Source organism: Massilia sp. H6 (assembly GCF_024802625.1).
GTDB lineage: Bacteria > Pseudomonadota > Gammaproteobacteria > Burkholderiales > Burkholderiaceae_D > Telluria.
Map to the genome: position 1 here is coordinate 342,396 of NZ_CP103371.1, position 115,343 is coordinate 457,738.

Below are 115,343 nucleotides of genomic sequence, written 5' to 3' on the forward strand. Positions count from 1 at the left end.
TGTGTAGTGACTCGTGGACGACCTTTTATGAGTCTTCACGCACCACACGACGCTCGAAATGCACCGATCGTAATTTGCTATTCGTCATCATAACCCAAGCTGAATTTAACTACTTGGGTTATGATATTTATTTGAAGAATTAACTGAATCTACCTTTTATTGCCAGAGCGGCCAAGCCAAGGCCGGCGCCCCATTTGGCACCAGAAACGAAAGCTGTGTAAACAACTGGGGCAAAGATAATGCCTCCCGAAACGTTGTCGATATCTTCTTGATTCAGCAATTCCATGCTTGGCAATTGAGTCTCTTTCATTTTATTCTCCATATATAAAATTTACAGTTTAGAAATGAGGAGCGCTAAGATTCCAACGATTATTCCAAATTTGGCACCTGACACAAAACATTCAAATAAAGATTCATCTTTAAGATCTTTCGCTTCAGGATGTTGAAATTCCCACTTCATAATACCCTCACATAATTTTCGATGCCAGCCCTGCCATCGAAAGTCCAAACACGGCGCCCGCGGACCAAGCGAGAATTTTCACAGCGACTGGTGCAACAAAAATAACTCCTCCGCTGACCGCGTCTATTTCGTCTATGTTGAGTTCGGACATTCCCGTCACTAGAGGATTTGCGCAATTCATGTTATCTCCTTAGGAATATGAGGGTGGTTTGTCAACTGTGGGGATCACAGCTAGCCACCACACTGCCATATTGCCATACTGAATGAGCTATTCGTTGCTGCAAATCAACATTTCTTGCAGTTAAGATGAGGTCCCATGAATATCGCATTGGTAGGTCCAGCTTTTAATTAAATAACAAGAATAGAAAATAAATTTTTTGGTGGTGTGGGGTTGCAAATATTTATTTGCACGCAAGATTATTTTTATTAATTATTCAAATACTTTAGAATAAGAAGGCGGTTGTATTGAAGTGTTTTTCTGATATCATTGTGTGCGGTATTGAGTATCTTTCAAAAGCTTAATGAATCAAAACATGCCTTTGCTGGATGTTTTGTATAACTCTAGTAATCGAAATTCTGGAGATTCTATGCACACTCTGCCCCGCGACGGCCTCGCCCTGTCCAGCCTCGACGAACAACTGCTCCTGCCCGGCACCAAGGGCCTGCCGATCACCAAACCCTTGCGCCAGGGCGCCATCGGCGTACAGGGCTGGAACGTGCTGCGCGGCGACACGAGCTTTCCAGTAGCGGTGCTCAAGGAGTCCGCGCTGCAGCACAACCTCGCATGGATGAAGCATTTCTGCGAGCGCCATGGCGCCACGCTGGCGCCGCACGGCAAGACCACCATGAGCCCGCAGCTGTTCGCGGCCCAGCTGGCCAATGGCGCCTGGGGCATCACGCTGGCCAGCGCCACCCAGGTACAGGTGGCGCACCGCTTCAATGTGCGCCGGGTGCTGCTGGCCAACCAGCTGGTGGCGCGCGCCGATATCGAGGCTGTGCTGGCGCTGCTGCACGACGACCCCGATTTCGAGTGTTATGTGCTGGCCGATTCGCTCGATGGCGTGGCGCGCCTGGCGGGGGCGGTACAGGCGCGCGGCCTGGCGCGCCCACTGCCGGTGCTGGTCGAACTGGGCCTGGCGGGGAAGCGCGCCGGCTGCCGCACGCTTGATGAAGCGCTTGCCGTGGCGCGCGCGATTGCCGGCGCCGACGGCCTGGCGCTGGCGGGCATCGAGGGCTACGAAGGCCTGCTGGTGAGCGACGATGTCGACGCCGACGTGCGCGCCGTGAACGCCTTCGTGGCCGGGCTGGTGGAGCTGCTCAGCAAGGCCGATGCCGAAGGTCTGTTCGGCAGCCTTGAGATCCTGCTGTCAGCTGGCGGCTCGGCCTATTTCGACCTCGTGGCGCGCGGCTTTGCCGGTGTAGACGACTTGTCGCGTCCGGTGCGCGCCGTGCTGCGCAGCGGCTGCTACCTGACCAGCGATCACGGTTCGTACCAGCGCCTGCTGGCCCGGCTGGATGCGCGCCAGGCGCATGCCGAAGGCTTGCGCCCGGCGCTCGAAGTGTGGAGCACCGTGCAGTCGCGCCCCGAACCGGGTCTGGCGATCCTTTCCATGGGCAAGCGCGATGCGTCCTACGACATCGAGCTGCCGCTGCCGCTGTTCATGCACCGCCCCGGCAGCGATCAGCAGGAGCCCGGCGCGCTACCGCACGGCTGCGCGATCGTCAAGATGAACGACCAGCACGCCTACCTGTCGCTGCCGGAAGGAGAGATCCGCAACCAGCTCGTTGTCGGCGACCTGGTTGGTTGCGGCATCTCGCATCCGTGCACCACCTTCGACAAATGGCAGGTGCTGCTGGCGGTCGACGACGCCTACACGGTGACGCAGGCGCTGAACACCTTCTTCTGACGAAAGCGGTACGCTACAATCGGCACCTAGCCTGCCGAGAGAGCCGCCATGCCCGCCACCCCGCCGTCACTGTTCCCCCCGATCCAGCCTGTACGCCAGGGCATGCTCGCGGTCGATGAGCTGCACACGATTTATTGGGAAGAAGTCGGCAACCCCAACGGCATCCCGGTGCTGTTCCTGCACGGTGGTCCCGGCGCCGGCCTGTCGCCCCAGCATCGGCGTTTCTTCGACCCGAGCGCCTATCGCGTGATCTTGTTCGACCAGCGCGGCGCCGGCAAGTCCACGCCGCTGGGCGAATGGCGCAACAACACCACCGAGCTGCTGATCGACGACATCGAGCGCCTGCGCGCCATGTTCGGCATCGCGCAATGGCTGGTGTTTGGCGGTTCCTGGGGCTCGACGCTGGCGCTGGCTTATGGCCAGGCGCACCCGGAACGCTGCCTTGGCTTCGTGTTGCGCGGGATTTTCTTGTGCACCAAGGCCGAAGTAGACTGGTTCCTGAACGGCGTGCAGTGGTTTTACCCCGAGCTGTACCAAGAATTCGTCGCGCCGATTCCGGTGGCCGAACGCGGCGACCTGCTGGCCGCCTACGCTACGCGCCTGCTGTGCGACGATCCGGCGGTGTACTGGCCGGCGGCGCGGGCCTGGAGCCGCTTCGAGGGCCGCCGCGTATTCTTGCTGCCGCAGCCCGAGGAAACCTCGTCCGACGCGCTCGACCTGGGTGTAGGCCGGCTCGAGTCGCACTACATGCTGCATGGCGCTTTTCTCGAAGAAGACCAGCTGATACGCGACGTCCAGCGTATCGCCCACCTGCCGGCGGTCATCGTGCAGGGCCGTTACGATGTGATCTGCCCGCCGCTGTCGGCCTGGCGACTGCACCAGGCCTGGCCGGGCGCGAAGCTGCGCATGATTCCGGACGGTGGCCATGGCGCGCTGGAGACCGGCATCGCGCGTGCGCTGGTGGGCGCCACCGAGGCCTTCAAGCTTCACGGATGCTTCGATTGAGCGCTGTTTGGCGGCCCGGGCCTGGTGTCAACTGCTACACTAAGGCCAATCCGACAATAACGCACGCAAGCACATGAATATCCAGATCAGCGACATCGGCCACGTCATCCAGCTGGCGATCGCGCCGGTCTTCCTGCTGACCGGCGTGGCAACCAAGCTGACGGTCCTGACCAACCGCCTGGCGCGCATCATCGACCGCACCCGGGTGCTCGAAGACCGGCTCAAGGTCAAGCCCAACGAGCTGTACTCGGCCGAGCTCGAAACGCTGTACACCCGCTCGCACCTGATCAATACCGCGATCACCTCCAGTACCGCCTGCGGCCTGCTGGTGTGCCTGGTGATCGCCATGCTGTTCCTGGGCGACACCACGAACTTGCCGCTCGATCAGTACATCGCCGGCCTGTTCGTGCTGGCGATGCTCGGCCTGATCGGCAGCTTTGTTTACTTTCTGCGCGAGATCTTCATCGCCTCGCGCTTCATGCGCATGCAGCATTCGCTATCGCTCCAGCAGCCCCGCTAACGCCTTACTCCAACGGTTTTTCTCATGCACGACTACCAACGCCCTCCGACCCTGTACCGCTATGCGCCGCAAGACGAACTCGATGCTGCGCTGCGCGGCCAGTTCCGCCTGCTGCCCGACGGCGGCTTTCTTTCGCTGTCGTTTTCGACCGCCTGGGACCCGCAACTGTTCGACGTCTTCCATCCTGCCGACCGCTGCCTGGTGATCCACAATACCGAAGAATTCGGCGAGCGCCTGCACCGCGCGGTGCAGCGCGCCTTGCCCAACTGGGCTGGCATCGATGGCGAAGTCGCCTACGGCGTGCGCTCGCCGCTTGGCGCGGCCTTCTCCAAGAGCCTGGGCCAGTCGCGCGAAAAAGAATGGCAGTTCGCCTGGCGCTCGATGTCGCCGGGCGCGAGCCTGAATCCGGTCGTCATCAATATCGGCAACATCGAGCAGTTCGCCGAACTGCGCGGGCGCGACAGCCGCCCTTCCTGAGCCGTTGGCATCCGTTTAGTAACATTCCTCCACGAAATCACGGTGTAATGCCGTGATGACGCATACCACCTATCCCCATCTCCTCGCACCGCTCGACCTTGGTTTTACCACGCTGAAGAACCGCGTGATCATGGGATCGATGCATACCGGGCTCGAAGACCGCTTCTACAACTATGGCAAGCTGGCCGCGTTCTACCGCGAGCGCGCGCGTGGCGGCGCCGGCCTGATCGTCACCGGCGGCATCTCGCCCAACCGCCAGGGCTGGCTGCTGCCATTTGGCGGCACCCTGAACTTTCTGGGCGACGTGCCGAACCACCGGCGTGTCACGCGCGCGGTGCACGAAGAAGGCGGCAAGATCGTGCTGCAGATCCTGCATGCGGGCCGCTACGGCTACCAGCCCTTCGTGGTCTCGGCCTCCAGCATCAAGTCGCCGATCTCGAAGTTCAAGCCCAAGGCCCTGGATGCGCGCGGCATCGAGCACACCATCGCTTCCTATGCACGCTGCGCGAAGCTGGCGAAAATGGCTGGCTACGATGGCGTCGAGGTGATGGGCAGCGAGGGTTATTTGCTGAACCAGTTCCTGTGCGCGCGCACCAACCAGCGCACCGATAGCTGGGGCGGCTCGATCGAAAACCGCATGCGCCTGGCCATTGAGGTGGTGCGCCGCATCCGCGCAGCAACCGGGCCCGATTTCATCCTGATGTACCGCCACTCGGTGCTCGACCTGGTCGAAGGGGGCAATACCTGGGACGAAGTGGTGGCGGTCGCCAAGGCATTAGAGGCGGCCGGCGTCACGATCCTGAACACCGGCTATGGCTGGCACGAGGCACGCGTGCCCACCATCGTCACTTCGGTGCCGCGCGCGGTCTTTGCGCAAGTGGCGGGCCGCCTGCGCAGCGAAGTGAGCATCCCGGTGGTAGCGTCCAATCGCATCAACATGCCCATGGATGCCGAAGCGCTGCTGGCGCGCGGCGACGCCGACATGGTGTCGATGGCGCGGCCCTTCTTGGCCGACCCCGACTGGGTCGCCAAGGCGGCCAGCGGGCGGGACGACGAGATCAACACCTGCATCGCCTGCAACCAGGCCTGCCTCGACCATACCTTTGCGAACAAGCGCGCCAACTGCCTGGTCAATCCGCGCGCCTGCCACGAAACCGAGCTGGTATTTCGCAAGACCGCGCGCGCGCGCCGGGTCGCCGTGGTCGGCGCCGGCCCGGCCGGCCTGTCGGCGGCAACCGTCGCTGCCGAATGCGGGCACCAGGTGACGCTGTTCGACGCACTGAGCCACATCGGCGGCCAGTTCAATGTCGCGATGCGCGTGCCGGGCAAGGAAGAATTCGCCGAAACGATCCGTTACTTTGGCCGCAAGCTGGCATTGACCGGGGTCGAAGTGCGCCTGGGGTCGCGCGTCACGCGCGAACAATTGCTGGCGCAGGGCTACGACGACGTCATCGTCGCCACCGGCATCGTTACGCGCAAACCCAACATCGAAGGGATCGATCACCCGAAAGTGCTGAGCTATCTCGACGTGCTGCGCGACGGTAAGCCGGTGGGCAGGAAGGTCGCCATCATCGGCGCCGGCGGCATTGGCTTCGACATGGGCGAGTTCCTGGTACACGATCCACGGGTGCCGCTGCCGGTGCCGGCCGGGCACTGGATGGCGGAGTGGGGCGTCGACCCAAGGTCAAACACGCCGGGCGGGCTGGCGCCGCCGGTCTCCCCGCATCCGCCGCGCCAGGTCTGGCTGCTACAGCGCAAGACCACGCGCCCGGGTGCGGGCCTGGGCAAGACTTCTGGCTGGGTACACCGCGCCACCCTGGTACGCAACGGCGTGCAGATGCTGGCCGGGGTGCAGTACGACCGCATCGACGACGCCGGCCTGCACATCACGGTCGGCGGCGAGCAACGCTTGCTGGAAGTGGACAACGTGGTGATCTGCGCGGGGCAGGAGAGCCTGGCAGAGCTGATGCCGGCGCAGGGCGCTAGTGGCGGTCCGCGCTTTCACAAGATCGGCGGCGCGGCGCTGGCGGCCGAACTCGATGCGAAGCGGGCGATTCGGGAAGGGGCGGAGCTGGCTGCGCGGTTGTGAAGATCAGTAGTTCAGGCGCAGTCCCATATCCGGATAATGCTGGCGAACATACTTGATGAGGAAATACTGGAAATACAGAATAGAAAAGATTTCCATCGTTTCTTCGATCGTTACCATCAATGTAAACGTCAGGTCGCGCACCCCATTGGTTATGGCAACGTGATCGCCTTCAAAGGTTTCCAGACCAATGGTGGCGAACACGAAGCAGGCTCCGGCTAAACCGAAGTGGACCAGGTAAACCCGTTCCAGTCGCATCATAAAGGGAATGAAATACACGCCCAGCATCACCACGATCAGCGCTACCGGTACGGTCCATGCCACGCTTAAGAAAGGCAGCATATCGAGCTTGCCGCCAGCGGCGCCGTGAACAGCACGCGACAGGATGTGGCGCAGGTCGGCGAACTCATCGATCGACATAAAAGCGAAACCCAGAGCCAGTACTTGCCAGGCGCGCGTGTTGAATGGATTGCGCACGCTTTCCAGACGTGCCGTAACAAAAAGGATCGCCGCCGTAAGTAGCAGGTTCAGCGAAGAAAAGTAGGTGGGTACGTTGTGTTCTTCGTAGAAGTCGAACAAGGGAACCAGTCCATATACCAGATCGCGCTGAAAATAATACTTCAGTACCATAACCATCAGGTGGGCGATAACAAGGATCACACCAATGCCAAGCAGCTTGCGGTGAACACTGAAGGCTTCGTCGAAAGAAAGTATGCGTCGCGCGCTGGTAGAAGTATGCACTTGCGTAGCGGTATCAATCATGATGGCTTCTTATGGTGGCGCGAGACTTCCCCGAGCCAGCCTTGTCATATTAGTTATAGTTGCTTGCTCGTAAATGGGTTCTTCAAGCGGGTCAGCCTGAAATGCTACTGTGCAATGTCATCTTGATGACACACTGCTCATCATAGACATGTCGTGCATTTATTTAAAGCTAGTTGTGTTGATTTTCAATAATTTTCGCAAATACAACAACATGAACAAGCGATAGTCGTAACTGACTAGTGCTGCGCGGGCTGGCAGCATGAGGAAATGTAAAAGACAGAGAAGGCGCTTATAGCGCCTTGATTCAAGTGCATGCAGCGCAGGCGCGAACGCTGATGCTTCAGGCTACGTCACCGGGCTATTTTTTGCGCACCACCACGCACCCGATCGAATACCCCGCGCCGAACGAGCAGATCACGCCGTTGGCGCCGCTCGGCAAGTCGTCCTGGTGCTTGTGGAAGGCAATGATCGAGCCGGCTGACGACGTGTTGGCATAGGTGTCGAGGATCACCGGCGCCTCGTTCGGCTCGGCATCGCGGCCCAGCAGGGTACGCGCGATCAGCAGGTTCATGTTCAGGTTGGCCTGGTGCAGCCAGTAGCGCGCCATGTCCTTGATCTCGAGGCCCGCGTTCTTTACCGTCTCGGCGATCATCTCGGCAGCCATCGGACAGACTTCCTTGAACACCTTGCGGCCCTGCTGGCGGAACAGCTTGTCGGATGCGCCGACACCGGCTTCGTCGAAGCGGTTCATGAAGCCGAAGTTGTTGCGGATGTTGTTCGAGAACCTGGTCTTGAGTTTGCTGTCCAGGATTTCCCACTGGTGGTCGCTGGTGGCCGTCTCAAGCGCTTCGACAATCACCGCGGTGCAGGCGTCGCCGAAAATAAAATGACTGTCGCGGTCGCGGAAGTTCAGGTGACCGCTGGTGATTTCGGGGTTCAGCATCAGCACCGCACGGGCGCGTCCGGCGCGCACCGCGTCGACTGCCGTCTGGATGCCGAAAGTGGCCGACGAGCAGGCCACGTTCATGTCGAACCCGAAGCCGTCGATGCCAAGCGCGTCCTGCACCTCGACCGCCATGGCCGGGTAGGCGCGCTGCATGTTGCTGCAGGCGACCAGCACCATGTCGATATCGGACGGCTGCTTGCCGGCGCGCTCGAGCGCTTCGCGCGCTGCGGCGACGCACATCTCGGCCTGCAGCGAGAGCTGGTCATCGGCGCGCTCGGCAATGCGGGCGGTCATGCGCGAGGGATCGAGGATGCCTTCCTTTTCCATCACGTAGCGCGACTTGATGCCGGAGGCCTTTTCGATGAAGCCGCTGCTGGAAGCTTCGAGCGCGGTCGTTTCGCCGGCGGCAATCGCCGCGGCGTGTTCCTGGTTGAACAGGTCGACATAGGCGTTGTAGGCCGCAACCAGCTCGTCGTTGGAGATGGAATACGGTGGCGTAAACAGGCCGGTGCCGCTGATGACGACAGGTTTCATGTTCGGGACTTTCAAAGGAAATAACGGCGCTTAGCCGGAAGATGCGGCGATTCTACACGCTCGCGCCAGGCCTGGGAATTGGCTGACTTGGCAACAAAGATGCTCAGCGCGCGTGCTGCGCCAGGGTAGCGCCGCTGGTTCGGCGCGCCAGCTGCACCGGCTGTCCCTTGAGGTGGCGTAGCGCCTGCGCCAGCTGGAAGTCGGTGGCGCTGCCGTAATCGACCGGCTTGCGCTGGCTTGCCTCGGCCAGCAGCCGCATCTGCTCTTCGATGTCGTCGGCACGCGTTGCTGCTTCGTCATCGCGGTCGTTCGACAGGTGGCGCTCGAGGTCGGCCTCGCGCATGCGCAGCGCGTTCAGGCCGTCGCCCTCGGCAGTTTCATCGACCGCGAAATCGGGCACAATGCCGCGCGCCTGGATCGAGCGCCCGGCCGGCGTGTAGTAGCGCGCGGTGGTGAGCTTGACGGCGGCATCGCGCCCGATCGGGCGGATGGTCTGGACCGAGCCCTTGCCGAAGGTCTGGCTGCCGAGGATGGCGGCGCGCTTGTAGTCCTGCAGCGCGCCGGCCACGATCTCGGAGGCGGAGGCCGAGCCGGTATTGACCAGCACTACCATGGGCAGGGTTTTGAAGGCCTCGGGCAGGTTCGACAACGGGTCGCCGCCGCTGCGCAGCATGTAGAACTCGGGTCGGGCGTAGAAGCGCTGGCGATGTTCCAGCAGCTGGCCGTTGGTCGAGACAATTTCGGCGTCTTTCGGCAAAAACGCGGCGGCTACGCCGATGGCGCCCTGCAGCAGGCCACCCGGGTCGTTGCGCAGGTCGAGCACCAGGCCTTTCAGGTCCGGATCCTGGCGGTACAGCGCCTGCAGCTTGGCGGCCATGTCGTCCACGGTCGGCTCCTGGAACTGCGAGATGCGCAGCCAGCCATAGCCGGGTTCGACGATTTTGGCCTTGACGCTTTTCTGGACGATTTCACCGCGCTCGATGGTAAAGCGCAGCGGCGCCGGACTATCCTTGCGCACGATGGTGAGCACCACCCGGGTGCCCGGCTCGCCGCGCATGCGCTTGATGGCTTCGTCGATCGGCAGTCCCTGTACCGGATGGCCATCGATTCGGGTAATCAGGTCGCCTTCCTTGATGCCGGCACGCCAGGCAGGGGAGTCTTCGATGGGGGCGACGATTTCCACATAGCCCTCGTCGCTTTCGGAAATCTCGATGCCCAGGCCGACGAAGCGGCCTTCGGTGCCCTCGCGCAGCTCGCGGAAGGCGCGTGGATCGAGGTAGGCCGAATGCGGGTCGAGCGAGGCGACCATGCCCGAGATGGCTTGGGACAGCAGTGCCTTGCCTTCGACCGGCTCGACATAGGCAGACTTGATGACACCGTAGACGTCGGCCAGCTGGCGCAGCTCGGCCAGCGGCATGCCGGCCTCGACCGGCTTGTGCGCCAAAGCGGAAAATTGCATCGTGAGGGCGACCCCGGTAATGGCGCCGAGCCCGACGAGACAGGAATTCTTGAATGTGGAGCCCATGGTTTACCCGAGTTGACCGCATACGGCCGTCGCGCATGAGTCAGCGCCAGTCCAGTATAAACCCGAAAACCCGAGGCTGCCGCGGAGCGGGCAAAACCCGCGAGCCATGCATATCAAGAATAGCTCGGCCGCGAGCGAGGTAAGCAAATGTAAGATTTTAAGCGAGCGCGAGGGCCCGGTTTTATAGTCGAATTCAGCTTTTTCTCTCTGTCCACTGTTTGAAGTGGTCTTGCCCGCGGCCCCCTCCGCGGGCTTTTTTCCATGTGCCGCCCCAATGCTGTGGCGGCGCACCAACACATGCATATACGATAACTGCCGTCCTGCATGTATCGAAAAGTAAAAAAGCGCCGATCGCCGTTGCCGCCCCATGTACACGGGCTAGAATGAGCCGGGCTTTTGCCGTCCTTGACCGTGGGCGCAAGCCGGGACACCATCATGAACATGGTCTTGAAGAACGGCCATAAGCCGCTCATTTTCCAGTAATCTTCCCAGTAAGTAAGGACACCCCCGTGAAGCGACTCCTATTGAGCACCCTGACCCTGTCGATGATGGCGGCTTTCGCCACTGCGGCAGATCCTGCCCCAGCCAAAGCAGCCGGCGCACCGATCTCGGGCATCGACACGCAGTACATCGACACCAGCGTGCGTGCGCAAGACGACTTCTTCACCCACCTGAACGGCAAATGGCTGAAGTCCACCGAGATCCCGAGCGACAAGGCGAGCTGGGGTACCTTCATGAAGCTGCGCGACGACACCACGCCACAGATCAAGGCGATCATCGAGGCCGCGCAGGCCGACAAGAGCGCCAAGCCTGGGTCTGAAACCCAGAAAATCGGCGACCTGTACGCCAGCTACATGGACGAAGCGCGCCGTGAAGCGCTTGGCACCAAGCCGTTGAGCAACGAGCTGCAAAAGATTCGTTCGCTCAAGGACAAGAAGGGCTTGCCGAACCTGGTGGCGCACCTGTCGAAGATCGGCGTCGCGACCCCCTATGGCATTTATGTGAGCCAGGACATGCGCAAGTCGAGCGAGCATGCCGTGTACATCTCGCAAAGTGGCCTGGGCATGCCGGACCGCGACTACTACCTCAAGCAGGACGACGCCAAGCTGGCGGAAGTGCGCGCCAAGTACCTGAAGCACGTCGAACAAACCCTGGCGCTGGCTGGCGAGAAGAATGCCGCCGAGCAGGCCAAGGACATCGTCGATTTCGAGACCGAGCTGGCCAAGGTGCAATGGACCCGTGTCGAGAACCGCGACCCGGTCAAGCGCTACAACAAGATGACTGTGGCCGAACTGGCCAAGCTGGCGCCGGGCTATGACTGGAACGCGGCCCTGGCCGCCGCCGGCGCGGGCAACAAGGTCGATACCATCATTGTCAACCAGCCGAGCTATTTCGCCGGCCTGAACCAGGTGCTGGCCAAGACCGAGCTGTCGACCCTGAAGTCCTACTTCGAATGGCAGCTGCTGCGTGAATTCTCGCCACTCCTATCGAAAGCCTTCGTGGACCAGAGCTTCTCGTTCTACGGCACGGCGCTGTCGGGCGTGTCCGAGCAGGCGCCGCTGTGGAAGCGCGGCGTGGGCGCGGTTGAAAGTTCGCTCGGCGAAGCGCTCGGCAAGCTGTACGTGAAGGAGCATTTCCCGGCCGAGCGCAAGGCGCGCATGGAAGAGCTGGTGAAGAACCTGATCATCGCCTACGGCCAGTCGATCGACAACCTCGAGTGGATGAGCCCCGAGACCAAGAAGGAAGCCCGCGCCAAGCTGGCCAAGTTCACGCCAAAGATCGGCTACCCGGACAAGTGGCGCGATTACTCGAAGCTGTCCATCAAGCGTGACGACCTGGTCGGCAACGCGATGCGCACGGCGAACTTCCGCTACAACTACCAGCTGAACAAGCTGGGCAAGCCGGTCGACCGCACCGAATGGGGCATGACGCCGCAGACCGTGAACGCCTACTACCGCAGCACCACCAACGAGATCGTGTTCCCGGCCGCGATCCTGCAGCCGCCGTTCTTCGACATGCGCGCCGACGACGCGGTGAACTACGGCGGCATCGGCGCCGTGATCGGCCACGAGATCGGCCACGGCTTCGACGACAAGGGCAGCCAGTCGGACGGCGACGGCAACCTGCGCGACTGGTGGAGCGACGCCGACCGCGCCGCCTTCAAGGCCCGGACCGACAAGCTGGTGAAACAGTTCAATGGCTTCTCGCCGCTGCCAGGCTATAACGTGAACGGCGAACTAACCCTGGGCGAGAACATCGGCGACAACGCCGGCCTGTCGATCGCCTACAAGGCCTACAAGCTGTCGCTGGGCGGCAAACCGGCTCCGGTCATCGACGGCCTCACCGGCGACCAGCGCTTCTTCATGGGCTTTGGCCAGGTGTGGCGCTCGAAGATGCGCGAAGCCCAGCAGATCAACCAGGTCAAGACCGACCCGCACTCGCCGGGCCAGTTCCGCGCCAACGGCACCGTGATGAACATGCCGGAGTTCTACGAAGCCTTTAATGTCAAGCCGGGCGACAAGATGTACCTGGCGCCGCAAGACCGCGTGATCATCTGGTAATCTGGCGCTAGCAACAACAATCCGAACGGGCCGGCGCAAGCTGGCCCGTTCGGCATGACGACTATAGAAAACATACGGAGACAGACGCATGAAACGACATTTGCTCAGCGCCGCGGCGCTGGTTTTGGTGGCTTCAATGGCCCAGGCCGAATCTGGTGCCGGCGCTGCAGCCAGCGCCAAGAGCGGCGCCAAGGCCGCCGCGCCATCGGCTGCGCTTTCTTCTGGTATCGCGTTGGAATACGTCGAGCCCACGGTGCGCCCGCAGGACGACTTCTTCCAGCACCTGAACGGCAAGTGGCTCAAGAAGGTCGAGATCCCGGCCGACAAGTCGACCTGGGGCGCCTTCCACCAGCTGCGCGACGACACCCTGCCGCAACTGCGCGCCATCATCGAACGCGCCGCCGCCGACAAGAGCGCGGCTGCCGGTTCGGAAACCCGCAAGATCGGCGACTTCTACGCCAGCTACATGGATGAAGCCCGCCTGGAGCAGCTGGGCATCGCTCCCCTGAACAAGGAACTGGGCAAGATTGCCGCCATCAAGGACAAGTCCGAACTGCCGGCGGCCTTTGCCCACCTGGGCCGCATCGGCGTGAACGTGCCGTTCGTGTTCTTCATCCACCAGGATGCCAAGGATTCGACCAAATACGTGGCCGACCTGTACCAGGCCGGCCTGGGCATGCCGGACCGCGATTACTACCTGAAGGGTGACGACGCCAAGCTGGCCGACATCCGCGCCAAGTACCAGCAGCACGTGGAAAAGCTGCTGGCCATGGCCGGCAACAAGAATGCGGCGGCCGATGCCAAGGCCATCGTCGAGCTGGAAACCGAGCTGGCCAAGGTGCAGTGGACCAAGGTCGAGAACCGCGACCCGATCAAGACCTATAACAAGGTCGAGCTGGCCAAGCTGGCCGAGCTGGCGCCCGGTTACGACTGGAACGCCTGGCTGGCCGCCACCGGCCTGGCAGGCAAGGCTGACTACCTGATCGTCAGCCAGCCAAGCTACCTGAAAGGCTTCGCCGACGTCTTGAGCCGCGTGCCGCTCGAAACCTGGAAGACCTACCTGCAGCTGCATACCGTGAACGGCTACGCCGGCTACCTGTCGAAGGCTTTCGTCGACCAGCGCTTTGCCTTCAATGGCACCGTCCTGTCGGGGATCCCGCAGCTCGAGCCGCGCTGGAAACGCGCTGTTTCGACAATCGAGAGCGGCTTGGGCGAGGCGGTCGGCAAGCTCTATGTGAAAGAACACTTCCCGGCCGAGCGCAAGGCGCGCATGGAAACCCTGGTGAACAACCTGATGACGGCCTACAAGGAGTCGATCGACACCATCGACTGGATGAGCCCCGCCACCAAGAAGGAAGCCCAGGCCAAGCTGGCCAAGTTCACTCCCAAGATCGGCTACCCGGACAAATGGAAGGATTATTCGGCGCTAAGCGTCAAGCGCGACGACCTGGTTGGCAACGTGATGCGCTCGCGCGAAGTTGAATACAACCGTGAACTCAACAAGCTGGGTAAGCCGATCGACCGCGACGAATGGGGCATGACGCCACAAACCGTCAATGCCTACTACAACCCTGAACTGAACGAGATCGTGTTCCCGGCCGCGATCCTGCAGCCGCCGTTCTTCGACGCCAAAGCCGACGACGCGGTGAACTACGGCGGCATCGGCGCCGTGATCGGCCACGAGATCAGCCATGGTTTCGACGACCAGGGTTCGCAGTACGATGGCGACGGCAACATGCGCAACTGGTGGACCGAAGAAGACGGCAAGCGCTTCGCCGAAAAAACCAAGGTGCTGGTCAGCCAATACGCCGCCTACAGCCCGCTGCCGGGTTATCACGTGAATGGCGAACTGACGCTGGGCGAGAACATCGGTGACAATTCGGGCCTGGCGATTGCCTACAAGGCTTACCAGCTCTCGCTCAAGGGCAAGAAGGCGCCCGTGATCAAGGGCTTGACCGGCGACCAGCGCTTTTACATGGGCTGGGGCCAGGTGTGGCGCACCAAGATGCGCGAGCCAGCACAGATCGCCCAGATCAAGACCGACCCGCACTCGCCGGGCCAGTACCGCGCCAACGGCACGCTGAAGAACCAGCCGGGCTTTTACGAGGCGTTTGGCGTCAAGCCGGGCGACAAGATGTATCTGGCGCCGAAGGATCGGGTGATTATTTGGTGACGGGTAGATTGGGCAGGTGATGAAAAACGGCCGCGATGCAGATCGCGGCCGTTTTTTTCGTGGGGGGGGGCTAACCGGGCGCCCGCGGTCTGCCTGTCGTGCGATGCTCGATCAGCGGCACGCTTTGGTCATGTCTGGCTTCGGATCGCCGAAGACCGTGGTCGAGCACATGGCAGCTTGGAAACTGCATTAACGCGGAATGATATCGAATTGTGGCCCCGTCGAATAGTTCGGCTTGACGGTGCGGGACATGAACTTGGTCCATGCGTTGGCACCATCGACACCGCCGACATCGGCGGCGTACGCCAGGGCAGGCTGCATGTTCGACGGGTATCCCGCATAAGCAGATGAGTACCCCGTCATTTCACCGACTTTCAGTTTGAGTGCGGTTGCCATTTCTGCGCTTGCGCACTCCAGGGCTGCAAACGTAGCTGGCATGTCTTTTGCATCGCTGGCACTAAAGGCTTGGCCGATGGTTGTGTAGAAGGGACTGGTGCTGCTATCCCGGACAAGCATCGAATACATGGCGCCGCGGATGTAGCAGGCGCCTTCGCCCACCATGCGCTGAATCGGGAACTGCGACTTCCACTTCAGCAAAGTCGTGGCCTTTGTGAAACCAAGTTCATGTGCATGGCCAACTGCCGCAGTAAAGAAGTCGTCCATCCATGGTGCAATGCCGCGACCGCTACTATAAACGATTGCATAACCGTTAGTGACTACCCCCAGCTTGTTGGCATTCGGGTTGTTCGGATAGTTTTCGTTATACCAATCAAGGTTGCTGTCGAGGATGCGGTTGAAGTGCTCCTTCAGCCGATCGGCGTCGGGCGTGATGTACGCGGCTTCCGCCAGCGTACGCAATGCCCATGCCTGGCCCCGCACCTGCTCCGGCTTGAGCAGACCCTTGATATTTTCGCGGTAGCCCGGATTCGAATTGAACACGTTGTACATGCCCCAGAACTGCAGTTCTTCAAGGAAGAAATGGTCGCCTGTTAGCATGTATGGCAGGTAGGCGAAGGCGGGTTGATGTGAGATGTCGAAGACAAGTGGAGTCTTGCAAGACGTGGTCGTCGCGCACGTCGGGAACGACTCATACTGCTTCGTTGCCGGGTTCTTGGTATCGCCATGGTTACCTACCAGCGTCATGTAGGGATAGTCGATCAGGCTGACCGGCTGGCCTGTCTTCTTGTCGCGATAATGGGCTGAATAACTGCCGGCTTGCTCAGCGGTGCCGAAGGTGACATCGCGCGCGCGGCGGTCCATGCTCAGCAGGTGGACCGCGGCCCACTGCGGCAGCATGCCAATGTCGTCACGGCCACCAGTTGCCGGCATATACGGGACGGCGAGACCCGTACCCATCGGTTCGATGGCAGCCCCGGTCCAGCGCGACTGCAAATTGTTCAACACACTTTCTGGAATGCTCAGCGTCCGGTTGAAGTTCGGCAGGGCACGGGTATCGATCAGATAGCCCGAGTTGTGCTTGATATTGACTTCTGGTGTCGCCGAATTGAACCAGAACATTTTGCGCCAGCGTGCGTGGTGGAAGTGCTCTAGTGCAGCCTTGGCATAGACTGATTTGCCACCTACCAAAATCTCGGCGTCATAAGTGAGGTTTTGCGGTGCGGCTTCATAGGCCCAGTTATTTTCGATCACAACATCGACGCGGGCTTTCTTGACCGCTTGATACCAGCGCACGGCAAAGCGCGCGGTCAGGTGAGGGTGGGCCTCCCCGGCACTGGTCGTCAGTGGGGCAGACACCTGCCATTCACTCGCGGTCGCGCCGTTCAACCAGATTGCCGCTTGGGCTTTCTTTATCAGCTCATCGGCTGATGCGGAATAGCTGACACCGGCAATGGTGGCTTTGACCGAGGCGGTGAACCCCGAGTCCAGCAGCCCAGTGGTGCTTGTAGCGGTGCCTGCGGCAACTGCTGCGTGGTTCAGCGTCATGGTGCGAATTTCACCGGCGGCCAGCGAAGGCAGAATGGCGGAGATGACGGCGTGACGCACACTGCCATCAGGGTGCTTTGCCTTGACGTCGAGCTGCAGGGGCACCGTGAGACCGTTGTCGAGACGGCCTGAAAGGGAAGCTGTAGAAACGAGGTGGCCGGGAGCGAATACCTGGCCAAAGGTCACCGGTACATTGGTTTGCGCGGCAGTGGAAGTGCTTTCGAAACGCACGTCGGTGATTACGCTGTCGCTCGTACTCGAGGTAGTGCTTGCGGTTGCAGTGCCTCGGCTTTGCGGCACATAAGAGGTCGTGGCCAAACTGGAACCTCCGATGCTTGCCGACAAGTGCGGTTTTTGCTCAGGAGCGGTAGTCCCGCCACCACCGCAGGCGGCCAGGGCTGCACTGATGAGGGCGGTGCAAGCGGTGCGAATCGTCAGTAAATGCGTAGGAAATTTCATTTGGGATCTCTTCAGGAGTGCGGGCGTTTCTGGTACGCCCTGTCAGACCTAAAGGTTACGCCAAAGAAAAATTAATGCACAGGGGAATCACAAGTTCCCATTCGGAATTGGATAGAAGTTTGCCCTAGCGCAACACAAACTTTTCGCTTTTTTAATACCTGTTATTTGATAGCAATCACTTCTAGCAAAATTTTTGCTGACGTTTTCGCAACCGGACGAAAAAAAAGCCCGTCCAAGACGGGCCCGTTGAGGATTCAACTTATTTTGAAGCAATCACCATGTAATCCACCGCTGCCTTGATGTCAGTATCGGGGGCGGTCGAGCCGCCTTTTGGTGGCATCATCCCGGCCTTACCCTGGAAACCTTTGATGGCGTGTTCGTACAGCACGGCATTGCCTTGGCCGATACGTGCGGCCCAGGCCGCCTTGTCGCCAGTCTTTGGCGCGCCTGCAATACCAGTGCCGTGGCAGGCGATGCAGGCGGTGTTGTAGACAGCCTTGCCGACGTCGGCAGTGGATGCGACGGCCGGAGCCGCAGTAGCTGGCATCGCGGCGTCGGGTATGGCGCCGGATGGTGCAGCGGCCGGAGCGCTCAGGGTCGTTGCAGAAACGGGTTCGGAAGCGACAGGAGCAGGAGCAGCAGCAGTAGCCGGAGCAGGCGCTGCCGGTTCCTTGAACGAGGCGCCGCTCTTGTTAGCCAGGTAGACCACAGCGCGTTCGACTTCGAGATTGTCGAGTTCCGGATTGCCACCCTTGGCTGGCATGGCGCGGATACCTTCGATCGCGTGCTTGACCAGCATGTCGTAGCCTTGCGCCAGACGGGTGCTCCAACCGGCATTGTCACCCAGTTTCGGGGCTCCTGCTGCGCCGCTATCATGGCATGCGGCGCAAACAGCGACATACACCGCGTTACCTGCCTGCAGCACTTTCGGCGCATTCGCATCGACCAGTGTGAAGCCTTCTTCGGCCACCGGACTCACCCGTGCTGCAATTGCCTCGGCGCTCTGGCTGTTGGAACCAGCCCCGACGAGTCGGTCATTGGTAGCAAAAATCACGAGCAGTATGATGCCGATGACGATGACCAGGAAAAACCCCGCGACTGCCACAATGAGCTGCTTCGGTGTTTGGATCAGGGATTGGTGTTCATTGTGTGCGTCGCTCATGATTTCCTTAATTCTATTAAAAAAACCTGCCACTACCAGCGTTTGCGATGCTTTTTTGCAAATGCCTTCAAACGGGCCGATTATAGACGTAAAGCTGCTGTAGTGTAACGAAATTCAATGTTGTTATAGGCGTGCCCATGGACGCAGGGAGCGAAAGACTGTATCCTTCGCATCACTTTCCTTCCTTTCATGCGGCTGTAGCTCAGTGGATAGAGTATTGGCCTCCGAAGCCAAGGGTCGTGGGTTCGATCCCCGCCAGCCGCACCATCTTCCACGTTTGTTGATTTTTTCATGCCCGACGTCAAGCTTCAGGACGACGAAGTTTAGGTATGAACTTCGCAATTTCCATGTGTCCGCTGGTTATGTCGCGATGCTAATGTCAGTACTGGCTGCTATCGTTATTGGCAATGAAGGTTCCGCAAGGCACTGCTGACGCTGCTATAAACGCAAGCACGTACTACATGGTCGCTGTCGGCGTCCTTACATGGGCACCGTGCAGCAATTCCGGGGCAAGCTCGGCCGCCGACCAGTCTGGTGATACGCGCATCTGACGTGCCGCATGCAAGCGTAATGGATTCTTTATATAGAGCCGTCGCGCCTGGTCGGGATGTGTCTCGATCCAGGAAAGTACCAATTCACGCACCGTTTTCGGCATCAGGTGAATGGGCAGCTTGCGGACGGCAAGATGTTCGCGCACGGCGCGGTTCTCGAGATCACCCTGGGCCTGGCGGAAGCGCCGCTTGAACTGTCCTGTAATATTTTTGATGTTCAAGTCTGCCTGGCCGGGTACATCCCAAGTCGCCTTCGGATTGACTACAATCCGGCGCGGCTCCCAGGCGTTCGCGGCAGGATCGAGGCCGAACATCAACACAGCACCGATCAGCGAATCCGTGCGGTAAAGTCCAAGCGGAAGGCGAAACCCGACTGCACGAAGTTGCGCCATCGCGTGTCCGGCAACCGCGTGCATGTTGCCGTGGAAGCCACCGATACGCAGCATCTCGTCACGCAGCGCTGGGGCCGACCGCCCGCTGCTGGGAACGCCGGTGGCGCCGAAGGCTTGCGGCGCCTCTGTCAGGCTTGCGGCCAGTTGCAACAGGCCGTCTGTTCTCGGTTGGGCATAACCGTCCAGAAAGAAGGCGGGCCGGCCGGCGGGCCAGATTCGGTGAACATATTCGTTCCAGGCATGCGCCTTGTCTCCTTGTGGAATCGACCAGACCCGGAGAGCAGGAATTGGCGGGCAGCTCCGAGCTCGAGCCCAGGCGGCGATTTCCTGAGCCAGGCTAGGATTGCCGTTGATGAGCACATCGATGATGACCTCCTGGTTGGCCGATGCCATGCTGGCAGCCTCGATCGTTTTCTTCAAGGTCTGTGTGGACTCGCGTGCGGCGATGATGGCCAGGGCCCAGGGAAAGTCAATAGACATGTTCTATGTACAATAAAAAGATGCAATCTTGACATTTTAATCGAAGTTGCGTTTCCTACGACCACTGAACATGGAGCACGATTGAAGCATCAAGAATCATGCCTTTCAGAAAATGCTAAAATCAAATTTGCTTGCATAAGTGAAACAGTCGCAGCTTCAAGGCATGACGCTGTCAATCTCAAGCAACTATTGTTAATTGGAAATTACATTCCACGGATGCATGTGGAGAGCGCGTATAGCATATCGAAAATGAAAGATTTTCTAGCCGCAAAGCAATATGCTCAGCAATAGTTGTCAATTTAGTATTGTTTTGAGGCGTTTGTTGTTGCGCCTGACCAAATCTACCTAGTAGTGTTGAGTAGGACTAATCTTCCGTGATATATTGGAAGTTAGCATAATTGCAAAATTTAATTCTTGGACGGAATCCGATAATGAAAGCAGATGAAGTAGTCGCCGTGGTAGGGCTGGGATACGTCGGTTTGCCGCTCGCAGTTGAGTTCGGCAAGAAGGGGCGTACCATCGGTTTCGACCTTTCGAGCGCAAAGATCGAGAACTACAAACAGTTCGTCGACCCGACTGGCGAGGTCTCCTCTGACGAACTGAAAGCAGCACGCCACCTCGAAGTCACCACCGATCCGGCGATACTCGCCCAGGCCGACTATATCGTCGTTGCCGTACCAACCCCAGTCGACATGGCGCACAATCCGGATTTTACTCCGTTGATCGGTGCCAGCAAGTCGGTTGGCATGCACATGAAACGCGGCGCCATCGTTATTTACGAATCGACCGTCTACCCGGGTGCGACCGAAGAGGTCTGCATTCCGCTGCTGGAAGAAAAATCGGGCCTGAAGTGGAAGCAAGACTTCCACGTCGGCTTCTCGCCAGAGCGCATCAACCCGGGCGACAAGGAACACACCCTGACCACGATCCTGAAAGTGGTTTCCGGTGACGACGACGAATCCCTCGAGCGGATCGCCCAATTGTACGAATCGGTGATCACCGCCGGCGTGCACCGCGCGTCCAGCATCAAGGTGGCCGAGGCCGCGAAGGTTATCGAAAACACCCAGCGCGACCTGAACATCGCGCTGATGAACGAGCTGGCCATCATCTTCGACAAGATCGGCATCGACACGCTCGAAGTGCTCAAGGCCGCTGGTACCAAGTGGAACTTCCTGCCGTTCCGCCCGGGCCTGGTCGGTGGTCACTGCATCGGCGTCGATCCTTATTACCTGACCCACAAGGCCGAGATGGTCGGCTATCATCCTCAGGTGATCCTGGCCGGCCGCCGCATCAACGACGGCATGGCCAAGTTTGTGGCCGAAAAGACCGTCAAGTCGATGATCTCCTCGGGCTTTAACGTCAAGGGCTCGAAAGTCAATGTGATCGGCCTGACCTTCAAGGAAAACTGCCCAGACCTGCGCAACTCGAAAGTAGCCGACATCGTCCACGAGCTCGAATCGTATGGCGTCGAGGTGCATGTGTTCGACCCGCAGGCCGATGCCGCCGAAGCGCAGCACGAGTATGGCATCAAGCTCGAAAGCTGGGATAGTCTGCCGAAGGCCGACGCGATCGTCGCCGCGGTGCCGCACAAGGAAGTGCTGGCCCTGTCGCTGACCGATTTCCAGTCCAAGCTCAATCCAAACGGCTGCTTCATCGATGTGAAGTCGCAATTCGATGCGAAGGCCCTGCAGGAAGCTGGTTATTGCGTCTGGCGCCTGTAAGCCGTAAGTCCCGCACCACCCGTGGCACGCAAGCGCCGCGGCAACGCCGGCCGTGCGCCGGCGTGACCGAGAAAGTATCCGAACGTGAACAAGTTTCAAAGCGCCCAGCAACACCTGCTGCAGCACCGCTACCACTGGCTCGTGACCGGTGCGGCCGGGTTTATCGGTTCGAACCTGGTCGAGGCGCTGCTTGCACTCGGCCAGCAAGTCACCGGCCTGGATAATTTCGCAACCGGACATCGCCACAATCTCGATCTGGTGCGCGACGCGGTTGGCCAGGATGCCTGGACGCGATTCGTGTTCATCGAAGGCGATATCCGCAGCCCGGCCGATTGCGCCCAGGCCTGCGGGGGTGTTGATTTCGTGCTGCACCAGGCCGCACTGGGCTCGGTCTCGCGCTCGATCGACGATCCGGTCACGACCAACGAGGTCAATGTCACCGGCTTCCTGAACATGCTGGTGGCTGCGCGTGATGCAAAGGTAAAGCGCTTCGTCTACGCAGCGTCTAGCTCGACCTATGGCGACCACCCCGACCTGCCGAAGATCGAAGACCGCATCGGCAACCCGCTCTCGCCGTATGCCGTCACCAAGTATGTCAACGAGCTGTATGCAAACGTGTTCGGCCGTACCTACGGGATGGAGTCGATCGGGCTGCGCTACTTCAATGTCTTTGGCCCGCGCCAGGATCCGAACGGCGCCTACGCCGCCGTGATCCCGCAGTGGGTGGCCGCGCTGATCCGCAACGATGTGCTGCGCATCAACGGCGACGGCGAGACCAGCCGCGACTTCTGCTATATCGACAACGTGGTGCAGGCGAACCTGTTGTCGGCGCTGGCCGGCGGCGACGCCGCCAACCAGGTGTTCAACATCGCGGTAGGCGACCAGACCAGCCTGAACCAGCTGTACCACACCATGCGCGACCTGTTGCGGGCGCAGTTTCCGCACCTGGAAGCACACCAGCCGCAATACGTCGAATTCCGCCGCGGCGATGTGCGCCATTCGCAGGCGGACATCGCGAAAGCGGCTACCCTGCTGGGCTACCAGCCGACGCACCGGATCGGCGAAGGCTTGCAGCAAGCGATGGCGTGGTATGTGCAGCACCTGGCGCCATCAAGGAACACCCGTGCGCAACCAAACAAGCAATAAAAATCGGGGAGGCTACCGTGTTCAGGATATCTAACCACTACGTGTCGAAGATCGTTTTTCTTCTGCTGTTCGTCGAAGTGATCGTGCTGCTGGGCGCCGCCTATATCGGGGCGGCGCTGCGCATGCTTCAATTCGGTGACATGGGAACGGCGTCTCACCTCGACCACTTCTTTACTTCGGCGGTCGCCTTCACCGTGGCGATCATCTTCAGCATGAGCGCCATGGGCATGTACCAGCTCGATTACGACGAGGGGCTGCGCCATCCGTTCTTCATGAAGCTGATGCCGTCGTTCATGATGGCCTTTGCCATCCTGGCGCTGGTGTTCTACATGGCGCCCGAGCTGTCTTTCGGGCGCGGCACCCTGGCCGTCGTGTTTCTTTTGGCGGGCATTGGTATTTTCCTGGCGCGCATGGCCTTCTTCAAGTCGTCCGAGGCGCGCATCTTGCAGTCGCGCATCCTGTTCCTGGGTGGCGGCCCGCTGGCCCTGGAGTGCAGTGAGCTGGCGGCCAAGAATACGAATTACCACAAGTACGAGATCGCCGGCTTCATCCCGAGCCCGAGCGAAGAATTGTGCGTACCCACCGAGAATCTGCTGAAGGTACGCGAGGGCGACTCCATCGTGTCGCTGGCGCGCCAGTACAACGTATCGGAAATCGTGGTGTCGGTGCAGAACCGCCGCGGCGGCTTCCCGATCAAGGAACTGCTCGACTGTAAGCTGCAGGGCATCCGCGTCACCGACGCCGCCACCTTCTTTGAGCGCGAAACCTGCCAGATCCGGGTCGACTCGCTGCAGCCATCGTGGCTGGTGTTTGGCGGTGGCTTCGACCAGAGCTTCGTGCGCACCTTCATGAAGCGCACCTTCGACCTGGTATGCAGCCTCTTGATCTTGCTGATGGCCTTTCCGCTGATGCTGGCCGCCGCCATCGCAGTGCGACTGGAAGACCGCGGCCCGGTGTTCTACTCGCAGGAGCGGGTCGGCAAGGATGGCAAGACCTTCTATGTACACAAGTTCCGCAGCATGCGCGCCGATGCCGAAAAAGGTGGCAAGCCGCAGTGGGCCGCGCAGAACGATCCGCGCGTGACTCGTGTCGGCAACTTCATGCGCAAGACCCGTATCGACGAACTGCCGCAGATTCTCAACGTGTTCAAGGGCGAGATGTCTTTTGTTGGCCCGCGTCCCGAGCGTCCTTACTTTGTTGAGCAGCTGATCGAAGTGGTCCCGTATTACAATGTGCGCCACAGCGTCAAGCCGGGCATCACCGGCTGGGCCCAGGTACGCTACGGCTATGGCTCGTCGGCTGAAGACGCGCTGCAGAAGCTCCAGTACGACCTGTACTACGTGAAGAACAACAGCCTGTTCCTGGACGTCCTGATCCTGATTAACACCCTCAAGGTCGTCCTGTTCCGCAGCGGCCGCTAACCTGTCTACGCCCCGGCGGCGCAAGCTGCCGGGACAACTCAACCGCCCTCCCGCCGCGCCGCCATCATCGACCTCATGGATGTTTCCCTGACCAGCATTGCGGCCTACAGCTATGCGCTGGTAGCCATCTGTTTCCTCGTGCTGGGCGCCCCCCTGGCGGTGCGCCAGCGGCGCCGCCACGACGTCGCGCTCGGCCTGGCCTGCCTATCGAGTGTGCTGTGGGGCGCAGCCCTGGCCTGGGAAGCGGCCGCTGGCCACATGTGGTCGCCCCTGACCGAAAGCGCCGAGCTGCTGCGCAACGCCGGCTGGTCGGTGTTCCTGGTGGTCTTGCGCGGCCATTTCACCGACGCTAACAGCCGCCTGCCCATGCGCCTGCAACCTGCGCTGGCGCTGGGTGCGCTCGTGTATCTCGGTTGCCTCGGCGCCGCGCTCTCGGGGCACTGGAACCTGACGCAGCTCGATACGTCGGGCGCAACGCCAATTGCGGTACGGGTCGCGATGGCGGTGTCGGGCATGGCTCTGGTGGAACACGTCTACCGCAACCGCACCCTGCACGAGCGCTGGGCCGTGAAGTTCGCCTGCCTCGGCATCGGTGCCATGTTCGCCTATGACTTCTACCTGTACAGTCACACGATGCTGTTTCGCAGTGTCGATTCCGACATCTGGGCGGCGCGCGGGATCGTCAATGCACTCACGGTGCCGCTGATTGCGGTCTCGCTCGGACGCAGCAAGCTGTGGTCGTCGCCGCTGTCGGTGTCGCGCCGCGCAATGTTCCATTCGGCCACGCTGTTTGGTTCGGCCCTCTACCTGCTGGCAATGGGGTCGGCTGGCTACTACCTGCGCTATTTCGGCGGCAGCTGGGGCACGGTCATGCAGGTCACCTTCCTGTTCGCGGCGCTGATCCTGCTAATCGGGGTGCTGTTCTCGGGCAGCTTCCGGGCGCGCCTGAAAGTCTTCATCAGCAAGCATTTCTACCGTTACAACTACGACTACCGCGAAGAATGGATGCGCTTTACGCGCACCCTGTCCAAGCCGGGCCCGGACCTGGGCGAACGGGTCATCGAGGCAGTGGCGGCGCTGGTCGAAAGTCCGGGCGGCGCGCTGTGGCAGCGCGGTGAGTCGGGCCGCTACGAGCCGGTAGCGCACTGGCAGATACCGCCGCTGGCAGCGCTGGAACCAGCCGATTCCGCGTTTTGCCAGTTCCTCGAGACCAGCCAGTGGGTAGTCGATCTGCACGAGTACGCAAATAGTCCCGATAAGTACGACACCCTGGTGCTGCCGGCGTGGCTGGGCGGCTACCAGCGCGCCTGGCTGGTGGTGCCATTGATTTTGCACGGTCACCTGTTCGGCTTCGTGCTGCTGCAAAACGCGCGCAGCCCGGTAAAACTGAACTGGGAAGTGATCGACGTGCTCGAGATTGCCGGCAGCCAGGCCGCCAGCCAGCTGGCGCAGCAAGATGCCGCGCATGCCCTGATGGTAGCGCGCCAGTTCGAGTCGTTCAACCGCATGTCGACCTTCGTGGTGCACGACCTGAAGAACCTGGTGCTGCAGCTGTCGCTGATGAATGCCAACGCCGCCAAGCACAAGGACAATCCCGAATTCCAGGCCGACATGCTAGAGACGGTCGACTACTCGGTGCAGAAGATGAAGATCATGCTGCAAAAGCTCAGTCGCACCGAGAACCACGAGCAGCCGCTGGCGCTGGCGCTGGAACAAGTCGTCAGGCAGGCCGTGGCACTCAAGGGTGCCTTCGAGCCACGCCCGCAACTACAGGTCGACCAGCCAGCCTTGTGCGTGCTGGCCGACCGCGAGCGCCTCGAGCGGGTGGTCGGGCACTTGATCCAGAATGCGATCGAGGCCACCCCCCGCACCGGGAGTGTCAAGATCCGGGTCGCACACGAGGCAGGGCAGGCGCTAATCGAGATCGCCGATACCGGCGAAGGAATGAGCGAAGACTTTATCCGCGAGCGCCTGTTCAAGCCTTTCGATTCAACCAAGTCGGCCGGCATGGGGATCGGCGTGTTCGAAAGCCGCGAATATATCAACGAACTGGGCGGCAGCCTGGCGGTGAGCAGCAGCCCGGGACAGGGCACCACCTTCCGCGTCACACTGCCGCTTTGCCAACATGAAACGCCTGCGGCCGAACGCGCCGCATGATGCGAGGAACAACGTGACTCAGAATAAACCAAAACTGCTCATCATCGAAGACGACCCGGGCCTGCAAAAGCAGCTGCGCTGGAGCCTCGATGCCTACGACGTGGTGGTCGCCGGCGACCGCGAGGCGGCGCTGGCCCAGATCCGGCGCCATGAGCCGGCGGTATGCACCATGGACCTCGGGTTGCCGCCCGATCCGGACGGCTCGACCGAGGGCCTGGCGACGCTGCAGCAAATCCTGGCGCTGGCCCCCGAGACCCGCGTCATCGTCCTTACCGGCAACCAGGATCACACCAATGCGGTCAAGGCCATCGCCATGGGCGCCTACGACTTCCATCACAAGCCGTGCGACCCGGAAGTGCTCAACCTGGTGATCCAGCGCGCCTTTTTCCTGCATAACCTGCAGAACGAAAACCGCCGCATGCAGCAGTCGCAGGCCGATTCGCCGATGTCGGGCGTCATCTCGCGCGACCCCGGCATGCTCAAGGTCTGCCGCAACATCGAAAAAGTGGCACCGACCTCGGCCTCGGTCATGCTACTGGGCGACTCGGGCACCGGCAAGGAAGTGCTGGCGCGCGCGCTGCACCAGCTGTCGCCGCGTTCCAAGGAGCGCTTCATGGCGATCAACTGCGCGGCAATTCCCGAGAACCTGCTCGAGAGCGAACTGTTCGGCTACGAGAAAGGCGCCTTCACCGGCGCGGCCAAGCAGACCAAGGGCAAGGTCGAGCTGGCGCACGGCGGCACCTTTTTCCTCGATGAGGTGGGCGACCTGCCAATGCCGCTGCAGGCCAAGCTGCTGCGCTTTCTGCAAGAGCGCGTGATCGAGCGCATCGGCGGTCACGAAGAAATCCCGGTGGACGTGCGCATCGTCTGCGCGACTCACCAGAAGCTCAAGGAATTGTGCGCCCAGGGCCGCTTCCGCGAAGACTTGTACTATCGCTTGTCCGAGATCGTGGTGACGATTCCGCCGCTGCGCCAGCGCGAAGGCGATGCTGCGCTGCTGGCGCATCACTTCAAGAACAAGTTCTGCGCCCAGGAATCGCGCCCGTCGCTGCATTTTGCGCCAGATGCGATCGCGGCCATCGAAGCCTATGGCTGGCCGGGCAATGTGCGCGAGATGGAAAACTACATCAAGCGCGCGGTCATCATGGCCGACGGTAACACCATCGTCGCCGACGACCTGGGCCTGCCGGGAGAAGCGGCCGAAGAAGAACCGCTCAACCTGCGCCAGGTGCGCGACGAAGCCGAGTACAAGGCCATCGTCAAGGCGCTGGCGCGGGTCGACGGCAATATTGTCAAGGCCTCGGAAGTGCTGGGTGTCAGCCGTCCGACCTTGTATGACCTGATGGGGCGCCACGGCATCAAGACCGGCACATGAAGGCGCGCTGGCTGCTGGCAGTACCAGTGCTGGCGGGGCTGGCAGGGGCCATGGGCGGCGTACTGTATTTGCAGGGCCAGGGCGTCACGCCGCGTGCGCTGGCGCCTTATATAGAAAAACGCACGTCCGGCCATAATGGCGTGATCGTGGCGAGTGGCCAATGGTTCGGCGCCGTACTGCGCCGGCTCGACCGCGGCGCACAGGCGCCCTACGCGCTGCCGGCGCTGTTGATCGGCGCCCAGCCCGTTGCGGTGGCGGCGCTGGTCGCGGCCAAGCTGGTACCGGTGGCTTCGACAGACGAGGCGCGGCGCGCCTTCGCGGCCGCCATTCCGGGCGACGTCATCACCTTTTTGCCCGGGGTGTACTTGATCGACCGGCCCCTTCGTGCTGACCGGCCGGGCGCTGTTGGCAGGCCAGTCGTGGTGCGCGCGGAGCGGCCGGGCACAGTAAGCATCGAGTTGGCCACCAGCGAAGGCTTCGTGGTCGCGGCCCCGCATTGGCGCTTTGAAAATCTCTCGATTCGCGGCGCCTGCGCCCACGCGGCAAACTGCGAACATGCGTTCCACGTGGTCGGTCGCGGAGCGCATTTCGTCGCCCGCAACAACACCATCGTCGATTTCAATGCTCATTTCAAGATCAACGGTAACGGCGACGGCTTTCCGGACCACGGCCTGATCGAGGCGAACACGCTGACCAATACCGCGCCGCGGCCGACCCACAATCCGGTCACGCCGATCGACCTGGTGGCCGCCAGCGGCTGGACCATTCGCGCAAACCTGATCACTGACTTTATCAAGGCTCATGGCGACCGGATCAGCTACGGCGCTTTCGCCAAAGGCGCAGCTGCACATACGGTGTTTGAACGCAATGTGGTGCTGTGCGAGCAAAAACTGCAGGGCTTGCCGGGTCAGCGGGTCGGCCTGTCTTTCGGTGGCGGCGGCACCGGCAAGCAGTATTGTCGTGACCGAAAATGCATTACCGAGCACGATGGCGGCGTGATGCGCGCGAACCTGGTAGCGGCTTGCTCCGATGCCGGCATCTATGTCAACAGCGGCGCCGGCAGCCTGCTGGCGCACAACACGCTGCTCGATACCGCCGGGGTGCAGGTGCGTTACCCGGAAAGCAGCGCGCAGCTGGAGGGCAATGTGATCGACGGCGCCATTACCAGCCGTGACGGTGCAGTGGTGCGACAAGGCGATAACCAGTCCAGCTCGATCGCAGCGTTGTACGCCGGCCTGCACCTGCAGCGCAGCCAGTTTGCAGCACCAGGCGCGCTTGACCTGCGTTGGAAAAACCAGCCGCCCCGGCGCAGCGCGCCCGAACGCCCGCTGGACCTGTGCGGGATGGCGCGCCCGGCGTCTTTCGCTTACGGCGCCTTCGAGGATTTCGGGGCTTGCCTGCAGCCGCGCCGCCCTCTTAACTAAACGGAGCGGGGCGCGCTCAGCTTGGCGCTGGCGATCTTCAGCAGACGCTTCACCACGAATGCAACCAGTCCGCGGTCCAGGCCGCCACCTGGTCGCGCCATTCGCGACGCGAGAAGGTATGGTCGGCCCGTGCCAGCTCATGCCGGGTAAAACGCGGGGCCTCCAACAAGCCCTTCCACCCTGGTGCGGCGGCGGTGTCGGCGAATTCGCGGGCGGTCAGGTCGGCGCCGCTCAGCACCACCAGCACTTTTCCGTCAAAGCGCGACAGGGCGCCGTGCATGCGCTCGGGCAGTGCCTCGCTGCCACTGGTCTTACCGGCCTGGCGCGGCTTGCTGGCGCGCGCCAGGATATCGACCAGCGAGCGGGCAGCCGCGCGCATGTCGAAGCGGCCTTGGGCGATCTTTTTCCATAGCACCGGCGACAGGAAGCGTTCGCGGTAATAATGCTTGAGCGTGCTGCGCGCCAGCCCTTCATCGGTGCGCACCCAGGGGTTGAGCAGTACCAGTGCGCTCACGCGCGCATCGCTCTCGGCATACAGTGCCGCAGCCGAGGCGCCGTCGCACAGCCCCCACAGGACCACTTCTTGCAGACCCGGGACGGCGGCGAAAAAGGCGTCGATGGCGCAACGCACATCTAGCCCGATGTCGTCGAATCCGCGCATCTCGCCATCGCTGTCGCCCATTCCGCGGTAATCGAAGCGCATCGCCGCGATGCCCTGCGCCGCCAGGGCGCGTGCCAGCAAGGTGAATTGGCGATGGCTGCCGGCGCGGTATTGCGGGCCGCCGACCACGACCAGCACGCCGCGCCGGCCCGGCTGCATCGGCACGGTTGCCACGCCAACCAGCCATTGGCCGGCGCAGGGGAAGGCCAGCGCTTTTTCGTCAAACAGCATCGACCGGCTCCTGGATTGCTTCGCAGGTGGCGGCCACCAAGGCCGGGCATTCGGTGATTTCCTGGGTCGACCAGAAAGGCTGGCCGACCACCTGCCGAGCCTGTACTAGCACGCGCGCGCGGCGCCAACGCTCGACGGTACTGGAGGCGGCCGCCGTCAGCGGGCGGTCGGGGGCGGTCGCCAGCTCGAACCAGTGCACCGGGATCTTGTGCGGGGTCAGCAGGGCCGCATCGAGCGCGTCGATCGCCTGCGCCAATTCTGGATGCAGGTCGTAGCCAGCGATTTCCAGCGTCTCGCCGCGCGCGAGCGCGGCGCGCAGGGCAGCAGTGCCGAGCCTGGTATCGCCGCCCGAGAGCATGTCGTTGGCCACCCGCAGGCGCAAGAACTGCGCCAGGACCGAAGGGCCGGACAAGGCCGGCTGCCACAGGACAATGCGGGCAGGCGCCTTGGCTGCGGTGCGGGCGAAGTCGAGTGCCAGCGCGGCGCCCAGGCGCAGTCCGAGCAGCGTGATTGGCTGCGCCAGGCGCGTGTCGAGCCAGGCATGAGCTGACGCCAGGTCGCGCCTCCAGGTTTCCCAGCGTGCATCGCCGAAATCGCCGCTGCTGTCGCCGCAGCCGTGCAGGTCGATTTGCAGCACGCCGTAGCCCTGCGCCGCCAGTGCGCGCGCCTGCAGCGCTGCCATGCGGCGCGAGCGGTTCAGTTCTTCGGCAAACGGATGCACGTACAGCACGGCGCCGCGGCAGTCGCCGACGGCGGGGTGAAACAGGCAAAAGCGCTGCCCGCCGTCCACCGGCAGGAAGAACGGCACCGCGGCTGGCCCGGACGCCAGGGTCATGCGCCGCGCTTTTCTTGCACGAAGGCCGTCAGGCTGCCGAGCGTGGCAAAGGTACTGGCGCTGATGTCGTCGTCGTCGATCATGATGCCGAACTGGTCTTCGAGTGCACCGATCAGGCTCACGACCGCCATCGAATCGAGCTCCGGCAGGCTGCCCAGCAGCGGCGAGTCTGCAGCGAGTTCGTTGCCGGCCGGGCCCAGGTTCAGCACGTCGATGAGGATATTCCTGACTTCGTTCAAGTACATTCTTGCTCCGTTAATCCGTTGCATGTGCTCTGGCGCGCGGCGCGCGCCTGCAGCTTGCGGTGCCAGCCGCGTAGTGCAGGCCAGCGGTAAATATTGAGATGGTAGAGCGTGCGCACCTCGTCCGTCCAGCGCAAGTGCCATTCCATGACCTTGCCATAGAATTCGATGCGCTTGAAGCGCCCCTGGTCGAACAACTCGCGGGTTTCCTCCTCGCGCATCAGGAGGGTAGGCGACAGCGATCCGGCGACGCGCTCGTCATAGGTTGTCTTGAGCACCACGATGCAATCAGCGCCTTCGATGCACAGGTCGGTCGCGGCAAGCTGCCCGCCAATCCAGTAGCGGTAGATGCTGCCGGCTCCGCGTCGGCAGAACGCCTCGAGCATGTCTTTGTAAAACCGCCCCTGCGCATTGTCGGCGTGGACCGCGGTGCCGCCGCCGGCTTTCCAGCCGGTGCTCTCCAGATTGCCATAATCGGCGACCGCGGCGCCCACCGACTCGGCATCGCGTATTACTTCCAGGCGCAGCGCGATGCCGTCGCGTTCGAGCCGGGCGCGCTGCTTCTTCAGGTTGCCGCGCAAATTCTTGCCGCGCGTGCTCCAGTACGCGTCGAAACTGCCCTCGATGGTAATTCGGGCGGTCTGGATGTAGTTGAGCGTTTGCACGCAACCGCCATCGGCTGGACGCGGAACCAGTTCCGGGTCGCACTGCGTGATGGCGGTTACCAAGTTGAGACCGGGCAGGGCGCGCACCAGCGCAGCGGCCAGCATGGCGGTGTCGGTGCCGGGGCATTGCAGCCAGATGCCGATCGGGGCCTGGGCGGGCTGGAAGGTCTGCCAGCGCGCGCGGCCCTCGGATGACAATACCGCCATTGCCACCACATGTTGGCCGCAGCGGCAGGTTGCCAGCAGTTCGTCGCCGCGCGCGAAATGCGCGAGCAGCGGCAGCACGAAATCGGCTGCCAGCAGCGGCGAGGCCGCGCCGCTTGCATGCAGCCGCGCCCATTCCGACAGGTGCTCGGCAAAGCTGCGTGCCGAAACGAAGCTCCAGTTCATGCCGCCACCGCCTGGGCCAGCAGCGCCTGCTGCAGCTGGTCTGCCATCCATGCCAGTTCGTCCGGGTTTAGCTCCTGGTGGCAGGGAAAGGCGATCACGCGTTGTGCCAGCATCGCGCCGTTGGCGCAAGTGGCGGCGTCTACTCCCGGCCAGCGCGCATGGGCAAAGCGCACCAGCGGCACCCCGGCCGCGTGCAAGCGCTCGAAAATGCTTTCTGGATCGTCCAGCAGTAGCGGGAACTGCCACGGCACGACGCCCTCGGGCAGCGTGGGAAACAACGGCCGGCAGCCGGGCAGGCCGCGCGTGGCGTCTTCGAGCACCAGATAGTGGCGCCGCCGCAAGGTACAGATGCGGCGGGTCGAAGCCAGTTTCATGATCACCCGCGAAAACCAGGCCGAACGCTTGTCGACCCAGCGCGGTTCGAAATCGAAGCCGCTGTCCGACGAAGCCGGCGCCAGGCTGGTCTTAATGCTTGCGCCGGCGCCGGCATTGTGGCGCGCCTTGAGCGCGCGCCACGCCATGTCCTTCAAGCCCAAGGGCAGGCGCAGCAAGGCGCGCACGACTGGCAGGCGTCCGTGCGCGAAACTGTTTTCGAGCGTGGCCAGCGCTGCCTTGGCCTCGAAACCCAGGCCGCCAGGTTGCAGCACGATTGCGTCGAGCCGGTGGCGCGCCGATACCAGGGCCCCGCCTTCGTAGGTTGGAAAAAACTTCATGCTGCTGGCGATGGCGTAGTCACCCCAGGAACCGACCGGCTTGCCGCGGTACTGGCCGAAGAAGCAGTGCGCGCAGTCTTCCAGCAGCTGCAGGCCGCGCGCGTCGCAAAAGGCACGGATCGTTTGCAGCGCTTGCGGAAAGCCGAAGTAATTGGTGACCATGAGGGCGCGCGTCGCCGGGCCGAGCTTCGCCGCCACGTCGTCAAGGTCGACCGAGGCGTCTGCGCCGACGCGGTAGAATACCGGGGTCGCTCCGCACCACAATACCGGCGGCACCATCGAGGGGCTGTGGTAGGCCGGCACCAGCACTTCGTCGCCCGGCTGTAGGCCCATCTGGCGCAGCGCCAGCGCGATCGCCACCCTGCCGCTTGTGACCATGCGCACCTGGCCGGCGTCGAGCACCGACGGTGGCCGCGCAGCGGCGTGCCTGCCCTGCGGGCCGCTGAACGAGGCACGCGACAGCACGGGGGCGATCGGCAGGCTGGGGCGGTGTGCGCGCATGTGGTTCATCTTCAGTTTAGGCAACACAGTATAACGGTGGATGCCGGTTTTGCTGTTCTGGGTTGAAACGAAAATGTTAAGATGGCGCCCGCTTTTCCCGTCCCTGCTGGTCTGTACAAGAAGGTTTGAATGAGCGAGCTGGTTCACGATTTGATTTTCACGGCGGCGCACCGGGCCCCTGGCGCCGAGGCGCTGGTATACGGCGCCGAACGGCTCGACTACGCCGCACTGGCGCGCATGGTGCAGGGAGCAGCCGGACAGCTGCTGGATATCGGTATCAAGCCGCGCGAACGGGTTGCGGTCTATCTCGAAAAACGCATTGAAAACGTGGCCGCGATGTTCGGCGCATCGGCGGCGGGCGCCGTGTTCGTGCCGGTCAATCCGCTGCTGAAGGCGCCCCAGGTTGCGCATATCCTGGCCGACTGCGAGGCACGCGTACTGGTCACCTCGAGCGAGCGCCTGCATGCACTAGCCGAGGTGCTGGCGCACTGCCCTGGATTGCGCTCGATTATCGTGGTCGGCTCCGCCTCGCTGCCACAGCTGCCTGGCGCATTCCGGCTGCTGGCCTGGGAGTCAGGTGCAGCGCCGGCGCCTGGCGGCGCCCTGCCGGCGATCGACGCCGACATGGCCGCCATCCTGTACACATCGGGCAGCACCGGTAAACCCAAAGGCGTGGTGCTATCGCACCGGAACATCGTGGCTGGCGCGCGCAGCGTTGCGGGCTATCTTGGCAACACGGACGACGACCGCATCCTGGCGGTGCTGCCGCTGAGCTTCGACTACGGCTTGAGCCAGCTGACCACCGCCTTTTACGCCGGCGCCACCGTGGTGCTGATCAATCACCTGTTTGCGCGCGACGTGCTCAAGGCAGTGGATGCGGAACGCATCACCGGCCTGGCCGCGGTGCCGCCATTGTGGATTCAGCTCGCGCAACTGGATTGGCCGGCCGCCTGCTCGCTGCGCTACCTGACCAACTCGGGCGGCGCCATGCCGCGCGCTACCGTGGCCGCGCTGCGCACCAGGCTGCCCGATGCCAACCTGTTTCTGATGTATGGCCTGACCGAAGCTTTCCGCTCCACCTATCTGCCGCCAGCCGAGCTGGCGCGCCGCCCCGACTCGATGGGCCGCGCCATCCCGAACGCCGAGGTGCTGGTGGTACGGCCTGACGGCAGCCTGTGCGATGCCGACGAGCCCGGAGAGCTGGTGCACCGCGGCGCCCTGGTCTCGCTGGGCTACTGGAACGATCCGGCCAAGACCGCGCAGCGTTTTCGTCCGGCGCCCGGCCAAGATCCTGCGCTGCCGCTGGCCGAGCTGGCGGTATGGTCGGGCGACACCGTGCGCCGCGACCAAGAGGGTTACCTGTACTTTATTGGCCGCAGCGACGACATGATCAAGGTGTCTGGCTACCGGGTCAGCCCGGCCGAGGTCGAGGAAGTCGTGCATGAGAGCGGCCTGGTCGAAGAAGCGGTCGCCTTTGGGGTGCCGCATCCGGTCATGGGCCAGGCCATCGTGGTGCTCGCGGTGGCGCGCGAAGCAGGCTTGACCCCCGCGCTGCTGCAGAAAGAATGCCAGCGCCGCCTGCCGGCCTGGATGGTGCCGGCCCATATCGCGCTGCTTCTTGGCCCGTTGCCGCGCAACCCTAACGGCAAGTTCGACCGTCCGGCGTTACGCGCGCCCTTTGTTGCGCTGTTTGAAAGCGAATGATCCCATGAGCGTTACCAAACCAGTCCATGCCGCGCAAACCGGCTTCCCCGTCGTTGATGGCTGCCTGCAGGTCGGTGGTATCCCGATCACGCGCCTGGCGCAGCGGGTCGGCAGCACGCCTTTCTATGCGTACGACCGTCGCCTGCTGTCGGAACGCATTGCCGAGGTGCGCAAGCACATCCCAGCTGCGGTCGAGCTCCACTATTCGGTGAAGGCCAACCCGATGCCGGCCCTGGTCCAGCACCTTGCGGGCCTGGTCGATGGCCTGGACGTGGCATCCGGCGGCGAGCTCAAGGTTGCGCTCGACACCGGCATGGATCCGTGGCGCGTCAGCTTCGCCGGTCCCGGCAAGTCCGAGGCCGAACTGCGCCGGGCGATTGCCGCCGGCGTCTGCATCCATGCCGAATCGGAACGCGAGCTGCGCACCGTGGCGCGCCTCGGCGAGGCACTGGGCATCGCGCCGCAACTGGTATTGCGGATCAACCCGGACTTTGAACTGAAGGGCTCGGGCATGCGCATGGGGGGCGGTGCCAAGCAGTTCGGCATCGACGCCGAGGAAGCCCCGCGCATGCTGACGCTGGCGGCAGCGCTCGGACTGGATGTGCTGGGTTTTCACATCTACAGCGGCTCGCAAAGCCTTAAAGCCGAGGCAATCATCGAGGCCCAGGCGCAGACCGTAGAGCTGGCGCTACGACTGGCCGAGACCAGCCGCAGCCCGCTACGGATGCTCAACATCGGCGGCGGCTTCGGCATTCCTTATTTCCCGGGCGAGGCACGCCTTGACCTGGCGCCGATTGGCGCTGCCCTCGATCGCTTGCTGCCGCGGGTGCGGGCGGCGTTGCCCGAGGCTAGCTTGTCGATTGAGCTGGGACGCTACCTGGTCGGGGAAGCGGGCGTTTACGTGGCGCGCGTGGTCGACCGCAAGGTCTCGCGCGGCCAGGTATTCTTGGTCACGGATGGCGGCTTGCACCACCACCTGGCCGCGTCGGGAAATTTTGGACAGGTGATCCGCAAGAACTATCCCGTCGCGATCGGCAACCGGATGGCTTCTGGCGATACAGAGGCGGTGTCGGTGGTCGGGCCGTTATGCACGCCGCTCGACGTGCTGGCCGACCGCATGGAGCTGCCGCGCGCCGACGTGGGCGACCTGGTAGTGGTGTTCCAGTCGGGGGCGTATGGGTTGAGTGCGAGTCCGGGGGGATTTCTTGGGCATCCGGATGCGCAGGAAGTGCTGGTCTGAGGCGGAGCGTGTAGTACCGACGGCAATTTCTTGATGAGCAACTCGAGCCGAAACTTCAGGTCTGCCGGACGCTTGTCGAGCAAAGCCAGCATTTCCTGAGCGATGGAAAAATCGGCGCGTCAGAAAGCAACTTTGAACACGCTAGGCGCCGGTCGTGGATGTTGTTAGCAATCATTTCGCGATAGCCCGCCGCGATCGGGTGATGATCCAGAACATACACGAGGAAGCTCGCAGTGCGCCGGACCATGTGCACGGAATCTGATGAATCATCGGAATCATGTTTCCGGATGTGGACCAAAGGCCGCTTCAGTCACCTAAAACTTTGCCCAAACACCCGGAATCGCGACTTTATTCAGCAGCTCGGGCCGCCACATTCTCTTGTGCCGCATTCCAGTAGCGATGATACACCCCGGCCGTCTTGATCAGATAGCTGTAGTCGCGTAGACCGCTGCCCGTCAGCAGGCTAGCCAGGCGCAAGGCACCTCGGCTGATCAATTTGTCCGGAAAGTACTGTGCCGACAGCATGCGATATCCATTGCTAGCCTGCGAACGACGCATTTGCGCGTACATCTTCTTGTCGTAGTAAGTATCCCATTGGTATTTCAAGCCCGGGGGACTAGGCAAGGTGCAAGGGATGTGCCCAGGATAGGCTTGCCATGGAATCGACTTCAGTGCGTTCGGGAAGTATTCCATCCAGTCCATGTAGAAACGGTGCGCCATGAGCCAGTCATTTGGCAGGCGTAGCACGCTGTCGAGGAAGTCTGCATCGAAGAATGGAAGGTGGAACTCGATTCGCTCGACGTCGATGTCCTCGAAATGCTGAGCCAAGTGACGCCGTTGGTCGTTGAGCATCAAGAACAGCTGGAAACGCCGACCCTGGTCAGGACCCTCGATGGCGGCCAGCTCCTCGGCAATACCCTGGAAGGTGAGGTTGCCGATCTGTTCGACAGCTGAGCGATGGAAGATCCGGCGTGGGACACCGCCGTTGAATAGCGTGATCGCTTCCGGCGTCGCGCCGCGCTCCATCGCCGATACAATTTCGGGCGTCATGTAGACATAGCCTAGACCCACACTTCCGCCGTCGCCGGACCATAGCACTGGCGCCTGCCCGGCTGACGACAGTTCAGGGAAAGTCTCGCGGATCCAGGCATTGACCGCATCCTTGCGATAACCCTGGCTCACGTTTCCAGCATTCGTTTCGATCTGCGTATGTTTCAGGTGTAACTGGTCGGCGACCAACTTCGCGAATACTTGATCCTGGCTACAGTCGGGCGCATAGTTTACTGAATGCACATCACTGCCGAGCGCTGCCAAGCCACCAACGATCACTCGTGAATCGAGGCCGCCGCTGAGGAAGGCGGCGGCGATGCGGGCGTTACGCTGGCGCCGCACGACCGCACTCAGAAAGCTATCGTAAGCACGGCGCGTTGCGGATTCGTAGCTAATGTCATCCAGCGGTCCATCCCAGCGCCAGTATTGCTCGCGCTGCACGCTGCCAGCGCTGAGGTACACGGCTTCACCTGCGCGCAACATGGAAATGTTCAGGAAAGGCGTGCGCTCGCCCAGCGCATAACCAAGTGCAGCGATTTCGGTGACGCCGCGTATGTCGAACTGCTTGGGCACGGCAGGGACCGCCTCCAGGATGCGCAGTGCGCTGGCGAAAACGACGAACTGGGGACCTGCCCACACATACACCGGTCGCACTCCGCACTTATCGACGTACACCGACATCGTATGCTTAAGAGCATCGTAATCGACACCGCAGAAGGTTCCGGATGCTTGTCGGAGTATGTCGAAGCGCATATTTGAGCGCATATCCGAGCGCAGGCCGGCGCTGATACGCTCCAGGTCTTCGGTGCGCTCGCTGTTACCGGTCATACCCGGACCTGTGAGCAGCGGTTCGCCTGCAATCACCGAAAAACCCGCACTGCCCTGATCCAGCATGCCGCTGCCATTAAAGGCGCCAATATCGACGCTAGCCACATAGGCGTGGCTGGTACGCCATTCGGTCGGAAGGTCTGCAGGGGAGCGCGTCACATGCATGCGCAATGCATCGATCAAGGCCGGGGGTAGGTCGACATCAGGAGACAGGGAATAGGCGCCGCAGAAGATAGTCATGGTCGTGTTATCAATTCGTTATAGGTCAGGAAAGGCCAGCCGCTGCGGGCTTGCGTAAGCCCGAGAACGCAAGCAGCTCCTGCAGCATGGCGCGGTTCAGGAACCAGGTACATGCCAGGTAGCCGGCGCCGCCAGCAGCTGCGAGCACGCCCAGCATGCCCGCATGACCGATGCGCCCGGTCAGCAGCAAATCGAGGGCGGCAACCAGAGCAAACATCAAGGCAGTGCATGCAAAGGTTGGCGCTAATGCGCGTAGCAGGCTCCCGACTTCCAGTCCGATCAAGCGGAAAGGAATTTTCAGGTTGGGATACAGCAGCAGCAAAGAGGTGAGGGTGAAGCCGGCGGCCACACCGAGGATGCCCCATTTCAGGCCTGCCGCAAGACCGCCCAAGATAATCAGATTCGACAACATTCCCCAGCGCAGTTGCAGGCCTGTGTGGCCGGTGGCCATATAGATCGACCCGGTCGTTGTCAGCACCGAACGGATGGCGGCGAGCGGCGCGAACATGGCCAGCAGTGGGATTACTGGCGCCCATGCCGCACCGAAGACGGCGAAGACGAAGTGCTCGCGCACCGCCAATAAACCAAACATCATCGGAAAAGTCACGAATGCGATGGTGCCGGCCACACGCAGGAAGGCCTGGCGGAAGCGCGGCAGATCTTCCTGAGCTTTTGCATAATAGGGCATCATGACCCGGCCGAAAACGGCTGAAATGGCCTGCATAGGGAAGGTCATCAGCTTATACGCAAGATCGTACAGGCCGAGCGCTTCAGTGCCGAGGAAGCGACCGATCAGCAGATTGTCCAGGTTTTGGGCGAAGTAATAGAAAATATTGTAGCCGGCCAAGTTCAGGCTGTAACCTGTGATACCCCGGATTTCAGTCCAGTTGAAAACCAGTTGCGGACGCCACCGGCTGGCAATCCAGGTCAGCGACGTACCCAGCGCGGCGTTGGCGATGACCTGGTACACGAGACTCCAAACTCCGTGCCCCAGCAGCGCGGCGCCGATCCCGATCGCATACGACAGCACCGAGGTTGCCAGCTCTACTTTGGCCAGGCGCTCGAATGCCATCTCGCGGGTCAGGAGCGACACGTGCACGATCGACAGGGACGACAAAAGGAAGGACACCGCCATGACGGCAACGATCGGCTGTACCCGCGGTTCCTGATACAGCGCCGCTACCAGCGGCGACAGCGCCAGCATCAGGATGGTCATCCCCAGTCCAAAGCCGCAATTGAGCCAGAACACACTCGAGAGCAATCCAGGCCGCGCCTCTTTTTCACGTACCAGCGCTGCCCCCGTCCCGAGGTCCTTGAAAATGTCGACGAAACCGAGCATGACGCCGGCCATGGCCACCAACCCGAAATCATCGGGCGCCAGCAAGCGCGCGAATACAATGTTCGCGACTAGGCCCAGCACGCGCCGGCCCATGGTGGAGACCGACGTCCACTTCACACCTGTAACGACAGCTTCCTTTGACGTCATGTTATGCCGATTGTATTTCTGTCAAACGCACGCGGCGTCAAAGATTTTTGCTAGCTCACTTGCACGATGTTGACGCGACGAGGACAGAATTAGCTCATCGCTGGCAATCAGGGCGCTACCGGTGCATATTTTTTCGATAAACGACTTCAAAACTGGAACAATTGCTTCCACTCGGTCCATATTGGCAATGTCGATAAAGCCGGCTGCGCCGAGCACCCGCGCCGTCTCGCCAGCCGGATCTAGTAGTCCAAGGATCGGTTTGCGTGCGCGGAAGTACTCGTAAATCTTGGCCGGTATCTGGGTATTAAACGGTGTACCTTGGAACACGATTAATCCGTCCGCAGCCAGCATTTCATGCAGTGCATCTCGGTAAGGGACTGGCGGGGCCAATTCCACAATGTCTTCGACGCCGTATTTTCGTACATACGAATCGATCTCGTCCATTGCTCCAGGCGCGCGCAGAATTATGCGTAATCGCGTTGCGTCGGTCGCGCCCTGCTGCTTTAGGTGGGCAACGGCCTGGAGAAAGGCGGACGGGTCGCGGCCAGTCTGATACAGAACGCCACTATGCACCAAGGTGATCTTGCCTGTTGGAGCGGCGGAAGTCGGAGAGTCGGCCCGTGTGCCGAATCCATCCTCGTCGTAACCGTTTTCAATCACGGTGAATTTGGACGGCGGTAGGTGCGGAAAGCGCGTGCGGTAGGACTCCATCGCGCTGTGAGTAGTAAATACTGCCACATTGCAGCGAGTAATAGCTTGGTGCTCGATCCACCTGTAAAGATTGCGTTGCAATTTCGAAGTTGGATACGATTTTTGCAGCATGGGGTCGCGAAAGTCAGCTACCCATGGCAATCCGGTCAAGCGGTGAAGTGTTAGCGCGATTAGGTGTGCAGTCGAGATCGGAAAGGTCGACCAGATCACTTGCGGTTTGTGCTTGCGAATTAGCGATAGGCCGGCCGGGACTGCGCCCAACCACCACGACACCCAGCGGTCCGGTAAGGCCACTGCTTCCGGATAACGGCCTTTAATCCCCATGTGATGCTTTGCATCGAGCGCGAAGGCGCGCTTGACTACTAACTGCGGCGGCACGCTGGCCAGTTGCGTGGTGTTCTGCGTGCTGTAGGCGCGCGGGTGCGCAGAGAGTACCAGCGGTTCCCAGCCATGATTGCCGAGATGTTTAGAGAAGCTTAAAGTTCGCTGGATGCCGCTGCTCGCCGCCTGCGGCGGAAAATGAAAAGCAATCAGGAGCGCGCGTTTACTCATATTCGTATCCATATTTGGGGCAAGAAGGCCCGATTTTTTCGCAGTCGACACTGCAGGCTGTTCGATGCATGTTGGGTCTGCGTGCATTAGGGTGGGGACTGTGTCAACCAACGTAGCAGTCTAAATCCGAATAAAAAGGGCGACGAATCCCACGGGCGGCTGCGCGGTAATTGGAACCGGTTCTGATCGCGGGTAATTGCGCCGACCGCCGTTGTAAAGGCAGCACTGAAGCCAGCCTCGCGCACCATGTCAACATGACGCATGTCGAAATCCTTGCCGATCTTCCCGTTCGGATAGGCGAACAGGCGCACCGGTTTGCCCAGGATCGCCTCCAGTTCCTCCTTACCGCCGCGGATTTCAAAACGCGCGTCGCCATCATCCAAGCTGGTGAGAATCGGGTGCGAAATGGTGTGTGCGCCGATTTCGACTCCCTTTCGATCGAGGTTGACAACCATGTCCTGGCGTAGCATCAAGCCATGCGCTAGACCTTCGCCGACCAAGGCTTCAAGTCGTTCGATTAGACCCACGCGCGCTTTGGGCGGCAGGTACTTCGATGCCTCGGTCAGTTCGTCCAGTGTGGTTTTGCGGTCATCCAAGCTGCGCAGGGAATACGCGCCAAGACCGACGTCGGACAGGTCGAGTTGCCCTGGCGGTAGGCTCTGTACCGCCTCAATTATGCGATCGTTCCACATATTCCGTTCGCCGATGTAGCCGCTGGTGACGAATACGGTGGCCGGTAGTCCGAATTCCTGGAGAATAGGAAGAGCCAAGTCGTGCACTGAACGGTAGCCATCGTCAAAAGTGATGCAGATCGCGCGTGGTGGCAACTGGCCGGCATCGAGAGCAGCTAACGCGTCGTGCAGCGGTAGTACATTGAAACAGTCGGCCAGTAAGCGCATCTGCCAGCGAAATGTTGCAACGTCTGGTTCCGACTCAAGCATCGGGTCGGGCGCTTCGAGAATACGGTGGTAATTGACTACGCACAGACGGTTCTCGCGGCTGAGGAGCGCGATTGCTTCTCCAGTATTACGCAAGACGCTTCGTGTGAAACTCGAGTATGGGCGATTGACTGTCATGACGTTGCTGCCGTTTCTGCGGTGCGTCGCGTTACCGCCTCAGTCGTTGCCGACGACTCGTCCACATGCTGTTGGGAGCGGACTGCACGGAGGACGCGTGATTCGAGAACGATCAGCAGTGCGATGATCGCAAAGACTAGTTCGAAATATGCCAAGCTGAGCGCTGCCCCGCCAAGCGCAAACGTAAATAAGCTTAGTTGCAGCATAGTTGCGAGCGAACCGACCCATTTGAGACAGCCCTCCGACTTGACATCGCGCGCTATGCGACCTGCTTTAAGAAATGCACCTCCAAGGAAGGTGAGATATATCGCAAGTCCTGCGAAACCCTGGTCGCCTAAAACCTGAAAATAAATGCTGTGCGCGGCACGCCCGACGTCGGTGTGGGGTAACGCGTCGCCAGTGTAGAACCATTCATATGAGAAAAAATCTCGCGACAGTTCAGCCCAGACCGGGAAGTATTCGAGCGATTTAAAACCGCCGCCAAAAAACGGATTTTGAACCGCGAGGATGAAGCTAAGCTTCCAAGCCACTACGCGCCCCATGAAAGAAGCGTCACCATCGACTGATTCGATGGTGTCCATGCGCGACATCCACTCGTCCGACACGAAATACGACAGACCTAGGGCCAGGACGCTGACCAGGAGCAGGATAGGAATCTTGCGGTCGGTTTTAAGGAAAAGATAGGCGCCAAAACCCGTCAGCGCGATAAAGCCGCCGCGCGACTGGGTGCCCACAACCGCAGTCACCAGAAGACACATGGTACCTAGCAGCGCGACGGCTACCACGCGCGAGCGATTGCGATACTCACCCAACAGGTAGTAACAGATTGGCAGCGTCATCACGAAAGCGAGCGACAACTCGTTGCGGTCGCCCAACACGTGGCCATGCATACCTGCGATCTTGTGGCCGCCGCCGCTGGCGATGAACTTGAGCGCTTCGAGGTTACCGTAGAAGCCGACTGACAATACCACGCACCACAAGATGAATTCGATATGCAGCTTCTTTTCGACGATCAGAAGGACGAACAGGAATAGCATCATCACTTTTGCGAAGCGGCTCCAGATATCCCAGGACACCTCGGGCGACGCCAAAGTCATCGCGGTCGAGGCGGTTGTCCACAGAAAGAACAGCAGCACCATTGCCCCCAGGCCGCCAAGGTGTAGCTTTGGTTTGTGTTTTTGTGCCATGTAACACAGCACTGTTACACCTGTAAATAGCAGGTTATAGCGGATGTTAGAAGCCATGCCATACACCCAGCCGTTGGGAAAAAACAAGGCGGTCCATATCCATAAGCCGAGCCCGATGAAAGGCCGCTTGGTCATCGCATACAGCAGGAAGGGCAATATCGCCAAGAGGAACAGGTCACGCATGGGTTAGTTCCTGCCTATCTTTTTTTTCTTGTTCCGACGTTTCCTCAATGCGCCATCCTGTTGCAGCGCCCAGCGGCATAGGAACACGACGGCAACCAAATCGACCATCCATAAAATTGTTTCCATCCTACTTCCGCGTCGGTAAGGCCATTGACGGCTGGCGCACGCGCCGGTTGGTTACATCGTTGAACACGCGGATTTGTCCACCTGTCGTGTCGTCCCAGCTAAAACCTTCGGCATAGCGACGTGTTGCCGCGCGGTCTGGGTAGGCGGCGCGCAGGGCATTTACCGCATCGGCCACGCCCTGTGGACTACGCTCGGCCATCAGGATGCCGGCTTCCGGCGCGGCCACGACCTCGGGCGTGCCGTACACGCGACTGGCTACCACCGGGGTGCCGCAGGCCATCGATTCGAGCAGCACATTGGCCCAGCCTTCTCGGCTGGACGCCAGCACCAGTGCATCGGCGGCGCCGTAGTGGGCGCGTAATTCTGCTTGCGGGACCGCACCCAGGAAAATGGTACGGTCAGCGACCTTCAGTTCGCGCGCCAGGTTTTCCAGCATGGCGCGATTCGGGCCGTCGCCGGCTACTGTCAAACGCACGCCCGGCAACAGCGGCAGCGCGCCGATGATCAGCTCCTGTGCCTTGACCGCTACCAGGTGGCCGACGGTGAGCAAGGTGAATCCCTGGCTTGGGGTGCGCGGCGTGGGCTGGAACAATTCCAGATCGACGCCATTGCGCAACGAGGTCACGCGCTCGGCGTCGACACCGAGCGCAACCACTTCATCGCGCAATGCATCGCATACCGTGATCACTGCGTCGGCGCGGCGCGCCGCCCACCGGATCATGCGTCGCGGCAGCGGGTATTGCGGCAGCAGGGTGATGTCCGAGCCGCGCGCGGTGATCACGAGCGGTTTGTTGAAGTGGCGCGCGAGCATGGCTGCGGCGACGCCGTCTGGATAGAAATAGTGGGCATCGATCAGGTCGAAGTCGTAGCCTTCGTCGATCAGGCGCGCGATCGTTGGCTTGACCGCCTGCGCCAGTAGCAGCGGCGCCACGTTCATGCCGATTTTCGGCAGCACTGGATAGCGTGGATGCGCCACGCGCAGGCCGTGACGGGTTTCTTCGCGCGGCACGCGGGCCTGCCTGGCATACTGGCCAAAACGAGGATGGCTGGATGGGAACCACGGCACTGGCGCTACCACCCGCGCCTGGACCCGGCCGCTCGCGACCAGGTGGCGAAGGCGCGTTTCTACGAAAATGCCGTGGCCGGGCTTCTCCGCATTCGGGAACAGCGTACTGAACGTCAGGATCTTCATGCAGTGATCGATCCGGTCAGGCGGCCGTAGACCTGCTTGTAGCGCGCCACGCTGACTGGCCAGTTGCGTTCGTTTTCGACGTATTCGCGTCCCGCCGCGCGCAGCGCCGGCCAGCGCTCCTGGGCGCCAAGCAGGGCACCGACCTTCTCGGCCAGCGAGACCGGGTCGTCGGCCTTGAACAATACGCCGGTCTTGCCGTCGGCGATCAGCTCCAGATGGCCGCCGACGTCGGAGGCGGCCAGGATGCGGCCCTGGGCCATTGCTTCGAGTGGCTTGAGCGGAGTGACCAGATCGGTCAGGCGCATCGACAGGCGTGGATAGACCAGCACGTCGAGCAGGTCATAGTATTTCTGCACCTGTTCGTGCGGCACGCGCCCGGTGAACACCACCTTGTTGGTGATGCCGAGGTCTTGCGCCAGCTGGCGCAGCTGGGCGTCCTGCGGACCGCCGCCGACCAACAGCACGCGCAAGTCGGGCAGGCCGGCGGCCAGCTGGGGCACTGCGCGCAGCAGGATGTCCAGGCCCTCATAGGCGTAGAACGAGCCGATGAAGCCGATCAGGCGCGTACCCTGCAGGCCCAATTTCGTCTTGAGCTCCTGGTCTGCGCTGCCGCCCACCGAGAACTTGTCGATGTCGACCGCATTCGGAATGACCGTCACCTTGTCGGCCGGGATGCCGCGCGCGACGATGTCGCGGCGCAGGCCTTCGCAGATCGTGGTCACGGCGTCGGCGCGCTTGAGCGCCCAGGTTTCCAGTGCGCGGGTGGCGCGGTAGCGCAGGCCGTTTTCGCTGCTGGTGCCGTGGTCGACCGCGGCGTCTTCCCAGAAGGCGCGTACTTCGTACACCACCGGGATGCCGAAGCGCTTGCCGGCACGCAGGGCGGCAATCGCGTTCAGGCTCGGCGAATGCGCGTGCAGCACGTCTGGTTTCACGTGCGGGATGATCTCGGCCAGGCGGCGCGTGAGGCCGTCGATGACTTCCTTCTGGTTCAGCACCGGCAGCTTGGCCAGCGCGCTTGTCGAAGCGGGGGTGCGGTAGAAGTGCAGGCCGTCGACGGTGTCTTCCAGCTGGTCGCCGGAATGCTGCTTGGAGCCGGTGACGTGAAAGGTTTCCCAGCCAAGCGCGCGCTGTTCGCGCAAGATCGAACGGGTGCGGAAGGTGTACCCGCTGTGCAGCGGGATCGAATGGTCGAGGACGTGGAGGACGCGCATGATTCTTGTGGTTCCGGTGACGCGGTGTGCGTTGTTCTATTTTAAGCGGTGGCGACGGCGCAGGCCGGAGCGGCGGCAGCGGCTGACGCGGCAGGTGCGGCGCCCGTGGCGCCGTTCTTGCGCAGGAATGCATCGAACATCAGCACCGACCATAAGGTCGTGCTGTGGTCCTTGGCGTTGGACTGGTGTTCGTCCACCATCTGCTTGAGAAAGGCGGCATTGAAGATGCCGGTATCGAGCAGGGCCGGATTGAGCACCGCGCGGCGCATCGATTCCGCCAGCGGGCCGCGCAGCCAGGCGGCGAGCGGGATCGAGAAGCCCTGCTTCTTGCGGTACAGGATGTCGTTCGTCAGGAAGGGCTCGAGTGCTTTCTTGAAGATGTACTTGCCTTCGCCGTTGCGCAGCTTCGAGCTCGACGGCAGGCCCGATACCCATTCGACGAACTTGTGGTCCAGCAGCGGCACCCGCACCTCCAGGGCATGCGCCATGCTGGCGCGGTCGACCTTGGTGAGTATGTCCCCCGGCAAATATGTCTTCATGTCGAGGTACTGGATCAGCGACAGCGGATCGTCGGTCGGCGCATTGGCTGCATAGCCGCGCATTACTTCAACCGCGCGGTAGCCCTGCAAGCGGGCCTTGAAGCCGCTGGAGAACAGCTCGCTGCGGATGCGGTCGTTGTTGATCGAGACACCGTGGAAATAGCCCTCGGTGAGGTCGCGCGCCAGCGATTCGAACGTGGTCTTGGCGCGGAACATGCGTGGCGCCCAATCAAGCTTTGGATAGGCCGCGCCAAGCACGCCGAAGATCGGCTTGCGCAGCGCCAGTGGCAGCATCGAGCGTACCCGGTTCTCACCCATCGCCATGCGGTGACGGCGGTAGCCAGCGAAGCTCTCGTCGCCGCCGTCGCCCGACAGCGCCACGGTAACGCGTTTGCGGGCCAGCTGGCAGACGCGGTAGGTCGGGATCGCCGAGCTGTCGGCATAGGGTTCGTCGTACAGCTCGGCCAGGGTGTCGAGCAGGCCGTAGTCGTCGGTGCCGACGGTCTCGCACTGATGGCGCGTCTTGTACTGCTCGGCTACCTGGCGCGCGTAATCGGATTCGTCAAAGGCCGGATCGTCGAAGGCGATCGAGCAGGTATTCACCGCGCCATCGGTCACGCCGGCCATCATCGCCACCACCGCGCTCGAGTCGACGCCGCCCGACAGGAAGGCGCCCAGCGGCACGTCGGAAATCAAGTGGCTCTGCACTGCCTCGCGCAGGCGATTGATCAGTTCTTCTTCCATGTCGCGCTCGGACATGGTGGCGTGCGGAGCAAACGGCACGTCCCAATATTGCTTTGATTTCGGCAGCGGCTGGCCAACGCGCAGCGTGAGCGTGTGGCCCGGCAGTAGCTTGAAGGCCGTGGTGAAAATGGTGCGCGGCTCCGGCACGTAGCCATAGGCGAAATAGTCTTCGACCGCGAGCGGGTCGATCTCGCGCTGGAGGGTGGGCAGCGAGAGCAGCGACTTGAGCTCTGAGCCGAAGGCAAACATACCATCAGGCAGGATGGCATAGTGCATTGGCTTGATGCCGATGCGGTCGCGCGCCAGGAACAGCGTTTGCTTGGGACGGTCCCAGATGGCGAAAGCGAACATGCCGCGCAGGTGGCCGACGCAATCTTCGCCCCACTGTTCGTAGGCGTGCACGATGGTTTCACTGTCCGACGGCGTGCGGAATGTGTGGCCCAGGCCTTGCAGCTCGGCGCGCAGTTCGCGGAAATTGTAGATCTCGCCATTAAATACCAGCGCGATGGTCTCGTCCTCGTTGAACAGCGGCTGCAGCCCGGCTTCAAGCGCAATGATCGACAACCGGCGGTGGCCGAAGCCCAGGCCCGGCTCGAGGTGCAGGTCGCCTTCCACCGGTCCGCGGTGGAACTGGGTTTCGTTCATACGATGCAGCAGGTCGCGGTCGATGGCGCGGTTGCCCTGCATGTCAAAAATTCCAACTATTCCGCACATGGTGTGATTGCCTTATTTGGTGTTCCTGGTGTTGTCTTGGCCGCGCACAGTTCGTCGTACAGAGCGACGTAGGCGGCCAGCATGGCGCGCATGCTGTAATGCTGTTCGACGCGGGCGCGTCCGGCGGCGCCGTGACGGCGCGCCAGCGCGCGGTCGCGCACATAAGGCGCGATCGCAGCCGCCATGGCCTGTGCATCGCCGGCCGGCACCAGGGCGCCGGCGGCGCTGCTGCTGCCAAGGTCGAGCAGGTCGGGAATGCCACCGACGGCGGTGGCCACCACCGGCAGCTCGCTGGCCATGGCTTCGAGCAGGGTCACCGGGGTGCCCTCGGCAATCGAGGACAGTGCAAACAGCGAGAAGCTGCGCATTACCGGCGCCACGTCGCTGCGCGCGCCGGCGAACCAGACGCTGTCTTGCAGGCCACTTGCGGTCACCTGCGTCTGGAGCTGCGTGCGCAGCGGGCCGTCGCCGACCAGCACCAGGCGCAGTCGCTCGTCCGGCAACAGGCGGCGCAAGGCCGCAAAGGCATCGATCAGGCAAGCCTGGTCCTTGACGTCCTGCAGGCGGCCGACAGTGCCGATAATGAAAGCATCGGGATCATCCTGCCAGGCCTCGGTCGTCACCGGACCATGTGCCTGGAAACGTTCGGTGTCGACGCCATTGTCGATCAGTTGCAGCTTGCGCGCAGGGATGCGCACGACCTGTTCCAGCCAGCCGCGCAAATCGCGCGAGACCGGCACGTAACGGTCAATGAAGGGCGTGACCAGGCGACGCAGTAAATTGTGCTTCGGGTTGACACCCAGCGGGTCGCGCGCGTCGCGGCCATGCTCGGCATGCACGCGCACCGGTACCCCGGCCGCCCAGGCGGTGGCGGCGTACTCGATGGTGCCGAGATTATACGTGTGCAAGATTGCAGGGCCGAGGCGCCGCAGCAGCTTGAACAGGCTGGCGTGGATGCCGAGCGCGAGCCCTGCCGGCTTGTGCAGGGCAAACAGCGCGACGTCCGGGCGCGAGATGCGCGCCGCGAAATCGGTGTAGTCGGTCAGGCAGATCACTGCGTGGCGATAGCGCCCTGGAGGCATGCGGTTGATCGTATCGACCAGCAGCGTTTCCAGGCCCCCGATATCGAGCCGGTAGATCAGGTGCGCAACCAGCGGTGGCTGTGCGGTATCCGGCACGGACCTCATTTCAGCGTCCACGCGCGGCAACCAGCGCGGCATCGACCGCAGCAAAATTACTATCCAGGAAAGCGCGCAGCGTGGCGCGTGCTGCGTCCGGATTGTCTCCGGCCGGGGTGGCGATCGCCACCAGGGCGCCGTCGTCGCCGCGGAACTGCAGCTTGCCCTGGGCCTGGCGCAGCTTGCCGGCCACGTTGCTCGACAGGTAATGACCGTCCACCCACATCACATGCCACACCACCAGCGGCCCGCCCGGGCCGTCCAGTCGCGCCTCGCGCAGTGCCAGTCGGTGCCCGCCTGCCTCTTCGGTAAGCAGCGACGATCCAGTCTCATGCCAGTTGCTCTTTTCGCCCGCCAGACGGTTGACGGAGCTGATCAGGCCTTTTTGCTTGCTCTGGTTGCGGTAGTACAGCAGCTGCAGCTGTACCGGTTGGCCGGAAGGCGCACGATAGACGCGCTCGAGGCGGGCATCCGGCTCCATGTAGTCGACCTTCCAGGCGGGGAAGGACTGGGCCGGCGGCAGGGCCACGGCCGGTTCGGCCAGTGCGACTGCCTGCGGATTGTGGTTGGCGCGGTCGTTGAGAAGCGCAAATGCCGGCCATACCGCCGCCAGCGCCACCACTGCCACGGCCATCGGAACCAAACTGACAGGGCGCAACGCGACATCCTGCGCGGAGGTGGCAGTTTGCGCGGCCGCCGGCAGCGGCAGGTCATCCTCGCGCCAGAAGCTGCCGATCCAGAACATGATGAACATGATCACGCCGAAAAACAGCCATCCGTAGACCAGGTGGTCGACGCCGGTCGCCAGCGTCATGCCGCTGGTGTGGCCGATCATGACGATGCCGTAGGCGCGCAGCCAGTTGGCGACGATCGGCACCAGGATCGCCAGGCCGATGAACATGGCGCGCTTGAGGTTCGAGCGGTAGGTGAGGTAGGCGTACAGGCAGCCGAGCGTGATCGACGAGATCAGGTAGCGAATACCGCTGCAGGCCTCGACCACCGACCAGCTGCCGGTGGGCAGTTCGAAACGGGTGCCGTTGCGCAGCACCGGGATGCCGGTGGCCTGCACCGCCCACACCGTGAAGTCGGCGGTGTACTCGATCAGCGGGTTGACGAAGACCTCGCCGAACGGCACCGCGAACAGCAGGAACAGCAATGGGAAGGTAAATTTCGACGCCAGGCGCGGCCCGAGCAGGGTCAGTGCGGCAATCGGGAACATGGCCACGAAGGCGTATTGCATTACCACTTGCACATCGCCCATGCGCCCGGCCAGCCAGGCGGCGCCGGCCCCAAGCAGCAGCACCAGCCCCGGACGCCACGGCTGCGCCGGCAGCTGCCCGAAGCAGGCGCGCTGGCGCCAGATCAAGGCCAGGCTGATCGGCAGGATGATGTAACCGTGGGCAAAGGTCTCGGAACTGTTCCAGACCGACACCATCGAGGCGGCGGTGGCGAAATACAGCAGGAAGGGCGCCAGCAGTGCCAGCGCCAAAGGGATCATGCTGGCGCGCGCCAGCGGAACGGGCGTGTGAATCACGCCGGGTGGAGGTGTCAGATGCATTCGAGTCGCTCTCCGATGCAGGCCAGGTTGCTCGGCCAGCTATAGTTGCGTTCGACCCTGGCGCGCGCGGCCAGGCCGATTTCATTGCTGCTGCGTGCCAACAGGGCGGCGACTGCGTCGGCAAAGCCGGCGGCGTCCTGCGCCAGCACCAGCTCCAGGCCGGGCTCGGCATCGATGCCTTCGAGGGCCTGAGGCGAGACCACTACCGGGGTGGCCATTGCCATCGCCTCGAGCACCTTGTTCTGGATGCCACGAGCGATGCGCAGCGGCGCCACGGCCGCCTGCGCGTACGCGATATAGGGGCGCACGTCGGGCACGGTGCCGGTGACGACGATGTTCGGCTGCTTGGCCAGTTCCAGCACCGCGGGCGCAGGGCGCGCGCCGACGATATAAAAGCGCAGGTCGGAAAAGCTGGCGCGCAGCAGCGGCATCACGTCGTCGGCGAACCACTGCACCGCATCCACGTTCGGCCAGTAGTCCATGGCGCCGGTAAAGACAATGGCGCGTTCGCCGGCGGCGAATGGGCTGGGGCCCACCGCCTCGGGAGAGAAGTAGTCGGTATCGACGCCGTTACTGAAAAAGCCGATCTTGGCATCGCTTTCCGGCGCCAGCTGGCGGAACAGGTCTGCTTCGGGGCCTGATACGAACAGCGAGGCATCGTAGTTGCGCGCCACCTGACGCTCGTATGCGAGCAGCTGGCGCGCCTCGTGGCGGTACAGCCAGCTCATTGGCCAGGATTTCTTGTCGGCGTACTGGCGCCATTTGTCGGAGTCGACGTCGCAGAAGTCGACCACGCGGCGCGCGCGTGGATACTTGTCGGCGTATTGCGCCATCGCCGACGAGAATACCAGCACGCGCTCGATGCCATGCGCGGCGACGGTATCGTCGACCCAGCGCTGCATGCCGGCGTCGCGGTAGTAGTCGAGCGAGAGCGAGCGGTTGGTGGCCAGCGCCTTGAGGCTGCGCACGCGCGCCAGCAAGGGATTGAGACTGGCAAAATGGCTGCTCGCGCACAGCTTTTCCACGGTCGGCACGTGCTGCCAGTCGTCGGCATCGTCGACAAAAGTCGCCAGGTGCACGCGGTAGTCGCGCGCCAGGTGCTTGAGCAGGTGGTAAGAACGGATCTTGTCGCCCTTGTTGGGCGGGTAGGGGATCCGGTGGATCAGCAGGAGCAGGTCTTCCACGGCTTATCCCAGGTTGCGCACGATATACGGGCCAAGGAAGTTCGCCACCGGCAGCGGCAGTTTCTTCCACATCTTGATGAACAGCTGGTACTTCGGGTTCAGCGGATTGTTGTCCGGCAGCGCACTCGATGCGTACAGCTTGTACTCGTAGGGGAGAGGTTCGGCAGTGAAGCCCCAGTTCTTCTTGAAATCGTAGGCGCCGGTACCGAGCTTGCTGCGGCCGTAATCGAAGACGCGGCAGCCGCGGGCGCTTGCTGCCTGCATCAGGTTCCAGTACATGAAATCGTTGCCGGCCACTTCGCGCGCCAGGTCCATGCCGCCGCCGTAGTAGGGCACGACTTCGTCGCGCCAGTAGAACGACAGCACCGAGGCGACCAGGCGGTCGTCGGCGGTGTAGATAGAGCGCACTTCGCATTCGTCGCCGAAGACCTGCTGCAGCTTGGCGAAGTATTTCTTCGGAAACACCGGTGTTCCCAGGCGCAGCACGCTGTTGGCATAGGCCTCGAACATGTTGTCGACATGGTTCTCGACCACGCCTTTCAATCCAAGCTTGATCCCCTTGCGCACCATGGCGCGCTGCTTGCGCGGGATGGCGTTCAGGTTGGCCTCGTCGTCTGCCGAGATCTCCTTGCGGAAGGTGACGTACAGTTCCTTGGTGTGCCAGCTGTCGTCGCCGGGGTGGGCGCGCTGCATGCCGCGGTACTCGAGGTGGCCGACGTTCAATTCGCGCGCCAGCTTGTCGGCCGCTTCGTCGAGCAGGGCCCGGGCGCCATCATCGAGCGCGGCGACGCCGCCGTACACGCAGAAGGGCATTGCACCGAGCGAGTGGCCGAACAGGCGGCTCTTGATCTCGGCCAGTGGCAGCACGCCCTGGATCTGGCCGTCTTGCTGGACGTAATAGAACCAGGTCTTGATGCCGAACGATTCCTCGATCACCTTCTGCCAGCCCGACAGATGGAAGAAGGTCGCATTCGGGCAGGCACGCACGAAGGCGTCCCAGCGGGGAGCATCCTGCGCTTGCAGCAGGTGCAAGGTCTGGGGGCCGGTGGCCAGCAGCGGGGCGGCGCGTTTGGCCTGCGCGGCTTCGATGATCGAGTTCATGGTGCGGTGTGCCTAACTTTTATTTCTGTTCCAGGAAGATGCGGTCCATGCGGTCCCACGCGAAATCGCGCGCCAGCTGTTCGAGCCGGCCTTCCATGCGTTCGATATTGACGTAATGGCGGAAGCGCGACTTGGCGTCCAGCCCTTCAGGGCGCGGCTGGCCCGGATCGAGTTCCCACGGGTGGAAGTAGAACAGCGCTGGCTGGCCGTCTTCGCGGTTTACCTTGCGCATCATCCAGCGCGACAGCGCGTAGGGCAGCAGGCGGAAATAGCCGCCGCCGCCGGCCGGCAGGTTGCGGCCGAACATGTTGACGGTAGTGACTGGCACTTCCAGCAGGCCATCGGGTCCGTGCGGGTAGAAGGCGAAGCGCGGCGCGTCGGGCATGCCGTAATGGTCATGTGCGATCGGGTAGATGCTCGAGCTGTAGCGGTAGCCGGCGTCGTGCAGCGCCTCCAGCGCCCACAGGTTGGCGTGGCCGATCGAGAAGCTCGGCGCGCGGTAACCCAGCACGGCCTGGCCGCCGATGTCTTCGAGCAGCGCCTTGGCCGAGCGGATATCGTTGCTGAATTCGGCCTGGGTCTGGTCGGATGCACGCAGGTGGCCGTAGCCGTGGCTGGCCAGTTCGTGGCCGGCGGCGACGATGTTCTTCACCATTTGCGGGTAGCGCTCGGCGATCCAGCCAAGGGTGAAGAAGGTCGCGCGCACGCCGTGGCGCTCGTAGATGGCCAGGATGCGTTCGATATTGGCCTCGACCCGGCATTCGCGCGCCGGCCAGCTGGCGCGATCGATGTAGGGGGCAAAGGCCGAGACCTGGAAGTAATCCTCGACGTCGCAGGTCATGGCGTTCTTGATGCGCTCACCTGGGGCAGGAGCCTGGCGCGCGACCGGTTCGTAGGGTTTCATTCCTGGTTATCCGTGTGCTGGGCCGGCGCGCCCTGGGGCGTGGCGACGATTTTCTTCAGGATCGACAGTACCGAGACGATCGATTTCTCGAGCCGCATCATGCGCTCGTCGAGCAGTTCCACGCTGGCGCGGCGGTCTCCCCCGCGGTTGTCCGTGGCGCGCAGGCCGGGTTCCAGCATCGCCATCGGGTCGGCCTCGCCGCCGGCATCGGGCAGTTCGTATTCTTCCGAGATGTCGCGCACCACTTCGCCGATGTCGGCTTCGGTGAAGGCGTGCATTTCTTCCAGGTAGCCCATCAGCAGAACGCGGTCCATCAGCGTGTTGGTCTTGCGCGGAATACCGCCGCTGTAGGCAAACACCGCCGCGTGGGCGCCATCATCAAAAGCGGGGTCGCCCTGCCAGCCGACGGTGGCCAGGCGGTGCTCGACATAGGCGCGGGTTTCCTGCGCATCCATCGGGCCCAGGTGGTAGCTGGCAATCACGCGCTGGCGCAACTGCTGCATGCCGGGGCTGTGCAGGGTGGTGCGAAATTCGGGCTGGCCGAGCAGGAAGGTCTGCAGCAGCGAACGCTCGTCGGTCTGGAAGTTCGACAGCATGCGCAGTTCTTCTACGGTGCGCGCGTTCAGGTTCTGGGCTTCGTCGATCAGGAGCAGGGCGCGCTTGCCCTGGCGATCGACGCTGCGCAGGAACTGCTCGAGGCGGTTGAGCAGCTCGGCCTTACTGGCGCCTTCGTACGGCAGGCCGAAGTTCGATACCACCATGCGCAGCGTGTCTTCCGGGTCGAGGCTGGTGTTGACGATATGGGCCGCGACGATCTGGTCGAGCGGGATCTTGTTGAGCAGGTTGCGCACCAAGGTGGTTTTGCCTGCGCCGACTTCGCCGGTAATGACGATGAAGCCCTCGCCCTGCGACATGCCGTACTCGAGGTAGGCCATGGCGCGCTTGTGGCCCTTGCTGCCAAAGAAGAAGTGGGGGTCCGGGCGCAGCTGGAACGGCTTGGCGGACAGTCCGTAATAGGTTTCGTACATCGTGTTCGTCCCGTCTAGAGCTTCATGGAAAGGGTCGCCGCGATGGCGTTTTCGGTGTAGTCACGCCCCGATGCCTGCTGGAACCCGACACCGGCACCGCCGCTACGGCGGCGCAGTTCCAGCCGACCCACGAGGTGGCGGCCGAGTTTGCTGTCCAGGCCGACGCGCACGAGGCGCTGGCGATCTTCGAGACCGGTGGTGAGCGATTCGCTCAGGCTGTAGGATGCGCCAGCGACCAGGCTCGAGCGAGGGCTCAGGTTATAGGTGTAGGTCGCGCTGACGCCAAGCTGGCGCACATTGTCGTTGAGGGAAGCAAGCTGGCTGCCCAGCAGTTCGCTGTCGCTTTCCTGGCTAGACAGGGCCGTGCGTTCACTGCCGTACAGGCTCATGACGCTGCTGCTGCGCGACCACTTGAATGCAGCCGATGCCTGCAGCAGTTTCTGGCGCATGTAGCGATTGCTCAGGTAGTTGACGTTGTTAGCCAGGCTCGGCGGCAAGCCGGTTTGCTGGATATACGCGGCCACTGCTTGCGCGCGCAGCACGGGATCGGGAATGGTCGTGCTGAAAAGACCGTCGAGCAGCCCCGCCGTATCGAGTGCAGAAGGAAGGGTGAACTGCGAGCGCGAGTTGGTGATCGTATCGCCATAGTCGACGCTCCACACGGTGCGCCGGCTGCGCAGGCTCGCGGCGAACGAGCCGGTGGTGCCGTAGAAATGGCGGCCGATCGAAGCCTGCACGTTGGTGCGCTGCGACGGCGTCCATGCAAAGCCGGTCGACCAGCTGCGCCCGGCGGTTCTTCCGCCCAGGGCCTGGTAGTCGTAGCGGTCATAGCCGGCCGATGCCGTCAGTGCGAATTTCCGGTTCAGGCGATAGCGCAGGTTGGTATTGAGGTTTTCGACCGAGGACTGTCCGGCCAGCTCGTTGTCCTGGTCCTGGTGCAGGTAGCTCAGTCCCCAGCCAAGCGAGCGTAGCTCAGGATTGCTGCTCAGGTTCAGCGAGACGGTGTCGGACGTACTGTTGCCGAACTGGGTCCGCTGGTCGCTCTCGACGGAGTCGCGGGTATAGCGCAGGACCGCACTTGCCTGGCGCCCGAAGCGCTGCACCAGATAGGGGCTGATGCTCCAGGTCTTGATCTCGGTATTGTTCAGCGTGGAATACGGATTATTGATGGCCCGCGGACCGAAGGCCGACACGTTTTGCTGGCTGGAGCTGGCGCTGGCGTCGAGGAACAGGACATCTTCGGCGAGGATGCCTTGCAAGCGAGCGGCATACCTGGCCTGGTGGTCGTTGCGCGCGCGTAAGGAGTCGCTGTCACTGTAGAAAAACTGGCGCCATGAACCCGACGCTGCCGCTTTCAGGCGGCGGTTGTTGACCGCCAGGCTGAACGCAGGCGTGACTTCGGATACCAGCTGGGTACGCGCCCGTTCGTCCGGCTGCAGGTCGACGTTGTCGGTCCAGGTTTCCGTAATGTCGAGCGACGGAGCAAAGCGCCATTCGGCCAGGCTGGCGGGCGAGACGAGCATGGCCGCCATTGCCGCTGCGAGCGGGGCCAGGCGTGGCAGCCTGCTGCGCAAGCTGCGGGTATGCTTATCCGTAATGGTAGTCATACGTCTCTTCAATGCCGGGGATATCCCTGGTCTTGTTGTAGATCAGGTTGACGTTGGCGCAGCCTTCCAGTTGGTGCAGCGCTTCCTTGACCGCATGCTGGGTTGTGGTCTGGGATTCGACCACGACCACGATCTGGCCCATGTGCGAGGCCAGCACGCGCGCTTCGCTGGTGAGCAGCAGCGGCGGCGAATCGAAGATGACGATCCGGTCCGGGTAGCGGTGGGCGATTTCTTTCACCAGGTTCGTCATGGTCGAACTGGCCAGCAATTCGGTTGCGCGCGGCGTGCTGGTGCCGGCGGCCAGGATGCTCAGGGTGTCGACGTTGGTACGCAGCAGTACCTCGGACATGTCGAGTTTGTCGTCGATGAGCAGGTCCATCAGGCCGCGCTGGGCCGGCAGGCCAAGCGTGCGCAAGACCGATGGGCGCGCCACGTCGGCATCCACCAGCAAGACGGTGTGATCGAGTTCCATGGCGATGCTCATCGCCAGGTTGATCGCGCAATAGGTCTTGCCCTCGCCCGGCAGCGAGCTGGTGAGCATGATCAGGTTGCCCGGATTGTCGCCCTTGGCAGCTGCGCTGAACGCGCGCTTGAGCAGCGGACGCTTGATGATGCGGAAGTCTTCGAGCAGGCTGGTGCGACCGCCCGCGGCCGTGACCATGCCCAGCTCGCGCATTTTGGCCAGGTCAAGTTCCACTTTCTGGGTCGACTGGCGTGCGGTCGTGGCTGCCCCGGCAGGGGTGGGGGGGGGCGAGGCTGGTGCAGCCGCCTGAACGGAGGGCGCGGTAGCCGGCGCGGTAGCCGACGCGGTAGCCGACGCGGTAGCCGACGCGGTAGCCGGCGCGGCAGCCACGACGGGGTCGTTGAAGTCGACCTCGGCTGGGGCTTGCAGTGGGGCCGGTGCAGGCGCTTGGCCGCGCTCCTGGTCGATGCGGCGGGCCGCTTTTTCGATAATGCTCACAGTTGCTCCTAGAGATCGTTTACAGGCCGGCCGGTCGGACCATGATTGCCGTGACGCCTGCCCCATACAGGACCAGCAGCAGCAAGATAGCGGCCCCCAGCGCGTAAAGACGGCGCTTGCGAAGGACGGTCTGTTCGCCGGTCCAGTTCATGCTGATCGATCCCAGGATCGGCAGCCCGGTCGTCTCGCGCAGGCTGGCCTGGCTGAGGAAGGTCGGACGCAGCTGGCTCATGAGGAAGGCGGCAGCCAGGCCGGCACCCAGCGCAGCGATGAAGACGGCCGAGAACAGGCGCAGGCGGTTCGGACCGGACGGCAGCAGCGGCGCGGTCGGTGGGTCGATGACGCGGAATGTCAGCATATCGGTTGCCGACGACAGGTCGCCGGAAAGCTTGGCCGATTCGCGGCGCTCCACCAGTTTCTGGTAGTTGTCGCGGTTGACTTCGTAGTCGCGGTTCAGCTGGGCCAGCTGGGCTTCGACTTCCGGAGCGACCGCGCTCTGGGTGCGCAGGCGCGCTACGCGGGTGTTGTATTCAGACACGCGGGCTTGGAGCGACGCCACGCGTGCTTCGGCTTCCGAAAGTGCAACATTAAGCTGCTGGAACATCGGGCTATAGCCGGCGCCCGGGTCGGCGCTGCGCTTGCGGTTCTTTGCCTCATCCTGCTTGCGCGCGAGCAGTTGTTGCAGCAGGCGCGTGTTGGCGACGATGTCCGGGTGGGCTTCGGTGTACTGCGTGCGCAGGGTATCGAGTGTCTTGTTTACTGCGGCAATACGTTCGTCGACTTCCGGATTGCTGATGACAGGCGCAACGTCGCCGGGCTGCGATTTGCCCGAAATCTGGCGCTTGATCGCATTGCGGGCCTGCTCGGCCTCGGCCAGCTCAAGGCGGGCCGAACTGAGCGCTTCGCTGGTCGCGAGCATGCGCGAACCAAAGTCGGCGCCTTCGGCCGGCAGCATGCCAACATTGCTAATCTTGAATTCTTTTAATCGGTTCTCGGCCGCTGCCAGCTTCTCTTCATAGTTGCGGATCTGGTCGTCGATGAACTGGACCGCCTTGTCAGAGTCTTGCTTCTTGCCGGCACCGCCCTCGACGAAGATTGTCAGGAGCGACTGCACCACGTCCTTGCCCAGCTTTGGATTCGGAGCGGTGTAGCTGATCGTGTAGATGTCGTCGCGCTCGGTACCCGCAATCCTGATCTGCGACATCAACTCGTCGACCATTTCGTCGTGTTCCTTGCTGTTGCTGGCCTTGACATCGAGGTCGACCATGCGCATGACGCGCTCGACGTTCGGACGGCTGATCAGTGTGCTGCGCATGAACAGTACCTGCTGTTCGATGTTCGGCAGCGTGGTCATGCCGGAGAGCAGGGGCTTGAGGATGCTCTGGGTGTCGACATAGACACGGGCAGAGGTTTCATACTGGTTCGGAAGCTTCAGCACCACAGCCCAGCCAACAATGGCAACGACCCAGGTGATAAAGACCGCATGCCAGCGGTATTTTCCGATAGCCTTCAGGAATGTCAGGATTACGGCTGTGATTTCTGCCATGTTGTGGATCTCGCCATAAAGGGCGCGCGAAAGCGCAAGCCCATCAATCAATAAATAGTGTGATGATCGCTTGTTGACTGAGCAATTGCAATTGCGGTTCGGAAAAATAACCGCATGACGTGCCGAAACCGAGGACGCATGCAACACAATTCCAAGCGACAACACGAAATTGTGAAATGTTTGCGCATTTTAGCAGCTGATGATTGCAAAGTTGCAACATCACTCAAGGGGAAATGTGTACCCGAATCAACTTGATCGAGGGTTTTCCAGCGTTAGTGCGCATCTTACACAACGAGTATTGCTTTGAATCAAAAGATGTATTTTAATGTTGCGAGTGCAAAAGAGGCCACACAATTGATTTCTATACAAAATGGCAGCCTGTCTTCCCATCCACGCGACCTGCCATTGCGCTTGGCAGCCCCATTGCTAGCCTGGCTGTTATCTGCGGGCATGTCACAGGCTGTTGCCCAGGATCTGACGCGTACCGTAGTCCGGATCAAGCCATCAGTGATCGGCGTGGGCACCATGCTCAAGACCCGCCAGCCGGCAGTGGTGTTTGTCGGCACCGGTTTCGCCGTTGGTGACGGCTTGAGCATTATTACAAATGCCCATGTGATACCGGACAAACTTGATGCAGGGCGCACGGAGGAGCTCGGCATTGTGACGGGCAGCGGGGCCGATTCGGTCAGCTTCCGTCCTGCGCGCCTGGTCGGACTCGACAGGGAGCATGATCTCGCTCATTTGCGCCTGTCTGGCACGCCGCTGGCGCCGCTGGCGCTGGCAGAAGAGGGAGCCGTTGCCGAGGGCCAGGATCTGGCCTTTACGGGCTATCCGCTGGGCATGCGCCTTGGGCTGCATGCTGCGACTCACCGGGCCCTGCTGGCCGCGATCACGCCCGTGGTGCGGCCTTCGCTAAGCTCGCGCCAGCTTGACGCCCGTGCCATCACGCAGTTGCAGCGGCGCCCGTTTGCTATCTATCAGCTGGACGGCACCGCCTATCCGGGCAACAGTGGCAGCCCTTTGTACGATCCGGCCAGCGGCGCCGTTGTCGGTGTGATCAATATGGTGTTCCTCAAGGGCCTGAAAGAGAGCGCGGTAACGAATCCCAGTGGTATCACATATGCCATCCCGGTACGCCATGTGCGTGAACTGTTGCAAAGATCCCAATGACCGCATTTCAGTTGTGCACAAGATTGTCACACTGCTATGGTATAAAATAACGCTCGACGCATGTGTACCGGCAGCGGCCCTTGGCCACCCAGCTGCGGCCCAGCCAACCAGGTAATTTTTGAATGTGAGCACGAAAATGATGCAAGTAATGAAACGCGCAGCAACGGCTGCCGCCATCGGATGCCTGGCTATCCTGGCCGGCTGCGCCACCCCGCCGACTCCCGTCGACACGACCCAGGCCATCAATCCGGAATACCTGATCGGCCCTGGCGACAGCATCAATATCATCGTCTGGCGCAACCCTGAAGTGTCGATGTCGGTGCCGGTACGTCCGGACGGCAAGATCACGACGCCGCTGGTTGAAGACTTGCCGGCTGCTGGCAAGACATCGACGCAGTTGGCGCGCGATATCGAAGGCGCGCTGGCCAAATTCATCCAGCAGCCTGTGGTGACCGTTGTCGTGACGAATTTCGTCGGCAACTATAGCGAGCAGATTCGCGTCATTGGCCAGGCTGCCAAGCCGCAGGCCCTGCCATACCGCAAGGATATGTCGCTGATGGACGTGCTGATTGCCGTGGGCGGCGTAACCGAATTTGCCTCGGGCAACCGGGCCAGCGTCATCCGCACGATCGACGGCAAGCAGCAGAAGATGCAGGTCCGTCTTGACGACTTGATCAAGGATGGCGACGTGTCGGCCAACATGATGATGCGCCCGGGCGACATCTTGGTGATCCCGGAAAGTTTTTTCTAATCTGCTGTCGAAATTTTTTACACAGCTCGATGCTTGTTGGCTAGACTCTATTAGTCCAGATCAGGAAATCCGTTGTAATCGCTTGTTTTTACAGCGAGTTTCGGCATAGAGGCGTGAAAGGCACAATTCTTGCTTAATCGAAATGTGAGCCTTTCGGCATAACAATATTGTAAGGATGGACCCGTGTCGACAGAAGACCAACCAGCAAGCGCCAGTGAGACGCCGATGATTTCCGCACGCGGCGCGGCGCGGCGTCGCCTGACCAAGGCTGGTGTCGGCGCGGCCAGCGTGTTGTGGACACTGGACAGTCGGGCCACGATGAAGCCGATGGTTTGCGTATCGGCATCGGGTGCGCTCTCCGGTGGACTCAGTAGTAACTACACCACAAAGGCGCCTAGGTGTGACGGAAAATCTCCCGGTTACTGGAAGAATCACAGCGGAAATAAGAAGAGCTTTAGTAGCTGGCCCCGTCCTCCAGAAACGGCTTTCAACGACGTGTTCGCTTGCTACGGCACAAACCGCAACACGTATGGCAGCAAGAGCTTAATTGAGATTGTGGAAGGTTGCAGCTTCGACAAGTTTAACTTTGGCATGCATCTCGTCGCCACCTACCTTAATGTTCTGTCGGGCCGCATCGGCTTTTTGTCGGTTCAGTCTTTGCAGAAGATGTGGAACGAGATCCAGAGCGTCGGCTACTACAAGCCGGCCGAAGGCGTATTCTGGAGTGCCGAGCAGACCAAGCGCTATCTCGAGGCAACCCACGATTAAGGACGGCACTGGCCGATGTGGCGTGTAATCCCCGGGCAGTTGCTCGTCTACCGCTGCTGGGACGACGAAGCCGTGCTGTACAACGACCTTTCTGGCGCAACCCACCTGCTCGGCCCTGCCGCCCTGTGCCTGCTCCAGGCACTGCGCGCTGGGCCTCTTGACGAGGCCGCCTTGGGCGCCGTCCTGCTGGAAGAATTCGAGATTGGTGACGCCTGCGCCGATCCGGCCGCGCTGGCCGATGAATTGGCAGACGATCTGACGGAACTGCTCGGCGACCTTGTGCGGCTGGACCTGGTAGAGCCTATGCCATGCTGACCCTGGCCGCGCTGACGCGCGACGAATTGCAGCGACGCTTCGCCGGCCCTGGCCTGGTGCTGCGCACCGGACCGTTCCGCAGCCGTATCCGCACCGATATCCCCCACCTGATCGACGCCATCGCCTTGCTGTATGCCGACTATCCGGTGGAGGATGACGGCTTCGCCGATTTCCACTTGACCCTGCGCAGCGCGCGCGGCTTGCGCCGCTGGTTGCGGCCACAGGTGCGGTTCAACCAGGACGGCGCCGAGCCCTTCAAGCCGCTGCCGCTCGACCAGGCCCACCCCATGTTCGAGTGGGTGATGAACTGGTGCGTGACCAATAAGGCGCATAGCTACCTGATCGTACACGCGGCCGTGCTTGAGCGCGGCGGCTGTGCCGTGATCATGCCAGCGCCGCCCGGTTCGGGCAAAAGCACGCTGTGTGCGGCGCTTGCCAGCCGCGGCTGGCGGCTGCTGTCGGACGAACTGGCCCTGGTACGCCCGCACGACCTGGCGCTGGTGCCACTGCCGCGGCCAGTCAGCCTGAAGAACGCGTCGATCGACATCATCCGCGCGTATGCGCCGCAAGCTGTATTTGGACCGCCCGTCCTGGGCACGGTCAAAGGCACCATTGCCCATATGCGCGCCTCGGGCGCCAGCGTGGCGGCGGCCGGGCAGCTGGTGCAGGCTACCCACATCGTGTTTCCGCGCTACGAAGCCGGCGCCCCGGCGCGGCTCGAACCGGTGCCGAAGGCGCGCCTGTTCATGCGTGTGGCCGATAATGCGTTCAATTATCCCGTTCTGGGCAGCGCCGGCTTCGATACCCTCGGACGCCTGGTCGAGCGCTGCGCCGGGTTCGAATTCAGTTACGGCGCGCTGGACGATGCCATGGCGGTGTTCGACGCCTTGCCGGGTGCTGCGCCATGAACCGCCTGCCCTTGCTGGTCAAGGTGCTGCGTGCACCCCTTGAAGCGGCTTCGCTCTCACTTCCAGAATGGGAATTGCTGCTACGTCAGGCCGCGAATGCCGACCTGACCGCGACGCTGCGCAATAGCCTGGATGAGGCGGGGTTGCTGGGGGCAGTGCCGTCAGCGCCGCGCGAAGTGCTGGAGTGGGCGCAGGTCGTCGCTGTACGCCACCGGCGCGCGGCGCGCTTCGAAGTCGACTGCATCGGGCGCGCGCTCGACACAATTCACGTGCCGCTGATTTTGCTCAAGGGCGCAGCCTATGCCATGGCGGGTTTGCCGCCGGCCGCCGGGCGCATGTTTTCCGACGTCGACATCCTGGTGCCGAAAGAGCGCATCGGCGAAGTCGAGGCGGCGCTCATGCTGCACGGCTGGGCCGGCACCCACCAGGACGCTTACGACCAGCGTTATTACCGCGAATGGATGCATGAACTGCCACCAATGGAGCACATCCGCCGTGGCAACGCGGTCGACGTGCACCACGCCATTCTTCCCGAGACGGCGGCGATGCGGCCCGACCCGGTGCTGCTGCGCGCAGCGGCCCGGCCCATTCCCGGCAACGACCGATTGTGGACGCTGGCGCCGCACGACATGGTGCTGCATAGTGCAGTGCACTTGTTCTCGGAGGGCGAACTGCACCATGGCCTGCGCGACCTGTTCGACTTGCACCGTCTTCTGTTGCACTTCGACGCCATGCCTGATTTCTGGGCAGGCCTGCCAGCGCGCGCCGTCCAGCTGCAGCTGGCGCGTCCCTTGTTCTATACGCTGCGTTACTGTGCACGCCTGCTCGGCACGCCGGTGCCACCGGAAGTCATGGCCCTGGCCGCGGCGGCTGGCCGCCCACCCGCGCCGCTGCTGGTACTGATGGATCACCTGTTCCTGCGTGCGCTGCTGCCCCCGCATCCAAGCTGCGCCGACCGCTTTACGCCGGCCGCGCTCGGCGCTCTGTACCTGCGGTCGAACTGGCTGCGTATGCCGCCGCTCATGCTGGCGCGGCACCTGTTCCACAAGGCGTTCTTGTCGCCGCGCGTGAAAGACGAGCCGGCGCAAGCGCTCTAGCAGTATCTTTAACTCCTAATTGTTGCAATTATCGAGGCCATCAGCGTCAACTGGCCGAGAGCGCGCCGCAGAACCAAAAAGGCCGGATCCCTTGCAGGATCCGGCCTTTTTTGGCTTTCAGGCCACAGCCGGGTTGCCCCAGCCATGTACATGAAAAATTACTTGGCAGCGCGGCGGCGGCGCAGGCCGGCCAGACCAGCGAAGCCCAGACCCAGCAGGGCCAGCGAACCTGGTTCTGGAACATCGACAGCGCCTTGGACGTCGCCGGTCGCATCGACGGTCCAGCCGTACTGGGCGACACGGGTGCGGCCGAAGGTCGCCTTCAGGAACAGGTCATGCATGCGGCCGTTTGGATCCGGCTGCGCGTCGGAGTCCAGTTGAGCGCCCAGCGAGCCACCGGTAATGTCCAAGAAACCTTGGCTGCTACCAGCCAGCGTAGTGTTGTTGTAGCTCGAGAAGTACGAGTAATCGGTCGAACCGGCCAGTGGGCTCTGGTTGAAGTCCGCCGACAGGGCCAGCGTACCGCCGGTGATGCCGGTGTACATTTTTTCGCCAGTGCGGCCAGCAGGGCCGAACGATGCATTATAGTCGTTGGTGTTGTAGTACATGTTCAGCCAGCCGCCGGTGCTGCCGATCGAGGTGGTGGCGCCGAAAGGATCGACGCTGACACTCACCAGGGTATCTTTCAAGCCGCCGAACATGCCGGTCAGGTAGTTACCGGCTGTCTGGGTGAACAGTGCCTGGCCAGTGGTCAGGTTAGTGATCGACTGAACCGAGAAGATACCCCAGGTGTCTTCGCTAGGACCGAAACCGTTTGGCGCCTTGTTGGCTGCACTTGGAATCGCATCGCAAGCCAATACATTGGTGCACTTGGTGCCGGCGGTGTTGCCGTAGCCGACGGTGCCAGCATCGAAGGCATTGAACGTGATTTTGTAATTACCGGAAGTCAGGGTAACTGCTGCCTGTGCTGGAGCTGCGATGCTCAGGGCCAGTGCGACACCAGCAGCGATTCCCGAAATTTTCTTGATGTTCATTTTGTGTTTCCTCAATTAGGTAGTTAGCGACACTTGCGACATGGGAGTATAAGCATAAGCCGTGCCAGATCACCTTGGCGTTACGTAACTAATTGATTCTTAATGGATAACTACTTTTCCTGGCGGGTTTGCGAAGTGACTGATCACGGCGTTGTAAGAATTTTCGACAGTGGGCTGCCGCACACAGCGTTCGCGTTCCAGTCGGAATTGCACTAAAGTAAGGTGTTCATTCCTTTTCAAAGCGAGACCCCATGCCTGAATTTAATTACGATGAATTTACCAAGCGCAATGTTGGATATATCGGTAAGGACGTGCAGAAGCGGATTCGGGATGCGCGCGTACTGTTTGCCGGTTGCGGCCTGGGCAGCGGACCGGTCATCTGCGCAGCGCGAACTGGGTTCCAGCACTTTGTACTGATTGATGGCGACACGGTCGATGCCCACAATCTGAACCGTCAGTTCTTCGATTTCGACGATGTCGGGACGCCGAAGGTAGAGGCGTTGAAGAAACACATTCTCAGGATTAACCCGCAAGCGACAGTCGAGGCACATGTCGCCATGCTGGATAAACACAATGCGGCGCAATTGGTGAGCGAAGTCGACATGATCTTTGACACGATCGACTTCGTCGACCTGGAGGCGGTACTGGCGCTGCACGCAAACGCGGCGGCGCAAGCCAAGCCCATTTTTACCGCGATGAATATTGGATTTGGTGCCGGCGTGCTGTATTTCCCGCCAAACTCCGGGAAATCCTTGCCAGAACTCCTGCAGAGCGACGTCGAAGCCGCTGCCGCGGAAGGAAATCTGAGCTATACGGCGGTATTTGCCCGTGTCATGGCCCGCATCGGCGCGCATCTCGACAGCCAGGTGATGGAAGAAGTAGGAAAGGCGCTAACCATCATGGAAGATGGCACGGCTTGTCCTGCATCGCAGATTGCGGTGGGTAGTTTCTCTGTGGCAGCGCTGGCAATGGCGATGATGCATGACATGCTTGCAGGAATGGACGTGCCTGGATCACCAAATATGGTCATCCACAGTTTCCGCAACCACGAGACCAAGTTAGTTAATATCGCTGCCTAAGTCAGGCTTGCGAACGACATGCAGGCGTGACGAATAATGATGTTCGACGACTGGCGGTTTCTCGTTAAACCAGGCCGCCAGCGTTGGATTGCTAGATGATAACTTTCTCCCGAGATCGTGCAAGTCAAGCACGTAAGGAGTGACCGAACCGTAATAGTTCGCTTCGGGGCCGATCGCCATGAATCGAAAGCCCATCTTCTTCAAAGCATGAGCGAGCGACCGTTCCATTGCCGCATACCAGTAGCGAATACCGGCATCCTGGCTATGACGAAACATTTCGCGGTACATGCCGAGCAACAGCATTGGTGAGGTATTGTCACGCCGGTCTACCGACGAATCAAAATCAATCGTCTGTTCGGGACTCGGCATGAAGCCTGGGACACCCAGTACGCTGTCGGCGCGTCGGCGCCGGTGAGTTTTCTTTACCACCAGACGCGAGATTTCCGCCGACTGTGCACGCTCCGGCAGATCGAAGTCGTCGAACACCTCGCAGTGCAACTCGAAGGGGTAGGGCTTGGACGGATTTGGCTGGACCAGCCTGACCGCGCCGACCAGCTTCTCGTCCATGGTATACGCTGCAAAATGGGTGGACACGTCGTCGTAGTCGTCGAGCTCCATGCCATCGGCATATTTTTCGGGGTGGAGAAAGGCGCACTCTACACAGTACACCTGATGCCTTAACCTGAAAATTTCTCCAGGGATTTTCGCGGAATGGCCTCCACGAAAGGCCCGAAAAATCTTGCGGTTGTCGTGGTCGATTGTTTCCTGATGTATCCCGAACTCTACACGGGACAGGAAGGCGTCAGGATCGACGCGAGTTTTTCCGTTGTCCATCTGTCATTATTTGTCCTGTCTCGGACCCTAGTTATTTTTTCCTGGAGCGCTTCTCCAAAAAATTGCCTGCCATGGTTTTTACCATGATCCAGAAAGGGATCGGTTCGTCGTTGAACCAGGCTGCCAGGAATTTGTTTTCTTTATTTAAACGCTCGATCAGTTCATCCAAGTCGGCCATGTGGGGCGTGACCGGTCCGTAGTAATCTACCTGCGGACCAATCGGCACGAACTTGAATCCCATCTTTCCGAGCGAGCGCGCTAGTGACCGCTCCATCGCGGCATACCAGTATCGAATGCCGTTTTGACGGCTGTAGCGATACATCTCCCGATACATGCCGAGCAATAATAGCGGACTATTGCCGCGCTTGTCGCGCCGCACGGTTGAACGCGGTTGGATACTCTTGGTGCTACCTTTTTCCACGAAGTCCTTGGAGATGCCCTCCATCGAGTCGCCACGCCGCCGGCGGAAGGTCTTGCGAACGACCAGGCGTGACACTTCGGCTGCCGTTTCACGGTCTGGTGCGGCAAACTCGGGAAAGGGCGTACAGTGCGATTCGAAGGGATATTCCTGGCCAGGATGCGGTTGTACCAGACGTACCGTCCCGATGATATCGTTGTCCAGCGTATAGGCGGCGAAGTGGATGGCGCAATCATCGTACTCGTCGGTTTCCAGCCCTTCAGGGCATACGCTGGCCTCGAGAAAGTGGCGTTCGACACAGTACACTTCGTAACGCAATTTGAAGATTTCCTTCAAGACATACGACTCCATGTTCCCCTTCATCACTGTCTGGAAGCTGAAGTAGGGAATCAGGATGTCGCGCTTACCATTGAAACGTTCTGCCAACCGCGTGAAGAATCCACTCGGGGGACGTGCTCGTTCTTGTTCCTGGGTAATCGAAGTCATGAGAGGTGGGCCATGGCGATGGGAAGGTAAGTCGCGGCCACCTGCGTGGCCGCCGATGGGTTACAGCGTTTGCAACAGCGCCTTGGCGTCATCCATTGCGCTGAACGAGCCATTGGCGAGCGCCTGTTCCGCTTCCTTGCGCGCCCCTGCCTTGTCGCCAGTTTTGGCGAGCCCGGCAGCCAGGTGATAGCGGATTTCCGGTGCCTTGGGCGCCGCGCTCACTGCCTTGCGCAGCAGGTCGACGCCGCGCGCGGTCTCGCCCTTTTGCACCAGGATCCAGCCGAGCGTATCAAGCACTGCCGGGTTCTGCGGCCCCAGCTTGTAAGCCTGTTCCGCCGTGGGCAGCGCACGCGCATCGTTTTCTTGCTGGTAAGCCCAGGCAAGGTTGTTCAATGCTGCGACATTCGACGGATTGACCTTCAGCGCGGCCTGCAGAGCACTGATGGCTGGCTTGAACTGCCGCTTTGCCAAGTGACCATCGGCTACGATCATGGCAACCAAATCGTTGCCTGGATTTGCGGCATGGTATTTCGCCAAGCGTGCATCGGCCTCTGCAGCCTTGCCATTTTCTTTCAGCACTTGGGAGATCTTGATCAGCACCTGGGGCGAGTTCGACATCGAAAACGCTTTTTCGAAGGATGCCAGTGCAGGTGCGACCTTTTTCTGGGACAGCAGCAGGTCGCCCTCGACCAGCAGGCCGGTCACTTTTTTCGGTTCAGCGGCCTGGATTTGGCGTGCAATCTTCAGCGCCTCTTCGTGTTTTCCAGCACGCGTTGCCAGTTCAATCTGTCCCATGCGCGCTTGCACAAACGTGGGATCGATCGCCAGCGCGCGCTCGAGACTCTCGGCTGCTGCGGTATCGTTCTTCATGGCCATATACACCGATGCCAGGCGGACCTGTGCCGGCGCCGACTTTGGCAGTACCGCGACCAATTTGCTGTAGGAGTCAAGTGCGCCTGCGGTATCCTTCGCGCTCAATTGTGCCTGGCCGAGCAGGTCCAGCACTTCAGCAGAAGCCGGATTTTCCACAAGCGTCTTGCGCAGCAGCAATACTGCCTTGTCCGTCTGTTTCTGGCGCAAGTAATGCGAAGCCAGATTAACGGCAGGGCGCACTGCTTTGGGTTGCGCTCCCTGGGCTTTTTCCAGCCAAGAAGCGGCTTCGGCCGGGCGGTTCTGTAGCATCTCGATCTCGGCCAGCGCGTTCATTGCGTCGACGTTGGCCTTGTCCTTAGTCAGCAAGGTAGTGAAACGCTGTTTGGCGGCGTCCACGTTTTTCTCGGCGAGGTCCATCCTGGCTAAATACGACGCTGCCGGGAAGAAGCCGGGTTCGAGCGACAGCGCCTTGTCAAAGCTGGCGCGGGCATTCTTGGTATCGCCCTTGCGCAGGAAGACGTCGCCTTTCACGCCCTGGACCGCAGCGCTTTGTGGTTGCTGCTTCTCGAGCGCCTGCACGGCAGCCAATGCCTTGTCGAGCTGCCCGCGGCCGACTTCTGCCTGAACCAGCGCGAAGCCGGCTTCCAGGGATTTCGGCGCGAGTGTTGTGGCGCGCGTGAACTCGTCAACCGCCTGGTTCAGGTTGCCTTCGCCCATCTTCGCCATGCCCAGCGAGGTGCGGATGCTGGCGGCCGACGGCGCCAGGGTACTGGCCTGCTCGAGGTAGGCCGACGCCTTGGCGAAATCACGCGTTTGCAGATACGACTGGCCGGTCAGTGCCAGCAGTTGCGGATCGGACGACGATCCTTTCAGCGCCGGTGCGAGCACCGCAGCAGCTTCCGCCGGCTGGTTGGTTTTAAGCAGGACCTGGGCCAGCAGCTTGCGCGCATAGACATTGTCTTCGTTGCTGGCAAGGTAGCCGCGCAGGTATTGCTCTGATTGCTGGTGAGCGCCCAGATTGAGCTCGACCGCTCCCGCCAGCAGCAGGCTCGGCATGTGGTTCGGAGCAACGCGCAGGATTTTTTGCAGCGATTCCTTGGCTTCAGCGTTCTTGCCGCCAGTGAAGTGCAGCAAGGCCTGGACATAGATCGTATTGATGTCGCCCGCGCCGTGCTTGATGGCATCGTCGACGGAAGCTTTGGCAGCGACAAGGTCATTGCTGCCGATATGCACATAGGCTTTTTCGATATGGGCATTACGGTTGGCCGGATTGAGCGCCAGCGCCTTGTCATAGGCAACCAGTGCTTCTTTACTCTTGCCCTGGCTACGCAGCAGGTTACCCATGAGCATCCAGGATTCCGCATTTTTCGGCGCACGCACCGTGGCATCCGTAGCAAAGCGCTCGGCATTGGCCATGTCGTTGCCGAGCGCGGCGTGGCGCGCCAGGCCGATCAGTGCGTCGCCGGAGTTGGCGTCGAGCGCCAGCGCTGCATCGTAGGATGCGCGCGCCTTGGCCGCGTCGCCCAGTGCCAGGAAGGCATCGCCGCGGCGTACCTGCAGCAAGGCCGAGGTCTTGGCCTTGTCTTCCGTGATCTCATCCAGCACGGGCTGGTATTTTCCCTGCATTAGCAGGCTTTGCGCCAGCAGCGGCAGGGTCTTGTCGGCCGCGATGCCCAGGCTGGCCGCCTTGCGCAATTCCTTGTCGGCCGATACCGCGTCGCCAAGCTCGAGGTGCAGGGTACCCAGGCGCAGGCGCGCCTCGGCGTTGTCTGGATTTTGCGCGACCGCATTTTTAAGCTGGATCAACGCCGCTCTGCGGTCGCCTTTTTGTTCATACTGCTGCGCTTCGGTCAGCAGTTCTTCCGCAGTCTGCGTGCGGTTGCAACCAGTCATGCCCGCGCCCATCAGGATGGCGCCAGTGATCACGGCAGCGGTAAGTTGTTTCTTGGTGAGATTACCCGGCATTGTCATTCCTTTGATGAAGACGCTTGCGACATTCGTGTGTTGGGTGCAAGCGAAGTTTCCCGACTGTTAATAATACCTCACGGAATGCGCCGAACGCGCCGCCCGTCGGTCGGTAGCCGCAAATAGCGTTCTCATGTTGCTATTGTGCGCGCCTACGAGGGAAAGATATTGATTTACGGAAAGACGGCCGGCGATCGCCGACGTTGCCAGCCGCATATAGGGGATTCAGGGCTTGCGCAATCGGCTAAGCAGGGCGTCGACATTGTCGCCGACGGGCAGGCCGTGGCGGCGCAGCAGCTGCACGTGCAACACGAGGTTTTCCAGCACCAGCTTGGCGGACACCGCGAGCAGGGTCGTCAAGCGGTCTTCGGTGCTGAAGTTGTCCATGGCGCTGGCCATCTCGCACAAGTGCTTGGCCACCAGGGTGCGCAACTCTTCTTCAGGAAATGGTAGATCGGCAAAGTCGATCGGATCTTCCTGTTCGACTTCACGCATCAGGGCGGCAAGCTGGTCTGGCTGGATGGACATTGCGGGCTCCTCGCGGCGCCCGATTGGGCGACAGTTCATTGTAGGAGAAAAATTGCGCCGCCTTTAAATAAACATGGACCGTGCCAGAGAGCCGCCCATGGAACACGGGCGGCCGGGCCGCGAGAAGCTTACATATTGCGGCGGTACTGCCCACCCACCTCGAACAGCGCGGTCGTGATCTGGCCCAGCGAGCACACGCGCACGGCATCCATCAACCTGGCGAACACGTTGTCGTTGTCGATCGCGGCTTGCTGCAGCGCGGCCAGGGCGGCGGGGGCCGAGCCGGCGTTGCGGTTGTGGAACTCGTCCAGGCGGGTCAGCTGCGACTGCTTTTCGTCGTCGGTCGAGCGTGCCAGCTCGATCGTCGCCGGGGCACCCGTGCTGTTCGGGTTGCGGAAAGTGTTCACCCCGATGATCGGCAGGGTGCCGTCGTGCTTCTGGTGCTCGTACAGCATCGACTCTTCCTGGATCTTGCCGCGCTGGTAGCCGGTTTCCATCGCCCCCAGCACGCCGCCACGCTCGGCGATGCGTTCGAACTCCTGCATCACCTGTTCTTCGACCAGGTCGGTGAGCTCGTCCATGATGAATGAACCCTGGTTTGGATTCTCGTTCTTGGCCAGGCCCCATTCGCGGTTGATGATCAGCTGGATGGCCAGGGCGCGGCGCACGGATTCGTCGGTCGGCGTGGTGATTGCTTCGTCGTAGGCGTTGGTGTGCAGCGAGTTGCAGTTGTCGTAGATCGCAATCAAGGCTTGCAGCGTGGTGCGAATGTCGTTGAAGTCGATTTCTTGCGCGTGCAGCGAGCGGCCGGACGTCTGGATGTGATATTTCAGCTTCTGCGAGCGTTCGTTGGCGCCGTATTTGTCGCGCATCGCCACCGCCCAGATGCGGCGTGCCACGCGGCCCAGCACCGTGTATTCCGGATCCATGCCGTTGGAGAAGAAGAACGACAAATTTGGCGCGAAATCGTCGATGTGCATACCGCGCGCCAGGTAGGCTTCGACAAACGTGAAACCGTTCGACAGCGTAAAGGCCAGCTGCGAGATCGGGTTCGCACCGGCTTCGGCGATGTGATAGCCCGAGATCGACACCGAGTAGAAATTGCGCACCTGGTGGTGGACAAAATATTCCTGGATGTCGCCCATCACTTTCAGCGAGAACTCGGTCGAGAAGATGCAGGTGTTCTGGCCCTGGTCTTCTTTCAGGATGTCGGCCTGCACGGTGCCGCGCACGTTCTGCAAGACCCAGTCCTTGATTTTCGCTGCTTCATCCATGGAAGGCTGGCGACTGTTGTCCGCGACGAACTTGTCGATCTGCTGGTCGATGGCGGTATTCATGAACATCGCCAGGATGGTCGGCGCCGGGCCGTTGATCGTCATCGACACGGACGTGGAAGGGCTGCACAGATCGAAGCCGTCGTACAGCACCTTCATGTCGTCCAGGGTCGCGATCGACACGCCCGAGTTGCCAACCTTGCCGTAGATGTCAGGGCGCAGCGCTGGATCGGCGCCGTACAGGGTGACCGAGTCGAATGCAGTCGACAGGCGCTTGGCGTCCATGCCGGTCGAGACCAGCTTGAAGCGGCGGTTGGTGCGGAAGGCATCGCCTTCACCGGCGAACATGCGGGTCGGGTCTTCGCCTTCGCGCTTGAAGGCGAACACACCGGCGGTGTAGGGGAAGGATCCCGGCACGTTTTCCAGCATCAGGAAGCGCAGCACTTCGCCGTGATCCTCGAAGCGCGGCAGCGCCACCTTGCGGATCGGGTTGCCAGACAGGGTGCGCGAGACCAGGCGGGTGCGAATTTCCTTGTCGCGGATCTTGACCACGTAGTCGTCGCCAGCATAGGCGGCCTGCATGTCGGGCCACATGGCCAGCAGCTTTTTCGCGCCGCCTTCCATGGCGTGGTCGCGCTCAAGGATCAGATCATCGAGCACCAGGTCGGAATTGACATCTGAGCGCTTGGCGGCGGCCAGCATGCGCCGGGTCTCGCTGAGCTGCTGGCGCTCGCGTGCCAGCGTGACCTGCTTCTTCACGTTGCGGTGATAGCCGCGCACGGTGTCGGCGATTTCTGCCAGGTAGCGCGCGCGCGCTGGTGGAACGATCACATTCTTGCCGCTCGAGTACTTCGAGGTCGGCGGTGCCAGGCGGCTGGCGTCGACCGGCAGGCCAAGTTCTGCCAGTTTTGGCAGCAAGCCGTGGTACAGGGCCGTAACGCCGTCGTCGTTGAAGCGCGACGCCTGGGTGCCGTAGACTGGCATCTGGTCCGGACTCTGGCTCCATTGTTCACGGTTGCGCTGGTACTGCTTGGCGACGTCGCGCAGCGCGTCCTGCGCACCCTTGCGGTCGAACTTGTTGATCGCGATGAAATCGGCAAAATCGAGCATGTCGATTTTTTCCAGTTGCGAGGCGGCGCCGAATTCGGGAGTCATTACGTACATCGAGGTGTCGACGTGCGGCACGATGGCGGCGTCGCCCTGGCCAATGCCCGAGGTCTCGACGATGACCAGATCGAACCCTGCCACCTTGCAGGCGGCGATTACGTCCGGCAGTGCTTGCGAGATCTCGGAACCGGCTTCGCGCGTGGCGAGCGAGCGCATGAACACGCGCGCCCGCAGTTCTCCATTCGCATTCCACGGATTGATCGCATTCATGCGGATCCTGTCGCCCAGCAGGGCGCCGCCCGATTTGCGGCGCGATGGGTCGATCGAGATCACGGCAATGTTCAGGCGGTCGCCCTGGTCGAGGCGGATGCGGCGGATCAGTTCATCGGTCAGCGAGGATTTACCCGCGCCGCCAGTGCCGGTGATGCCAAGGGTCGGCACCTTCAGGGTCTCGGCGGTGTCGATGACCTGCTTGCGCAGTTCGGGATCGACCTTGCCGCTTTCCAGCGCAGTAATCAGCTGGGCCAGCGGACGGTGGCGCTGGCCGATATCGCCTTCGCGCAGCGCGCCGATGCTGGTGGGCGCGTAGGGAGACAAATCGACATCGCAGGTCTCGAGCATAGAACGGATCATGCCCACCAAACCCATGCGCTGACCATCTTCCGGGCTGAAGATGCGGGTCACGCCATAGGCGTGCAGTTCTTCGATCTCGCTTGCGACGATCACGCCGCCGCCGCCGCCGAACACCTTGATGTGGGCACCGCCGCGCTGGCGCAGCAGGTCGATCATGTATTTGAAATATTCGACGTGGCCGCCCTGGTAACTCGAGATGGCGATGCCTTGCACGTCTTCGTTCAGGGCCGCGGTGACGACTTCGTCGACCGAGCGGTTGTGGCCGAGGTGAATCACTTCGGCGCCGTTCGACTGCAGGATGCGACGCATGATGTTGATCGAGGCGTCATGGCCGTCGAACAGCGAAGCGGCGGTGACGAAACGCACCTTGTTGGCCAGTTTCGGCTGTTCCGGCAGGTCGAGTTTGGCGGCGGGAGTGATGTCGTTCATTGGTTGTGGTCCTTGGTATCGGGAGGACAGGGGGGATCTTGGTACGGTATATGACGTTAACGTTAACGTCAAGCAGGGAGCGAGGTAGAAGCCTTAGTGCCCGCGATGCGGCGCTGTGGATCGTCCGGTCGTTGGTGCAGTTGGTTCAATCTATTAACAGTCTGTATCTTATAGGCAACAATAGGTGATTATTGGTAACAGGCTTGCTATACTGCAGCTGGGCGACTTGCGCCGAGATCACCATAGAGCAGAGACTAGATATGTTAAAGAAGGTGGATGCATCGCAGCTGAAGATTGGGATGTATATCCATGACCTCGATTGCGGCTGGATGGATCATCCATTCGTGCGCGCGCGCTTCGTGCTGACGACGGACGACGAGATCTACAAGATCCGCAATGCCAAGATCCGCGGTGTGGTCATCGATTGCGGCAAGGGCCTCGACATCGACGACGCACCGACGCTGGCGCAGGCCGAAGCCATTACCGAAGCCGAAGTGACAGCCATCGCGACCAAGCCGCTGATCGTTACCCGTGTCTCGCTGGGCGAAGAGCTGCAGCGCGCCGCCATGATCCGCAAGCAGGCCGCTGGCCTGGTCCGCACCGTGATGGCCGATGCACGCCTGGGCAAGGCTGTCGAAATGGATAAGGTCGGGGCGGTGGTCGAGAGCATCACCGACTCGGTCCTGCGTAATGCGGGCGCGCTCATTGGCCTGCTGCGCATCAAGAACAAAGACGACTACACCTTCCTGCACTCGGTGAGCGTGTGCGCGCTACTGGTGGCTTTCTGCCGCTCGCGCAATATGGATGTGGAGACGATCTACCAGGCAGGTGTGGGTGGCCTGCTGCATGACACAGGCAAGGCGCTGGTGCCGGATGCCATTTTGAACAAGGCTGGTCGTCTGACCGAAGAGGAATTTGACATCATCAAGCGCCATCCGCGCGATGGTTACGACATCCTGATCAAGACGCCGGAAATCGGCCACATTCCGCTCGATATCACGCTGCACCACCACGAACGCCGCGACGGCAGCGGTTACCCGGACAAGCAGGACGAAGGCAGCATCAGCGAGTTGGCGCAGATGGCGGCGATCGTCGACGTGTACGACGCCATTACCTCGGATCGCTGCTATCACAAAGGCATGCCGGCGGCTGAAGCGCTGCGCAAGATCTACGAGTGGAGCAAGTTCCACTTCAATCCGACCTTGGCGCAGGAATTCATGCGCTGCGTCGGCATCTACCCGGTCGGCACGCTCGTGCTGCTTGAGTCCGGACGCCTGGGCGTGGTGATCGAGCCGCACGAATCGAGCCTGCTTACGCCAAAGGTGAACGTGTTCTTCAGCACGAAAACGCCGGGTTATATCAAGCCACAAACCGTCGACCTGTCCAAGCCGCTGGGCTTCGGCGGCGGCGACAAGATTGTGCGCCATGAGGCGGCCGAAAAGTGGAACGTCAACCCGCTGCAGTTCATGAACATCGCCTAGCCAGCTGGCAGGCCTTAGAAGAATTCGGCAGTGTCGTTGGTGGCGATGGTCTGCAGTAGCCCGCTCGCCAGCAGCTCTTCGTAGAAACAGGCACGGTTACGGCCGTTGGCCTTGGCGAAATACAGCGCCTGGTCGGCGTGGCCCAGCGTGACCACCGGCGAATCGGCGGCGCGGATGCTGGTGAAGCCGACGCTCACCGTGACCCTTCCCACCTGCGGAAATTCATGCGTTCCCACGTTGATGCGGAAACGCTCGATGATCTTGCGCGCATTGTCCAGCGTCGTCGAACGCAGCAGCACCACAAACTCCTCGCCCCCGAAACGGAACACCCGATCCTGCGCCCGGAACGATGACTGCAGCAGGTTCGCGATCAGGATCAACACCTCGTCGCCATACAGGTGGCCAAAGCGGTCGTTCACACTCTTGAAATGATCGACGTCGACCACGGCCAGCCATTGCTTTTCCTCGGCGCAGTGCTGGCGCCGCTCGGGCTGGCCTGGTAGCTGCGGTTCGGCGTCGGCCCCCATCAGCATGCGCGCCAGCTGGTCATCGAAGGTCTTGCGGTTGAGCAAACCAGTGAGCGAGTCGCGCTCGCTGTAGTCGAGCAGGTTCTGGAAATTGCGGTAAACGCTGACTATCCCGCTGATCATATGAATAGTGTCGCCACTGAATCCGCCCTCGTGGGTGATCTCGAGGCAGGTTGCGGCTTGGTCGCCGCACCAGATCGGCAGCCATAGGCGGAGCAGGCCATCCGGCCCCAGGCCTTGCGCGCGCGAATCGTGGTGGTCGAGGCAGTGCGCCAGTTCGGGGAAGTCCGTGATCGGTTCGCCAGCGCTGGCGCTGTCCTGGATTTCTTCCGGACAGGCGACGCCGCCGGCGCGGATGCAGGCGCGCGACCGCACGAATCTGTGGCCGCTTACGGTGGCAATCGTGAGCACCCGGGTTTGTACTGCGCCAGACAGTTCCTGCACTGCTGAAATCACGGAGATGTCCAGCATCGTGTGGTCGCGGTGGCCGGTCATGTCCACCATGTGTCTCAGCAAGGAATCCATGTCGTTCACAGAAACAAAAAGTCACGAAAAGCCACAGCTCGTCGATACCACGAGGGTATCGCTTATCGAGAGCACAAGAGAGATAGCATAAGGCTTTTTTGTATTCCAGGCAACTATTCTTGATAATTTTTATCGCCCCGATTGACCCATTGATCGATGCCTGGAGTACCTGTTCGGTTATCAAAAAGACTCGGTTAAAAACGATTTCCATATGGAAAACTTGCCCAACATCAACTTGCCTCATGGAACGTTTAGATACAGTGAACTCACTGACAGACGTAGCAGCAAACAGCAAGCTGTCGTAGTACGCAGTAAGCAGCAACACGGACGGGGCCCCGTCTGCTGTCAGTAATCCCTTCAACCACACAAGGAGTTTTTCATGAACACCATTACCTCCGCCATCAAAGCCTTTGTTGCTGATGAAAACGGTGTGACGGCCATTGAATATGGCCTGATCGCTGCCCTGATCGGCGTCGTGATGGCAGGCGTTGCAGGCGAAGTTGGCACCAAGATCGAGGACGCTTTCACTTACATCCGTGATCAGTTCGACACCGTTGGCGCCGGCGGTACACCTGCTGCCTAATTGCTGACACCCCCCCAGGTGCCATCCGGCGCCTGGGGGGCTTTTGGAGCGCACCATGGTTGTTGCACCTTACCTCGACACGCTGCTGCTGCTGCTGGTGGCTGCCGCCGCCATCAATGACCTTGCCAGCCGGCGCATCCCGAATCTCTTGTTGCTGTCCGGCTTGATCGCCGCGCTCATCCTGCACGCCATATCGCCGACGCCCGGCGCGGGTCTGTTGTCCTGCCTTGGCGGCGCCGCCGTCGGACTGTTGATCTTCATGCCGTTTTATCTGGTTCGCGGCATGGCTGCCGGTGATGTCAAGTTGATGGCCACGGTCGGTGCGTTCTCCGGCCCGGCTGCAGCCCTGCACATCGCCATCCTTGCCTGGTGCGCCGGCGGCGTGATGGCCCTCGTCATCATCATCGCCCGAGGCCGGGTGCGGGTGGCGCTGGCGAACCTGTGGGGCATCTTGCGTCCAGCCCTGCTGCGCCTTCCCGCAGCGCCCCAGGCGACCCGGCAAAGTGCCGGTTCCATGCCCTATGGCGTAGCGATTGCGGCGGGCACTATTTACGTACTCATAGGCCGTTACGCTTGACTATTTCGCTGAGCCCGCTTCCTTGCCGGAGCTCAAAGGGGTAGGGGACGCGATGGCTAGAATCAATTTAACAAATGTAAGAAATATCCGTACCCAGCAGGAGGTTTCCCCATGGAAGTTTTGACACCAGCGACATCGGCGTTCGCACCTGATGCCCAGCCTGGACGGTTGGCGTCCGGATCCGGAGACGTGTCCGAGGCCGACCATGTGGCGGTCCTGCCGCGCCAGCCGCGTACCCTGCGCGATACCGGGCTGGAGCCACGTTTCGTCACCTCGCTGGTGGTTAAGGCCATGTATGGCAGCGGCAAGACTGCTTTGTCGCAACTCACCGGACGCTTGCGGCTGTCGATCAGCGTGGTGCGCGAGGTACTGCAAGGGCTGGTGACCGAGCAACAGGTCGAGGTCGCCTGGTGCGCCGACTCCGACATCGACATGCACTACCAATTGACCGCATTCGGCCAGCGCGCCGCCGTCGAGTATCTGGCCGAGTCGCGCTACGTTGGCCCAGCTCCGGTGCCGCTCGATGCCTATCGCGCCCTGGTCGAGCAGCAGTCACTGCGCCAGCCCGAGGCCGCCCGCGTTCTGCCCGCCGAGCTGAAGGCCGTGCTGGCCGAGGACGGCCTCGCGCCAGCGGTGCGCGACCTGATCGGCGCAGCGCTGCACTCGAACCGTCCGCTGCTGCTGTACGGCCCCTCCGGCAGCGGCAAGACCACACTGGCGCGCAAGTTCGCTCGATTGCGCCAGGCGCCGATTGCGGTGCCCTACGCGGTACTCGTCAATCACGAGATCGTACAGGTGTACGACCCGGCGCTGCATCCGGCGGTGCTGCAGCCACGCGCCATGGAAGACCGGCGCAACTGCGACGCGCGCTGGGCCTTGTGCCAACGTCCTCTCGTACATATCGGCGCCGAGCTGGCACGCGACATGCTGGAGCTGCGCCACGACGTCGCCAGCGGCGTGCTGCGCGCGCCGTGTCATCTGCTGGCCAACAACGGCCTGCTGGTCCTCGACGACATCGGCCGCCAGCGCGTCCCGGCCGGTGAAGTGCTGCACCGCTGGCTCGGTGCGCTCGAGTGCGGCGTGGACCATGTGGCCGTGCCTGGCGGGGTAACTCATGCGCTGCCGTTCGACGTCTCGCTGGTACTGGCCACCAGTCTGGCACCCGAGTCGGTGCTGGACGAATCCTGCCTGCGCCGCATTGGCTATCTGATTCCGGTCGGCCCGCTGTCCGATGGCAGCTACCGGGCGCTGCTGCGGCGCCAGTGCCGGCTGCGCGGCATTGGCGCCGACGAAGACGCGTTCGATTACCTGATCAACGAACTGCACCGCCGCACCCGGCGCCCGCTACTCGCGGCATGGCCACATGAGCTGCTGGGCCGGATCGCCGACTTTGCCGGGTTTGCCGGCCACGCCCCGCGTTTCGACACGGACAGCGTGACCCAGGCCTGGAGCAGCCTGTTTGGCGCCGAGGTGGCGCAGGACACCAACCCCCAGGGAGACGCCCGATGAAAAACAAGCGTGCCGTGATCGTGATGGCGCTCGCGATCCTGTTCGGCCTGGCCGCCGTGGTGATGGCGTCTCGCTGGCTCCTGACGCAGCCGGCAGCCAACGCCGGTCGCATCGTGGTGGCTGCGGTAGACATCGATATCGGCCAGCGCCTGACACCCGAAATGTTCAAGCTGGTCGAATGGCCTGCCCACAGCGTGCCGAAAGGCGCGTTCGACGACCCCAAGAAAATCAACGGGCGAGTACTCAGGACCAGCATCTTGCTCGGCGAGCCGCTGAGCGAAGCCAAGTTGGCGCCCGCCGGCACGCTCGGTGGCTTGTCGGCGCTGATCACCGAAGGCAAGCGCGCCATTACCGTGCGTGTTAACGACGTCATCGGCGTCGCAGGCTTCGCCCTGCCAGGCAACTATGTGGACATTATCGTCAGTACCGAGACGGTTGCGCCGGCACAGCCGGAACCAGGCGCGCCGCGTCAGCAGAGCATCTCCAAGATCGTACTCGAACGAATCCTGGTTCTGGCCGTGGCACAGGAAGTCAACCGCGACGAAACCAAGCCGCGGGTGGTGAATGCCGTCACGCTCGAAGTCACGCCTGAACAGGCAGAAATGCTCGACCTGGCGCGCAGTGTTGGCAAGCTGTCGCTGGCGCTGCGTAACCAGGTCGACCCTGCGGCGGGCCAGACCCTGGGCGCCACCAAGCAGAACCTGCTGCCGGCAGCGACGCCGACCCTGCGGCCGGTAGCGATGCCGGTGCCTGCGCCCCGGCCCAGGGTGCAGGCACCTCGTCCGGCGCCGCAACGCGACTGCGTCAAGGTCATCAACGGCCTGCACGCTTCCCAGGAATGCTTCTGACCTTACCGATCCGGGATGGATGCCATGAACAGACGCTTTTACCTTGCACCGTTCGCAGCGAGCCTGGCGCTGGCCGCCGCGCCCGTCCACGCGGCTCCTGCAGCCGCCAGTCCGGCAGCGACCAGCACCGCCAAACAGGCCCCGGCGGCAGCCGGCAAGCGGCACGAAGCGCGCGCGCAGCCCGCTGCCGGTTGCAGTGGCCAAGCGGCGCGGCCGGCCGTGCTGTCACTGAATATGGGCAAGTCGACCATGCTGCGCCTGCCCGAACCGGTGCGGCACCGCAGTGTCGGCAACCCTGCCGTGGTGCAGGCCATGCTGGTGGCGCCGGACACGCTGTATATCGCCGGCGTCGACGTCGGTACCACCAACATGATCGTGCAGGGTAAAAGTGGTTTGTGCACCGTGGTCGACATTGTCGTTGCGATGGATCCAGCCGCGCTACAGGCAATGCTGACGCTTGCCATGCCAGACGAGAAGGATGTAAGGGTAATGGCGGCAGCCGATTCGCTGGTGCTCAGCGGCAGCGTCAGCGATGCCGGCGCCATCGCCCGCGTGCTGGAACTGGCCAACGCCTATGTGCGACGGCCGCTGCGCCAGCTGCCGGCGGCCGCCAGGGACAACGATAGCGATGGCGTGGTGCCCGTAGCCGGCAACGGCGCCGGCGGACAATCGTCTAGTGGCCCGCGCGTCGTCAATTTACTCAGCGTCAGCGCACCGCAACAGGTGCAGCTCGAAGTAAAGATCGCCGAGGTGTCGAAGACGCTGCTCGAGCGGCTCGAGACCGGTTCTACATTCAGCTTCGGTTCCGGCAGCTGGACCACGACCCTGGTCTCGAATTTCCTGACCGGCCAGGCGCGCGGCGGCCTGCGCGCCACCAAGACCAACGGCAACCGGTTCACTGGCGACGCCGACAAGCAAGATGGCCTGGTGCGGGTGCTGGCCGAGCCGAACGTCCTTGCCATCAGTGGCCAGGAGGGCACCTTCCTCGCCGGCGGCAAGTTCTTCATTCCGGTGGCCCAGGACAACAACAAGATCACCCTCGAGGAAAAGGAATTCGGCGTCGGCCTGCGCTTTACCCCGACCGTCCTCGCGGGCGGACGCATCAACCTGAAGGTGGCGCCGGAAGTATCGGAGCTCTCGCGCGAAGGCGTGGGGCTGTCGGCCGCCGGCATCAGCGGCGGCTCGATCCTGCCGCTGGTAACCACGCGCCGCGCCAGCACCACGGTGCAGTTGTACGACGGCCAGAGTTTCGCCATCGGTGGCTTGGTCAAGAATAATCTGGTAGCCAACCTGAAGGGTTTGCCGATGCTGGGCGAGGTGCCGATCCTCGGTGCGCTGTTTCGCAGTACCGATTACCAACAGGACCGTACCGAACTGGTTTTCGTGATTACGGCGCGGCTGGTCAAGCCGATGCCAGGCGCGACCTACTCGCTGCCCACCGACAAGGTCGGCATCCCGACGCGCGCTGAAGTGCTGCTCGGCGGACGGCTCGAGGGTGCGGCCCCGGCCACCACCACTGCCGTCGCCTCGACGCCGCCGGTGACAGCACCCGCCGCGCAGACCGCCAGCGGCTTCGAACTCAAATAGGAGCCTGACGTGACCACGATAACCCGCCTGATACCTCTGGCGCTGCTGGGCGCCTGCCTGCAGGGCTGCATACACACCACCCCGGAATGGGACAAGCAATTCGGCAGTGCCACGCGCAACAACCTGGCCGCCCAGGTGATTGACCCGGCCGCGCCGGCCAATACCCATCCAGCCACCGGCATCGATGGCCGCGCTGCCAAGGGGGCGTACGACCGCTACCAGCGCAGCTACGAACACCGGGAACCGCAGGCGCCGACGCTGATCATCAATGCCGGCGGCGCGCGATGAGCGCATCCGGTCTAATTTAATACGCGTCAGCACGGGGCCCGCCATGAAAGCGCTACTCATCAGCCGCGACAGTCAGCTTTACGCGGAAATCGCCTCCCAGGGCGCGGCGCGCGTGCCACCACTGAACCTCGGGGCTGTCCGTGCCAGCCTGCGCGAGGCGCTCGACCGGCCCGAATCCGATAGCCCCCAGCTGGTCATCGTCGATGCCACCGACACCGAGCCATCCGAAGTGGCCCTGCTCGAGCGGCTAGGCCGCCAGTATCCCGAAGCGCACCTGATGCTGCTGACCGACCATCATCAGCCAGAACTGCTGATTCGCGCCATGCGCGCCGGCGTGCGCGAGGTACTCCAACTACCGCTGGTGCACCGGGCCTTCCATGAGTCGATGGACCGGATTTCCACCGCCGCGGGCGTCTCGTCGCTGCGCAACGGCAAGGTACTGGCTTTTATCTCCTGCAAGGGCGGCAGCGGTGCAACCTTCATCTCGACCAATTTCGGCTATGCGCTGGCTTCGCTGGCAGCCAAGAAGGTCCTGCTGATCGACCTGCACGGCCAGTTCGGCGATGCCGCCCTGTACGTGTCCGACCAGAAGCCGACCATGACCTTGTCTGACGTCTGCGCGCAGATCGCACGCATCGATGGGCCGTTCCTGGAAAACTGCGTGGTGCACGTCACTCCTGGCTTCGGCGTGCTGGCAGCGGCGGACGACCCGGCCCACGCCCGGGAAGCCAAGCCGGAGCACATCGATACGATCCTGCGCGTGGCACGCCAGCACTACGACTATGTGCTGCTCGACGTCGGACGGCAGATCGACGCCGTGTCGCTGCGCGCGCTCGACATCACCGACATCATCTATCCGGTGCTGCAGCTGGCACTGCCCGACATCCGCGATGCGCGCCGGCTGCTGGATATCTTCCGCTCGCTCGGCTACGTGCTCGATCATATCCGCCTGATCGTCAACCGCTACGAAAAAGGCGGCAAGCTGCGCCTTCAGGACCTGCACGCGGCGCTCGGCTGCGAGGTAGTGCATACCTTTCCCAATGATTATGTCGCCGTTACCGATTCAGTCAACCAGGGTGTGCCCGTGCTGCAGTTGTCGCGCTCGAGCGCTGCGGCGCGCAGCCTGTCCGACATGGTCGAACTGGTGACCACGCGCCGTGTCCAGGAGAACAAGGGTCTGTTCGACCGCCTGTTCGGGCGCGGCGATTCCGACGACTGAACGCAACCACGGACAACCTGGAGCATCCCATGTCCCTACGCGAACGTCTTGCAACCACCATTCCTGAACGCCAGCCCGGCGTTATCTTGCCCGACACATCGAACCAGGCCTACCAGGAACTCAAAAAACTGATGCACCAGATGATCCTGGACCGCATCGACCTGGAGCGCCTCAAGCGGCTCACCGCCGAACAGTTCAAGCACGAACTGGCGCTGCTCATCCAGCGCATCATCGAGGAAGAACGCATTGTGCTGAACCAGCACGAGCGTCATCACCTGGTGCTCGACATCCAGCACGAAATGCTTGGCTTCGGCCCACTCGAACCGCTGCTCAACGACCCGACCGTCTCGGATATCCTGGTCAATACCGCCAACAAGGTGTATGTCGAGCGACGCGGCCGGCTCGAACTGACCGACATCACCTTCCACGACAATGCCCACCTGATGAAGATCATCGAGAAGATCGTGTCGCGGGTTGGGCGGCGCGTGGACGAGTCAAGCCCGATGGTCGATGCGCGCCTGCCGGATGGCTCGCGCGTCAACGCGATCATTCCGCCGCTCGCGGTGGATGGGCCGCTGCTGTCGATCCGGCGCTTCGGCAGCACCCCGCTGTCAGTGCAGAACCTGCTCGACTACAAAAGCCTGACCCAGCCGATGATCAAGGTGCTCGAATGCCTGGGCGCGGCCAAGGTCAATATTCTGATTTCGGGCGGCACCGGCAGCGGCAAGACCACGCTGCTGAACCTGATTTCCGGCTTCATCCCGGCTACCGAGCGCGTGGTAACGATCGAAGACGCCGCCGAATTGCAGCTGCGCCAGCCGCACGTGGTACGACTGGAGACGCGGCCGCCAAACATCGAAGGCAAGGGCGAGGTAACCCAGCGCGCCCTGGTGCGCAATGCGCTGCGAATGCGGCCCGACCGCATCATCCTGGGCGAGGTGCGCGGGGCCGAGGCGCTCGACATGCTGCAGGCCATGAACACCGGCCACGAAGGATCGCTGGCAACGATTCACTCGAACACCCCGCGCGACGCCCTGTCGCGTCTGGAAAACATGGTCAGCATGGCCGGGGTCAACCTGACGGCGCGTGCGATCCGCCAGCAGATCGTGTCGGCGGTGACGGTGGTAGTGCAGGTCTCGCGCCTGACCGACGGCACCCGCAAGGTGGTCAGCCTGCAGGAAATCACTGGCATGGAAGGGGAGATCATCTCGATGCAGGAGGTCTTCCGTTTCGAGCAAAGCGGGGTCGATACCGACGGCAAGGTACTGGGCCGCTTCAGCGCCACCGGGGTGCGCCCGCGCTTCGCCGACCGCTTGAAGATGTACGGCGTACCGGTACCGGACAACGCCTTCGATCCAGACCGGACGTTCGACTGAGGGAGGGCGCATGGACGCGGTGTTCTACGCTTTTGTGGTGTTCCTGTTCGCGGCGGTGATCCTCGCGATCGAAGGCACCTATCTGTGGTGGATGGGCACGCACGGCGCCGCAGCGCGCCGGATCGCCCGCCGGCTGCAGCTCATGTCAGGCTCGTCGGGGCGCAGCGGCGAGCGGATATCGATCCTCAAGCAGCGCCCTTACAGCCGCAACGCGACACTCGACCGGATACTGCACCGGGTTGCACTGGCACATCGGCTCGATGCGCTGCTGGTGCAGGCCGGCTCGCGCACGACGGTGGGACGGTTTCTGGCCTGGTCGCTCGGCTGCATGGCCGCGGCTGGGCTGGTGTCGTTCTGGTGGCCACTTCCGGGGCCGGCGCGCGTGCTCCTTGCCGCGCTGGGAGGCGGCGTTCCATGGTTCCTGGTGCGCCGCGCGCGCCAGCGCAGGCTGATCCGGATCGAGCGGCAATTGCCGGAAGCGGCGGACTTCATCGCCCGCGCCCTGCGCGCCGGCCACTCGTTCAGCAATGTGCTGCAAATCGTCGGCAACGAACTGCCGGAGCCGCTCAGCGGAGAATTCCGCATTGCCCGCGAAGAGATCAACTACGGTGTGTCGATGGACGAGGCCTTGCACGGCATGGCCGCCCGCATTCCGCTGACCGACCTGCGCTACTTGATCATTGCGGTGCTGATCCAGCGCGAGTCCGGCGGCAACCTGGCGGAAATCCTCGGCAATATCAGCAACATCATCCGCGACCGCCTGAAGCTGGTAGCGCACGTGCGGGTGCTATCGGCAGAAGGGCGGATGTCCGCCTGGATCCTCGGGCTGCTGCCCTTCGCCGTGCTGGGATTCATGACCGTCTCGAGCCCCCACTACGTCAGCGTGCTCTGGACCGATCCGCAAGGCGTGCGCATGCTCTGGTACAGCATGGGCATGATCGCTGTCGGAGTCATCTGGCTGCGCAAGATCATCCGAATCCGTATCTGAGTCCCGAGGCAACCATGACGTCTTCCCAGCTGATCTTCCTGCTTCTCGTCCTGTGCGTCGTCTGTGGCCTCGGCTGGCTTGGCCTGGTGCTGTTCGCACCCCTGGCCCTGCGCGAGCGCCTGCGCCGCTTCCTCGGCAGCACCGCGGCGGCGCCTCTCGATGCAGGCGGCGGCTGGATCGAACGCGTGGCCAGCGTGGCCAAGCCACTGACCAAACTGTCGATTCCCGACGAAGGGTGGGAGAAATCCACCCTGCGCACCCGCTTCATGAACGCGGGCTGGCGCAACCCATCGGCACCGACGCTGTACTTCGCCTCGAAGACCGGCCTCGCGCTACTGCTTCCGGCACTGGCGGCGCCGTTTGCCGTTATTTATAGCAGCGCACTGGGTGGCGGACGACTGCTCGCTTTGCTGCTGGTGGCGGCATCGCTCGGCTACTATTTGCCGAACATCCTGCTGGCGCGAATCGTGGCGCGCCGCAGCCGCGAGATCTTCGAGACCGTGCCCGATGCGCTCGACCTGCTGACGGTCTGTGTCGAAGCCGGCTTGAGCCTGGAGCGCGCCATGGTGAAGGTCGCCGCCGAAATCCATATCAAGAGCGTCGTGCTGGCGCAGGAACTGCAGATCGTGCTGATGGAAATGCGGGCCGGCTTCAGCAAGGAGAAAGCATTGCGCAACTTCGCGCTGCGCTCGGGTGTCGAAGACGTCGACACGCTAGTCGCGATGCTGATCCAGTCCGAGCGTTTCGGCACCAGCGTGGGCGACTCGCTGCGCGTGCATTCCGACAACCTGCGCCACAAGCGCCGTGTGCTGGCCGAAGAATGCGCCGCCAAGATCGGCCTGAAGCTGCTCTTCCCACTGATCTTCTGTATTTTCCCGACGCTGCTGGTAGTGCTGCTCGGACCCGCCGCAATGCAGATTGGGCGGACCCTGGGTGCGCTTCCGGGCGCGCGTTGACCACGAAGGAGCCTGTCATGCGTATCACCGCCTTGTTCTCCCGCCTGTCGCTGTTGTGCGCCGGCGCCAGCCTGCTGGCCTGCGCACCATTCTCGGGGCGCGCCAACCTCGATGGCGCGGCGCCTGCCGCCGCCGACGCCTATATGGCAGGACGCAACCACCACCTCGCGCGCCGCTACGACGAAGCGCGCGCGGCCTACCTGGCAGCACTGCAGGCGGCGCCGCAGCATGTCGATGCCCGCAACGGGCTGGCGACCCTGCACGCCGAGCAGCGCGATTTTGCAACGGCAATCGCGCTGTGGCGCGCGCTGACCGAATCCCTGACGATGGCATCCGGTCCCGGCCAGGCCTACCTGTTGAGCAATCTGGGCCACGCCTATTTCTTGAACGCGGAATATGACAACGCCTTGGTCGCCCTCGAAAAGGCCTGCCTGCTCGACCCCCTCAACCACCGCTCGTGGGAGTTGCTGGGCGAAACCTTGCGCAAGCTCGGTCTCGAGGAGCGCGCGCAACAGATGCTGAGCCAGGCGAATGCCTTGCGTGCCCACGATTTTCGCGCGGATTATGCCGTCGCCAAGACCCAGACCCAGACCAAGATCGCGGCGATCGACCGTGCCGTCAAGGCACCTGCGCGCGCAGAGCAGGATTGGAGCCAGACCGAGCTACTTGTGGGGATCGACGGCATGCTCGAATTGCGGCGCGGCCCGGCTCCGGTGCCGATGCCAGGACCGGCGCCGGCGCTGCCAGCGCCCGGCGGCCGTGCCCCCGCCGCGGTCGAAATACGCAACGGCAATGGCGTGCCAGGGATGGCACGTTCGCTGGCACGTCAGCTCGGCACGGCACAATGGAAGGTCACGCGCCTGTCGAACCAGCAGGGATTCGGTGTACAGCGCACCCGCGTCGAATACGAAGCGCTCCACCGCGCGCTGGCCGAGCAGCTGGCGGCCCGCTTCGGCGACGTTACCCTGCAAGAGGTGGCAGACTGCGGGCCTGCAGGCCTGCGGGTGGTGATCGGGCACGATATTGCGCGCCGCAACTTTGCGCTGACGCCGCCGGCACCGGTGCAACAGGGCACACCTGCCGTCATGGTAGCGACCAAGCCAGGCTAAAAAGTCTCCACTTGCTCGTTTGCTCAGCATCAAACGTCGCCAAGCGGCGACCGAGACAATGGCTTGGTCTGCAACCTCTCGGGAGCCCCTCATGAACCTTTCTTACCGTCTTTATCTCATTCTCGCCGGCCTGTTGTTTGCGGCGCTCACCGCATGCGCGCCGACCAGCACGCGCCAGGGCACCGGAGAATACATCGACGACGCCGTCATTACTGGCCGGGTCAAAGCCGCCTTGGCCGCCGATCGCGAGGTCAAGGCCACCGAAGTGCAGGTCGATACCTTTAAAGGAACGGTGCAGCTCAGCGGCTTTGTCGAGTCGTCGGAAAGCGCAGCACGGGCAGCGCAAATTGCGCGTGAAGTGCCCGGAGTCAAAGAGGTCCACAGCGCCATGGTAAGCAAGGAAGCACGTCGTCAGTAGTGCAGCGCAACGCAAGCCCGGGCCACCAACGGCCGGGCCGGAAACCGTCCTGTTTTGCATCCTTGCTCAGCGTTTAGGCTCGTTGCCCAGCGATCAGCAGATCGCTAGCCTTCAGTTACTTCCCCTGTACCGAACGCGACTGCGTTCGCGCCCCTCCTTCGGTGTTGCAAATCCGCCGCAGTCGATCCCATCCCCGGCAGGAACATTTCGTTGACAATTTTTTTACCTAACCCTACTATTCAGAGCATTAACATGGAAACGTTTCCATGAAACCGCAAGAATTGCTGGAATCGGGATGGCTTTGTCGATGCAAGCCTGAGCCGTGACCGGTAAGCGAGCAGTGCGCGTCACCCCTGATCCGCCAGGCAGGCACTAGCCGGCGAGTTGAGAAGGCGATGCAGGGAACCAGGGACGACAGCATGAGGCCGGTAGTGCAGCCATGGTGAGCCGGCAACTGGACGTGGAGATACCGTTGGATCGGGTGACGGTTAAATTTAAAAAAACAGGAGAGCACCATGCATTACCCCAAGGCGAAACAAACTTTAATGAGCCTGGCAGTAGCCGGCGCGTGCGCAGCATTCATGCCGGCCATGGCCCAGGAAGTCGCCGCTAACCCAGGCACGGCTGAGACCACCGTCCCGGCAACGGCGTCCACTGCCCAGGAAGCCACCACCCCCTCCTCGCCGGCTGGCGTCCAGACCGTTGTCGTCACTGGCCTGCGCGCCAGCCTGGCTTCGTCGCTCAATCTCAAGCGCAACGCGACCGGTTTCGTCGACGGTATCGTTGCTGAAGACATCGGCAAATTCCCGGATACTAACCTGGCCGAATCGCTGCAGCGCATCAGCGGCGTGTCGATCGACCGCTCCATTGGCGAAGGCTCGAAAGTCACCGTGCGCGGCGTCGGCCCCGACTTCAACCTGGTGCTGCTCAATGGCCGCCAGATGCCGGCCTCGAACCTGGGCGACCGCCCAGGTCGCAGCTACGACTTTGCCAACATCGCCTCGGAAGGCGTATCGCAGCTGCAGGTGTACAAGTCGTCGCGTGCCGAAACCCCAACCGGCGGCATTGGTGCGACCATCAACGTGATCACGGCGCGTCCATTGTCGCGTCCGGGCCTGCAGGCCACCGTTGGCGTCAAGGGCGTATACGACAAGTCGGCCCAGAACCTGCCGGCAGATGTCCAGCGCGGCGACAAGATCACTCCTGAAATTTCTGGCCTCTACAGCAACACCTCGGCCGACGGCCGGTTCGGTATCGCCCTGACCGGCAGCTACCAGGAGCGCAACCTCGGCTACAACCAGGCGGCCGTATCGAATGGCTGGCGCGGCCCGTTCCGCGGCGACGAAAACAACTGGGGCACGATCCCGCAGACCGGCGCTACCAACCGTCCGATGGGCAGCGACCTGTACCAGGTGCCGCAAAACCTGAACTACAACATGAGTGGCGTGCAGCGCCAGCGTACCAACGGCCAGCTGGTGTTTCAGTTTGCGCCGGTCAAGGAGCTGACCACGACCCTTGATTACACGTATTCGGAAAACAAGATCCAGACCCGTCGCAACGACATCTCGGCCTGGTTCAATTTCGGACCGTCGACCAGCAGCTGGACCGACGGTCCGATCGCTGGCCCGCTGACGTACAAGGAACTTATCCCTGCCGGCAACAGCGACATCGCGATGGGTGCCGCCGATTTCGCCACCAAGACCCAGAACAAATCGCTCGGCTTCAATACTGCCTGGCGCGTCAATAGCGACATCCGCCTCGAGCTCGATGTCCACACATCGAGCGCCGAATCGCTGCCGGACAGCCCGTTCGGCTCGAACAACACCATCGGTACCGCCAGCTTCAGCCGCGGCGACACCGGCGTCGATTTTACGAAAGACTTCCCGGTACTGAGCATCGCCGGCGCGGACTTCGCCCGGGCACCGCAGCAAGTTACCGGTTCGGTGTTCGAAAACGGTTATGTCAAGAGCGAAATCGACCAGGTGCAGACGCACGCTAGCTGGAAAGTGCTGGAAGCGTCCGAGCTCAAGTTCGGCCTGGCAGCGACCGACGTGAAGAACCGTTCGGCCTTCTCGGTGCAGCAGCGCGATACCTGGGGTGGCGCCACCGTGCCGTCGGATTACCCGGCAAGCCTGTTCCACCAGGAGAGCCTGCGCCAGTACTTCAACAACATCGATGGCAGCAGCAATCCGGCCCTGTTCAATACCTTCAACACCTTCGACTTCGACCAGGTGCGCCAGGCTGCCGCCAAGGCATCCGGACGCCCAGACCTGTACCTGCCGAAAACCACCTACGACACCGACCAGCGCACCACCGAGAAATCGAAGAGCCTGTACGTGCAGTTCAACACCGACTGGGATACGGCGCTGCCGATCCACACCTCGATTGGCGTACGCTACGAGAAGACCGACGTGACCTCGACCGCGCTGGTGCCGACCGCCACCGCGATCACCTGGGTGTCGCAGAATGAATTCCCGGTGGTCTTCGGTGCACCGAACTTCACCACCCTGACCGGCAAGTACCACCACGTGCTGCCGAGTTTCGACGCCGACATCGAGCTGCGCGACGACATGAAGGGTCGCTTCAGCTACGGCGAAACGATTGGCCGTCCACGTTACGACCAGCTCACCGGCGGCCAGGTGCTCGATACCCTGGCACGGGTCCAGGGCGGCACCGGACGCCAGGGCAATCCGGGCCTGCTGCCGGTCAAGTCGAAGAACTTCGACCTGGCCTATGAGTGGTATTACGCGAAGTCGAGCTTTGTCTCGCTCGGCCACTTCCGCAAGAGCCTCGAGAACTACGCTGGCCAGTCGCAAGTCATCGCCCAGCCCTTCGGTCTGCGCACCCCGGTGGGCGGCGCCTACTGGAATGCAGCGCTGGCCAATGGCTGCCCGACGGCCGACACGACCTGCATCCGCAATTACATCTTCCGTAATTTCAGCGGCCAGCCTGGCGTGGTGCGTGGTACCGATGATGCGAGCGGCAATGCCACCGGCGTGATTACCGGCCAGGGCAACGATCCGATCGCGAATTTCCAGATCACGAGCTATTCGAACCAGAAGCAGGCGCGCCTGCGTGGTCTCGAGTTCAACGTCCAGCACATGTTCGGCGGCAGCGGCTTCGGTGTCTCGGCCAACTACACCAAGGTGGATTCGGACCTGGCATTTGACAATGGCAGCATCGGTGAACAGTTCGCGCTGGTGGGCTTGAGCGATTCGGCCAACCTGGTCGGTATCTTCGAGAACGATACCTGGAATGTGCGCGCGGCCTACAACTGGCGCGACAAGTTCCTGGCATCGACCTTCGACGGATCGGGCCCGAACCCGAACTATGTCGAAGCGTATGGCCAGCTCGATTTGAGCATCGGCTATAACATCAACAAGAACCTGAGCATCCAGTTCGAAGGCATCAACCTGACCGACGAGATCAAGCGCATCCACGGCCGTACCGACCGCAACGTGCTGTACGTTGAGCAGTCCGGTCCGCGCTACATGCTGGCCGCACGCTACAAGTTCTAACCCGGCCGTTTCCGCACCAGCGGAACCTGACGCACCCAAAGACCGCGGCCCTGCCGCGGTCTTTTCAGGTTAGACTTGCCTCGCATCTTTTCTGGAATTACTCATGGTGACCACCACCATTCGGCATGTCGTGATCGTTGGCGGGGGCTCGGCCGGCTGGCTGACGGCCGCCGTGCTGGCGTCCAGCTTCAAAGCGGCAGAGCAGGGCGGCGTGCGTGTCTCCCTGATCGAATCGCCCGACGTGCCGACGATCGGCGTTGGCGAAGGTACCTGGCCCACCATGCGCGACACGCTGCGCTCGGCCGGACTGTCCGAAACTGATTTTTTCCGCGAATGCGACGCCGCCTTCAAGCAGGGCTCGCGCTTCAACCGCTGGGTAACCGGCGCGCCTGACGACTATTACTTTCACCCTTTTGTACTACCCCAGGGGTATGGCGACGCCGACCTGGCCGGGCGCTGGCTCGAGCACCACCGCAGTGTGCCGTTCGCCGACCTGACCAGCTACCAGCCGCACCTGTGCGTGCATGGCCGCGCGCCCAAGCAGGCAAGCACGCCCGAATTCGCCGCAGTGGCCAACTACGGCTACCACCTCGATGCTGGCAAGTTCGGTCTTTTCCTGAAGCGGCACTGTGTCGAAAAACTCGGCGTGCATTACGTGCCGGACCACGTGACCGGCATCCGCTCCAAAGACAATGGCGACATCGCCGCCCTGCACACGAAAGCGCAAGGCGATCTGGCGGGCGATTTGTTCGTCGATTGCACCGGCATGCAGTCGCTGCTGCTCGGAAAGCACTACGGTATTCCGTTCCTGTCGCAGCGCGGCATTCTGTTCAACGACAGCGCGCTGGCAGTACAGGTGCCCTATGCGCGCGAAGACGACGCGATTGCATCGCAGACCAGTTCCACCGCTCAGGCCGCCGGCTGGATCTGGGACATCGGCCTGCCGACCCGGCGCGGCATTGGCCATGTCTACTCGAGCGCGCACATGGATGACCAGCAGGCCGACACCGCGCTGCGCGCCTATATCCGCGCCACTGGCGGACCCGAAGACATTCCTGCGCCGCGCAAGCTCGCCTTTCAACCCGGCTACCGCGAAAAATTCTGGCACCGCAACTGCGTCGCCATCGGGCTATCGGCCGGCTTCATCGAGCCGCTCGAAGCCTCGGCGCTGGCACTGGTCGAGCTCTCGGCCGCCATGCTGGCCGACGAGATGCCGGTCACGCGGGCGCAGATGGACACTTGCGCGGCGCGCTTTAACGCTACCTTCACCTATCGCTGGGAGCGGGTAATCGATTTCCTCAAGCTGCACTATGTACTGAGTTGTCGCGACGGCGGCGAAGACCCGGCCGGCTACTGGCGCGACAACCGTCGCGCCGGGACCATTCCCGACCGCCTGCAAGACCTGCTGGCCCTATGGAGGCACCGTCCGCCATCGCGCTACGACTTCGATCGCATCCAGGAAGTATTCCCGGCAGCGAGTTACCAGTATATTTTGTATGGGATGGGCTACCAATCCGAGTCTGGATTGGCCCGGCGCCAGCGCGTTGGCGAAGACAATGGCGAACTGGCGGACGGCTTCTTCCGCCAGGCTGCCGACCTTACCCGCAAGATGCTGCCGGCATTGCCCGACAACCGCGCGCTCATCGCGCACATCGTGCGCCATGGATTGCACCGGCATGACCGATAAACGATAAACGATAAACGACAAACGATAAAGAGACACCGAAATGGCCAAGCCTGTACTGCTCAATAACATCGAACACAAAGACCTGCGCGTGATCACCCGCCATGGCCAGGGCCTGGGCGACAGCCATCCCTATGTGCCGACCTTTGCGGGCGAATTTCGCTTGCTGCAAGCGCATTACCCGATCGTCTTCAGCAAGGTCGCCGAAGACCAGCCGTTCGAGCCGGTGGCGCTGTTCGGCTTCGAGAACGACGAAAACCTGTTTCTGACCGATAGCGGCTGGGATGCCACCACGATCCCGCTGCTGGTCGAGCGCCTGCCTTTCCTGATCGGCACGCACGGCGAAGAACTGATGATTCACATCGACCTCGACAGCCCGCGCATCAGCAAGACCGAAGGCGAGCCGCTGTTCCTCGAGCACGGTGGCATGACGCCTTATCTGGAGCACGTCAATTCGATGCTGCTGACCGTGCATCAGGGAATGGCGTCGAATGCTGGCTTCATCGAGGCGCTGGTCAAGCACGAGCTGCTCGAATCGTTCGCACTCGACGTGCAGCTCGACGACGGCTCGCAACACCGCATGACAGGCTTTTATACGATCCACGAAGAAAACCTGAACAAGCTCGACGCCGCCGCATTGGATGGCTTGCACCAGCAGGGCTACCTGGCGGCGATTTTCTTCCAGCTGGCCTCGCTGTCGAACTTCCGGGCGCTGATCGAGCGCAAGAACGCACGCAATGCTGCCCACGGCTAGATTGCCGCCCGCCCGGCCCATTCGCGAGATCGCCGGGCTCGACCCGCGCGAGCTCGGGCCCGGCATCCTGGAGTCGAACGAACCGCTGGTATTGCGCGGCCTGGTTGCGGCGTGGCCGATGGTGGCGGCGGCGCGCGACTCGGCCGGCGCGGCCGACGCTTACCTGCGCCGCTTCTACCGCGACGCGACCGTCACGGCCATGCACGGTACCCCCGAAATCGGCGGACGTTTTTTCTATAACGACGATCTGAGTGGCTTCAATTTTGCGCTGGCGCGGTTGCGGCTGGACCAGGTACTCGACGAGCTGGCACGCCATCGCGATAACGCCCAGGCGCCTGCCATCTATGTCGGCTCGACCACGATCGATACGGCATTGCCGGGCTTTCGTTCCGAGAACGACGTTGACCTGGCAGGGCGCGACGCCCTGGCCAGCATCTGGATCGGCAACCGCACCCGCATTGCCGCCCATTTCGACCTGCCCGACAACCTGGCCTGCATCGCCGCCGGACGCCGCCGCTTTACCTTGTTTCCACCGCAGCAGCTCGAGAACCTCTACGTTGGTCCGCTCGACTTCACGCCGGCCGGGCAGGCCATCAGCCTGGTCGACTTTCTCGCGCCCGACCTGGTGCGCTTCCCGCGCTTCGCGCAGGCGATGGAGCAAGCGCTCAGCGCCGATCTCGAACCGGGCGATGCCTTGTTCATTCCCAGCATGTGGTGGCACCACGTGCAGGCCCTGGACAGCTTCAATGTGCTGGTCAACTACTGGTGGCGTCGTTCCCCCGCTTACATGGACACCCCGCTCAACGCCCTGATGCACGCGCTCATGACGGTACGCGACTTGCCGCCTGCGCAGCGCGGGGCCTGGCAGGAGCTGTTCCGCCACTACGTCTTCGAGGCGGACGAGTCGACCTCGGCCCACATTCCCGAAGGCGCCCGTCATATCCTGGGCCCGCTCGACGCGGATGCCGTGCGCGGCATCCGCGCCCAACTATTAAAACGCATGAACCGCTGAGGAGTCACCACGTGGACAAGGGCTTGAACGACATGAAAAAACCGGTACGCCGGGTGGTCATTGCGGGCGGCGGCACCGCCGGCTGGATGGCTGCGGCCTGCATTTCCAAGGTGCTGGGCAAACAACTCGACATCCGGCTGGTCGAATCCGACGAGATCGGGACCGTGGGTGTCGGCGAAGCCACCATCCCGACCCTGCTGAACTTCCATAACCTGCTCGAGATTAACGAGCAGGAGTTCATGGCCGAGACCAAAGCCACCTTCAAGCTTGGCATCAGCTTCGAAAACTGGCGCGACGTTAACCAGGACTACATTCACTCGTTCGGCCTGACCGGCACCGATCACTGGACTGCCGGGTTCCAGCACTTCTGGCACAAGGGCCGCGAACGCGGCCTGGCCAGTGACTATGGCGACTACTGCCTGGAACTGCGCGCCTCGCAGCAAAACAAGTTCGCCCACTTGCCGCACAACGGCATGAACTATGCCTACCATCTCGACGCCAGCGCCTATGCGCGCTACCTGCGCAAGTTCAGCGAACGCTTTGGCGTGCAGCGCATCGAAGGCAAGATCGTCGACGTCACCACCAGCGCGCTCACTGGCCAGATTCGCTCGATCACGCTCGATTCCGGGGTCGACATCGAAGGCGACCTGTTCATCGACTGCACCGGTTTTCGCGCACTGCTGATCGGCCAGGCGCTGAAGGTAGCTTACCAGGACTGGTCGCAATGGTTGTTCAACGACAGCGCCGCCGCACTGCAAACCGCTTCGGTGGGTGATGCGGTGCCGCTGACCCGTTCAATCGCGCATCCCTTCGGCTGGCAGTGGCGCATCCCGTTGCAGCACCGTGTCGGCAACGGCATCGTGTTCTCGAGCCGCCATGTCGAGCAAGACCAGGCGCTTGCGGCGCTGATGGGAAATATCGCCGGCGAGCCGCTCATGAAGCCGCGCGTGATCAAGTTCACGCCGGGCCAGCGCACCCAGGTCTGGAAGGGCAACTGCGTGGCAGTGGGCCTGTCGAGCGGCTTCCTCGAGCCGATCGAATCGACCAGCATCCACCTGATCCAGCGCAGCATCATCCGCCTGATGCAGATGTTCCCGACCGACGGCATCGTGCAAGCCGATGTCGACGAATTCAACGCGCAGTCGTCGCACGAGGTCGAGCATATCCGCGACTTCATCATCCTGCACTACAAGGTCAACAACCGGGTCGAACCCTATTGGCAGGCAGCGCGCGACATGCAGGTGCCAGCTTCGCTGCAGCACCGCATCGATTTGTTCCGAGAGACCGGCCGCGTGTTCCGCGTCCCCAACGAACTGTTCGCCGAGAACTCGTGGATCCAGGTGATGCTGGGGCAGGGCATCATGCCGCTGCGCCACCACCAGACGGCCGACCTGATGGGCGACGCCGAGTTGTCGCATTTCCTGGGTGCGATCAAGGGACAAATCGACAAGACGGTGGCGGGGCTGCCCGCGCACCAGGCGTATGTCGAGCGCTATTGCGGCGTGCCGAAATAAACCTCCCGACCAAAAAAATGCCCACGCGATCGTGGGCATTTTTTTTTACAACTGGCAAAAAATCACGCGCTTGCCACTGGCTCCCGATGCAGGTTCACGTACTTCACGCCGAAGTACAGGATGAACAGGTAGCACGCCGCCGGCACCAGGAAGGACGTTTGCAGGCCGATGGTATCGGCGAACATGCCCTGCACGAACGGGACGATGGCGCCGCCGACGATTGCCATGCACAGGATGCCCGAGCCCTGGCCGGTGAATTTTCCAAGGCCATGCAGCGCCATGCTGAAGATGGTCGGGAACATGATCGAATTGCACAGGCCGACCGCCAGCAGCGCCCACATCGCCAGCATGCCGTCACCGAAGGTCGCCACCAGCACCAACAGGATCGAGCCGAGCGCATTCAGGGCCAGGATCTTGCCCGGGCTGACATAGCGCATGACGGCAAAGCCGATGAAGCGGCCGACCAGCGCGCCGCCCCAGTACAGGCTGACATATTGCGCCGCGTCGGCATGACTCAGGCCTGCGATATTCCCCTCGCCCAGGAAGTTGATCAAGAAGCTGCCGATGCTTACCTCCGCGCCTACATACAGGAAGATCGCCACGGCGCCCAGCACCAGGTGGCGATACGCCATCGCGCCGCCCTTGCCGTCGACGGCCGGCTGGCCATCGTCCGCGTGGCTGACCTTGGGCAGCTTGGCCAGCGCGAACAGCACCGCCAGGATTGCCAGCGCCGCCGCCAGACCGAGGTAAGGACCTTGCACGGTCGCCGCTTCCTGCGCCTTGTAGGCCGCCTGTTCGGTTGCCGACATGGCCGCCAGCTGGTCGGCGCCGAGCGCCACCGTCGACAGGATCAGGATGCCGCCCAGCGCCGGCGCCACCGTGGTGCCGAGCGAATTGAAGGCCTGGGTCAGCGTCAGGCGGCTCGATGCCGTGCTCGGCGGTCCCAGCACGGTGACGAAGGGATTGGCCGCCACCTGCAGGATCGTGATGCCGCTGGCAAGCACGAATAAGGCGAACAGGAATAATCCGTAGCCGCCTTGCGAGGCCGGGTAGAACAGCGCGCAGCCGATCGCCGCGATACTCAGGCCGGTAACCGCGCCGTTCTGGTAGCCGATCTTCCTGATCAGGGCGCCGGCCGGGAGCGATACGACGAAATAGGCGCCAAAGAAGCAGAACTGCACCAGCATCGCCTCCAGGTAGGTGAGGGTGTAGATCGACTTCAGGTGGGGAATCAAGACATCGTTGAGCGAGGTCAGCAGGCCCCACATGAAGAACAGGATGGTGACGATCACGAGCGCGCCCGTGTGCGGGTTGTGTTCGTTGTGGCCGGCCATGGCCGGCGCCTCGGGTAACTTGGGTGCTGCGTTTTGCATGGTGTCTCCGTTGTTATGGCAGGGTCGCGGCACGCTCCGGCAGCATGGCGGACACGCCGCGCAAGGCCGGATACTGCTCGGTAATGAGGTAAGTCGGGATGCGCGCAAGGTAAGGGCTCAGGCGTCCCTTGTCTTCGAAGCGCGCGCGGAAGCTGGAGCCGGTAAACAGCGCTCCCAGGCGCGGCACGATGCCGCCACCGATGTACATGCCACCGGTCGCGCCCAGCGTCAGCGCCACGTTGCCGGCCACGCTGCCCAGAATGGCGCAGAACGTATCGACCGTGCGGCGGCAGTCGGCGCAGCTGCCATCGAGCGCCGCGCCGGTAATGGCGGCGGCCTCGCGCCGCTGGCCGGCGAGCACCCGATGGATCAGCTCCAGTCCCATGCCCGAGAGCAGGCGCTCGGCCGAGACGTGGCCAAATTCGCTCCACAGCGCTTCCAGGATCCTGACTTCTTCTTTATTGGCCGGGGCAAAGCTGACATGGCCGCCTTCGCTCGCCAGCGCGATCCAGCGCTTGCCGCCGGCCGGTATCACGCCCGAGACGCCAAGGCCGGTTCCCGGGCCGATCAGCCCGATCGGACGCTCGGTCAGCTCGACCCCGCCGCCGATGCGTTCGCGGCCATCTGCCGCCAGGTGCGGCAGCGACATCGCCAGCGCCGCGAAGTCGTTCACCACCAGCAGCGTGGTCAAGCCCTGCTGCTGGCGCAAGGCCTCGATCGAGAAGCTCCAGTGGTGATTGGTCATGCTCACGCGGTCTTCCTCGACCGGATTGGCAATCGCGATCGCGGCGTGACGCAGGCTGGCCGTGGCCAGCCCACGCTGCGCCGCCTGGCCAAGGTAGGTGCGCATTGCTTCGTCCAGCGTTGCAAAGTCGGCGCAGGCCAGCACCTCGATGTCGGCAAACGTGCCGTCCGGCGCTTCTAGCGCAAAGCGCGCATTGGTGCCGCCGATATCGGCCAGCAGGCGCAGTTCGCCGTTCATCGCAATTCCTTGCAACGCACCGCATCGGCGTCGGCTGCCGCCCCACCGGCGATCTCGATGCCGGTAAACGCGGCGGCAAAGCCGGCCTGGCTGGTGATGCTGAACGGCGTGTCGACTTTTTTCAGGTCGGTTCCCTTGGCCTGGAAGCAGATCAGGGGAATCTTGACGGTCTGCTTGCCCTTGCCGGCCAGGCGCTTGAACAGCGCAGTGGTGTCGAGCGTGCCGGCGCCCATGCTCATCGAAACCTTGCCGGCCGGGGCTTGCGAGACGATGGTGTCGAAGCGCAGTGCGGCGCGCTTGGCGGCCGCTGGCGGCAGTACCATGGGGCGCGCACCGCGGGTTTCGACGGTGGCGGGCGCCGACCAGGTAATGAGCTTGGCATCCTGCTGGGTGTTCACCTGCGAAGTTTGCACCGTCACGCCTGGCAGGCTGAAGCTCGTGTTGAGGTCGGCGCCCAGTACCAGTTGCTGCTCACCGCTGCGGATCGCCATCGGGAAGCTGGCGCGGTCGGCCTGGCTGAACACGGGGAAGGTATTGCTCACACCGCAGCCGCCGGCCGGATAGCTGGCATCGAGCTGGCCGACCGTCGAACGGGTCGCCGCGCTCAATCCGTAGCCCCAGGCGAACAGCGGCGCATAGTGCTTGTCGCCGACGTTCAGGTTGGTCTGGCACGCCGACTTTGGCCACGAGAACGGCAGCTTGCCGGTGAAATCGACGGGCTGCGAACCGGCGACGAGCAGGTCGGAGACGCCCTTGCCCTCGGTGCCCGGCAGCCAGGCCGCCACGAAGACATCCGACAGGTTGAGCAAATCATTGACGTACAGCGGACGGCCCGCCACGAACACCGTCACGACTGGCTTGCCCTTGCCGGCGACCGCCTGCAGGGTGGCCAGGTCTTCCGGGTGGCGGCCGCTGTGGCGCAGGGTACCGTTGGGCCCGATGTCGCCGTCGCCTTCGGCGTAGGGACGCTCGCCGATCACGGCCACGACCACGTCGAACTTCGACACGTCGACATCCTTGGCGTCGATGCTGAAGTGGACGTTGTCCTTGCCGGCTGCCTCGCGCAGGCCGGCCAGCACCGTGTCGCCATTGGGGAAGTCGGCATTGGTGTTGGCAGTGCCTTGCCAGGTGATCGACCAGCCGCCGCTCTGGTTCGACAGGTCGTCCGCGCTCTTGCCGACCACCAGGATTTTCTTGCCGCGCGAGATGGGCAGTACCGGGCTGTCGTTCTTGAGCAGCACCAGCGATTCGCGCACCGCGCGCCGGGCCAGCGCGCGCGGCTGCATGGCTTCGTCCTTACCGGCGTAGGCGTTCTGGGCCGGGCTCTTGTCGAACAGGCCGGCGCGCAGCTTGACGCGGATGATGCGGCTGACCGCGTCGTCGATGCGTGCCATCGGAATGGCGCCGCTTTCCACCTGTTTGATGGTGTTGGCGATGAAGGCCTTCCAGTCGTCCGGCACCATGATCATGTCATTGCCGGCATTGATCGCTGCCGGGCAGCTGTCGTTGCTGCAGCCCGGCACTTCGCCATGGCCGTTCCAGTCGGTGACGACAAACCCGTCGAAGCCCATTTTCGTTTTCAGCACGTCGGTGAGCATGGTGCGGTTGCCGTGCATCTTGCCGTAGTTGGTGCCGCCGGCGACATCGTTCCACGAATTGAACGACGACATGACCGTCTGCGCGCCGGCGGCAAGCGCCGGGTAATAGCCAGCGCCATGGATGTTGATCATCTGCGACTTGCTCGACTTGTTCACGCCGCGGTCCTTGCCGAACTCGGTGCCGCCGTCGCCGATGAAATGCTTGGCGGTGGCGATGGTATTGGCGTCATCCTTGAGCATGCCCTGCATGCCGCGCACATAGGCGCCGGCGTAGCTCTTGACTATTTCAGGGTTTTCCGAATAGCTCTCGTAGGTGCGTCCCCAGCGGTCGTCGCGCACCACTGCCAGCGTCGGGCCGAATACCCAGGCGATGCCGCTGGCACGCGTGGCCTTGGCGGTGGCTGCGCCGATTTCCTCGAGCAACTGGGGATTGCGCGCCGCGCCCAAGCCGATGTTATGCGGGAACAGGGTGGCGCCGAACACGTTGTTGTGACCATGGACCGCATCGGTGCCCCAGATGACCGGCACCTTGATGGCCATGTCGGTGGCCATCGAGGCCTCGTGGTAGCGCTGCGCCAATGCCAGCCACTCGGCTGCCTTGGCATGCTTGTTTCCGTTCGGCCAGCTGCCGCCGCCATTGAGCACCGAGCCGAGGTAGTAGCGCTTCACGTCTTCCGGCGAGGCGCTCTTGATCTCGGGCTGGGTCATCTGCCCGACTTTCTGCGCCAGCGTCATCTGGCTGACGATTTCCCGGACGCGCTGTTCCAGCGCAGCATCCTTGCCAATGGCGCTGGTGACCCGTGGCCAGTCGGCCAGGGGAGCGGCGCTGGCGGCGGCAGGCAGGGCCAGGGCGATGGCAAGCGCCATGGCTGGATTGCGAAGCATGGGTGTCATAAGCTGTCTCGTTGTTGTTGGATGGAAGAGGGTTACTCGCCGCGCAAGAAGCCGCGGTACCACTTGCCGCTGCTTTTCAGGCGCCGTTGCTGGGTGGCGTAGTCGATATGCGTGAGCCCGAAGCGCTTCAGATAGCCTTCGGCCCATTCGAAGTTGTCGAGCAGGCTCCAGGCAAAATAGCCCTTCACCGGCGCGCCTGCGCGGATCGCGGTTGCCAGCGCCTGCAGGTGGCGCATCAGGTAGCGGCGGCGCTCGACATCGTCGACTTCGCCATCGGCATTGATTTGGTCGGCATAGCAGGAGCCGTTTTCCGTGATGTACATCGGGCCTGGATGGTAATCCTGTTCGATACGCAGCAGCAGTTCGGTCAGGCCCTGCGGCGCCACTTCCCAGCCCATGAAGGTGGTGTCGGTGCCAGGGGCGGGCGGCAGCACGCGCGCCGACAGCGGCGCGTGGCCAGGATCGTCCTGGACCGTCTCGGGAAAGTAGTAATTCACACCGAGAAAATCAGTGGGCGCGGCGATGGCATCGAGGTCACCCGGCAACACCACCGGTGCGGCATCCCCGATCGCCTCGAGCGTTGCCTGCGGATAGCCGCGGCCATACAGCGGATCGAGGAACCAGCGGTAGCGCAGGCCGTCGTGGCGCGCGGCTGCGGCGAGGTCTTCCGGCATTGCGCTGGCAGCGTGCACCGGATGCAGGCTCAGCGCAATGCCGACCTGGGCATCGGCGACGTTCGCGCGGATCAGCGGCACCGCCTTGCCGTGCGAGAGCAGCACGTGGTGGGCTACCTGGAGCGCAGTCTTGAAGTCGGTCAGGCCCGGCGCATGCCAGCCTTCGAAATTACCGATAATCGCGGTACACCAGGGTTCGTTGTGGGTGATCCAATGCTGCACCCGGTCGCCCAGGCAGCGCGTCATGGCGTCGACGAAGGCCAGGTAGGCATCGACCGTGGCACGGTTGTTCCAGCCCCCCTGGTCCTGCAGCGATTGCGGCAAGTCCCAGTGATACAGGGTCGCCCAGGGCTGCAGGCCGCGTTCGAGCATGCCATCGACCAGGCGCGAATAGAAATCCAGCCCTTTCTGGTTTGGCTGGCCGCCGGGGCCTGTAAAGATGCGCGGCCAGGCGATCGAGAAGCGATAGGCATTGAGTCCCATGTCGCGTCCGATATCGAGGTCTTGCGGCCAGCGGTGATAGTGGTCGCAGGCGATGGCGCCAGACGAGCCATCCTTGACCTTGCCCGGGGTCGCGGCAAAGCGGTCCCAGATCGATTCGACCCGGCCGTCTTCGCGCGCGGCGCCTTCGATCTGGTAAGACGACGTGGCACAGCCCCACAAGAAGTCGGAAGCAAAATCGCTGCGCACTGGGGCGCTCGGCTCGGGACTGGCGGCTGTTGTCATGATCGGGTTATAAGATTGAGTCGTCATGCCAAGGATATTTGGAAAGCTTTCCAATTGCAATCGAAAAAAAGGACCGACTGGCGGCCCAGGAGCGAAACACGCTATTTTTTCTTTGTTTTGGCGCCCGCCAGCGTGGCCAGCGAGGCACGCTCGGTGACGCTGACCGGGAAGCTGCGCGCGACCGGGCGCTGCAGGTCATAGCAGCGGTTGAGCAGGGCATTGACGCCGTTGAGCGTCATTTCGCGCCACGGCATGTGCACCGACGTCAGGCGCGGCGCGGCAAATTCGGCGCTTGGCGTGTCGTCGTAGCCGATCACGGACAGGTCGCGCGGCACACTGATGCCGGCCTCCTGGAAATATGACAGCGCGCCCACCGCCATCTCGTCGTTGGCGCAGAACAGGGCGGTGCAGTTGCGGCCGGATTCGACCAGCTCTTTGGCCGCGGCCCAGCCCCCCGCGGGGGAAAAGTCGCTTTCAGCCACCCACAGCTTGCCGGTGTCGACGCCTTCGCGTGCGAGTTCATCCATGAAGCCTTTGATGCGGGCCAGGTTATCGGCCAGCGCGGCCGGGCCGCCAATCACGGCGATGTCGCGGTGCCGGTGCTCGAGCAGGGCGCGCGCCGCCATCCGCCCGCCCAGCACGTGGTCGACCGTGAAGCACTGCTCGGGGATACTCTCGAACGCATGGTTCAGTGCTACCAGCAGGCGCTGCCTGGCGCCGAGCGTGGCCAGGTCGGCATCGGTCAGGGCGCTGGTCATCATGATCAAGCCATCACAGCCCCGTTCGATCAAGAATTCGATGCCTTCCATCGCCTGGCGGCGCGCGTCGCCCAGGCCCACGCCGAAGGCGACCACCATGTGCAGGCCGGCGGCGCGCAGCTCGGTATCGATGATCTGCAGGATCGGGGTATAAAAGGTGCCGCTCAAGACCGGGATGTACACGCCAATCATGCGGCTGGTGCCCGAGAGCAGGGCGCGCGCCGCATGCGACGGGCGAAACCCGAGTTCGTCGATCGCCTTGCGCACGCGCTCGAGCGTGGCCGGGGAAACCGAGCCCTTGCCGCTGACCACGCGCGAGGCGGTGCCCAGGCCTACTCCGGCCAGACGCGCTACGTCCTTGATGGTTGCCACTGACGATCCTTGCTCACTGGGTTATTCGAAAAACACTGAAGCATACTGTATTCAGCCTGGACTGGCAGCGGTCTTCACAGGCGCGTTCCGGTGCGCGGGTCGAACAGCGACACGCGGGCGGCGTCGATCGAAAATCGCACCGCTTGCCCGCTTGCCAGCGGGCGTGGATCGTGCACGATGGCCGACAAGGCTTGTCCACTGCAGTCGAGCCACACCACCTGATGGTTTCCCATCGGTTCGACCAGCGTTACCGATGCCTGCAAGGGGCCGTCGTCGGCAATCTGGATGTCTTCGGGGCGCACCGCCAGCGTCACCGCGCCGTCCGGCGCAGCGTGGTGGAAGGGCAGTGCGAGCGCCAGCGTAGCAGCCTGGAAGCGTCCGGCGCCGAGCTGGCCGTCGACGAAATTCATCGATGGCGAACCGAGGAAGCCGGCCACGAAGCGGTTGGCCGGGCGCTGGTACACTTCGCACGGCGTGCCGATCTGCTGGATCTGGCCGCCCTGCATGACCACGATGCGGGTCGCCAGCGTCATCGCCTCGGCCTGGTCATGGGTCACGTAGATCATGGTCGAGCCCAGCGCCGCGTGCAGGAGCTTGAGCTCGCGGCGCAGCTCGGCACGCAGCTTGGCATCGAGGTTCGACAGCGGCTCGTCGAACAGATAGACCCCCGCTTCGCGCACCAGCGCGCGCCCGATCGCCACGCGCTGGCGCTGGCCCCCGGACAGTTGCGCCGGCTTGCGCTCGAGCAAGGACTCGAGCTGCAGCAATTCGGCAGTGCGCTGGACGCGGCGCCTGATCTCGGCCTTAGGCACGCCAGAGATGCGCAGGCCGAATGACATGTTCTTTTCGACCGTCATGGTCGGGTAGAGCGCATACGACTGGAACACCATGCCGATCCCGCGCTCGCTCGGGTCGGCATGGCTCATATCGACTCCGCCGATCTCGATGGAGCCGGCGGCCAGCTCGATCAGGCCGGCGATGCTGTGCAACAAGGTAGACTTGCCGCAGCCGGACGGCCCGAGCAGCACCAAAAATTCACCCGGCTCGACCTGCAGGTTGAGGTCGCGAATGATTGCGTTGCTGCCCCGGGTGACGCACAGTTTGCGCAGGTGGACGTTCGACATGCGGTTAGCCTTTTACTGCGCCGGCGGCGATACCGCGCACGAACCAGCGTCCCGAGATGAAATAGATCGCCAGCGGCACCGCGGCCGTGAGCATGGTCGCGGCCATGTTGACGTTGTACAGGCGCGTGCCGGTGGTGGTATTGATCACGTTATTGAGTTGCACCGTCATCGGCGCATTGTCGCGGCCCGCGAACACCAGGCCGAGGATGTAATCGTTCCATACGCCGGTAACTTGCATGATGGCGGCAACCACGATGATCGGCAGCGACATCGGCAGCATCACCTGCAGAAAGATGCGCCAGAAGCCGCCGCCGTCGATGCGCGCCGCCTGGAACAGCTCCTGCGGCACCGACGCATAGTAGTTCCGGAACAGCAGCGTCATGATCGGCATGCCAAAGATCACGTGGACCAGCACGATCGCCGGCAAGGTGCCGAACACCCCGGCGCGCGCCATCATCCACACCAGCGGATACATCATCACCTGCACCGGTATGAAGGCGCCAGCCAGCAGCACGCCGAACAGCACGTTGGCGCCGCGCGGACGCCAGAACGACAGCGCATAGCCGTTGATTGCGCCCAGCAGGATCGGAATGATCGTGCTCGGCACCGTGATCGCGACCGAATTCCAGAAGCCGCCGCTGACCCTGGTCCATGCCGTCTGCCACGGCGCGGTAGTTGCCAGCAGCGGCAGCGAAAACACGCTGCCGCTGCGGATTTCGTCCATCGACTTGAACGAGGTGACGACCATGACATAAAGCGGCAGCAAGAAGTACAACGCGGCGGTAAACAAGAAGGCGTAGACGCCGATGCGCGCCGGCGAAAGCCGCCGGCGGCGGGCGGCCGGAACGGCGTCGTGGCGCACGGCCGGGGCCTGCAGGCTGGTGCTCAAGACCGCTTCCTTCGGCTGCGCGCGTAGGCATAAGGCGCCAGCAGCGCCAGCACCGGAACCAGGAGTGTCACGGCGCCGGCCGAGGCCAGGCCGATGTTCGAGCGCAGGAACAGGTGGTCCATGATGAACTTGGCCGGCACTTCGCTGGCCGTGCCAGGTCCGCCGCCGGTCATTGCCACCACCGCGTCGTAGAGCTTGACGACGGCGGTGCTCAGCAGCAGGAATACGGTGGCGATGGTCGGCCCCAGCATCGGCAGCACGATCGACAGGTAGACGCGCCAGGCGGGAATGCCGTCCAGCCGCGCCGCCTTGTAGATTTCTGGATCGACTCCACGCAGGCCGGCCAGCATCAGCGCCATCACCAGGCCCGAGGCCTGCCAGACGGCGGCGATCACGACCGTATAGATGACCATCTCCTGGTCGACCAGCCAGTCGAAGGTAAAGCCGGGAAACCCCATCTGGCGCACAGCGCTTTCGATTCCGGCGCCGGGCGCCAGCATCCATTGCCACACCAATCCCGTGGCGATGAAGGACATCGCGTACGGATACAGGAACACGGTGCGAAGAAAACCTTCGCCCGTAATGTTCTGGTCGATGAACGCGGCCAGCAAAAAGCCCAGCACCATGCAGGCAACGATGAACAGCCCGCCATACACGGCCAGGTTGTTCAGCGAGAGCATCCAGCGTTCGTTGTCGAACAGGCGCACGTACTGGGCAAAGCCGATGAAGTTATCGGACGGGAAGGTGCGCGAACTGGTGAGCGAGGTGCGGAACGTCCACAGCGCCGCCCCGATATAGGCGACCAGCACCGTCAGCGCCATTGGCAGCAAGGCGATGTGGGGAGCGAGCTTGATGGCTGGGCGGGAGAACATGTCAGTACTTGAGCGCGTTGGCGATGCTCTTCTGGGCCTTCGCGGCCGGCATATTGGTGTTCCAGTAGGTGGTCAGCACGTCTTGCATCGCGCCATTCTGGTCAGGGGTCAGGTACACCTCGGTGACGCCGGCATGGCGCGAGCGGTCTTTCATGATCTCAACGCCTTTTTGCGCGCACAGGTCCAGCTCGGCCGTGCTGACGTCGGGGCGGATCGGGATCGAGCCTTTCAGCTTGCTGAAACTGAGCTGCAGCTCCGGCTGCGACACGACGTCGGCCAACAGCTGCTGCGCCTTGACGGCGTGAGGGTCGTCGGTGCGCGGAAATACGAAGACGTCGCCCTGGAGCAGGTAGGGCGTATTCGGGCCCAGGCCCGCCATGCAGCCATAGTGCTGGCCTGCGACCTGACGCGCGTTGGCAAATTCGCCCTTGGCCCAGTCGCCCATGACCTGCACGCCCGCCTTGCCACTGATGACCATGGCAGTGGCATCGTTCCAGTTGCGGCCCGGTGCGCCGGCATCCACGTAGGCCTTCATGCGCTTGAAGGTCAGCAGCACCTGGCGAAAGGCGGGCGAGAGCAACGTTGCCTGGTCGCGGTCGCGCATCGCCTTCAGGTACAGCTCCTTGCCGCCCACGTTGGCGAGAACGGCGGAGAACAGCACCGTCTCTTGCCATGACTGGCCGCCATGGGCGAGGGGGATGATACCGGCCGCCTTGAGCTTGTCGAAGGCGGCGAAGAGTTCTGCCATGCTGCTCGGCTCCGTGGCGATGCCGGCCTTCTTGAACGCGGCCTTCGAATACCAGAACCAGGTCTGCATGTGGATGTTCAGCGGCGCCGCGTAGTAGTGGCCGTCGACCTTGATGACATCGATGATCGGCGCGGGCATCAGCTGGTCCCAGTTCTGCGCGCGCGCGACGCGGTCGACGTTATTGAGCATGCCCGCTTCGATCACGTCGAGAAACTGCTTGGACGTGTTGAACTGGGCAGCGGTCGGCGGATTGCCGCCGACGATGCGGTTGATGGTCACGGAGCGCGCCTGGTCGCCGCCGGCGATGGCGGTATCGATCCAGATGCCGCCGGCGTCGCGGTAGGCTTGCGCCACCAGCTTGACGGCGGCGGCCTCGCCACCCGACGTCCACCAGTGAATGACCTCGGCCTTGGGCGCAACAGGCATCGACGCCGCGCGTGCCGGAGCAGCGAGCGCAGCTGGCGTCAGGGCGCAAGCGCACAACCATGCGCAGGCTGGCGCCAGGATGCGTACTAAGGACATCGTGTCTCCGTTCTTCGCCATTATTTTCGGTATTTTGGAAACGTTACCATCGGCGTTGGCCGACTATAGCATCGGGTGAAATCAGGGTCAAAACAAATCGTGGAGCCTTGAATTTTGGCACAGTTCTCACCGGTTGACATGCAAGTATTTCCTGAGAGCTGCATTGCTCGGCCGCATGCGGTTTGTGTTATCTCCACGATGCGCGTGGTTTGGCCTGCGGCTTTGTAATTGCGCAAGTGTTTGCAGATAGCACCTTCTAAGATGGGCCCAGGAGCGGCATTTCGGCGACAGTTTTACCAAGCAAGCACTGCGCTCCCTCACTGTCTCGAAGGAGGAACCATGTCGGTCGAACAAACCAGCAATCTGGAAGACCAGTCCACCCGCTTGTGCCAGGAGCGCGTCGATCGCAACGCCGAAGATCTATTGCATCCCAACGTAGCCGCATTTCTCCAGGCGATTGCTGCAGCCGAAGGAGGCGGCTATGACTTCAAATACGGCGCCGTTAAGGGACGCCGCAATGACCGATGGCGTTTTACCGACATGTCGACGCATCCCGGACCCGGGATCGACGGCAAGAGCACCGCTGCCGGTATGTACCAGATCACGCGCCCGACCTGGGAGCATCATGGAGGCAAGCTGGGGCTGTGCGATTTTTCGCCGAGGACACAGGATTTGATCGCGGTGGAAATCCTGCACAGCCTTGGTGTCATCGCAGCGATCAAGGAAGGGGAGATTGCGGCGGCCATGCCCAAAGCCGCGCGAACCTGGGCCGCACTGCCAAAAGGGCCGGGACAGAAAAATCACTATCCCTCGCAACGGTATATGAAATTTACCAGTTTTTTAGCAGCCTACCTGGGCGCCGGCGGTCAGGTAAAGAAACAACAGCTCACTGCTGCGCGACACGGGAAGCCGGCTGCAACGGTGAGCGCGGTGACGAAGGCTGGCAGGGGGCGCTCGTCTGTCAGGTCAGCCGGATGACAGTCGCGAGCAATGCTGCCATCGACGGTGGGAAAACTGGAACGCGTCGCTCAATCGTATTTCTGCTAGATTTTACTGCTGCCGGCCGATTGCAGGGGAAAGCTACCGGCTGAAGCACCAGCGACAGGCCGGAATAATGAGGGGGAGCGCGGTGTATCAGTTTTAAATCGCTGGGAAGACGAAATCTGTATCAGCTTTCAATCGCCGTTGACAACCGAGAAGGCGACCTGATCAAGGGCGAAGGCAACCGCTCCCCGGTCGGTACTCTGGTCGAACGTACGACCCGATTCGTGGCGCTGGCTAAGATCGACAATGCCGGCACGCGCTCGGTTGTCGACAGCTTTTCTGCCGTTCTCAACCGGCAGTCGGCGGCGCTGCGCAAATCAATGACGTACGACCAGGGCCGCGAGATGAACGGCTACAAAATCCTCACCAAGCGTACTGGCGTACAGATATCTAATTTTCCGACCCGCACAGTCCGTGGCAGCGCGGCTCCAACGAAAACACCAACGGCTTGCTGCGGCAACACATGCCCAAGGGCTCGGACTTGTCGATCTACTGCCAGGATGAGCTCGACGCCATTGCTCCCTCGCTCAACACCCGGCCACACGAAACGCTTGGCTTGAAAACGCCGCTCGATGTCTACCGAGCATATGGCGCGCTTGCAATTACAGCTCGACGCTTTCCATTAACCCTGGTGATGCAGTTGATTCTTGAGACCGCCAAGGTTGAGCTATTTCCGCGCGTTGCACGGCTTTTCAATCACAGAGTAAAAATAATCCAACACCGCATCGCGCATGGCATTGTCGCTCTTCTTGAAGGTGCCAACCGCAGTGTCCCAGCGATGTACTGATTGGTATTGGTGGCAGCCCTTACCCCGATTGCGTTTCCCTTCGTCAGGATATCCCGCATACAGCCCCAAAACAAAGGGCGCGCCGTGCTGCTTCGGAAACACTAGACGGATATCGGTCAGATCGACGCGGAATCTCGGCCAAGTCTCGTGCTCATACCCTTTTTCCTCTAGCTCCCAGCCCTTTTTTCCGTTGAAAACTGGCTTCCAGCCGCTGGCCTGTCCGAGCGCCATCAATTGGTTCAGGTCATAAAAATTCATCTTGGAATTGATGGGGTAAGGGACGCCCAATGCGTAATCGCACCACCCATCGCCGTTGAAATCAGCATAGATCACTGTCGGTATGTCGTACGCGAAATCAACGCCGAGCTTGGGCAGTTTTGCTTTTGGCATCCTGCAATGAGGAGTGTCGGGGCGCAGCTCAATGACTGGCAGTTGCTCCGCATGCAGGTACGCGAACCTCGGCATCGTCAAAACAACGACGACGACGAGCAGCAAAGAATGGCTCATAAAGGTTGAGCTACTTCCGCGCGTTGCACGGCTTTTCAATCACAGAGTAAAAATAATCCAACACCGCATCGCGCGTGGAATTGTCGCTTTTCTTGAAGGCGCCAATCGTAGCATCCCAGCGGTACACGGAGCTGTACTGGTAGCAGTCATTGCCCATGTTACGTTTCCCGTCGTTAGAGCCTCCCGCGTACAGCCCCAGGACAAACGGTGGGCCCTGCCGCTTCGAAAATACTAATCGAATATCGGTCAGGTCGACTTGAAATCCCGGCCACGTGTTTTCTTCCAGTCCCATTTTCCACAATTCCCAACCTTTCTTTCTGTTTAAAACAGGCTTCCATCCGTGGGCCTGTCCCAAGGCCATCAGTTCGTTAAGGTAGTATCCCTTCATATTGGAGTTAAGCGGATAGGGTACTCCCAGTGCATAATCGCACCAGCTATCGCCATTGAAATCGGCCTTGATCTCAGTTGGTATGTCGTTCTCGAAATCGGCGCCTAGTTTTGGCAGTTTTGCTTTTGGCATTCTGCATGTTGGCGCATCGGGCCGCAGGTCGATTTTCTGCGATGCGGCGGCATTCACGCGGGCGGGCGTCGATATCGCCAGTCCAATGGCTACAATCAGCGCTGGGATATGCTTCATCGTGGTCACCTCAGACTTAGTGTTCGTATTTGGAGGCCTCTTGTATCCCCCAAATCGACGGAACAGCGCAGCGAACGCCAGTCCCCGCGACCAGCCGTGCTGATGAATTCGCATACGTAGTCCCGCACATATGGGGGTTACGCTGATGTTTGCCGAAGTGCCGCCTCCACCGCGATTGTGAATAATGGCTATTCGCCGCGCCAGTTCTTTCTCGATGACCAGTTGGCATGTCTTATGTGCCTCGGTTCCTGGTGGTTCAGGGGCGAGTATTTTCATTTTGAAACTTCCCCGGGAGGCCAGTGATGATTGGTATCAATTACTTTCCAAATGGAATTTTCCAGGCGTTTTTTGTGAAAAGTGCCCGTCGGGCTACTGGCACCACGATGCGCCTCAACGCAACCTGTCACCGCGCTGTGCCCGCGTCCAGCGCGGCGACGTGCTGAACGTCGACATCGAGCGGGTCTGGTAGGCGAACCTGCAGGTCTACGGGGCCGACATGGTTTGGCGCCAACTGCAGCGTGAGGGAACTGACGTGGCCCGCCGCACAGTGGTGCGCCTGATGCGCAAATCCGGGCTGCGTGGCCTTATGCGAGGCAAGGTCGCGCGTACAACTGTGGCCGATCCGAAGGCGCCATGCCGACTCGACTGCATCAACCGCCAGCTTAAGGCCCAGCGACTGAACTAGTTGCGGGTCTCCGACTTCACGTACGTCTCGACTAGGCAGGGTATTGTCTACGTCGCCTTCGTCATCAACGTCTCCGCCCGGCAATCGTCGGCTGGCAACTCAGCGGCTTGATGCGGATTGACTACGTACTCAACGCACTGGCACAGGCGCTGTACGCGCGTCAGCCGGAACGCAATGGGCTGGTCCACATAGAGACAGGGGCTCCCTGGCAGCCTCTACAAGGCTGAGCTGAGCATAGAAAGCAAAAAAGCCCAGCTATCGTGGCTGGGCTTTTTGCTTGATTACTGGTGCCGGCTGCCGGTTTCGAACTGGCCACCTGATGATTACAAATCAACTGCTCTACCAAATGAGCTAAGCCGGCGTGATCTTTACGGCAAGGATTATACCTTATTTGATCCGTGTTAAGGTCGGACGTCCGCCCTTCTTGGGTGGTTCGTCGTTGTCGTTTGGCGACGCCGCCGAGTCGGCAGGGGCTTGCGCCTGCTGACTGTCCGGCACCGCCGACAGTCCTGGTGCGGCAGGCGCTGCATCAGCTGCGGCTGCGGCTGGTGCCTCGGAGGCCGTCGTGTCCACCTCGAAGGCCATGCCCTGGCCGTTTTCGTTGGCATAGATTGCCAGCACGTTTTGCACCGGAATGTAGAGCTCGCGCGACACGCCGCCGAAACGGGCGCGGAAGTGGATCGCGTCGTTGTCCATCTTCAGGCCCGAGGTGGCGCCGTAGCTGATGTTCAGGACGATCTCGCCCTTGCGCACGAATTCCATCGGCACCGTTGTGGCGGCATCGACCTTGACTGCGAGATAGGGGGTGAAGCCGCTGTCCGTGCACCATTCGTAGATGGCGCGCAGCAGGTAGGGCTTGGTGGAGATGTCTGACATTGGCTCTGGTGGATAGCAATACTGTTAGTCCACGCCAGTCTACTGGATTGGCTCGACGAGCGTCCGAAACTGGCGTGTACCGGATCGGCGATGCAGGTGACGGAGATGGACCGCGTCACCTGCATCAACGCGTCGATTTAACGGCGCATGACTTTCTCGGACGGGGTCAGCGCTTCGATATAGGCTGGACGCGAGAAAATGCGTTCGGCGTATTTCATCAGCGGGGCCGCGGTCTTCGACAGCTCGATGCCGTAATGGTCCAGGCGCCACAGCAGCGGGGCGATCGCCACGTCCAGCATCGAGAACTCGTCGCCGAGCATGTACTTGTTCTTCAGGAACAGTGGCGCCAGCGTGGTCAGGCGGTCGCGGATTTCGGTGCGGGCCTTGTCGTGGCTCTTGTCGTTCGTCTTGTTGCGCTCGCTTTCCAGCACGTGCACGTGGACGAACAGTTCTTTTTCAAAATTGAACAGCATCAGGCGGGCACGGGCGCGCATGAGCGGGTCGGCCGGCATCAGTTGCGGATGCGGGAAGCGCTCGTCGATGTACTCGTTGATGATGTTCGATTCGTACAGGATCAGTTCGCGCTCGACCAGGATCGGCACCTGGCCATACGGATTCATGGTCGAGATGTCTTCAGGCTTGTTGAACAGGTCGACGTCGCGCACCTCGAAGTCCATGCCCTTTTCGAACAGGACCAGGCGGCAGCGTTGGGAGAACGGGCACGTGGTGCCGGAGTAGAGAACCATCATGGTTTATAGTTCCTTAAGAAACAAAGGGGTGAAGCGCCTAGCGACTCACCCCGAAAAATGATTGCCCGTATTATAGCCAACCGGGCAATGAAAGCGAATTTACTTGACGTCTTTCCAGTACGATTCGTTCAGGCGCCAGGCCAGGAATGCGAAAACGGACAGGAATAACAACACAATAACGCCCAACTTCTTGCGTGTGTCTTGCGCTGGCTCAGCCATCCAGCTGAGATAGGCAACCAGGTCGGCCGTCGCGGTGTCGAATTCCTGCTGGTTCATCGTGCCTGGCGTGACCTGCTCGAAGCCCACGAACTTGTGGATCTTCTTGCCCGGCTCGTGCGGGTCGTTGACGTCCTCGAACTTGGCGCTGCGAATGCCCTGCAACTGCCACATGGCATGCGGCATCGCCACGTTCGGCAAGACCATGTTATTCCAGCCGGTCGGGCGCTCGCTGTCGGCGTAGAAAGTGCGCAGGTAGGTGTACAGGTAGTCGGCGCCGGTACCGGCCGGCGACGACTTGGCGCGTGCAATCACCGACAAGTCGGGCGGCACCGCGCCGAACCACGCCTTGGCGTCGTCCGGGCGCATGGCCGTCGTCATCATGCCGCCGACCTTGTCTTGTGTGAACAACAGGTTGGTCTTGATCTGCTCTTCGGTCAGACCAATGTCGCGCAGGCGGTTATAGCGCATGCTCGATGCCGAGTGGCAGTTCAGGCAGTAGTTGACGAACAGCTTGGCGCCGTTTTGCAGCGACGACATGTCGGCCCGCTCGGGCGCCGACTCGAGCGGGAAGCCGCCTGCGGCGGCGAATGCCAGTCCTGGCACCAGCGCCAGGACTGCGATAAGTTTCTTCGCAAACAATTTCATGTGATGTCCTTGGGCTCTCGTTCTTCGGTCAGTGGGGCGTGAAGGTCACGCGCGTTGGCACCGGCTTGAACCGGCCCATCGTGCTCCACCACGGCATCAACAGGAAGAACGCAAAGTACAGCAGGGTCGCCACTTGCGAGATCAGCGTGTAGGCGGTGGTCGGCAGCTGGGTACCGAGGTAGCCAAGGATCACGAAGCACAGCCCGAAGACGATGTACACGTACTTGTGCCAGTCAGGACGGTA

At 62.1% G+C, this 115,343-nt stretch carries 92 protein-coding genes, 2 tRNA genes and 1 pseudogene (1 of these 95 only partly in view); 43 read left to right on the forward strand and 52 right to left on the reverse strand.

All coding sequences use genetic code 11. The annotated features are described in order from the left end of the window. Positions 1–139: 139 nt before the first annotated feature. Positions 140–310: a hypothetical protein gene (locus NRS07_RS01560; protein WP_259210534.1), complete on the reverse strand. Its 171-nt coding sequence runs from the start codon at positions 308–310 to the stop codon at positions 140–142. A gap of 737 nt (positions 311–1,047) precedes the next feature. Between NRS07_RS01560 and NRS07_RS01565 the strand changes: the two genes are divergently transcribed. The 5 genes from NRS07_RS01565 to NRS07_RS01585 all read left to right on the forward strand — a co-directional run bounded on the left by NRS07_RS01565 (position 1,048) and on the right by NRS07_RS01585 (position 6,458). Further along, positions 1,048–2,367, forward strand: a complete 1,320-nt coding sequence (locus NRS07_RS01565) for an amino acid deaminase (RefSeq protein ID WP_259210536.1) — start codon at positions 1,048–1,050, stop codon at positions 2,365–2,367. A 48-nt stretch (positions 2,368–2,415) separates the two neighbouring features. After that, a complete protein-coding gene (gene pip, locus NRS07_RS01570) occupies positions 2,416–3,372 on the forward strand; it encodes a prolyl aminopeptidase (protein WP_259210537.1) in 957 nt (318 codons plus the stop codon). 73 nt (positions 3,373–3,445) lie between these two features. Next, positions 3,446–3,892: a DUF2721 domain-containing protein gene (locus NRS07_RS01575; protein ID WP_259210539.1), complete on the forward strand. Its 447-nt coding sequence runs from the start codon at positions 3,446–3,448 to the stop codon at positions 3,890–3,892. Positions 3,893–3,916: 24 nt separating this feature from the next. Continuing rightward, positions 3,917–4,369, forward strand: a complete 453-nt coding sequence (locus NRS07_RS01580; RefSeq protein ID WP_259210540.1) for a hypothetical protein — start codon at positions 3,917–3,919, stop codon at positions 4,367–4,369. Between the two features lie 55 nt (positions 4,370–4,424). Next, complete coding sequence (locus tag NRS07_RS01585) at positions 4,425–6,458, forward strand: NADPH-dependent 2,4-dienoyl-CoA reductase (RefSeq protein WP_259213433.1); 2,034 nt, start codon at positions 4,425–4,427, stop codon at positions 6,456–6,458. Between the two features lie 3 nt (positions 6,459–6,461). Here the strand turns inward: NRS07_RS01585 and NRS07_RS01590 are convergent, their stop codons facing one another. The 3 genes from NRS07_RS01590 to NRS07_RS01600 all read right to left on the reverse strand — a co-directional run bounded on the left by NRS07_RS01590 (position 6,462) and on the right by NRS07_RS01600 (position 10,222). Next, positions 6,462–7,217: a hypothetical protein gene (locus tag NRS07_RS01590; protein WP_259210542.1), complete on the reverse strand. Its 756-nt coding sequence runs from the start codon at positions 7,215–7,217 to the stop codon at positions 6,462–6,464. 358 nt (positions 7,218–7,575) lie between these two features. Next, positions 7,576–8,697, reverse strand: coding sequence for a beta-ketoacyl-ACP synthase III (locus NRS07_RS01595; RefSeq protein ID WP_259210546.1), 1,122 nt, complete (start codon positions 8,695–8,697; stop codon positions 7,576–7,578). Between the two features lie 103 nt (positions 8,698–8,800). Beyond that, the gene (locus NRS07_RS01600; RefSeq protein WP_259210550.1) at positions 8,801–10,222 is read right to left on the reverse strand and encodes a S41 family peptidase; all 1,422 of its coding nucleotides are present in this window, start codon (positions 10,220–10,222) and stop codon (positions 8,801–8,803) included. A gap of 548 nt (positions 10,223–10,770) precedes the next feature. On the opposite strand from NRS07_RS01600, the gene NRS07_RS01605 reads away from it, so the two are divergent. Next, complete coding sequence (locus tag NRS07_RS01605) at positions 10,771–12,783, forward strand: M13 family metallopeptidase (protein ID WP_259213434.1); 2,013 nt, start codon at positions 10,771–10,773, stop codon at positions 12,781–12,783. Between the two features lie 88 nt (positions 12,784–12,871). Further along, a complete protein-coding gene (locus tag NRS07_RS01610) occupies positions 12,872–14,956 on the forward strand; it encodes a M13 family metallopeptidase (protein WP_259210552.1) in 2,085 nt (694 codons plus the stop codon). Between the two features lie 189 nt (positions 14,957–15,145). Here NRS07_RS01610 and NRS07_RS01615 read toward each other — a convergent pair whose 3' ends face one another. Both NRS07_RS01615 and NRS07_RS01620 read right to left on the reverse strand, forming a co-directional pair. Continuing rightward, the gene (locus NRS07_RS01615; protein ID WP_259210553.1) at positions 15,146–17,359 is read right to left on the reverse strand and encodes a hypothetical protein; all 2,214 of its coding nucleotides are present in this window, start codon (positions 17,357–17,359) and stop codon (positions 15,146–15,148) included. A 259-nt stretch (positions 17,360–17,618) separates the two neighbouring features. Then, on the reverse strand, positions 17,619–18,521 hold the full coding sequence (locus NRS07_RS01620) for a cytochrome c5 family protein (protein WP_259213436.1): 903 nt from the start codon (positions 18,519–18,521) through the stop codon (positions 17,619–17,621). A gap of 191 nt (positions 18,522–18,712) precedes the next feature. Between NRS07_RS01620 and NRS07_RS01625 the strand changes: the two genes are divergently transcribed. Continuing rightward, positions 18,713–18,788 (forward strand) — tRNA-Arg (locus NRS07_RS01625). Between the two features lie 190 nt (positions 18,789–18,978). Here the strand turns inward: NRS07_RS01625 and NRS07_RS01630 are convergent. Next, positions 18,979–19,944, reverse strand: coding sequence for a hypothetical protein (locus NRS07_RS01630; RefSeq protein ID WP_259210554.1), 966 nt, complete (start codon positions 19,942–19,944; stop codon positions 18,979–18,981). A 431-nt stretch (positions 19,945–20,375) separates the two neighbouring features. On the opposite strand from NRS07_RS01630, the gene NRS07_RS01635 reads away from it, so the two are divergent. From NRS07_RS01635 to NRS07_RS01660, 6 genes are all read left to right on the forward strand, one after another. After that, positions 20,376–21,665, forward strand: a complete 1,290-nt coding sequence (locus tag NRS07_RS01635) for a nucleotide sugar dehydrogenase (protein WP_259210561.1) — start codon at positions 20,376–20,378, stop codon at positions 21,663–21,665. Between the two features lie 84 nt (positions 21,666–21,749). Next, positions 21,750–22,811: an SDR family oxidoreductase gene (locus tag NRS07_RS01640; protein WP_259210563.1), complete on the forward strand. Its 1,062-nt coding sequence runs from the start codon at positions 21,750–21,752 to the stop codon at positions 22,809–22,811. 17 nt (positions 22,812–22,828) lie between these two features. Beyond that, positions 22,829–24,232, forward strand: a complete 1,404-nt coding sequence (locus NRS07_RS01645) for a TIGR03013 family XrtA/PEP-CTERM system glycosyltransferase (RefSeq protein WP_259210571.1) — start codon at positions 22,829–22,831, stop codon at positions 24,230–24,232. A gap of 75 nt (positions 24,233–24,307) precedes the next feature. Continuing rightward, the gene (gene prsK / locus NRS07_RS01650; RefSeq protein WP_259210574.1) at positions 24,308–26,389 is read left to right on the forward strand and encodes an XrtA/PEP-CTERM system histidine kinase PrsK; all 2,082 of its coding nucleotides are present in this window, start codon (positions 24,308–24,310) and stop codon (positions 26,387–26,389) included. A gap of 13 nt (positions 26,390–26,402) precedes the next feature. Beyond that, entirely contained in the window at positions 26,403–27,764 is a 1,362-nt protein-coding gene (gene prsR / locus NRS07_RS01655; RefSeq protein WP_259210577.1) for a PEP-CTERM-box response regulator transcription factor, read from the forward strand. Then, positions 27,761–29,188: a right-handed parallel beta-helix repeat-containing protein gene (locus NRS07_RS01660; protein WP_259210578.1), complete on the forward strand. Its 1,428-nt coding sequence runs from the start codon at positions 27,761–27,763 to the stop codon at positions 29,186–29,188. The genes prsR and NRS07_RS01660 overlap by 4 nt, the downstream gene beginning before the upstream one ends. A 49-nt stretch (positions 29,189–29,237) precedes the next feature. On the opposite strand, the gene NRS07_RS01665 is transcribed toward NRS07_RS01660, so the two are convergent. The 5 genes from NRS07_RS01665 to NRS07_RS01685 are packed head-to-tail and all read right to left on the reverse strand — an operon-like array spanning position 29,238 to position 33,426. Further along, positions 29,238–30,080, reverse strand: a complete 843-nt coding sequence (locus NRS07_RS01665; RefSeq protein WP_259210579.1) for a hydrolase 1, exosortase A system-associated — start codon at positions 30,078–30,080, stop codon at positions 29,238–29,240. Continuing rightward, the gene (locus NRS07_RS01670) at positions 30,070–30,915 is read right to left on the reverse strand and encodes a hydrolase 2, exosortase A system-associated (RefSeq protein ID WP_259210581.1); all 846 of its coding nucleotides are present in this window, start codon (positions 30,913–30,915) and stop codon (positions 30,070–30,072) included. The genes NRS07_RS01665 and NRS07_RS01670 overlap by 11 nt, the downstream gene beginning before the upstream one ends. Then, entirely contained in the window at positions 30,912–31,160 is a 249-nt protein-coding gene (locus NRS07_RS01675) for an acyl carrier protein (protein WP_259210583.1), read from the reverse strand. The genes NRS07_RS01670 and NRS07_RS01675 overlap by 4 nt, the downstream gene beginning before the upstream one ends. After that, positions 31,151–32,212 (reverse strand): GNAT family N-acetyltransferase, encoded by a 1,062-nt coding sequence (locus NRS07_RS01680; RefSeq protein ID WP_259210587.1) that lies wholly within the window; start codon positions 32,210–32,212, stop codon positions 31,151–31,153. Before NRS07_RS01680 ends, NRS07_RS01675 begins: the two co-directional genes overlap by 10 nt. Next, entirely contained in the window at positions 32,209–33,426 is a 1,218-nt protein-coding gene (locus tag NRS07_RS01685) for an aminotransferase class I/II-fold pyridoxal phosphate-dependent enzyme (protein WP_259210589.1), read from the reverse strand. Before NRS07_RS01685 ends, NRS07_RS01680 begins: the two co-directional genes overlap by 4 nt. 129 nt (positions 33,427–33,555) lie before the next feature. Here NRS07_RS01685 and NRS07_RS01690 point away from each other — a divergent pair, with 129 nt between their 5' ends. Together NRS07_RS01690 and NRS07_RS01695 are read left to right on the forward strand one after the other, a co-directional pair. Beyond that, the gene (locus tag NRS07_RS01690) at positions 33,556–35,130 is read left to right on the forward strand and encodes an acyl-CoA ligase (AMP-forming), exosortase A system-associated (protein ID WP_259210590.1); all 1,575 of its coding nucleotides are present in this window, start codon (positions 33,556–33,558) and stop codon (positions 35,128–35,130) included. Positions 35,131–35,134: 4 nt separating this feature from the next. After that, the gene (locus tag NRS07_RS01695; RefSeq protein WP_259210597.1) at positions 35,135–36,370 is read left to right on the forward strand and encodes a pyridoxal-dependent decarboxylase, exosortase A system-associated; all 1,236 of its coding nucleotides are present in this window, start codon (positions 35,135–35,137) and stop codon (positions 36,368–36,370) included. Between the two features lie 348 nt (positions 36,371–36,718). Here the strand turns inward: NRS07_RS01695 and NRS07_RS01700 are convergent, their stop codons facing one another. The 17 genes from NRS07_RS01700 to NRS07_RS01780 all read right to left on the reverse strand — a co-directional run bounded on the left by NRS07_RS01700 (position 36,719) and on the right by NRS07_RS01780 (position 59,276). Beyond that, positions 36,719–38,488 (reverse strand): asparagine synthase-related protein, encoded by a 1,770-nt coding sequence (locus NRS07_RS01700; protein WP_259210598.1) that lies wholly within the window; start codon positions 38,486–38,488, stop codon positions 36,719–36,721. 25 nt (positions 38,489–38,513) lie between these two features. Continuing rightward, positions 38,514–39,974 carry an MOP flippase family protein gene (locus tag NRS07_RS01705; protein WP_259210599.1) on the reverse strand — a complete coding sequence of 487 codons (1,461 nt, stop codon included), beginning with the start codon at positions 39,972–39,974 and terminating at the stop codon, positions 38,514–38,516. A gap of 21 nt (positions 39,975–39,995) precedes the next feature. Then, positions 39,996–41,237, reverse strand: a complete 1,242-nt coding sequence (locus NRS07_RS01710; protein ID WP_259210600.1) for a glycosyltransferase — start codon at positions 41,235–41,237, stop codon at positions 39,996–39,998. An 86-nt stretch (positions 41,238–41,323) separates the two neighbouring features. Beyond that, the gene (locus tag NRS07_RS01715) at positions 41,324–42,271 is read right to left on the reverse strand and encodes a polysaccharide deacetylase family protein (protein ID WP_259210602.1); all 948 of its coding nucleotides are present in this window, start codon (positions 42,269–42,271) and stop codon (positions 41,324–41,326) included. A gap of 38 nt (positions 42,272–42,309) precedes the next feature. After that, on the reverse strand, positions 42,310–43,683 hold the full coding sequence (locus NRS07_RS01720; protein ID WP_259210603.1) for a putative O-glycosylation ligase, exosortase A system-associated: 1,374 nt from the start codon (positions 43,681–43,683) through the stop codon (positions 42,310–42,312). A 127-nt stretch (positions 43,684–43,810) separates the two neighbouring features. Then, a complete protein-coding gene (locus NRS07_RS01725) occupies positions 43,811–45,001 on the reverse strand; it encodes a glycosyltransferase family 4 protein (protein ID WP_259210604.1) in 1,191 nt (396 codons plus the stop codon). Then, positions 44,998–46,212, reverse strand: coding sequence for a TIGR04063 family PEP-CTERM/XrtA system glycosyltransferase (locus NRS07_RS01730; protein ID WP_259210605.1), 1,215 nt, complete (start codon positions 46,210–46,212; stop codon positions 44,998–45,000). Before NRS07_RS01730 ends, NRS07_RS01725 begins: the two co-directional genes overlap by 4 nt. Before the next feature lie 41 nt (positions 46,213–46,253). Further along, on the reverse strand, positions 46,254–48,209 hold the full coding sequence (locus NRS07_RS01735) for an XrtA/PEP-CTERM system amidotransferase (RefSeq protein ID WP_259210606.1): 1,956 nt from the start codon (positions 48,207–48,209) through the stop codon (positions 46,254–46,256). Beyond that, on the reverse strand, positions 48,197–49,396 hold the full coding sequence (locus tag NRS07_RS01740) for a TIGR03088 family PEP-CTERM/XrtA system glycosyltransferase (RefSeq protein WP_259210608.1): 1,200 nt from the start codon (positions 49,394–49,396) through the stop codon (positions 48,197–48,199). Before NRS07_RS01740 ends, NRS07_RS01735 begins: the two co-directional genes overlap by 13 nt. Before the next feature lies 1 nt (position 49,397). After that, the gene (gene xrtA / locus NRS07_RS01745) at positions 49,398–50,945 is read right to left on the reverse strand and encodes an exosortase A (RefSeq protein ID WP_259210609.1); all 1,548 of its coding nucleotides are present in this window, start codon (positions 50,943–50,945) and stop codon (positions 49,398–49,400) included. Continuing rightward, positions 50,936–52,129: a TIGR03087 family PEP-CTERM/XrtA system glycosyltransferase gene (locus NRS07_RS01750; RefSeq protein WP_259210611.1), complete on the reverse strand. Its 1,194-nt coding sequence runs from the start codon at positions 52,127–52,129 to the stop codon at positions 50,936–50,938. The genes xrtA and NRS07_RS01750 overlap by 10 nt, the downstream gene beginning before the upstream one ends. Positions 52,130–52,132: 3 nt before the next feature. Beyond that, complete coding sequence (locus NRS07_RS01755) at positions 52,133–53,230, reverse strand: FemAB family XrtA/PEP-CTERM system-associated protein (protein ID WP_259210613.1); 1,098 nt, start codon at positions 53,228–53,230, stop codon at positions 52,133–52,135. Between the two features lie 19 nt (positions 53,231–53,249). Beyond that, on the reverse strand, positions 53,250–54,134 hold the full coding sequence (locus tag NRS07_RS01760; RefSeq protein WP_259210614.1) for an XrtA system polysaccharide deacetylase: 885 nt from the start codon (positions 54,132–54,134) through the stop codon (positions 53,250–53,252). After that, positions 54,131–55,162, reverse strand: a complete 1,032-nt coding sequence (locus NRS07_RS01765) for an XrtA/PEP-CTERM system-associated ATPase (RefSeq protein ID WP_259210615.1) — start codon at positions 55,160–55,162, stop codon at positions 54,131–54,133. Before NRS07_RS01765 ends, NRS07_RS01760 begins: the two co-directional genes overlap by 4 nt. Positions 55,163–55,176: 14 nt before the next feature. Next, a complete protein-coding gene (locus NRS07_RS01770) occupies positions 55,177–56,769 on the reverse strand; it encodes a TIGR03016 family PEP-CTERM system-associated outer membrane protein (RefSeq protein WP_259210618.1) in 1,593 nt (530 codons plus the stop codon). Further along, positions 56,750–57,730 (reverse strand): XrtA-associated tyrosine autokinase, encoded by a 981-nt coding sequence (locus tag NRS07_RS01775; protein ID WP_259210621.1) that lies wholly within the window; start codon positions 57,728–57,730, stop codon positions 56,750–56,752. Before NRS07_RS01775 ends, NRS07_RS01770 begins: the two co-directional genes overlap by 20 nt. A 19-nt stretch (positions 57,731–57,749) precedes the next feature. After that, a complete protein-coding gene (locus tag NRS07_RS01780) occupies positions 57,750–59,276 on the reverse strand; it encodes an XrtA system polysaccharide chain length determinant (RefSeq protein WP_259210622.1) in 1,527 nt (508 codons plus the stop codon). A gap of 303 nt (positions 59,277–59,579) precedes the next feature. Here NRS07_RS01780 and NRS07_RS01785 point away from each other — a divergent pair, with 303 nt between their 5' ends. The 6 genes from NRS07_RS01785 (at position 59,580) to NRS07_RS01810 (ending at position 64,285) form a co-directional block, all read left to right on the forward strand. After that, a complete protein-coding gene (locus NRS07_RS01785) occupies positions 59,580–60,446 on the forward strand; it encodes a serine protease (RefSeq protein WP_259210624.1) in 867 nt (288 codons plus the stop codon). Between the two features lie 148 nt (positions 60,447–60,594). Continuing rightward, complete coding sequence (locus tag NRS07_RS01790; protein ID WP_373889850.1) at positions 60,595–61,197, forward strand: XrtA/PEP-CTERM system exopolysaccharide export protein; 603 nt, start codon at positions 60,595–60,597, stop codon at positions 61,195–61,197. Between the two features lie 183 nt (positions 61,198–61,380). Continuing rightward, positions 61,381–61,965 (forward strand): hypothetical protein, encoded by a 585-nt coding sequence (locus NRS07_RS01795; RefSeq protein WP_259210627.1) that lies wholly within the window; start codon positions 61,381–61,383, stop codon positions 61,963–61,965. A gap of 15 nt (positions 61,966–61,980) precedes the next feature. Next, positions 61,981–62,280 (forward strand): HPr-rel-A system PqqD family peptide chaperone, encoded by a 300-nt coding sequence (locus tag NRS07_RS01800; protein WP_259210629.1) that lies wholly within the window; start codon positions 61,981–61,983, stop codon positions 62,278–62,280. Continuing rightward, positions 62,274–63,188, forward strand: coding sequence for an HprK-related kinase A (locus NRS07_RS01805; RefSeq protein ID WP_259210632.1), 915 nt, complete (start codon positions 62,274–62,276; stop codon positions 63,186–63,188). The genes NRS07_RS01800 and NRS07_RS01805 overlap by 7 nt, the downstream gene beginning before the upstream one ends. Next, the gene (locus tag NRS07_RS01810; protein ID WP_259210635.1) at positions 63,185–64,285 is read left to right on the forward strand and encodes a nucleotidyltransferase family protein; all 1,101 of its coding nucleotides are present in this window, start codon (positions 63,185–63,187) and stop codon (positions 64,283–64,285) included. The genes NRS07_RS01805 and NRS07_RS01810 overlap by 4 nt, the downstream gene beginning before the upstream one ends. Before the next feature lie 158 nt (positions 64,286–64,443). Here the strand turns inward: NRS07_RS01810 and NRS07_RS01815 are convergent, their stop codons facing one another. Beyond that, on the reverse strand, positions 64,444–65,319 hold the full coding sequence (locus NRS07_RS01815) for a PEP-CTERM sorting domain-containing protein (RefSeq protein ID WP_259210638.1): 876 nt from the start codon (positions 65,317–65,319) through the stop codon (positions 64,444–64,446). A 251-nt stretch (positions 65,320–65,570) separates the two neighbouring features. Between NRS07_RS01815 and NRS07_RS01820 the strand changes: the two genes are divergently transcribed. Continuing rightward, entirely contained in the window at positions 65,571–66,398 is an 828-nt protein-coding gene (locus NRS07_RS01820; protein ID WP_259210639.1) for a ThiF family adenylyltransferase, read from the forward strand. On the opposite strand, the gene NRS07_RS01825 is transcribed toward NRS07_RS01820, so the two are convergent. From NRS07_RS01825 to icmF, 5 genes are all read right to left on the reverse strand, one after another. Continuing rightward, positions 66,378–67,232: a PEP-CTERM/exosortase system-associated acyltransferase gene (locus tag NRS07_RS01825; protein ID WP_259210643.1), complete on the reverse strand. Its 855-nt coding sequence runs from the start codon at positions 67,230–67,232 to the stop codon at positions 66,378–66,380. The genes NRS07_RS01820 and NRS07_RS01825 overlap by 21 nt on opposite strands. Positions 67,233–67,263: 31 nt before the next feature. Beyond that, entirely contained in the window at positions 67,264–68,136 is an 873-nt protein-coding gene (locus tag NRS07_RS01830) for a PEP-CTERM/exosortase system-associated acyltransferase (protein ID WP_259210646.1), read from the reverse strand. Positions 68,137–68,196: 60 nt separating this feature from the next. After that, positions 68,197–70,974 (reverse strand): XrtA/PEP-CTERM system TPR-repeat protein PrsT, encoded by a 2,778-nt coding sequence (gene prsT, locus NRS07_RS01835; RefSeq protein ID WP_259210649.1) that lies wholly within the window; start codon positions 70,972–70,974, stop codon positions 68,197–68,199. Positions 70,975–71,199: 225 nt separating this feature from the next. Next, positions 71,200–71,502 carry a hypothetical protein gene (locus tag NRS07_RS01840; RefSeq protein ID WP_259210650.1) on the reverse strand — a complete coding sequence of 101 codons (303 nt, stop codon included), beginning with the start codon at positions 71,500–71,502 and terminating at the stop codon, positions 71,200–71,202. Between the two features lie 128 nt (positions 71,503–71,630). After that, a complete protein-coding gene (gene icmF, locus NRS07_RS01845) occupies positions 71,631–74,945 on the reverse strand; it encodes a fused isobutyryl-CoA mutase/GTPase IcmF (RefSeq protein WP_259210651.1) in 3,315 nt (1,104 codons plus the stop codon). Between the two features lie 260 nt (positions 74,946–75,205). Here icmF and NRS07_RS01850 point away from each other — a divergent pair, with 260 nt between their 5' ends. Further along, the gene (locus tag NRS07_RS01850) at positions 75,206–76,426 is read left to right on the forward strand and encodes an HD-GYP domain-containing protein (protein ID WP_259210652.1); all 1,221 of its coding nucleotides are present in this window, start codon (positions 75,206–75,208) and stop codon (positions 76,424–76,426) included. 14 nt (positions 76,427–76,440) lie between these two features. On the opposite strand, the gene NRS07_RS01855 is transcribed toward NRS07_RS01850, so the two are convergent. Continuing rightward, positions 76,441–77,478, reverse strand: coding sequence for a GGDEF domain-containing protein (locus tag NRS07_RS01855; protein ID WP_259210654.1), 1,038 nt, complete (start codon positions 77,476–77,478; stop codon positions 76,441–76,443). Positions 77,479–77,857: 379 nt separating this feature from the next. On the opposite strand from NRS07_RS01855, the gene NRS07_RS01860 reads away from it, so the two are divergent. The 17 genes from NRS07_RS01860 to NRS07_RS01940 all read left to right on the forward strand — a co-directional run bounded on the left by NRS07_RS01860 (position 77,858) and on the right by NRS07_RS01940 (position 97,418). Continuing rightward, positions 77,858–78,061 carry a Flp family type IVb pilin gene (locus NRS07_RS01860; protein ID WP_259210655.1) on the forward strand — a complete coding sequence of 68 codons (204 nt, stop codon included), beginning with the start codon at positions 77,858–77,860 and terminating at the stop codon, positions 78,059–78,061. Between the two features lie 55 nt (positions 78,062–78,116). Then, entirely contained in the window at positions 78,117–78,638 is a 522-nt protein-coding gene (locus tag NRS07_RS01865) for a prepilin peptidase (RefSeq protein WP_259210656.1), read from the forward strand. 189 nt (positions 78,639–78,827) lie between these two features. Continuing rightward, the gene (locus NRS07_RS01870) at positions 78,828–80,147 is read left to right on the forward strand and encodes an ATP-binding protein (protein ID WP_259210657.1); all 1,320 of its coding nucleotides are present in this window, start codon (positions 78,828–78,830) and stop codon (positions 80,145–80,147) included. Further along, positions 80,144–80,995, forward strand: coding sequence for a Flp pilus assembly protein CpaB (gene cpaB / locus NRS07_RS01875; RefSeq protein ID WP_259210658.1), 852 nt, complete (start codon positions 80,144–80,146; stop codon positions 80,993–80,995). Before NRS07_RS01870 ends, cpaB begins: the two co-directional genes overlap by 4 nt. A gap of 24 nt (positions 80,996–81,019) precedes the next feature. Next, on the forward strand, positions 81,020–82,582 hold the full coding sequence (locus NRS07_RS01880) for a type II and III secretion system protein family protein (protein WP_259210659.1): 1,563 nt from the start codon (positions 81,020–81,022) through the stop codon (positions 82,580–82,582). A gap of 9 nt (positions 82,583–82,591) precedes the next feature. Then, positions 82,592–82,870 carry a hypothetical protein gene (locus tag NRS07_RS01885; RefSeq protein ID WP_259210660.1) on the forward strand — a complete coding sequence of 93 codons (279 nt, stop codon included), beginning with the start codon at positions 82,592–82,594 and terminating at the stop codon, positions 82,868–82,870. A gap of 43 nt (positions 82,871–82,913) precedes the next feature. Then, entirely contained in the window at positions 82,914–84,089 is a 1,176-nt protein-coding gene (locus NRS07_RS01890) for an AAA family ATPase (protein ID WP_259210661.1), read from the forward strand. A gap of 29 nt (positions 84,090–84,118) precedes the next feature. Further along, the gene (locus tag NRS07_RS01895; protein ID WP_259210662.1) at positions 84,119–85,465 is read left to right on the forward strand and encodes a CpaF family protein; all 1,347 of its coding nucleotides are present in this window, start codon (positions 84,119–84,121) and stop codon (positions 85,463–85,465) included. Positions 85,466–85,475: 10 nt separating this feature from the next. After that, positions 85,476–86,453, forward strand: coding sequence for a type II secretion system F family protein (locus NRS07_RS01900; RefSeq protein ID WP_259210663.1), 978 nt, complete (start codon positions 85,476–85,478; stop codon positions 86,451–86,453). A 14-nt stretch (positions 86,454–86,467) separates the two neighbouring features. Continuing rightward, the gene (locus tag NRS07_RS01905; RefSeq protein ID WP_259210665.1) at positions 86,468–87,409 is read left to right on the forward strand and encodes a type II secretion system F family protein; all 942 of its coding nucleotides are present in this window, start codon (positions 86,468–86,470) and stop codon (positions 87,407–87,409) included. 17 nt (positions 87,410–87,426) lie between these two features. Next, positions 87,427–88,518 (forward strand): LytR C-terminal domain-containing protein, encoded by a 1,092-nt coding sequence (locus NRS07_RS01910; protein WP_259210666.1) that lies wholly within the window; start codon positions 87,427–87,429, stop codon positions 88,516–88,518. A 91-nt stretch (positions 88,519–88,609) separates the two neighbouring features. Next, positions 88,610–88,936: a BON domain-containing protein gene (locus NRS07_RS01915; protein ID WP_259210667.1), complete on the forward strand. Its 327-nt coding sequence runs from the start codon at positions 88,610–88,612 to the stop codon at positions 88,934–88,936. 545 nt (positions 88,937–89,481) lie between these two features. Next, positions 89,482–92,454 (forward strand): TonB-dependent receptor, encoded by a 2,973-nt coding sequence (locus NRS07_RS01920; RefSeq protein ID WP_259210669.1) that lies wholly within the window; start codon positions 89,482–89,484, stop codon positions 92,452–92,454. Positions 92,455–92,557: 103 nt separating this feature from the next. Next, complete coding sequence (locus NRS07_RS01925) at positions 92,558–94,141, forward strand: tryptophan halogenase family protein (protein WP_259210672.1); 1,584 nt, start codon at positions 92,558–92,560, stop codon at positions 94,139–94,141. 40 nt (positions 94,142–94,181) lie between these two features. Then, positions 94,182–94,892 (forward strand): SapC family protein, encoded by a 711-nt coding sequence (locus NRS07_RS01930; protein WP_259210673.1) that lies wholly within the window; start codon positions 94,182–94,184, stop codon positions 94,890–94,892. Further along, positions 94,876–95,904: a cupin-like domain-containing protein gene (locus NRS07_RS01935; protein ID WP_259210675.1), complete on the forward strand. Its 1,029-nt coding sequence runs from the start codon at positions 94,876–94,878 to the stop codon at positions 95,902–95,904. The genes NRS07_RS01930 and NRS07_RS01935 overlap by 17 nt, the downstream gene beginning before the upstream one ends. 11 nt (positions 95,905–95,915) lie before the next feature. After that, positions 95,916–97,418: a tryptophan halogenase family protein gene (locus NRS07_RS01940; RefSeq protein ID WP_259210681.1), complete on the forward strand. Its 1,503-nt coding sequence runs from the start codon at positions 95,916–95,918 to the stop codon at positions 97,416–97,418. Positions 97,419–97,480: 62 nt separating this feature from the next. Here NRS07_RS01940 and fucP read toward each other — a convergent pair whose 3' ends face one another. The 9 genes from fucP to NRS07_RS01985 form a co-directional block, all read right to left on the reverse strand. Beyond that, on the reverse strand, positions 97,481–98,752 hold the full coding sequence (gene fucP, locus NRS07_RS01945) for an L-fucose:H+ symporter permease (protein WP_259213438.1): 1,272 nt from the start codon (positions 98,750–98,752) through the stop codon (positions 97,481–97,483). Between the two features lie 52 nt (positions 98,753–98,804). Then, positions 98,805–99,773 (reverse strand): glucokinase, encoded by a 969-nt coding sequence (locus NRS07_RS01950; RefSeq protein WP_259210684.1) that lies wholly within the window; start codon positions 99,771–99,773, stop codon positions 98,805–98,807. After that, the gene (locus NRS07_RS01955) at positions 99,770–102,265 is read right to left on the reverse strand and encodes a glycoside hydrolase family 3 protein (RefSeq protein ID WP_259210687.1); all 2,496 of its coding nucleotides are present in this window, start codon (positions 102,263–102,265) and stop codon (positions 99,770–99,772) included. Before NRS07_RS01955 ends, NRS07_RS01950 begins: the two co-directional genes overlap by 4 nt. 32 nt (positions 102,266–102,297) lie before the next feature. Then, positions 102,298–103,665 carry a GH1 family beta-glucosidase gene (locus tag NRS07_RS01960; RefSeq protein ID WP_259213440.1) on the reverse strand — a complete coding sequence of 456 codons (1,368 nt, stop codon included), beginning with the start codon at positions 103,663–103,665 and terminating at the stop codon, positions 102,298–102,300. A 101-nt stretch (positions 103,666–103,766) separates the two neighbouring features. Then, entirely contained in the window at positions 103,767–104,795 is a 1,029-nt protein-coding gene (locus tag NRS07_RS01965; RefSeq protein ID WP_259210689.1) for a LacI family DNA-binding transcriptional regulator, read from the reverse strand. Positions 104,796–104,869: 74 nt separating this feature from the next. Beyond that, the gene (locus NRS07_RS01970; protein WP_259210692.1) at positions 104,870–105,919 is read right to left on the reverse strand and encodes an ABC transporter ATP-binding protein; all 1,050 of its coding nucleotides are present in this window, start codon (positions 105,917–105,919) and stop codon (positions 104,870–104,872) included. A 4-nt stretch (positions 105,920–105,923) separates the two neighbouring features. Then, positions 105,924–106,808, reverse strand: coding sequence for a carbohydrate ABC transporter permease (locus NRS07_RS01975; protein WP_259210695.1), 885 nt, complete (start codon positions 106,806–106,808; stop codon positions 105,924–105,926). Then, positions 106,805–107,680 carry a carbohydrate ABC transporter permease gene (locus NRS07_RS01980; RefSeq protein ID WP_259210698.1) on the reverse strand — a complete coding sequence of 292 codons (876 nt, stop codon included), beginning with the start codon at positions 107,678–107,680 and terminating at the stop codon, positions 106,805–106,807. The genes NRS07_RS01975 and NRS07_RS01980 overlap by 4 nt, the downstream gene beginning before the upstream one ends. Before the next feature lies 1 nt (position 107,681). Beyond that, on the reverse strand, positions 107,682–108,950 hold the full coding sequence (locus NRS07_RS01985; protein WP_373889851.1) for an ABC transporter substrate-binding protein: 1,269 nt from the start codon (positions 108,948–108,950) through the stop codon (positions 107,682–107,684). A 339-nt stretch (positions 108,951–109,289) separates the two neighbouring features. Here NRS07_RS01985 and NRS07_RS01990 point away from each other — a divergent pair, with 339 nt between their 5' ends. Continuing rightward, positions 109,290–109,928: a paar repeat-containing protein gene (locus tag NRS07_RS01990; protein ID WP_259210699.1), complete on the forward strand. Its 639-nt coding sequence runs from the start codon at positions 109,290–109,292 to the stop codon at positions 109,926–109,928. Positions 109,929–110,661: 733 nt separating this feature from the next. Here the strand turns inward: NRS07_RS01990 and NRS07_RS02000 are convergent. Next, complete coding sequence (locus tag NRS07_RS02000) at positions 110,662–111,276, reverse strand: hypothetical protein (protein WP_259210700.1); 615 nt, start codon at positions 111,274–111,276, stop codon at positions 110,662–110,664. 22 nt (positions 111,277–111,298) lie between these two features. Continuing rightward, positions 111,299–111,925, reverse strand: coding sequence for a hypothetical protein (locus tag NRS07_RS02005; RefSeq protein WP_259210703.1), 627 nt, complete (start codon positions 111,923–111,925; stop codon positions 111,299–111,301). 361 nt (positions 111,926–112,286) lie between these two features. Between NRS07_RS02005 and NRS07_RS02010 the strand changes: the two are divergent. Then, positions 112,287–112,839, forward strand: a pseudogene (locus tag NRS07_RS02010) (IS3 family transposase); the annotation flags it as partial. 56 nt (positions 112,840–112,895) lie between these two features. On the opposite strand, the gene NRS07_RS02015 reads toward NRS07_RS02010, so the two are convergent. From NRS07_RS02015 to NRS07_RS02035, 5 genes are all read right to left on the reverse strand, one after another. Beyond that, positions 112,896–112,971, reverse strand: a tRNA-Thr gene (locus tag NRS07_RS02015). 26 nt (positions 112,972–112,997) lie between these two features. Further along, positions 112,998–113,486 carry a ClpXP protease specificity-enhancing factor gene (locus NRS07_RS02020; protein WP_259210706.1) on the reverse strand — a complete coding sequence of 163 codons (489 nt, stop codon included), beginning with the start codon at positions 113,484–113,486 and terminating at the stop codon, positions 112,998–113,000. Positions 113,487–113,623: 137 nt separating this feature from the next. Beyond that, on the reverse strand, positions 113,624–114,235 hold the full coding sequence (locus NRS07_RS02025) for a glutathione S-transferase N-terminal domain-containing protein (protein ID WP_171085447.1): 612 nt from the start codon (positions 114,233–114,235) through the stop codon (positions 113,624–113,626). Positions 114,236–114,334: 99 nt separating this feature from the next. Further along, entirely contained in the window at positions 114,335–115,099 is a 765-nt protein-coding gene (locus tag NRS07_RS02030; RefSeq protein ID WP_259210709.1) for a cytochrome c1, read from the reverse strand. A 28-nt stretch (positions 115,100–115,127) separates the two neighbouring features. After that, positions 115,128–115,343, reverse strand: partial view of a cytochrome b N-terminal domain-containing protein gene (locus NRS07_RS02035; RefSeq protein WP_259210718.1) — the final stretch only. Its footprint extends 1,200 nt past the window's final position; only the last 216 of its 1,416 coding nucleotides appear in the window; its start codon lies beyond the right edge, outside the window; the stop codon is at positions 115,128–115,130.

Excerpts from the sequence above, each read along its gene's own strand:
- NRS07_RS01560 (WP_259210534.1), bottom strand. The coding sequence starts at position 310 with ATGAAAGAGACTCAATTGCCAAGCATGGAATTGCTGAATCAAGAAGAT.
- NRS07_RS01565 (WP_259210536.1), top strand. The coding sequence starts at position 1,048 with ATGCACACTCTGCCCCGCGACGGCCTCGCCCTGTCCAGCCTCGACGAA.
- pip (WP_259210537.1), top strand. The coding sequence starts at position 2,416 with ATGCCCGCCACCCCGCCGTCACTGTTCCCCCCGATCCAGCCTGTACGC.
- NRS07_RS01575 (WP_259210539.1), top strand. The coding sequence starts at position 3,446 with ATGAATATCCAGATCAGCGACATCGGCCACGTCATCCAGCTGGCGATC.
- NRS07_RS01580 (WP_259210540.1), top strand. The coding sequence starts at position 3,917 with ATGCACGACTACCAACGCCCTCCGACCCTGTACCGCTATGCGCCGCAA.
- NRS07_RS01585 (WP_259213433.1), top strand. The coding sequence starts at position 4,425 with ATGACGCATACCACCTATCCCCATCTCCTCGCACCGCTCGACCTTGGT.
- NRS07_RS01590 (WP_259210542.1), bottom strand. The coding sequence starts at position 7,217 with ATGATTGATACCGCTACGCAAGTGCATACTTCTACCAGCGCGCGACGC.
- NRS07_RS01595 (WP_259210546.1), bottom strand. The coding sequence starts at position 8,697 with ATGAAACCTGTCGTCATCAGCGGCACCGGCCTGTTTACGCCACCGTAT.
- NRS07_RS01600 (WP_259210550.1), bottom strand. The coding sequence starts at position 10,222 with ATGGGCTCCACATTCAAGAATTCCTGTCTCGTCGGGCTCGGCGCCATT.
- NRS07_RS01605 (WP_259213434.1), top strand. The coding sequence starts at position 10,771 with ATGGCGGCTTTCGCCACTGCGGCAGATCCTGCCCCAGCCAAAGCAGCC.
- NRS07_RS01610 (WP_259210552.1), top strand. The coding sequence starts at position 12,872 with ATGAAACGACATTTGCTCAGCGCCGCGGCGCTGGTTTTGGTGGCTTCA.
- NRS07_RS01615 (WP_259210553.1), bottom strand. The coding sequence starts at position 17,359 with ATGAAATTTCCTACGCATTTACTGACGATTCGCACCGCTTGCACCGCC.
- NRS07_RS01620 (WP_259213436.1), bottom strand. The coding sequence starts at position 18,521 with ATGAGCGACGCACACAATGAACACCAATCCCTGATCCAAACACCGAAG.
- NRS07_RS01630 (WP_259210554.1), bottom strand. The coding sequence starts at position 19,944 with ATGTCTATTGACTTTCCCTGGGCCCTGGCCATCATCGCCGCACGCGAG.
- NRS07_RS01635 (WP_259210561.1), top strand. The coding sequence starts at position 20,376 with ATGAAAGCAGATGAAGTAGTCGCCGTGGTAGGGCTGGGATACGTCGGT.
- prsK (WP_259210574.1), top strand. The coding sequence starts at position 24,308 with ATGGATGTTTCCCTGACCAGCATTGCGGCCTACAGCTATGCGCTGGTA.
- NRS07_RS01660 (WP_259210578.1), top strand. The coding sequence starts at position 27,761 with ATGAAGGCGCGCTGGCTGCTGGCAGTACCAGTGCTGGCGGGGCTGGCA.
- NRS07_RS01665 (WP_259210579.1), bottom strand. The coding sequence starts at position 30,080 with ATGCTGTTTGACGAAAAAGCGCTGGCCTTCCCCTGCGCCGGCCAATGG.
- NRS07_RS01670 (WP_259210581.1), bottom strand. The coding sequence starts at position 30,915 with ATGACCCTGGCGTCCGGGCCAGCCGCGGTGCCGTTCTTCCTGCCGGTG.
- NRS07_RS01675 (WP_259210583.1), bottom strand. The coding sequence starts at position 31,160 with ATGTACTTGAACGAAGTCAGGAATATCCTCATCGACGTGCTGAACCTG.
- NRS07_RS01680 (WP_259210587.1), bottom strand. The coding sequence starts at position 32,212 with ATGAACTGGAGCTTCGTTTCGGCACGCAGCTTTGCCGAGCACCTGTCG.
- NRS07_RS01685 (WP_259210589.1), bottom strand. The coding sequence starts at position 33,426 with ATGCGCGCACACCGCCCCAGCCTGCCGATCGCCCCCGTGCTGTCGCGT.
- NRS07_RS01690 (WP_259210590.1), top strand. The coding sequence starts at position 33,556 with ATGAGCGAGCTGGTTCACGATTTGATTTTCACGGCGGCGCACCGGGCC.
- NRS07_RS01695 (WP_259210597.1), top strand. The coding sequence starts at position 35,135 with ATGAGCGTTACCAAACCAGTCCATGCCGCGCAAACCGGCTTCCCCGTC.
- NRS07_RS01700 (WP_259210598.1), bottom strand. The coding sequence starts at position 38,488 with ATGACTATCTTCTGCGGCGCCTATTCCCTGTCTCCTGATGTCGACCTA.
- NRS07_RS01705 (WP_259210599.1), bottom strand. The coding sequence starts at position 39,974 with ATGACGTCAAAGGAAGCTGTCGTTACAGGTGTGAAGTGGACGTCGGTC.
- NRS07_RS01710 (WP_259210600.1), bottom strand. The coding sequence starts at position 41,237 with ATGAGTAAACGCGCGCTCCTGATTGCTTTTCATTTTCCGCCGCAGGCG.
- NRS07_RS01720 (WP_259210603.1), bottom strand. The coding sequence starts at position 43,683 with ATGCGTGACCTGTTCCTCTTGGCGATATTGCCCTTCCTGCTGTATGCG.
- NRS07_RS01725 (WP_259210604.1), bottom strand. The coding sequence starts at position 45,001 with ATGAAGATCCTGACGTTCAGTACGCTGTTCCCGAATGCGGAGAAGCCC.
- NRS07_RS01730 (WP_259210605.1), bottom strand. The coding sequence starts at position 46,212 with ATGCGCGTCCTCCACGTCCTCGACCATTCGATCCCGCTGCACAGCGGG.
- NRS07_RS01735 (WP_259210606.1), bottom strand. The coding sequence starts at position 48,209 with ATGTGCGGAATAGTTGGAATTTTTGACATGCAGGGCAACCGCGCCATC.
- NRS07_RS01740 (WP_259210608.1), bottom strand. The coding sequence starts at position 49,396 with ATGAGGTCCGTGCCGGATACCGCACAGCCACCGCTGGTTGCGCACCTG.
- xrtA (WP_259210609.1), bottom strand. The coding sequence starts at position 50,945 with ATGCATCTGACACCTCCACCCGGCGTGATTCACACGCCCGTTCCGCTG.
- NRS07_RS01755 (WP_259210613.1), bottom strand. The coding sequence starts at position 53,230 with ATGAACTCGATCATCGAAGCCGCGCAGGCCAAACGCGCCGCCCCGCTG.
- NRS07_RS01760 (WP_259210614.1), bottom strand. The coding sequence starts at position 54,134 with ATGAAACCCTACGAACCGGTCGCGCGCCAGGCTCCTGCCCCAGGTGAG.
- NRS07_RS01765 (WP_259210615.1), bottom strand. The coding sequence starts at position 55,162 with ATGTACGAAACCTATTACGGACTGTCCGCCAAGCCGTTCCAGCTGCGC.
- NRS07_RS01770 (WP_259210618.1), bottom strand. The coding sequence starts at position 56,769 with ATGACTACCATTACGGATAAGCATACCCGCAGCTTGCGCAGCAGGCTG.
- NRS07_RS01780 (WP_259210622.1), bottom strand. The coding sequence starts at position 59,276 with ATGGCAGAAATCACAGCCGTAATCCTGACATTCCTGAAGGCTATCGGA.
- NRS07_RS01790 (WP_373889850.1), top strand. The coding sequence starts at position 60,595 with ATGAAACGCGCAGCAACGGCTGCCGCCATCGGATGCCTGGCTATCCTG.
- NRS07_RS01800 (WP_259210629.1), top strand. The coding sequence starts at position 61,981 with ATGTGGCGTGTAATCCCCGGGCAGTTGCTCGTCTACCGCTGCTGGGAC.
- NRS07_RS01805 (WP_259210632.1), top strand. The coding sequence starts at position 62,274 with ATGCTGACCCTGGCCGCGCTGACGCGCGACGAATTGCAGCGACGCTTC.
- NRS07_RS01810 (WP_259210635.1), top strand. The coding sequence starts at position 63,185 with ATGAACCGCCTGCCCTTGCTGGTCAAGGTGCTGCGTGCACCCCTTGAA.
- NRS07_RS01815 (WP_259210638.1), bottom strand. The coding sequence starts at position 65,319 with ATGAACATCAAGAAAATTTCGGGAATCGCTGCTGGTGTCGCACTGGCC.
- NRS07_RS01820 (WP_259210639.1), top strand. The coding sequence starts at position 65,571 with ATGCCTGAATTTAATTACGATGAATTTACCAAGCGCAATGTTGGATAT.
- NRS07_RS01825 (WP_259210643.1), bottom strand. The coding sequence starts at position 67,232 with ATGGACAACGGAAAAACTCGCGTCGATCCTGACGCCTTCCTGTCCCGT.
- NRS07_RS01830 (WP_259210646.1), bottom strand. The coding sequence starts at position 68,136 with ATGACTTCGATTACCCAGGAACAAGAACGAGCACGTCCCCCGAGTGGA.
- prsT (WP_259210649.1), bottom strand. The coding sequence starts at position 70,974 with ATGCCGGGTAATCTCACCAAGAAACAACTTACCGCTGCCGTGATCACT.
- NRS07_RS01840 (WP_259210650.1), bottom strand. The coding sequence starts at position 71,502 with ATGTCCATCCAGCCAGACCAGCTTGCCGCCCTGATGCGTGAAGTCGAA.
- icmF (WP_259210651.1), bottom strand. The coding sequence starts at position 74,945 with ATGAACGACATCACTCCCGCCGCCAAACTCGACCTGCCGGAACAGCCG.
- NRS07_RS01850 (WP_259210652.1), top strand. The coding sequence starts at position 75,206 with ATGTTAAAGAAGGTGGATGCATCGCAGCTGAAGATTGGGATGTATATC.
- NRS07_RS01855 (WP_259210654.1), bottom strand. The coding sequence starts at position 77,478 with ATGGATTCCTTGCTGAGACACATGGTGGACATGACCGGCCACCGCGAC.
- NRS07_RS01860 (WP_259210655.1), top strand. The coding sequence starts at position 77,858 with ATGAACACCATTACCTCCGCCATCAAAGCCTTTGTTGCTGATGAAAAC.
- NRS07_RS01865 (WP_259210656.1), top strand. The coding sequence starts at position 78,117 with ATGGTTGTTGCACCTTACCTCGACACGCTGCTGCTGCTGCTGGTGGCT.
- cpaB (WP_259210658.1), top strand. The coding sequence starts at position 80,144 with ATGAAAAACAAGCGTGCCGTGATCGTGATGGCGCTCGCGATCCTGTTC.
- NRS07_RS01880 (WP_259210659.1), top strand. The coding sequence starts at position 81,020 with ATGAACAGACGCTTTTACCTTGCACCGTTCGCAGCGAGCCTGGCGCTG.
- NRS07_RS01890 (WP_259210661.1), top strand. The coding sequence starts at position 82,914 with ATGAAAGCGCTACTCATCAGCCGCGACAGTCAGCTTTACGCGGAAATC.
- NRS07_RS01895 (WP_259210662.1), top strand. The coding sequence starts at position 84,119 with ATGTCCCTACGCGAACGTCTTGCAACCACCATTCCTGAACGCCAGCCC.
- NRS07_RS01900 (WP_259210663.1), top strand. The coding sequence starts at position 85,476 with ATGGACGCGGTGTTCTACGCTTTTGTGGTGTTCCTGTTCGCGGCGGTG.
- NRS07_RS01905 (WP_259210665.1), top strand. The coding sequence starts at position 86,468 with ATGACGTCTTCCCAGCTGATCTTCCTGCTTCTCGTCCTGTGCGTCGTC.
- NRS07_RS01910 (WP_259210666.1), top strand. The coding sequence starts at position 87,427 with ATGCGTATCACCGCCTTGTTCTCCCGCCTGTCGCTGTTGTGCGCCGGC.
- NRS07_RS01915 (WP_259210667.1), top strand. The coding sequence starts at position 88,610 with ATGAACCTTTCTTACCGTCTTTATCTCATTCTCGCCGGCCTGTTGTTT.
- NRS07_RS01920 (WP_259210669.1), top strand. The coding sequence starts at position 89,482 with ATGAGCCTGGCAGTAGCCGGCGCGTGCGCAGCATTCATGCCGGCCATG.
- NRS07_RS01925 (WP_259210672.1), top strand. The coding sequence starts at position 92,558 with ATGGTGACCACCACCATTCGGCATGTCGTGATCGTTGGCGGGGGCTCG.
- NRS07_RS01930 (WP_259210673.1), top strand. The coding sequence starts at position 94,182 with ATGGCCAAGCCTGTACTGCTCAATAACATCGAACACAAAGACCTGCGC.
- NRS07_RS01935 (WP_259210675.1), top strand. The coding sequence starts at position 94,876 with ATGCTGCCCACGGCTAGATTGCCGCCCGCCCGGCCCATTCGCGAGATC.
- fucP (WP_259213438.1), bottom strand. The coding sequence starts at position 98,752 with ATGGCCGGCCACAACGAACACAACCCGCACACGGGCGCGCTCGTGATC.
- NRS07_RS01950 (WP_259210684.1), bottom strand. The coding sequence starts at position 99,773 with ATGAACGGCGAACTGCGCCTGCTGGCCGATATCGGCGGCACCAATGCG.
- NRS07_RS01955 (WP_259210687.1), bottom strand. The coding sequence starts at position 102,265 with ATGACACCCATGCTTCGCAATCCAGCCATGGCGCTTGCCATCGCCCTG.
- NRS07_RS01960 (WP_259213440.1), bottom strand. The coding sequence starts at position 103,665 with ATGACAACAGCCGCCAGTCCCGAGCCGAGCGCCCCAGTGCGCAGCGAT.
- NRS07_RS01970 (WP_259210692.1), bottom strand. The coding sequence starts at position 105,919 with ATGTCGAACGTCCACCTGCGCAAACTGTGCGTCACCCGGGGCAGCAAC.
- NRS07_RS01980 (WP_259210698.1), bottom strand. The coding sequence starts at position 107,680 with ATGTTCTCCCGCCCAGCCATCAAGCTCGCTCCCCACATCGCCTTGCTG.
- NRS07_RS01985 (WP_373889851.1), bottom strand. The coding sequence starts at position 108,950 with ATGTCCTTAGTACGCATCCTGGCGCCAGCCTGCGCATGGTTGTGCGCT.
- NRS07_RS01990 (WP_259210699.1), top strand. The coding sequence starts at position 109,290 with ATGTCGGTCGAACAAACCAGCAATCTGGAAGACCAGTCCACCCGCTTG.
- NRS07_RS02005 (WP_259210703.1), bottom strand. The coding sequence starts at position 111,925 with ATGAAGCATATCCCAGCGCTGATTGTAGCCATTGGACTGGCGATATCG.
- NRS07_RS02020 (WP_259210706.1), bottom strand. The coding sequence starts at position 113,486 with ATGTCAGACATCTCCACCAAGCCCTACCTGCTGCGCGCCATCTACGAA.
- NRS07_RS02025 (WP_171085447.1), bottom strand. The coding sequence starts at position 114,235 with ATGATGGTTCTCTACTCCGGCACCACGTGCCCGTTCTCCCAACGCTGC.
- NRS07_RS02030 (WP_259210709.1), bottom strand. The coding sequence starts at position 115,099 with ATGAAATTGTTTGCGAAGAAACTTATCGCAGTCCTGGCGCTGGTGCCA.